This window comes from Clostridium beijerinckii (genome assembly GCF_036699995.1).
Classification (GTDB): domain Bacteria; phylum Bacillota; class Clostridia; order Clostridiales; family Clostridiaceae; genus Clostridium; species Clostridium helianthi.
In genome coordinates this window covers 1,218,357-1,333,699 of sequence record NZ_CP144906.1, presented here as the reverse complement: position 1 = coordinate 1,333,699, position 115,343 = coordinate 1,218,357, and the positions used below count along the sequence as shown (strand labels likewise).

The window sequence follows — 115,343 nt, the reverse complement described above, 5'->3', positions numbered from 1 at the left end:
TTGGCCCAGTAACAAGAACCAATCCATCTTGTAATTCAGTAAAATCCTTTAAAGCTAGCGCATCTGATATATCTCTAAGCTTGGGTATAGCTTCCTTTATAACTCTCATACATATAGCATAGTTACCTTTACATTTAAATGCATTAACTCTGAAGTTTCCTAAACCAGGCTTATTATATTTAAAATCTATTTCTCCATTTTCTAAAAACTCTTCATATTTACTTGGCATTAGATCTCTAATATATTCTCCAACAACTTCGTGTGGTACTGCATTTTCATCTGCAATAACCAAATCACCATCTACTCTTACCATTGGTGGCAATTCTGAAGTTAAGTGAATATCTGATGCGCTAGTTAGATCAATTCTATCTAATAAGTTGTCTATTTTAGCCATAAGTTTTCTCCTCTATCTGTAATTTAAAAAAGTAAATTATTGTTATATCTTATAAAAAATAAGGTGCTATATTAAAAATAGCACCCTTGTTTAAAGTATGTCAATATTCTTTATATAAATATAGAATATTTATCCTTCCAACTTCTTTTAACATTACACTAATATGAATGAAAATGGATATTATTAAGTACATATATACTAAATAGCAGCGCATCGCTTTATAGTGATAAAGATTTATAATTCTCTATGCACTAAATTAATTTTTAGTAAATAATTCTTTTTTTAATTTTTTTAAAGCTTTTTTTTCTATTCTCGATACATATGATCGTGAAATTCCTAAATTTACTGCTATTTCTCTTTGTGTTTTGCATTTTCCATCAATTAATCCATATCTCATTATTATAATAGCACTTTCTCTTTTGGTTAATGACTCAATCAACTTTTTATACAGAGCTCTAACTTGTAAATTGCTTTCAACTTTTTCTAAGACACTATCTTTTTCACTGCTTAGTATATCCATAAGACAAAATTCATTTCCTTCTTTATCGACTCCGATTGGATCTTGAAGATAAACTTCACTTTTTTGCTTTTTACTATTTCTAAACAGCATTAGGATCTCATTTTCTATACATCTAGAAGCATAAGTTGCAAGTCTAGTACCCTTCCCTGCATCGAAAGAATCGATAGCTTTTATTAATCCAACAGTACCAATTGAAATTAATTCATCTACATCCTTATTAGGAAAAGAATATTTTTTTACTATATGAGCTACTAATCTTAAGTTTCTTTCAATTAAAATACTTTTGGCATTTTTATCTCCTTCTTTGAATTTTTTTAAATACATTTGTTCTTCTGTTTCATCTAAAGGTAGTGGAAATGTATTATTATTTGTTACATATCCAGTTAAGAATAGTGAATTTAATATTAGGTCTATAAAGCTATTTAATATAAACACCTTTTTCCTCCATAGCAGTGCTTGATATTATAATATGTTGGAGTACCAAAAAAGTTGCTTATACATTTTTATTTTTTATATTTATATTTTAACATATAGGTTCTAAATGGTATGATTCACTATTATAGATAAACCAACTATAATCTATACTTATGCGCATACCTCACCGGAATCATAAATATTTTGATTCCGAAAAGCTATGAAAATATCGCTGAAGGTTCTAAGCAGCAGGTTGAATTCTTAAATTGGCTATCTATAATAAAGTCATTTAGTTTATAGCTGCTGATATCCCTATATATATTATTATGAATTAATTTTTTATAATATATATATTATAATTAAATTTCTATATTCCAAGCTTAATTTAGCACTTAATTTACTAGAAATCTAAATGTAAATTTATTATCTCACTATATATAATATAGTAATGCTTAAGTTCTATTACTTTGCATTTAAAGTTTTAACTATATCTTTAAATATTGGTGCTGCAGTATCACCACCACCAAGATCTTCATTATTAGCATCCTTATCCATCTGTATATCTGGAGTAAATACTACCATAGTATAGTTTTTTCCTCCTGCACTAAAATATCCAGCAAACCATCCATGGGTTTTACCTTCACTACCTGTTGCCGAACCAGTTTTACCTCCTATATCAAGATCTGACTCATAGGCCTTTATTCCTGTTCCCTTCAAAACAACCTGCCTCATTTCATTCTTAACTATTTTTGCTGTTGTTTCACTAAATACTCTCTTTTTATCAGTTTTAAACTCTTTTATTAAATTATCATCTTTATCTAAAATACCTTCGACTAAATATGGCTTTTCATAAACCCCATTATTAGTTATAGAATTTATAGCTCCCAGCATCTGAATTGGAGTTACATTCATGCATTGTCCTATAGATATATTGTTTATTCCAGATTCCTCTTCTGGTTTAACACCTTGTGCCTCTTTTACAATTCCACTATTTAAATTCAGTACTCTATCATATAATCCTAATTTCTGTGAGTAATCCATTAATTTATCATAGCCAACTTTTGCTCCTATATCGGCAAATACATCATTAGAAGACTTTTCAAAAGCCTGCTCAACTGATAATTTACCATATACTTTTCTATCTATCTTACCTGCTCCAACAAATGTATCATTCACATTTATAAGCCCCATGTCTAAAGCTGCACCGAGTGTTATCACTTTATAAATAGATCCAGGTTCATATCCAATTTGCTGTATACCTAAATTCACATTCGCAGCACTTTCATCCTTTTGAACCATTGCCCTAATTTTACCTGTATCACTTTCCATTATAGTGACCCCTACATTGCTTAAATATGAATATTCCTCTTTATCCAAAATATCTCTTATTTTATTTTCAATATCACTATCAATAGTTAATTTTAAATTTTTATTATCATCGCTTATGCTTACTGATTGTTTCGCATAAACGGCTTTATTATCTAAATAAAATTCGCTTTTGGGTTTTTCATTATCTTTTAGATAATCGTACATATCACCTTCAAGAGTTCCTGCTTCATGCTCCTCATCTAATATTTTGGATAACATACTGCTCACACTCCACGCTTTTTTAGTATCTACTTCATCAGAAATATAAGTATATATTCCTTTTATATTTTTTAGATTATTAATTTTGTTATATGTATCCTCTGATATGTTAAAATATAATTTTCCACTTTGTTTCATTATATCTGAATAACTAAAATCAGGATTTTCAGATTTCATTATGAAATTAAACGCCATTAAATCTTCAAGTGTTTCTTCATAATTATTTAAACTGAATGGTCTGGTATCAATGACAAGTACGTACTTTTTGTTATACTTCATTAAATCTTTCCCATTAGTGTCTAAAATCATATAATTCATATTGCTAATATTTTCTTCTTGGTGATTTTGATAAGAACTCACAACTCTTTCAGATGGATATATTTGCAATATTGTTAAACGCGCTGTTAACATAACAATTACAGTCATAAGCACAGCTAGAATCTGAATCAATCTCTTATTTCTATCAAATTTTTCAGTAAAAATGAAAAACACCTCCCTCTCTAGCTTAAATTCTAGCCTTAAATAAGGTGTTTTATTCAAAATATCTGGACTTATGCAATAATCCACCGAAAGTAAAAACATTGTTATTTCACAGGACTATGAAAATTTCGCTGAAAGCACAAAACGGGAGATTGCACCCCTTTAGACTACTCCAAATGTGAGATTTGGAGTAGCAAAAGAGGAACAACCTCCCATTAAATAAACTATTCTTTGTCTTTAACTATTAAATCTTTTTCTTTTAGAGGAATATCTACTCTTACTTTGTATATCATTTTCGCTCTATTTGCCGACTCTATTGGAGTTCCGTTTTCTTCTGTCATATCATGAAGAACAACTTCGAAATTATCTCCTTCTGGTCTTAAAACTTCTACTGTATCACCATTTAACACTTTATTTTTTTGTTCAATGGTTGCTATTTTTGTTTCTTCATCGTATGCTCTTACTATTCCTATTATATCTGCATGCCTTATATACGCTGAATCTTCGTATACTTGCTCTCCACTTTGGCCATAGTAAAAACCTGTATGATAAACTCTATGACTTACTTTATTTAAATTTTCCATCCACTTTGGATCGAATTTATAATTATCTGGATCTTTCATATACGCATCCACTGCCTGCCTATATGATTTAACTACTGCTGCAACATAATATAGACTCTTCATTCGTCCTTCTATTTTTAGAGAGTATACTCCAGCCTTTATAACATCGTCTATATGTTCAATCATACATAAGTCTTTTGAATTCATTATGTATGTTCCATTTTCATCTTCAACTACTGGATAAAATTCATTTGGTCTCTTTTCTTCTACCAAATGATATTTAAATCTACATGCTTGGGCACAAGCTCCTCTATTAGCATCTCTTCCAACCATATAATTAGAAATTAAACATCTTCCTGAGTAACTTATACACATAGAACCATGCACAAATGCTTCAATCTCACATTCCTCTGGTAAGTTATCTCTCATTTCTTTTATCTCAGTTAAGCTAAGCTCTCTAGCCATTACTATTCTCTTAACACCTTGTTCATACCAAAACTTAGCTGCTCTCCAGTTAACATTATTAGCTTGAGTGCTTAAGTGAATCTCTAAATTTGGTGCAACTTCTCTAGCTGCTGAAATTATTGCTGGATCTGATGCTATTATTGCATCAACACCGGTTTCATATAATTCTTTTATGTAATCCTCTACTCCACCTAAATCCGCATTATGAGGGAAAACATTCATAGTTACATAAACTTTTCTATTTCTATCATGAGCGTATTTCACTCCTTCTTTTAATTGTTCATTAGTAAAATTATCTGCAAATGCTCTTAAATTTAATTTACTTCCTCCAAGATATACAGCGTCTGCTCCAAAATCTATTGCTATTTTAAGTTTATCTAAATTTCCTGCTGGTGCTAAAATTTCTGGTCTTATCATTTTAATTTACCTCCTCTTTGTAACTGCAATCCCATCTCCCATTGGTATGACAGATGTAATTAAGTTTTCATCTTGAGTAACTAATTCCAAATAAGTCCTCATTCTCTTTACTATTGTAATTTTTCTTCTTTTAACTAATTCTTGTGATGCCACCATACCTCTAAATAAAACATTATCAGCAACTATTACTCCATCTGGATTAAGTAATCTTAAACAGTGTGGCAAAAAGTGGTTATAATGACCTTTGCCTGCATCCATAAAAATCAAATCAAAAGGTTCATTTAATTTTTCTAAAATCTCTAAGCAGTCGCCTTCTTCAATCTTGATCTTATGGTCTAAATTAAATTTCTTTAAATTAATGTTTGCAAGTTCAATCATTCTTTCATCACGTTCTATTGTAACAATTTCCGGTTCTGTTCCCGCAGCTTGATACATTAGTATTGATGAAAACCCTATTGCTGTTCCAAGTTCTAATATTCTTTTGGGTTTCTTCATACTAGTCATGAATTCAAGAAATACACCTGTTTCTTTTTGAACAATAGGCACCCCATTTTCTCTTGCAAAAGCTTCTATTTCCTTTAATGTCCCTTCTCTCTCAGGAATTAAACTTCTAATATATTCTTCCATATAGTCATATGTGATTTCGCTCATGAATTTCCTCCATAAATCTGTATTATAGATAAACAAAAAACAACTTAAATTATCAATTCACAACTATCGATTGTGCATTGTGAATTGTGCATTACAGTTAGTATCCCAATTCTTTTTTCTTATTTAAAAAATCTTCATAGTTATTAGTAAAATAATGCGCTCCATCATCTTTCATAATATAATATAAATAATCTGTCTTTTCAGGAAGCAATGCTGCCTTAATACAGTCTAAACCTGGATTTGCTATAGGACCGACTGGAAGGCCTTTATACTTGTATACATTATATGGCGAATCCACTTCTAGATGCTTGTTTAATACTACATCAACATGATATCCTAATGCATAAATTACTGCTGCATCTATTTGAAGTTTCATATCTTTTTCTAACCTGTTGTAAATAACCGATGATATTAATGGTCTGTCACCAGGCACTCTTGCTTCTCTTTCTATCATAGACGCTATAGTAACTATTTTTTCTACATCTTCATCATTTATTTCAACTTTAGTTTCATCTTCAGCCTGCTTAAGCACATCTTCAAATCTATCTAGCATAGATTTAATTACTTCATTTGCATTTGACCCTTTTTCTATTAAATATGTATCAGGATATAAATACCCTTCCAAATTATATCTCTTCTTGTTATTATTTTTCACAAAACTAGGTAATTTGTAATCTTTAACATCTTTAATAAATTCGTCTTTAGAACAAATACCTTTATCTTCTACGCTTTTAGCAATATCTTCCATAGAATAACCTTCTGGTATAGTTAATTTAACTAAATCCTTATCTCCATCCTTATTTTCTAAAGATTTTATCAGCTCTTCTAAGGATGAATTTGTATTGATTTCATATATACCTTCTGTTAAGTTTACTTTTCTTTTATCTATAGCCAGATTTACTTTAATAAGAAGTTTATTGGTCAATTTATTTTCTTTGTCCAACCTATCCAATACATCATAAAAACCTTCGCCTTGTTTGACTTCAATTATAATTGAGTCTTCAGCTGACTTTAATGGTTTTCTTATGGTACTACTATAAGATATTACAAACGTCAGAGTTATTACAAATAAAAATAATATGATTAACAGTATTAGCTTTCTAAAAGATTTATATTTATTCATAAACTTTTTCTACTTTCTCCTAGATATAATTAAAAGTAAATAGCCAAATAAAGACCATTTACTTTAATTATATTTATTTTATTTAATAGTTAAAGTATTTTCAGCAAATTATTTTTTATTTCTGCTAATCATTCTTCTTCTTTCAGCACTATCCAATACTCTTTTTCTCATTCTTATATTCTTTGGTGTAACTTCTACCAATTCATCAGCATTTATAAATTCTAAACATTGTTCAAGAGACATTTCAACTGGTGGAGTTAATTTTAATGCATCATCAGCACCTGATGATCTTGTATTAGTAAGTTTCTTCATTTTACATACATTAATTTCAAGATCTTCTGCTCTTGCAGAAACCCCAACAATCATACCACCATATACAGGAACACCAGCACCTATGAATAATTGACCTCTTTCTTGAGCACTATATAATCCATATGCTATTGAATCTCCTGCTTCGAATGAAATTATTGATCCTCTGCTTCTTCCTGGAATATCACCTTTGTATTTTTCATAAGAATGGAATACGTGATTCATAATTCCATTACCTTTTGTATCAGTCATTAATTCACTTCTAAATCCAATAAGGCCTCTAGCTGGAACTGTGAATTCTAATCTTGTATATCCATTTACTGCAGATGTCATATTAACCATTTCTGCTTTTCTTGGTCCTAACTTTTCCATAACAGGTCCCATAAATTCTTCTGGAACATCAATTGTTAAGTACTCAATTGGTTCTTCCTTGTGGCCATCTACTTCTCTAAATATAACATTTGCCTTTGAAACTTGGAATTCATATCCTTCTCTTCTCATTGTTTCAATAAGAACTGAAAGGTGAAGTTCTCCTCTTCCTGAAACTTCAAAACAATCTGGAGTAAGTTCTTTTACTCTTAAACTTACATTTGTTTCAAGTTCTTTCATTAATCTATCTCTTAAATGTCTTGATGTTACGAACTCACCTTCTTGACCTGCAAATGGTGAATCATTAACCATGAAGTTCATATTTAATGTTGGTTCATCTATTTCAAGGAATGGTAATGCTTCTGGTGATGATGAATCTGCTATAGTATCACCTATATTAGCATCAATAACACCACTTACTGCAACTATATCTCCCATTGAAGCTTCTTCTGCTTCTTCTCTCTTTAATCCTTTATACGTGAATATACTAGTTATTTTGTAATTAGCGCTTGATCCATCATTCTTTAATAAAGCAACTGTTTGATTTCTCTTTACTGTACCTCGATGTATCTTACCAATTGCAATTTTCCCAACAAATGCATTTGTATCTAGTGTACTAACAAGCATTTGAAGTGGCTCATCCATATATCCTTCTGGTGGTGCAACATATTTTAATATTGTATCAAATATAGGAGTCATATCGTTATTTTGATCATCTACATTATATCTTGCAAAGCCTTCTCTAGCTGACGCATAAATAATTTGGAAATCTAATTGTTCATCATTAGCTCCAAGTTCTACGAATAGATCAAATACTTCGTCAATAACGTCTGTTGGTCTAGCATTTGGTTTATCTATTTTGTTAATTATAACTATTGGCTTTAAACCTAATTCTAATGATTTCTTTAAAACGAATTTAGTTTGTGGCATTGGTCCTTCATAAGAGTCAACAACAAGCAAAACTGAATCAACCATCTTAAGTACACGTTCAACTTCTCCACCGAAATCAGCATGCCCTGGTGTATCTACTATATTTATTTTTATATCATTATAAATTACTGCAGTATTCTTTGAAAGAATTGTAATTCCTCTTTCTTTTTCTAAGTCATTAGAATCCATAACTCTTTCTTCTACTTTTTCATTAGCTCTAAATGTATGGCTTTGTTTTAATAAAGCATCTACTAAAGTTGTCTTACCGTGGTCAACGTGGGCAATTATAGCAATATTTCTTATATCTTCTCTTTTAATTAATTCCATTATTATTCCTCCAAACAGCAAGCAAGCTGCGAATTTTTCTTTTATAGTTTATCTTTAGTTTGTATATAAATTAGTTAAAATTTAAGTATACATTGTAAATAACTTCATAACTATTAATATATTATTCCTATATATTATAAATAAATTACGATAAAATTTACTCACACATTAATGTAAACCTATAACTGTTTTTTTCCAAAAGAAAATTGGATACTTAAAGTATCCAATTCCTACACAACTATTATAAATTCTACTCTTTTCATCAAAAAAAGTCAACCCTATTCCAAAGAATATATATTTAACAATTTAATATTTCATTTATTCATAATTTAATTATTAATAATAAAATATATTCTCTGCAGTTTTAGAATTGTTATTTTCTTTCATGTTTCTAAAACTCCATAATTATTGGTAATATCATAGGTTTTCTCTTAGTCTTTTCGTAAAGATACTCTCTAAGCTGATCTCTCATCTTAGATTTTAATGTAGCCCAGTCAGTAATCTGTTTTTCTTCACAAGTCTTTAATACAGATTTAACAATTTCTCTTGCTTCATCCATAAGACCTTCAGATTCTCTGACATAGACGAATCCCCTTGAAATTATATCTGGACCGGATACAACCCTTCCAGTCTGTTTTTCTATTGTTACTACTATTGTTAAGATACCATCTTGTGAAAGATGTTTTCTATCTCTCAAGACAATATTTCCGACATCTCCAACACCGAGACCATCAACAAATACTTGACCTGATACAACAGTTCCATTCTTTTTAATATAATTTCTCGCTACTTCAATTACATCTCCATTTTCAGGTATTAATAAATTCTTTTCTGAAAGTCCAACTTCCATAGCTAATTCACCATGCTTCTTCAAATGTCTATATTCACCATGAACTGGCACAAAGAATTTTGGTTTAACTAAAGCCTGCATTAGTTTAAGTTCTTCTTGACAGGCATGACCTGAAACATGAATCTTTTCCTGAGAATCATATATAACTTGAGCACCTTTTTTAAATAATTGATTTATAACTTTTGAAACAAATTTTTCATTACCTGGTATAGGTGTTGCTGAAATAATTACTGTATCGCCTGGAATCACATTAATTTTTCTATGCTCCGATGCTGCCATTCTTGCAAGAGCAGACATTGGTTCCCCCTGGCTTCCAGTTGTTATTACAACAATTTTTTCGTTTGGATATTTTGAAATTTGATCCACTGGAACAAGTACATCTTTTCCAACTGTAAGATATCCAAGTTCTATTGCAACTTGAACGATATTTTCCATACTTCTTCCTGAAACTGCTACCTTCTTTTCATAAGCTTCAGCAGCTGTAATTATTTGTTGAATTCTGTGAACATTAGATGCAAATGTTGCAACTATTAACCTACCCTTAGCCTTAGCAAAAAGCCTTAAGAAAGTCTCTCCAACAACCTTTTCTGTCATAGTATATCCTGGTCTTTCAACATTTGTTGAATCCGCCATTAATACTAAAACTCCCTTTCTTCCAAGTTCAGCTAATCTTCCAAAATCCATCATTTCTCCATCAATTGGTGTGTAATCAATCTTAAAATCTCCTGTATGAAGTACTACCCCAAGTGGTGTATGAACCGCAATTGCAACTGAATCTGCAATTGAGTGATTAGTCTTTATAAATTCAACTGAGACGCTATCAAGTTTAATTATATCCTTTGGCTTTACTCTTACGAGCTCTGTTGAAGATAACAAACCATGTTCTTTTAGTTTTGTTTCAACTATTCCAAGAGTAAGCTTAGTGCCATAAACAGGAACATTTAGTTGTCTAAGCACATACGGCAACGCTCCTATATGGTCTTCATGTCCGTGAGTTAAAAATATCCCCTTGATTTTCTCTGAATTTTTGATTAGATATGAAACATCTGGTATTACAATATCTATTCCAAACATATCATCATCCGGAAATTTTAGTCCACAGTCTATAATAATAATATCTTCTTTATATTCTATAGCTGTTATATTTTTTCCGATTTCGTTTATACCACCAAGAGGAATTATTTTTATCTTCGCTCTTTCATTTTTCATACTTCCCCTCCTTTTTCCTAATATTATTTATAAACAAAGGTTCTTTCTTTAGTATTAAAAAATAACAAGTCCTATGTGACAATATATTTTACATTAATACAGGCGACCTTAATCCACATTCCAATCTATAAGCCTACATTGCTTTATTTAGCATATAAGGTTTAGCCATATTAATTCACTTTAAATATATATACCTCAATAACAATTGCCATTTGATACCATACCTTTTTAAGCATGGCACCAAATGCATTTTCTTAGTAAATATATAAACCGTAAAATATATATCCTTACTTTATTCACGGCAAAATATCTGACACACTTTTGACTTTATTTTATTTCTAATTTTCTATTAAAAGTCCTTTTATTCATCACTTAGTTTCTTTTGGCATTCATCACATACGCCAAAAAACTTTACACTATGATCTAAAATCTTAAACTTATATTGCTTTTCGATTCCAGATTCTAAATCCTCTAACAAATCATCCTGAACTTCTAAAACCTTATGACAGATATTACAAATAAGATGATGATGTCTGTGCGTTTCATTTGAATGCACTATTTCATATCTACTACATCCATCATTTAGATCTAATCTAGATATTACTCCTAATTCTTCTAGCAAAAGAATAGTTCTATATACTGTTGCCAATCCAATTTCCGGACAACTCTTTTTTACACTATCATATATTTCTTCCGCTGTTAAATGTTGACCTTCATTTTCAATAATAGTATCAACAATTGATCTTCTTTGTGGTGTTAATTTATAACCCTTTTTTTTCAAGTCTTCCTTCAAGGCATTCATATCAATTAAATTTGATGCATCCATACATGACACCTCACTTTTCATATTAAATGAATTGATTTTTCTCTAAATAAGCATTAAAGAAAATATCATAATTACTAGATTGTATACTATTCCTCAATTAAACCATCTTCATTCATAAGAGTTTCATAAGTTTCTAATACCATTTCGAATTCTTCATCGTCATCTTCTAAAGCTATAAATATATCGCTTCCATCCTCATCTTTGAATATCTTAAAAGCATAAGCTTCATCAGTTTCTTCAAATGCAGGAGTCGCAATAATATATTGGCCTTTTAATTTTTCTATTTCAAAGTATATAATAACCTCAAACTTAACATCATTTCCTTCTTGATCAGGTATATATACATATTTTGCTTCCTTATCCATAAATGTATCCCTTCTGTATTTTATTTATGTTGCAATTAACAATGCACATTTCACAATTCACAATCGAGGTTAAAATTCCTGCAATATTTTTAGAATTATGATAATGATTATTTTTGCAATATATATTTATTAATAAAAGCATATTGTATAAGAAATTAATCTTATACATATACTTCTCAAATTTTCCTATTCTATCATATATTTATTTTCTTGAAATCATATCTAAATATCCTTGAAGTATGTAAGTTGATGCAACTTTATCTACTATCTTCTTTCTCTTATTCCTTGACAAATCAGCTTCAAGCATTGCTTTATGTGCTGCAACAGTAGTTAAACGTTCATCCCAGAATTTCACTTCTACATTAAGTTCTTCTTCTATAATCTTTCCAAAAGCCATCGCAATTTCTCCAGATGGTCCTATTGTTCCGTTCATATTCTTGGGTAATCCAATTACAATAACCTTTGCATCATATTCATCACAAAACTTTTTTATTTCCGCTATATCTTTTTCTTTATTAGTTCTTCTAACTGTAGTCAGACCTTGAGCAGTGAATCCTAATGGATCACTTACTGCCACTCCTATAGTCTTTGAACCCAAATCTAATCCAAGTATCCTCAAATTACAGCACCTCTCACAACATATAAGCAACAAGTATCAACCAAATCGTGATATTGCACTTTCTTTCATATGCTAAAATTAAAAGTGCCCGTTATAAACGGGCACTCTCTACTTTATCTCTAAATAAGATTTTATAACTTCTTCTAGTATGTCATCTCTTTCGAGTTTTCTTACTAAAGCTCTTGCTCCGTTGTAATTAGTGATATAAGTAGGGTCTCCTGAAATCAAATATCCAACTAATTGATTTATAGGATTATATCCTTTTTCCTGTAATGAATTATAAACCTCTGTTAATATTGTTTTTGTAAGAGCTTCTTTATTCTTACTTAAATCAAATTGCATTGTATGTTCAATATTATTACTCATAAAATTGCTACTTAAAGCAACTCACCCCCTTAATCATTTTATAAGGAAACGATGTCCATATTTATTATTAACTTTATTTTTTAAATTTATTCAATAACTATAATTAGATTATAACCTATTTTTTATAAAAAGTATACTACTTTGCTAAAGTTTCCACTATTTTATATGATTCTTCAATTGCTTCTTGTATCTTTTCTGGCATTTTTCCACCGGCTTGAGCCATGTCTGGTCTTCCGCCGCCTCCGCCGCCAAGCATAGAAGATATTTCTTTTATTAACTTTCCGCAATGAGCACCTTTAGCTACTGCATCTTTAGTTGCCATAGCACAAATAATAACTTTTCCAGCATTTGCACTCATAAGTAAAACTATACTATTTGGAGCTTTATCTCTTACTTTTTCACAAACATCTCTTAAAGTATCACTATCAACGTCTTTTAATTCATAAGAAATTACATTTATATCCTTGACGTTTCTTGAAGAAGATACTATATCATCTATTCCCATTGATGCGAATTTAGATTTTAAAACTGTTATTTCTTTATCTTTTTCCTTAAGCTCCTTAACTTGTTGATCAAGTTTAGCTAACAATTCTTTTTCTGAGCATTTAAGCTTAGTTGAAATTTCTTTTAACAAATCTTTCTTTTCATTTATTATTTTATAAGCTTCTTTTCCTATTACAGCTTCAATTCTTCTTGTTCCTGCCGCAATACCACTTTCAGATATGATTTTAAATAAACCAATCTTTCCTGTGTTGTCTATATGTGTTCCACCACATAGCTCCTTAGAGTATTCACCTGCACTTACAACTCTAACTTTATCAGCATATTTGTCATCAAATATACCTATAGCCCCACTATTTTTTGCTTCTTGAAGATCCATAACTTCTGTAATAACCGGTGTAACACTTGTAATTGCTTCATTTACTAAATCTTCAACCCTATTTATTTCTTCCTCCGTCATAGCTTCAAAGTGAGAAAAGTCAAATCTAAGTCTATCATAACTTACATATGATCCAGCTTGATGAACATGTAATCCAAGAACCTCAGTTAACGCTTTATCTAAAAGGTGAGTTGCAGTATGATTTTTCTTGATGTTTTCACGTCTAACTTTATCCACCTCAATAGTAACTGTATCTCCCACTTTAAGTTCTCCTGATACAACTTCAACAAAATGAACTATTTTTCCACCTATGTTCTTTTTAGTATCAAGTACATTAGCCTTAAAACTATCATTAAATATTACACCTGTGTCTCCTATTTGACCACCCATTTCAGCGTATAAAGGAGTAACATTTGTAACTATAATAGCTTTGTTGCCTTCTGTTATAGTATCTGTAAAGTCTTCCCCTTCAATTAACACTTTAACTTCTGCATTTAAAGTATCATTTTCATACCCATCAAAAACAGTTTCAACTTCTGCTGGTATAATATCTAATGTCTTAACATCAGTTCCCATGTAATTAGAAACTTTTCTTGCACTTCTAGCTCTTTCTCTTTGAACTTTCATTTCTTCATGGAAAGCCTCTTCATCCAATGATAAACCTTCATCTTCTAATATTTCTTTTGTAAGTTCCATTGGGAAACCAAATGTATCATATAATTTGAATCCATCTACACCGCTAAGAACTTTTTCATTCTTTGCTTTTAATTCACTTATAAATCCATTCAATATTTCCATTCCTGAATCTAAAGTTTCTCTGAATTTATCTTCTTCTATTTTAATTACTTTTTTAATATATTCTTTCTTACTATTTAATTCTGGATAAGCCTCACTTGAATCTCTTATAACAGTGTCACATAAATTACAAAGGAATGCTTCTTTAATTCCTAAAGTTTTTCCATGTCTTGCTGCTCTTCTAAGAAGTCTTCTTAAAACGTATCCTCTACCCTCATTAGATGGCATAACATCATCTGAAATCATGAAAGTTATTGATCTAATATGATCAGTTATTAATCTTAAAGATATATCTGTTTTTTGATTTTCTCCATATTTAACATTAGCTAATTTTGCAACTTCATTTAAAATATTTTCTAACGTATCAATTTCAAAAATGCTATTTTTTTCTTGCATTATAGTTGCAAGTCTTTCAAGTCCCATACCTGTATCAATGTTAGTGTTAGCAAGTTTTTCATAATTTCCTTTTCCATCACCATCAAATTGAGTGAAAACAAGGTTCCAGAATTCTATTATTTTATCTTCATCTGCTAATTTAACGAACTCATCAGCGTCAGTTGGTATTTCTTCTGATCTATTAAAATGAATTTCTGTACAAGGACCGCATGGACCTGCACCATGTTCCCAGAAATTATCTTCCTTGCCTAATCTAAATATATGAGTTTTATCTACATCTGTAAGTGTAGTCCAGTATTCATATGCTTCATCATCATCTAAATATATAGTTACATATAATCTATCTTTAGGAAGTTCCAACACTTCTGTGATAAACTCCCAAGCCCAAGGAATTATTTCTTTCTTGAAATAATCTGCAAAAGAAAAGTTTCCAAGCATCTCAAAGAAAGTACCATGTCTACTTGTAATACCTACATTTTCGATATCCCCTGTTCTAATACATTTTTGACAAGTTGTAATTCTTCTCTTTGGCGGCTCTTGTAATCCAGTAAAATAAGGCTTCAATGGAGCCATTCCTGCATTTATTAATAATAAACTTTTATCATTCTTTGGAACCAAAGAAAAACTATTCATTCTTAAATGATCTTTACTTTCAAAAAATTTCAAGTATGCTTCTCTTAAGTCATTGGTTTTCATAAATTTCATAAACTATTCCTCCATTTTTTTAGTTAACAGTTGGCGCCGATATCCATTGAGAATATCTTTTTATTGTTTATACTCTTCTTATGAAGATTTAAGATTTCATAATTATTAGTCATAAGATTTTAATTGTAGAACCACTGCTCTTTTCAAATGTGAAAATATCCTTATTGCAGAAAAGTTCCGTATTGCAGCATAGCTGCTCTTTTTATAGGTGAAAAGTTCTTATTTGCAGCATAGCTGCTCTTTTTATAGGTGTATAATTTACCAAATAAAAAAAGCTCTCTCCCCAAATAGATATAGGGACGAAAGCTAGAATTCCGCGGTACCACCCTAATTATGTATAATATACTTATACATCACTTAGTAATTTATAGCTCCTAGGTAGCTTCAAAATATATAGCCAAAAGTTTTCACCAACCACTTTTTCTCTGAAATGACTATGATAAATTTACTTATCCTATTCATCGCTTAATATTTAATTATTTCATCAAAATTATATTTCATATAGATAATTATGTCAATATTCAACTTTATTTGTGATCCCCTAATGCATAAGCTTTTTTATAGATATATATAAAATCTAAAACAGATAATAATTTATATCATCATATAAAACTTTTATAATGACAGCTATTGGTACTACTAATACCATCCCAACAAATCCACCAAATTTATCTCCTATAAGTAATAAAATTATTATAACAAATGGATGCATCTCTGTGCTATCCCCTGTTATTTTCGGAGATAAAATATCACCTTCAAGCTGCTGAATTATGAACATACCTACAATTACCCAAAATGCCTTTATTGGAGAATCTAAAAGTGCAACTATTATCGCTGGAACTGCACCAAAAATAGGTCCAAAGTAAGGTATTATGTTTAAGATTGCATTTAGTATTGAAATCCATAAAGGGAATTTTACTTTCAATATTAATAATAATATTAAAGTTAATCCGCCTATCAATCCCGAAAGCATCAACTGACTTGCTATATATCTTGTTAACACTCTATCAATATCGCTTAATATTTTTTTAGTAAGCCCTCTTTTAGAAGTTGGTAATAACAGCAGCATTTTACTATATATTTTATTACCATCGCAAAGAAAGTAATAAACCATAATAGGTATAATTGCAAGTGACATTGCGTTATCTCCAATGCTCATTAAATTTTCCACTGCATTTTCTGAAAAATTTGTCCAAAAAGCATTTCCTTTTTCTAAAATTTCATTATAAATTACATTGGTGGTAGAAAAGTCATCCAAGTTATTTTTTTTTAACATCCCTTCTAGCAAGCTGCTTACGTTATCAAATATATTACTTATATTGGATATCTCATTAAATAGCGTAGGAACTATAACAATTATGCATGCAGTTATAATACCTATAATTATTAATATAACTACTATTGAAGATATTTTCTTACTTATTCTAAATTTTGCCTCAAATCCATCCCTAATAGGAGTCAAAGTATAAGCTAAAATAAAAGATGCTACAATAATATTTATTATTGAATTTATTGATTTGTTAAAAATGTAAGCTAATATTAAGCTAATAAAGCATAATAGGGTTATACCTAGAAGAATTGCTTTTTTATGCTTTCTTAATTGCATTGTGCCTATCCATATTATGAGGTAAAGTTTTAAACATAACTCCCTCATTTCCTGTATATAATATATATTCTTCTCCGAGAATGCATCTATTTAAGAGAATAATTTGCTTACCCTTTATCATTTTATCTACTAACCCTGAGCTTATAACTATTGCTTTAATTGAATAATCTTGTATATCTATTATAATATCCTCTAGAACTCCTTTAACATTCCCCAATGTATCAATAACTTCCATATACTTAATCTCTTTAAATGTAAGTCCCTCACCTTTTTTTATATTTTCTATTATTAAATCTTCACCTACATCTATAACATCTTCCATGTCTATATAGTTATTTTTAGAGAACAGATGGCTATTGGATACTTTAAATCCCACAACCTTTCCCCAAAAGAAATCTATGTATAAGTCTTCTACAATACCAATCTTTTTGCCTTTAATGTTATAAACCTTCTTGAAATAGAAGTCTCTAGTTTTAAACATTGTGCACCTCCAAAATAATTTTTAATAGAAAGTCCTTATGTCTGTCTTATATCTATACACTGTAGTATCCCCCTATATTCTCTAAAATAAGTAATATAGTTAACAAACTAAATCTAGTTCATTTGATATGGTCTCCAATAAGAGGAAAATTATTCATATTAATATGCTCAGATGTATAATTTACCATACAATAATTTTGTACTAAATTACAATTTCCATTATACTTTGTGAAGACTTTGCCTCTATGGGGCGGGTTCCTACGAAAATAACAATATTTTCATCATACTTTGTCTTCATGAGCAGTGCTAGAGAACAAAAAAATAGTACCTACTATATTTAGCAAGTACTTAATTCCATTAATCAAAATTTTTGAGATAAAATTTTAATATCCTCTAAATTTGACTGAATCTATTCGAGTTTATATTTACTCCAATCACTTCCACTTATATCTTACTTCTAAGTATTCACCACCTCTGTCGTAGCCTAATATGTTATATCCATTTTTGTTATATCCTTCTTTGTCAAAACCAGCACTATTAAATCCTTTTCTATCATAGCCTTTTTTGTCGTATCCTTCTCTATCATACCCTTCCTCATTATAATATGTCCCATTTCTATGCATTCCTCTTTTATCAAATCCATACTCGTCATATTTCGTGCCATTTTTATGAAATCCTTTAGAATTAAAGCCACGTTCATCGTATCTTTTTAACGCCTTGAAGATGTTCAAAAAATCGCCTTCCAATTTTTTACTTTCAAAAATATTATACCAAGTATATCTTCATAAGTTAATACCATTATGTAAAATATAGGTAAATATTTTATCTCTTCTAGCTGTTAATGCATATTCACTTACATTGTCTATTTATACTGATTTTTAAGTATTATTTCTATCAATTATCAAATCAGAATAATTGCTTAGAAAGTTCTTTTTTGATTCTAAATCACATAGTTAATCCTCTCATAAAACGCGCGCCTTGCTCTGAACCTATAAAGCTTTTTGCTAGCTGTAATGCCCGTATGCTTCTCGCACATTGAAATGTTCTGCAACCTCAAAACAAAAAACTGAGAGCACTTACGCACTCTCAGCCTAAAATATATTTAAATTACAATAACTCTTTAGATTATACTTTCTATTATTCCGCCGCCAACTACTATTTCATCATCGTAAAATACAACTGACTGACCTTTAGTTATTGCTCTTTGTTTTTCCTTAAAGATAACTTTCACTCTACCATTTGGAAGTGGTATCAAAGTCGCTTCCGCTGGTCTTGCAGAATATCTAATTTTCGCTGTAACTTCTATTTCTTTTTCAAGTTTATCAAAAGGAATAAAATTCACATCAGTTGCAATTAATCCTGTCTTGAAGATATCATCTTCAGAACCCAGTACAACTTCGTTGGTTTTTGCATTTATATTTGTTACAAATACTGGCCTTCCAAGTGAAAGTCCAAGTCCTTTTCTTTGTCCAATAGTGTAATATACAATTCCTTTATGCTGACCGAGTATATTACCACTCTTATCAACAAAATTACCTGGTTTAACTCTATCTGGTTCTGCTTCTGAAATATATTTCCCATGATTATTATCAGAAATAAAGCATATTTCTTCACTATCTTTTTTATTATGAACAGCAAGACCAATTTCCTTCGCTATTTCTCTTATTTTTGTCTTTTCATAATCTCCACAAGGCATTAATGTATGTTCTAACTGATCTTGTGTAAAATTATATAAAGCGTACGTTTGATCTTTTCTATCATCATCAGATCTGATTAAAAGATATCTATCATCTCGCTTCTCAATTTTAGCATAATGACCAGTAGCAACATAATCTGCCCCTATACCTCTTGCTCTTCTTAAAAGTTCATCGAACTTCAAATGTTTATTACATTCAATACAAGGATTTGGAGTTTTTCCGTCTATGTATTCTTGAACAAATTTATCAATAACTTTTTCCTTAAAATAATCTCTAAAATTTAAAACATAAAATGGTATATCAAGTTTGTCGCATACTCTTCTTGCATCATCAACAGCAGAAAGGGAGCAGCAGCCCCCTTCCCTTTCTTCAAATTCCTCATCGTGCTGCCAAATCTGCATTGTAGCACCAATGACGTCATATCCCTGCTGTTTTAATAAATATGCAGCAACAGAACTATCTACACCACCACTCATACCTACTAAAACTTTTTTCTTCATAAATTCACCTATTACTCTTCTCCATGTACAGCCGCATGTAGATCTTCATCACTATGTTCTTCCATAGGTATTACTTCTAATCCATTTTTTGCTCTGTAATCATTTATAGCTTTATGAATTGCTTCTTCTGCAAGAACTGAACAATGCATTTTTACTGGTGGAAGACCATCTAAAGCTTCTGCAACTGCTTTGTTAGTTAATTCCCAAGCTTCATCTAATGTTTTCCCTTTAATTAATTCTGTAGCCATTGATGATGAAGCAATAGCTGATCCACATCCAAAAGTCTTAAATTTAACATCTTTAATGATATTATCTTCAACTTTTAAGTAGATTTTCATTATGTCTCCACACTTAGCGTTTCCAACTTCACCTACACCATTTGCATCTACTATTTCTCCAACGTTTCTTGGATTTTGGAAATGTTCCATTACTTTTTCACTGTATATCATATTAATTTTCCCCTTTCTTTAAAAAGTCATCCCATAATGGTGACATATTTCTTAATCTTTCAATAATTGGTGGTACAACTTCAAGAACATAATCTACATCTTCTTCTGTTGAACCTTCTCCCATACTAAGTCTTAATGATCCGTGAGCAATTTCATGAGGAAGCCCAATTGCAAGTAATACATGTGATGGATCTAAAGAACCAGAAGTACAAGCACTACCACTTGATGCACAAACCCCTTTAAAATCTAATGATAATAAAATCGATTCACCTTCAATAAATCTAAAACATACATTAACATTTCCAGGAAGTCTCTTATCTCCTCTTGGTCCATTTAATTTAGTGTATGGAACTTCAAGTAAACCAGCTATTAATTTTTCTCTTAACGCAGTTAATCTTTTCATATGCTCTTCCAAATTATTAGTAGCAAGTTCAAGAGCTTTACCAAGTCCAACGATAGAAGCAATATTTTCTGTACCTGCTCTTCTATTCTTTTCTTGAGCTCCACCGTGAATTAAATTATCAATTTTAATTCCCTTCTTTATATAAAGAACTCCAATACCTTTTGGTCCATAAATCTTATGACCTGCAAGTGATAACATATCTATATTCATTTCTTTAACATCAACAGGAACATTTCCAACAGCCTGAACTGCATCTGTATGGAAGAAAACTTTCTTTTCTCTACAGATTTCTCCAATTTCTTTTATAGGTTGAATTGTTCCTATTTCATTATTAGCAAACATAATACTTACTAAAATTGTCTTATCGGTTATAGCATTTCTTAAGTCATCTAAATTTATGAAACCTTCTTCATCAACATCTAAATATGTAACATCAAAACCATTCTTCTCTAAGTATTCACAAGTATGAAGAACTGCATGGTGCTCAATCTTAGTTGTTATTATATGGTTTCCTTTATTCTTATGAGCTGATGCGATACCTTTTATAGCCCAGTTATCAGCCTCTGATCCGCCACCTGTAAAATACACTTCATCAGGTAAACAGTTTAACGCCTCTGCTATCTGTTCTCTTGCCTTATCTATAGCTCTTTTTGTTTCTCTTGATATTCCATAAAATGAAGATGGGTTACCAAACTTTTCAGTAAAATAAGGAAGCATTTCTTCTAATACTTCTGGCTTTACATAAGTTGTAGCTGAATAATCCATATATACGTTCTTCATAATCATTCACTCCTATCCACTATCTTAATATTATTCTTATTGTTTTTAATTGTCTCATAATCATCAAGTATATCTTGTAATGTAATTGAGTTCATAACATCGTCTATGCTTCTTTTAATCTTCTCCCAAACTGCTTTGGTTGCACAGCAATCCGAGCTATCGCACTCAACACCATCAATACAATCTGCTATCTCAACTGGCCCTTCAAGAATAGTCATAATATCGCCAACCGTTATGTCTTTTGGCGGTTTACATAGAACATATCCACCTTGAGCACCTCTTATACTTCTAATCATATTAGCACGTCTAAGCGGGCTAAATAACTGTTCTAAATAGTATTCCGAAAGATTTTCTCTCTTTGATATAGTTTTTATTGAAACGGGGGCACCACCATAATTAGATGCTAAGTCAACCATAGCTCTAACTCCATATCTTCCTTTAGTTGAAAGTTTCATTATTTCTTCACCCCTTTTCGTTTTTTGTTGATATTTCTTTGTTTTTCTAGTATTATAAAAGATATATTAAATTCGCTTATATCTTACCAAAATACTCGGCTTTTGTCAAACGATAATTGCTATTATTTTTTTATTTCTGCCCAGTATTTCCTCAAACTCTCTTCATATTTATTATTTTGTTCATTATAATAAATCTTTCCAAGCAGTTCTTGCGGTAAATAACTCTGTTTTACATAATGATTAGGATAATCATGAGGATATTTATAGCCACCAACACCAAGGTTTGCTGCTCCAGAGTAATGAGCATCCTTTAAATGCATTGGAACATCTCCAAAGTTAATGTTTTCTAGATCACTCATAGCAGAATCTATCGCTAAGTATGCACTATTAGATTTAGGAAGCGTTGCTAAATATACAACTATTTCTGAAAGAATTATTCTTGCCTCCGGAAGTCCAACCTTTAGCGAAAGTTCTATTCCAGAATTAACAACAGATAATGCATTTGGAAATGCAAGACCAATGTCTTCTGCTGCAATAACAGATATTCTTCTAATTATAGCAGTTAGATTTCCTCCTTTAATCAATCTAGCTAGATAGTGTACTGCTGCATTAGGGTCACTGCCCCTTATACTTTTTTGAAGAGCACTTAATAAATTATAAAATTCATCTCCACTAGAATCAGCCCGCATACTTGATTGGCCTAGACTTTCAATATATTCGCTCGAAATAACTCTAACCTGCTTAACCTGAGAGTTTACAGCCAGCTCTAAAATATTATAAGCCTTTCTATAATCACCTTGAGAGATTTCTCCAATATACTCCAGCGCCTCATCTGAATATTCTATTTCTATCCCTTCATCTATAAGCTTTTGTATAGACCTCTTAAGACCAACTATTATGTCACCTGTAGTTAGAGGCTTAAAAGAGAATATATTACATCTGCTTATTATAGCTTTGTGTATAACAAAATATGGATTTTCAGTTGTACTTGCAATCAAAGTTATTCTTCCATCTTCTATAAATTCTAACAATGCCTGCTGCTGCTTTTTGTTAAAATGTTGAAGTTCATCAATATACAAAACAACTCCATTATAATTTAATAAGCTATCTATATTATTAGTTATGTCCTGAATATCCTTAACTGATGCAACTGTTGCATTTAATTTATAAAATTTCTTATCTACATAATTAGCCATTATATTCGCCAAAGTTGTTTTTCCAGTTCCTGGTGGTCCGTAAAATATGCAATTACATATGTTTTTTCCAGCTATCAAGTTATATAATGGCTTTCCTTGCCCTAATATATGCTGCTGACCTACAAAATCTTCTAATTTATTAGGTCTCATCAAATCAGCTAATGGTCTCACCTTTTCCACTCCTTTCTGCAATTATCGTTTTAAGACGTAATCCAAAGTAATAATAAATCTAACTTTAATTACTCGCTCTCAAAGTAAAATCTCACGCGACTACTGAGTCAGATGTTTTTTATAAATCTGACTTTTTAATCTCTGCGATAAAAATCTGAAAGACTAATTTGACATTCTATTTAGCAGCAGATATACATATCCTAGTAAATCCACTCCCACTGCCATATTACTTATGCTTAACCCAAAATCTTTTTGTTAGTTTTGGACTTCTCTTTTTCTTTAATGCCTCTTAACTTATATATATTTTACAATTCACAATTCGCAATTCACAATTCACAATTCACAATTACGTCTAGAATTCTTACAGTATTTTTTAGAATTATGATGAAGATTTATTTTTACAATATATATAACAAACTTTATTTTATATAGAATAAGGCACATGAAAATAAGTAACAAGTCTAAAGTTGCCATGGATATTTTTCATCAAGCAAGGAGACAAATCGCCCTCATAGCGGGCCTATTAGGTCAATTTGCCGACGTAGTATAATGGAAAATATCCTGGCAAATCGACTTGTTATTTATTGGATTGTGCCTAACACTTTCCCCAATATTTCTCTTCGCTAGAAATAAAAATAGCGACAAGTAATATTATAGCAGATATAAAAAAATAAGAAAGCAAACATAATAAATTATAGAACGTAAAAAATTTTTCCCTTATTTTTATTATAATTACAAAAAATATCCCCCACTAAACTATTAATTTAGCAAGGGATAATATTTTTATCTATTTGTTATTTTATTGTATTTACTGAAGTTACATATCCAACTTGTCCATTTCTATATACACGAGCAGTAGAATATACTATTGAATTTACCGGAACAGTATACTCGCCATTGTTATACTCTATATCTTTATCTGTTCCATCTGCATTAGTAACTAATATATCTTGTGTAACATAATCGTTTCCTGTTTTGCTGTTGTCAACTTTCTCATTAAATTTAACTTTAAAACTAATTTTTCCATCTGTAGATTCTTCATTAGCTTTATTTATAGTAACCTTTGCATAAGCTGCATACTTGCTGTTAATATCCTCTTGGAATGCACTATCATCCTCGATTTCAGTTAAATCTGTTGGAACTTTTGTTATTGTTTTTATTTTATCAGGAGACATAGCCACTCCTTCAACAGTTACTTTTACTCCTGCAATAGCTCCTACTGTTAATGGTTCTATACTCATTTCAGTATCAGCACCTAAATTGGCAGTTATAATTTTTCCTTTTCCTGTAACAGTTGTAGGAGCATTAACATTTAAATTAGCTACTGCCACTTCTGATCCAATATTAAATTTTGTATTTGTAGCTGTTCCTTTAATTAAAACAGTTCCTACTGAACCACTTTCTAAGTCTATAGATGCTCCTGCATTTTCAACTATTATGTTACTAATTGCTCCAGATATAGCTACAGGCGATGATGTTTTTACTGATACATTATCAAATTTTCCTTCAAGTACTGCTCCTGAAGATATTGCAGTATTTTTTATGCTGGCTTTTCCGTCTATAACAATATGAGCATCATTGTTTGCATCACTCACATTAAGATCTTTAATAGAAGAATTTCCTTGAACATGTAATGAATTACGACCTACATTAGATACATCAACACCATCTACTACTACATTGTCTAATATTACGTTACCTTCTCCAAAATTAATTGTTAGCTTTCCACTATTAATTTTCAAATTTTGTAGAATTAATGTATTTCCTGATACTGCAGATGCATTAATTGATATATTTCCATTTATTGTAGTAGTATTAGCTTCACTACTTCCACCAAATGTTCCGCTGGTATTATATATTGTATAATCCCCAGTATGAGTGCCTCCATCATTTAAATCTGATAGATATGATGATGACGATCCACCACCGCCATGATGATGTCCTGATGACTCTGTTTCTATCACATCAGTTGGATTTTGTGAACCTTGTGTTACAGCACTTCCATTACCATTAAATATTTTATCTGTAGTTGGTATTTTATCTCCTGTAGCTGCTCCAGTGCTATCAAAAGTATATGTTGTTCCATTGATAGTAACACTACCTGTTGCCATCGCACCATTTGCTGCAAGATAATAAACTTTTCCATCAACCTTAACTACACCTGTTTGCATTGCTCCTGATGATGATGCAAAGTACCATGCTCCTCCATAATTTATCCATCCTGTCTTCATTGCTCCTGATGATTGCATATAGTACCATGTACCTCCATCATTTACCCAGCCTGTTTTCATTGCTCCCCATGGTTGCATATAGTACCATGTACCTCCGTCATTTATCCATCCTGTCTTCATTTCTCCTGATGGTTGCATATAGTACCATGTACCTCCATCATTTACCCAGCCTGTTTTCATATATCCTACTGAATCAAAGTAATACCAGCTTCCATTTATAGATCTCCAGCCTGTAGAATACGAATCTCCTTCAGTATTCCACCAACCATTAGAATCTTGTTTCCATGCTGCTGATGCTCCTATTGGAGATAAAGCTGTTAACGTTAGTGTTGCCACTGTAACTGCAATTATTTTTTTTAATCTTGAACTCTTCATTACTATATTATCCTCCTTAATACTCTTCCTTTTTTAGTTATCAACTTATAAAATTTATTATTCAAAAATTATCTTTACTTAAATAAATAGTAAACATTTTACTTAATCAAATACTTCTTCGTTGGAATAAGCATAAGCAAACCAATAACAAGTGCTGCAGCCCCATATTCAGCTAGTACCATTAAACTATGTCTAACTATAGTATAAACAGTGTCTTTGATATAAACTGGACTAATATTAATATTTTCATAAATTTTTAGGAAGTAAACACTAGATGCTACAGCAACCAATATTAACCCAGCAAACAAAAATGCCATCCCTATGTATTTTAAACTAGAGTTTAACCCCTTAGCATTTATCTTTATTAATATAGCCATAATGAATATAGGTATCATAATAAATAACCAAAATAATCTATAAATTATTGATGTTACTTTAGCCAGTTTTTGAAACTTACTTGATTCTAAAACTTTATTGAAGTTCATTTTTTCAACTTCTTGATCGATACTTTTGCTTGCTTCATCCAACAATTTATTCTTTATGTTGTCTAGTTGAGTTTTAACACCTTTATTATCTTGTTTAGCACTTATAGAATCCTGATTTTCATTCTTTGATGACGTTGCATCTTTAGAACTTCCACCATTACTATCTTGTGCATTCACTTTACTATTACCATTACTATCCGCATTTGTTGTTGCCTCAGAGTTATTTTCACCCGAGCCATAATCATCAATTGTTATTCCATAACCAGCTAATATCTTTAAAGCTTGCTCTTCCGTTATGCCTTTTTTTGTTGCCTTCTCTATCGCTTCTTCTTCAGTTAATCCTTTTTCTTTTAATATTTCTCTTACCTTAGCTTCTGCTTCGCTTTTGCTCATTAGCTTCTCTACTTCTAAAGTATCTTGTCCATCTCTTGTTGTTTTCTTAAGATAATTCATTTCATTACCTTTTAAGCTACTTTTAGTATATGCCATATTTTTAACATAAAAATTACTATTAAAAGACAAATCGCCATTAGACGGCTTTAACATTCCATTTATAACAGTATCTAACATATCAGACACTCTTTGCTTATAAATAGATGTATCTGGGGGAGTAATATTATTTTCACCTGTTTTTAAATATTCTAAAACTCCATAAACCGCATTATTCGTTTCTCTTTTTATATCCTCATCTGTTATTATTGATTTTTTTATGTCAAAATTGATATTTTTAGAACTTAAAAGATTATCTATTTTTTTATAAATGGAGTCTTTAACTTCTGCATAAACGCCACTTTTATCAAATATGCTTAAATAAGTAGATTCATTTAAAATTACATACTTTAGAAATATAGACACAATAGCAAATACTATGCTAAATACTAATAATACTTCAACAGTTTTTAGCAAATTAGTTTTCATTATTATTTAACTACTGATTTAAAAAGCTTTGCATACCCAGTCAACTCAGAGGCATTGTTATAAAGAAAGTCACTAATTTTATATGCATCCCCTGAATCAAGTTGAAGAATTACTTTACTATCTTTCATAATTGACATAGATATATTTCCATTAATATTTTTTCCAAATAATACATCTAAATCAGGATTCTTTTCATTTACTAAATCTTTGATATCACCTTCGAGTTCATATTTATCAATCCCTGTTTGTCCATTTTCGATATCTCTTAATCTATCTGCTACACTTCTAACTTCTTCTACTAATTTATCAATATCGTCTTTGCTGAAATTATCAACAATAACTCCTGCATTCTCTACAAGAGATTTATCACCCGAAATAAAACCTAATGCTTTATTTAGGTTAGGATATTTTGTTTTATTCCCTTCATATTTGCTTATTATTGTTTTAAATTTTTCGATATTAATAACATCTCCAACTTTTGTACTTCCATTAACATCGTAAGCTAATGGACTTTTATTTGATATAAACATACCGATCATATCATTTTGAACTTTTTCCTTACTAGGTCTATCAGCCGCGAATGCCCCTATTGAAGTGGATGTAGCTACTACTAATCCAAGTGCTCCCATTGATAATAATTTTTTCATTTTCATTCTTATTTTTCCCCTTTCAATATTTTAACTATATTCTCTTCCATATAACAGTATACATATTCTATAATATATCATTTATGGGTCAATTACAATATTTTTTCCACGTTATGCCCATATATGAATAGTTTTTCAATTAAAAATTGCTATTTATTTCAATTTTCTTATTTTATACTATAATAGTGCAAAAACACTTGAATAATTTTACAACTGAATAAAATAAAAAAACATCTATGATAAATCCTTGTTATAATTGAGTTACCACACAACAATGACAGCAAGGAGCTATACATAAATGTTTCAGAACACAATTATATCAGATGAGCTATCAATATACAATTTTTTAAAACAACTAAATTTTGATTTTTACTTAACTAAGCCTCAATTAAGGCATTTAGAAAATATAATGAATGCTATGATATCAAAAGGTTATAACGGTAAAATTTCCGACATAGCGGAGCTTGTTCCTTCGAAACATCGAACTAGTATTACTAGATTTTTTTCAAATAGTAATTGGAATGAAAAACTTTTAGAAAGAGCATTAAAAGCATATATCATAGAACTTATTTGGGCTAAATCAAGAGAATCCAAACAGCCAATATACTTTATTATTGATGACACTATTTCTGAAAAGACAAAGCCCTCGTCAAAGGCTAAAAATCCAATTGAAAAGTGTTCGTTTCATAATTCTCATTTAAAAGGTAAGAATGTATATGGTCATCAAATAGTAGTTTCTTTACTATCGTGTGACGGATTAGTGCTACCATACTCAATTGATATCTATGATAAAGAATATATGAGTAAAATAGAATTAACTCAAAAATTAATTACAACACTTCCAAAGCCTGAAAATAAAGGCTATGTGTTAGCAGATAGTTGGTATAGTTGTAAGGATATTTTTAATGCTTCTGAAAAAGCCGGCTATAGCTATATTGGTGCTTTAAAAACTAATAGGGTCATTTTTCCGTATGGCCATGAAAGACTAGGAATAAAACTTCATAAGTTTGCTACATTATTAAAGATTGAAGACTTTGACCTCGTCACCGTCAAAGACAAGCAATACTACATTTACAATTATGTTGGCAACTTAAAAGATAGAAAGAATGTTTCTATTGTTTTAAGTTATCCTAAAGATGCTTTCCAAAAAGATGGCGCATTGAAAACTTTTATTTCCTTAGAGAAATCATTAGCACCGTTAGATATTTTAACTCAATATACCGACCGATGGGCAATCGAACCATTTTTTAGAGATTGCAAAACGTACTTAGGACTAGATGGATATCAAGTAAGAAGTGGAAAAAGCATTAATAGATATCTAATTATAATGTTAGTAAATTATACTTATTGCAAAATATACTGTATTGATTCTCTTCACTTTAATACTGGATATAAAGCTGCTAAAAAAAATTTAGAAAAGTCCAAAGTAATATATATTTACAAAGCTGCCGCAAGCGGTACGCCGATAGAAAAAATTTTTGAGTCATTAAAAATAGCTTAAGAATCTGTTTTTTTATTCAACTGTAAAATTATTCAAGAAAAACTGCACTATTATAGTTTTATATATTAATTACCCTTCCATCATTTATAATAATTTGAAATTTACATGTTTAAATGGTAAATTATATATATGTATATTTCAAACTTCACATAGTTATACATATGTAATAGAATCGAATACGCTATTGTGAATTTTGAGCATAACTAATTAAGTATTTTGAGGAGTGTTAAAATGAAAAATCTTAAATTAAAAAACTTAGTTTTTGCAGCTGCAATAACCCTTATAGCTACTGCTGCTGTTATAATGCCAACAAAAGCATCAGCTGCTTGGAGACAAGCTGATAATGGTAGCTGGAGCTACAGTGATGGAGATACTACAGTATTTGGTTGGAAATTAATCAATGGTAGCTGGTATTTTTTTGATTCAAATTCTGTAATGAAAACAGGCTGGGTTAATGATGGTGGCAAATGGTATTACTTAGCATCATCTGGCGAAATGAAAACTGGCTGGATTAGCGATGGCGGTAAATGGTATTATACTAATCCATCTGGAGATATGCAAGCTGGCTGGCTTTTAAACAATGGAGCTTGGTATTATCTAAATTCATCTGGAGATATGAAAACTGGCTTACTTGAATTAAACGGTAAAACTTATTATTTAAGTGACTCTGGAGCAATGAAAACCGGAACTATAACTATTAACGGCGTAAGTTATACTTTTGGTCAAAATGGCGAAAAAGTAACTACATCTACAGCAAATCAAAATGCTACTACAAGTACTACTAATACAGCAACATCTACTTCATCAGGAGGTTCTGGCGGATCAGGTGGATCAGGTGGTAGTTCATCTGGTAATTCTGGATCAAAGGATGATACCGATTCGTCATATGAAGATTTATATAGAACTTGGACTGTTGGCGATGTTGTTTACAAGGGTACTAAATTAGATGATGAAACAATAGCTTTATGCGAAGGAAAAAGCATAACTATTGATAGTAATTCAATAACCTTTAATGACTATAATACAACTGTTCCTGTTCCATCAATAAAAAAAGGAACTATGACTTCTTCTGATTTCTACAAAAAATATAAGATAAATGTATCTGGCGATAAAGTAACATCATATTCTACCACTATAAAAGTCGAATTATTGCAAAAAAGTGCATCTGTAACTGTTTATATCACTAACGGACAAGCATATGCTTTATTAGGCGGGGCTCTTTTTGAATTAAATTAAAAGAAATAAACCTTTGGAGGTTAGGCATCCAAAGGTTTATTTTATATATATGTTTCAATGCACGATTCTCAATTCACAATGCTCAATTTATAATTCACATTTCACATTTCACAATTCACGATTCTCAATTCACGATTCTCAATTCACAATTACAGCTAAATTTTTTCCAATATTTTTAGAATTATAATGAAGAATTATTTGGACAATATATATTACATATTATCTATTCTCTTCTTAAAGATTCTACTGGATCTAATCTGGCTGCTTTATTAGCTGGCAATAATCCCGCTAGAACGCTTATAACAATGCTTAATGTTAATCCAAAAGCAGCATATGACTTCTTTATCAAAACTAAATTGATGCCAAATAATTTAATTGACTTGATATTTATTCCTCTCATTAATGCATATGCAAAAGCAAGTCCAATAATCCCGCTAAAGCAGCCAATTAAGAACGCTTCTAAAACAAAAATCTTTCTTATATCCTTTCCACGTCCCCCTATGGCTTTAATTATGCCTATTTCCTTAGTTCTTTCTACAACGCTAATATACATAATCACTACAATCATAATTGCAGATACCACCAAAGATACCGCTGAAATTCCTGATAATACATAAGTTAAAATACTTATCATTGAATTGAACATATTTAACATTTGCTCTTGTGAAGACCCTGAATATCCAAGTTCCTTAACCTTTTCTTTTATTCCATCAGTATATTTTTCACTAGGTGTATTTAAATACATTACATTAGACTTTAATTCATATTTATTCTCTGAATACCAGTTTTCTAAATCTGAATAGTTTAAAAAGACAGACTTCATAATTGAAGTTAAATCTCCACCAGCTGTAGTATAAATTCCGCTTACAACAAATTCTTTTTTTAATACCTTTTGATTTACTAAAATGCTCAAAGTCACCTTTTTACCAATGACGTCTTCTCCAACTTTATCACTTATAGTTTTATTTATCAGTATCTCTCCATCCTTAGGTAATGTTCCTTCTTTAAGATTTGATTCTGTTATATTTGAAGATATGGTTGAAAGCCTCATGACATTGCTTCCTTTTCCATTATAGCTTAAGGAATCTGCTCCTAAAGATATTTCATTAAATCCCCTTTCTATAGAAGATACATTTTCTATTTCTGATAGCTTTTTTATATCTTCTTCTTTAAATGGAGTTTGTTTATTAATGTCAGGCTTCTGTATAGTCGCAATATCTAAGTCAACTGTTTCAGAATCATCACTAGGCATATTAACCTCTATTACTAGAGGATTAACATAACTATTCATAGTTCTATTAAAATAAGCCTTAATTCCATTTCCAAAAGCCAGCATCAAGATAAGACTCATTATTCCTATGCTTGAGCCTATAGAAATAAATATATTTCTTATTGCCTTTTCCTTCATATTAGTAAGTGCCAGCTTTATTGCATTAAAAGAATTTAAACTTTTTCCCCTTTTCCTAATATATCTGCTTCCTTCATAGCTCTTCTCATCGCCAACAGCAGCTTCCAATTCAAAGGATTTATTATCCTCATTTATACTTCCATCAGCTATTTTAATTACTCTGCTGCAGCAAGATGCTACTTTTTCAGAATGAGTAACCATAATCACAAGTTTACCAGCTTTAGCTATACTCTTCATTATTTCTAGAACCTGCATTGATGTCTTTGAATCCAGACTTCCTGTAGGTTCGTCTGCAATAATTATTTCAGGATCATTCACTAATGCTCTTGCAATAGCTACCCTTTGTTTCTGACCTCCTGATAACTGATTAGGCTTCTTATTTATATGATCTTTTAACCCCAGTTCTATTAACAATTCTTTTGCACGCTTAACTCTCTCTTTTTTCTTTACATTAGATAGCGTCATAGCTATTGCTACATTGTTTAAAATAGATAAATGAGGTATTAAATTAAAGCTTTGAAAGACAAACCCAATCTTATTTTTTCTATACTCATCAAGCTCTCTTTTCTTAAACTTTTTAATATTATCTCCGTTTACAAATAATTCTCCATTATATTTAGAATCCAATCCGCCTATTAAATTCATTAATGTAGACTTCCCACTACCTGATTCCCCTATAATCGCCACTAATTCGTTTTTGTCAAAAGATAAATTAATATCTTTTAACACATAAACTTTTTCACTACTTTTTACTTTATAATATTTGCTAATATTTTTTAAACTTAATATACTCATTATTTTCCTCTTTAATTAATTCAACTTAAATTTCAAAACTTAAATAACTATACTCTTTAAGTAATCAGTAAATCCATCTCTAAGTTCTGAATTTCTTAATGCGTATTCTACTGTAGCTTTTAGATATCCAAGTTTATCTCCCACGTCATATCTTATGCCTTCAAAGTTATATGAATAAATTGCTTCCTCTTTAAGCAATTCTAATAATGCATCTGTAAGCTGTATTTCATTACCTTTTCCAGGTTTAATTCTGCTTAACACATCAAATATTTGTGGTGTTATTATGTACCTTCCAAGAATTGCAGTATTAGATAAAGCATCTTTAATATTTGGTTTTTCCACTAATCCCTTAACCTTTGAAACTCTATCCTCAATTTTTATTCCATTAACTATTCCATACCTTGATACATGCTCTGGTTCTACTGCTTGCACTCCTAATATACTTGTTTTATATTCACTATAACAATCTATAAGCTGCTTTAAACAAGGCTTTTGGTACTCATTTGTATAAACAATATCATCTCCAAGCAATACTGCAAAAGGCTCATTTCCTACAAATGCCCTAGCACAATAAATAGCATGTCCTAATCCTCGTGGTTCTTTCTGTCTTATGTAATGAATATTTGCCATACCTGATATATCCCTGACTATCTTTAGTAACTCATCCTTATTATTTTTAGCTAATTCTGCTTCAAGTTCCACTGACTTATCAAAATGATTTTCAATGCATGTTTTGTGCCTTCCAGTTATAATAAGAATTTCTTCAATTCCAGAAGCTATTGCTTCTTCCACAATATACTGAATTGCTGGTTTATCTACTATAGGTAGCATTTCCTTAGATTTTGCTTTAGTTGCTGGAAGAAACCTTGTACCTAATCCTGCCGCAGGAATTATCGCTTTTTTTATTTTTTTACTCATGATTATGTCCCCCATATTAGTCATCTTATCTTTTTTTGTCAATTATATCCTATTTATAGTATAACATGAAATTTTATTCTATTGTGAAATTATTTTAACAACTGGTGAAGCAACGAGAATTTTAAATCAACCTTGCCCTAATAAATTATAAAAACAAATATATATATTTTGTGATAGTTTCATAGCTTTTCGGAATCAAATATTTATAATTTCGGTAAGTCATACATAAATGCAGTTTTAAATTTGGTATCTATACATAAAGAAAAAAGCACGTAATTTTTTAACTACGTACTTTTTTCTTTATAATCTATTTCTTTTATAAATCTTATAATAAGAAAAATAAAATAATCCCAATCCAATCAACGCTCCCATAAAATCAACCAAAATGTCACTAACTAATGAAGTCCTTCCTGGTATAAAAGATTGATGGAACTCATCAGTTACAGCATAAAATAAACAAATAAACAATATGTAAATTATCATACCTTTTCCACTTTTATTATAGGAAAAAAATGCACCACAAACTAGAATCGCTAGTACCATATACATAAATGCATGAGCATTTTTTCTTACTATATGATCTAAGTTACTTGCTTCTGCCTGCTGAACATTAATGTTGTTCTTATTTTGCTGTGAGCTGTTGCTGTTATTTACTGCTTTATCTTTATTTTCAGATTGTGACTTTTCCTGATTTCCTTGAGCATTTTCAATTATGTTAACCACCTTAGTGCTTTGTTCATGAGAAATTGTTCCGTTATTTCCTGACATATAAAATATAAATCCCATCCAGAACAAACATAAAAGTATAACAATTTTTTTCAAGTGACCACCTCTTTTTAATTAGACCGTTTGTAAATTTCATTTCAATAGTGTTGATAATTATCTTATATTATACCCCATATATCACTTGCTTAAAACAAAATTTGCACTAAACATAATTTAGTGCAGTACTTTTATATAATTATAATTTTCAATCTCGCCATCTAACTTATAATAAAATTTATTCCTCTAAAAGACGCTGTATCAAGTTAAAAATTGCTTCTGCGCTATTAAAATTTTCAGGAACTATTTCAATTGCAGGAACTTCAATATCATATTCTTCATCAATTACATTAACAATTTCAACAATATCAAATGAATCCAAAATCCCTTCATCAACTAAAGTTGTGCATGTACTAAAATCAACATCATCTCTAACACCTTGTAATAATTCAATTAACTTTTCCATAATAGCTCTCTCCTTTATTTTACATATTCTTCTATTAGCTTTTTACGATCAATTTTTCCATTCATATTGAGTGGCATAGTGCTTCTGTTATAGCAGACATTAGGCAGCATATAGCGTGGCAGCTTTTTCTTTAAATTCTGAGATAGTTTTTTAGTCTCCAAGTTCCCTGAATATACAGCAACAATTTGATCACTTTCCTTATTATATAGACAGCAACACATGTCCACGTCTTCTAATGCACTCATTGCATTTTCTATTTCGCCTAATTCTATTCTATTTCCCATATGTTTAATTTGAAAATCTTTACGTGAAACATATACTAATTCTCTATTTTCATTCCAGTAAACTAAATCTCCTGTACAATAAACAGTTTCAGGATAGCTCTTATTTAATGGGTTTTGAATAAATGCTTCCCTTGTTTTTTCTGGATTATTATAATATCCACAAGCCAAGAACGATCCACGAATTAACAATTCTCCAACTTTTCCACATTCCTCAACAAGTTGTCTATCTTCATCCACAACCAAAGCATCTACATTATCACATGGCACCCCTATTGGGATAGGTTCATCATCATTAAACTCTCTATCAACTATATAATATATCCCTATATCTGTAATTTCAGTTGGTCCAAACAAATTTGCATATACCGCATCCGGAACATGTCTACGCCATATATTAAGCTGTTTAGTAGGCATTGTCTCTCCTGCAAATAAAACGTTCTTTAAATGAGGCAGCTTAATGACATCTAAGGCTCCTAAATTAGCCACTATGCTTAATGCAGATGGAACCCAATAAATTGTGTTAATTTCTTTTTCTTTTAAGAATTCAAGTAATTTTACTGGAAATGAAAATAACATTTTAGGAATAATATATAATGTTGCTCCACTTCGAATAGTTGAAAATATATCTAGTACAGACATACTAAAATAAAATGGTGTCTGATTTCCAAAAGTAGTATTTTCATTCAACTCAAAAGTTTTAACTACCCAGTCTGCATAATCAATTACAGATCTATGACATACAATAACACCTTTTGGAATCCCTGTTGATCCGCTTGTAAAGAGGATGTACAAAGGATCAGTATCGATCATTTGTCTTCTTGCAGTCTCTAATTTTTCTTCATTTTGTGGTAACATATGAATTTCATCATACAATACCTTTATGCAATCCGTTTCTATAAGCGAAAGATATTTTTCTGTTTTGTCATCATAAATTATAGCTGCTGGCTTCAATGTATCTAATATTATATTAATACGCTCCACAGGCATTTGAGCATCCAGTGGAACATAAAAACAACCTGCATACGCTGCACCCATAAATGCTGAAATATTTCTTGAGCCTTTTTCCATATAAACAACAACAGCTTTACGCATACCTATATTTTCTATCAAAAAGCTCCCAATACTTTTAGCTGCTTCAACCAATTCATGATAAGTTAATTCATATTTGCCATCAGAAAAAGCAACTTTATTAGGAAAGTTCCTTTCTGAGCTTTCAAGATAAGATAAAATACTTTTTTCCATAATATTTCCTCCATAATCTATTTTTTCATAGCTTACTTTACATTATCTTTTATATAACTCTTCTTTGGAGACATCTTCATCATAATGACGAATAACTTCATTATTATTAGATCCTTTTGCCCTAGCATTTACTCGTATTTTAAACTTCTTATAAGACTCGGAATCAAAAACAAAATCTGGATTTTTATCATAATCTCGTATGATATGCTCCTGTCCAGTTTCTGAATCTAGTAATACAAATTGGTATTCTGGTGTAACTTTAGATCCATGAAGAGAATCCCCTGATAGTGTTATAATACTACCATTCTTTTTCCAATTAAACCACGCAGATGAAACATAATCTATTGATGCATAATACTCATCTTGTTTGTAAAAATATTTGCTCATATCGTCACCATTTTCGCGCATTTTTAGGAAAGATGCCAGTGATTTAGAGAAAGCCTCTGCGCCATTAGTATTCAAGTGTTCAGTATCAGAAAAATAATTATTTTTTAACTTAAACACTTCTGGTTTAATTAAGTTATAGTTGTAATATTCAATATTTAAATCCTTTGCTATATCTGCCACCTTCTTATCAAATTCAAAGTAATTTTTCACTCTGAGAATTTGAAATGTAGGAAATGGTGTACTTAGAAGGATTAGCTCACAATTGTTCTCCTTACATAATTGTGATATCTTTTTTAAATATTCCGTATCTTTTGTATTTATATCGCTTATATTTTTATTAGCCGGAGGCAGTTTTAAATTATCGTAATTTAGAGTTCCCTTTTCATCACTAGGATCAACCTTTACAAATCCTTTTCCTACATAACCATTTTTATTGTTTTCCATAGCTTCTACTTGTCCTGGCTTTGGATAATCTGTATAAAAAGAATCAAACTTTCCATAAATATTGTTTACAACATCAAGAGGTGATTTTACATCATATCCACGCCACGGAAATAGCCTGTCTAAATAAGAACCATCTTGAGACGATGCAAAATAATATTCAAGCTTATTTAAAAATGATTTCATATATAAGGAAACTGCAAGAAATACTATTGGCTTTTCTTCCTTGCTGGTAAAATTATCTGGATCAACAGTTAAAACAATTAGTTTAGGCTTATGATAATTAAACATTTCTTTCAGTGAATAGTAAGTCCCTACAAACATCTGCTGAGAAAATGCATAATTAAAAGTATTTACTCCTAATTCCTTATCCATAATATATGGGTTGATATCCCTATTAGATAGGGAAGCGCCTGCAAATACCACATCAAAATCTTTTTTATCGGAATACATTTCACGCATAGTCATTCGTGAATAATTACCTTTTGGTACTAGGGCAAATGCTAAACCATAACTTAAAATAATGAAAACCATTATAAATATTATTCCACTAAACCATTTATATTTAAAATTGCGCATACATAAATCCTCCTAGCAAATTTCCAGAACTAGCATCAAAGCTTATGACAGCAAAAATTAATGCATAAAATACTGCCCACCTAAAAACTAAATTTTGCTTAGATAAAAATTCACGTATCTTTACTCCTCTTTCTTGTAATACACTTACTGCAACTAAAATAATAGTTGCCCAAAATAAAATTCTAAAATCCTGCTCTTTAAGTCCAAGTTTATAAATTGTACCATCAAGTAATTGAGTAACTTTAAAATTTGCTACGGTATTATGTAACATGTAAAGTGAAGAATTCAGATTACTTGCCCTATCAAAATACCATCCTAAATTTACAATAAAAAACGTTCTTAATATCCTAAACAAGTGATATGAGAAGCATTCAGTATTTACTTTAGTTACCCTTTTTAACCATTCATAAAAAGGTTCTGCAATAGTGCTAAAGGCAATCACAATACCGTTATATAATCCCCACGCTATATAATGCCAATAAGCTCCATGCCAGATGCCAACAACTAAAAATACCACTAAGTTAGAAAATGCAACTGGGATGATTCTTCCTGCTTTCCTTCCAAGATGTTTATTTGCTAGTTTTGATACCTTAGACATTTTCTTTGAAAGAGCTAGAGGATAAAATATATAATCGCGCATCCAAGCACCTAGGGTAATATGCCACCTACGCCAAAATTCTGATAGTGAAGTTGAAAAATAAGGTCTTCTAAAATTCACAGCCATATTTATTCCGAGCAATTCAGAGATTCCCATAGCCACATCAATTCCACCTGAAAAATCTGCATATTGCTGCAGCGAATAGAATAAAATTCCTACTACTGTAATTGCACCACCATAATTATCATAGTTCTTAAATGTTTCATTAACTAATGTAATTGCTCTATCTGCAATTACCATCTTCTTAAAAAGTCCCCATAAGATCAATTGCAGCCCATATTTAAATTTCTGCCAATCAAATCTTCGAGTCTTGTATAGCTGTTCTGATAATTTATCAAATCTATTAATAGGGCCTTGTACAATTTGAGGAAAAAATGAAATAAACAGTGCAAATTTAAATAAGTTTTTTTCTGCTTTATATTTTCCATTATATACATCAATTAGGTATCCCATAGACTGAAAAGTATAGAAAGATATTCCTAATGGTAGTAACAAATTCAACTTCATTGGTACTGCTCCATGATGAGTTACTATGTTAAATAATCCTGTAATGTTTTTTGATAAAAAATCAAAGTATTTTAAAAACGCTAGAATTCCAAAATTACTTAATAAAACACACCAGAAAATTATTCTTTGCTTTTTCTTTGCTAAAGTCTTTATTTGTTTCTTGCTTTCAGGTGTCAGCGTTTCTTTTCTTTCACTTAATTCAATCTTCATATTTTCGCTAATTTTACTTATCATAATTGTTCCAATCCAGACCGTCAAAGTCGTAAAAATTATATATCCAACAGTCTTTATACCAGCAGATACATAAAAAATATAACTTCCAATAAGTAAACATATCCATTGAAACTTCTTAGGCAAAAAATAATATGCCAAAATCAATATAAATAAAAAAATACAAAAATTAAATTGCAAAAACGACATTGTTCCACATCCTTATAAAGAGATTAATATACATGTTTCAAAAGTTTAATTCATAAAAATTTATCTTAAAATATATACTGCAATGCACAATTCAGTTCATAATGCACAATTTACAATTCACAATGCACAATCATAGCTATAATTCTTGCAATATTTTTAGAATTATGATGAAGAATCATTTTTTCAATATATAGTTTTATAAAGAATGAATTATACTATTTAAACTTATATATGGCAAAAAATATTTAATATCCAAACATTTTTTATTATAGCACTTTATAACATTTGTTCCATATGTAAACTAACAAATATAAGAATTTTTTAATACTTTTGTACTATAGATATCCAACTTGAGATATAGACTTATGCATATAGTACACCGAAAGAAGAAACATTGTTGCTTCGCAGGACTATAAAAATTTCGCTGAAAGTGCTAAATTGCAGGTTATCGCAACTTATGCTTGCTCCCACCTTCAGTGTGACAAGCATAAGTAGGACAAACTACAATAAGGCACTTTTAACAGCTCATTTTTAAATGCCTGCTGCGCAAAAATGTTTCTACTTTCTAGTATGGCATATATTTCAAGGTATAAGTAAATTTCAAGTTGTGGATATAGATAAACAATTTAAGAATTCAACTTATTAGATAAATGTATTTACAAATTTACTAAAACTTTAAGTTCATATCTTCACTAGAAATCATAAATATATTTGTGAAGAAAACATTTGAAAATGAGCTGTTAAAGGTTCTTAGCTGTAGGTTGTTCCATTTTAGCTTGTGAAGTGAGAGTCCAAAATTTTATTTTGGGTTCTCGAACTTCCTCAGCGAATGTAATGAGTCGAGCTTCCCTCGGAAAGTTGGAGCATGCTAAAGTGGCTACAACCTGCTGCTTAGAACCTTCAGCGATATTTTCATAGCTTTTCGGAATCAAAATATTTATGATTTCGGCGAGTTATATGCATAAGTTGGGGTATCTATAGTCCACATATTATTCCACAAAAAATACGTTGTATCGACGGTAAGTGGTATACCCGTCGGTACAACGCATTGATATTTCATATGTATATTGAAAATATTTTTATTTATGTAATATCCTGATCTAAATTTCAGTATGAAACTATGTATTAATTTTGCATTATTTTTAATCCATATTTAATTCTGGCTTCCATATGGTTACTTGATTCTTTCCACTTCGTTTTGATTTTAATGATGCTTTATCTGCATTATTAATCAAATTTTTATCTTTTACTTTATAGCTGTTTCTGATTGCATCCTTCATAAACTTTGGCTAAGTAAACACATCCACAACTCCATAAATTCTTTATAAAAGCTTTTCTAAATTTTCAACCAATTCTCCTATTGCATTAACATATTCCTTTACTATTCTACTAGCAATTTCATTTGCCAAACTTTCATTATATATATGTGATGTAGAATTTCTATCTTCTAATAAACTAATCCAAACTTTATCATCTGATATTAGATTATTTACATATGCTTTTTTATAAATTGTACGTGGAAATGAATTTTCAAGAGTTACCCCCAAATATTTCATAAATTCTCTAAGTGTCTTATGAGTAAGTTCATATGTAAATTCAAATCTTTGAATCAAGCTATCCCTTATTATGTCGTTCTTTCCATCATATAATCTGCTTACTTCAACAAGTCTATCATAAGCTTTCTTTAGATTCATATATTTAAAATCAATGCTTCTCATAAATAATTATCCCCTCTTTTTCAACTTGTTCAATGAAAAATTCATCATTAATATCTTTCATATCTGAAAAGTCAAATTCTAATAAAGTACTTGTATTCATTTCTATGTCTTCAATAAATTCAGATATTGAATTTTCACAATACAAAGCCAGATCAATATCACTTTTCGGCAAATTATCTCCTCGTGCTCTAGATCCAAAGAGAATAACTTTATTAATACTTTTATGCTTATGGCATATTTCTAATATCTCATCAATAATTTGCTGTTCTAAATTCAAACTCATCGCTCCTTTGGCTTGTCACACCTAACATACATAATATTATACCCTATTAATTATTTACTTAAAACAAGAAATGTACTAAGCAATCTTTTATTCCTGCCAATATTAAATTCTACCATAGTATATTCTATGTAAGTTTTCACTCATCTACCTCAAACCCTCATTTTTCCTATAAATATTTACATATTTAAATATTTTCCTAGGTAAATATTTTTCTATAAACATACTTACCTAGAAAAATATATTCCCATAAACCTATTTTCCTAGAAACATTTAAACCTATTTTTATTCTAAAATATGAACCTAGAAACCTATGAATATATAAAAAAATTTAAATTTTTTCATATTAAACTATTTATATATTTTAATATTTGCATATATCTTATATGAAGGGGTAAATAATTTTGAATATGATAAGGCTTATATAATCTATTATTTCTTCGCATTTTAATACATAGGGAGGAATTATGAATGAACATGTCTGTAAAAAAATCTAAGGTCAAGGGCGAAATTAAGGATGATTTTTCCATTGAAGAAAATGAATCTGGTGATATATTTACCTTCTCAGAGGGAGAACTTAAGTTAGATGGGACTCTTTTAAAATCATTTTCTTTTGATTCTGATGAAGAACTTATTGAACATCCTGCACCACCCACAATTCACGATAACACCACCACCACCAACAATAATAATAATAATAATAATAATAATAATAATAATTACAGTAACAATTATAGTGCTAATGCTGCACCTAATTTAAATTCTCATGATATTCCATGTAATCCTAATGACAAAAATGAAATTTTAGACCACAGAACTTTAAAAGTTAATCCAAATGGAAGAACCCCATCTGTTGACGGGGAAGCTTTTGATATGGTAAGAAGTTATACTTTAAGACGCTCCACTGTAAGAATCTTAAGTAAAATTAAAGCCATTCATATTGATGATAATGTTTATTTAAATACCATTGTTGATGAAGCTATTCGTTACTATTATGAATACCTTAAAACTCAAAACAATTAACTTAATCTTCCTCTATTTTAATACCTAATCAAATTATTTCTTATATATAATTTGATTAGGTATTCGAATTGCAACTCCTGTTTGATCAAATTGATAATTTGTACCTTCAATAGCATCTCTACCTTGAACCATATTCATCCCTATAGTATAAAGTGCTTCTGCCATTGCTTTTGGGTCTTGAAAAATAGTACCTAACATTAATCCTTCGTTAATTAACTTCTGTGATTCTGGCAATCCCTCAACACCAACTACTGCAATATTTTTTTCTTTATCTCCTAAATTATATCCATAGGATTGCAGTGCTTCAATTGCACCTAATGCCATAGAGTCGTCATTTGCAATTATAGCTTCAATCTTAGGTCCAGTTTTTAAAAATATTGACTCTATAGCCTCTTTTGCTAATTCTTTACTCCAATAAGCAAATACTCTTTCAAGTTCCTGTGTTTTTACTCCTGCTTCACTAAGTGCTAGAAGAGAATATTTTGTTCTATCAGCTGCTACTAAATTATTTCTTTCACCTTCCAAAAGAACATATTGCATTATCCCATCATGGTTCTTATCAATAGAGTCTCTATTAGCATTCCATTCATTAGCAAGAATCTCGCCCTCCATAGTTCCATCGCTTTTTGCATCTAACCCTATATATAGAGATTTATTAAAAATACAGCTACTCTAATAGGTCTTTTTTCAGCAGCATTAATATTCGCAAATGTGGCTTTTTCATTAAAGCTCAATAACATATACGACATTATTGTTAGAAACATTATAATAGATAATATTTTCTTAAACATCTTTACTTCCTCCAACAATAGAAAATTTCCATAATGTTATTATGCATATCGCGAAAATATTTATGCTAAGCTAAGCTATTATGCTTAATTTACAATTATTTGGTATATATATCCAAATTTATAATTAGATTTATGCGATAACTTACCGAAATCATAAATATTTTGATTATGAAAAACTATGAAAATATCGCGCTGCTCTTTTCTTTTTCAGTGACCTTTGTGAGAAAATAAATGTTTATTTTTATTAAAAATTTGGTAAAATATAAATAAGAAAAGCTTAATGCTGATGACACTAAGCTAATCCTAGAACGTTTTTATATTTTAGGGCTATTAGATTTTAATTAATGGTTAGAAAATGAACGCTTACTCTTGTGATGATGGGGCGTTCTTTTAATGCTATTGCTATCATTAATATTTCAATACTTGTTATTATAACAGCTTATTTATAGCATAAATGTAATCACTAAAATCTTTTAAATGATTCTCAATAATGGCTTGCACCACTTTTATATTTAATGTTTTATAATCATGAACTGCTATATTTCTAAATCCAACCATTGACTTCATTCTTCCATTTAGTTTGTCATCTATCATATTATTGGAATTGAGCACTTCAAAAGAATCTCTACTATTCTGTGGAATTCCTAAACTCTTCTCTGATACAATATGCATGGCTAAATCTATAGCTGCTTCACATGCTCTTTGTATATTTAAAATTATAGAATCTTGCTTTGTATAATCGTTTAAATTATCTGGGTCATCATTGTATACTTCTTTAATTCTATTTATACATCTTTCAATAGTTTCAATTTTATTGAAGATAACATCATTTCCCATATACAGTTCCCCTTTCTTTAATCTTATTTAAAATAACTTCCCGCTCTTCATTTAACATTGCATAAGCTTTAAAAACTCTCATTTCGAAATACATACGCTTAGTCTCATCCTTGCAATATATTCTTTTCCCTGTACCTACCACTTGAGCCTTAAATACAGTAGACGATGTATTTAAATTTATTAAATCAACTTCTCTATTAAAAATGTCTGCTAATTCCTGTGCTTTCATAAAGCATTCATAAGATTCTACATCATTATCAGTTAAAAAAGCAATATCAATATCACTATCATCTCTGAGCCTATCCTTGGCAGCTGAACCAAATAAATATATTACTACAGGATTAAATTCTTTCTTTAATATTTCAATAGCTTTATCTAATTGAATTTGCAAAATTAATCCCTCCTATTCAAATATATCCTTTAATTCAAATTTTAATTCTGGAAATACTGAGCTGACATAAAGATCTTTATGGTTTAAAACTTTAGGTGTCCTGTATGCTCTATCTACTAATGAATATTGTGTAATCATTCCGTTTTGTTCAACTATATTATATTCAAGCACTCCAAACCTTTGATATATATTGGCTTTTATAAAGTAATCATGTTCTGAGTATTCTGGTGATACAACTTCAAATATTATTTGGGGTGATGATATAAAACTCTCGCCTTTTTTATCAGCATCCTCACACATTACAAATATGTCTGGTAAAAATTTATATACTTCACTTTCATTTTTAAATATAACTTCTATTTGCTCAGAATATGGTGTACATTTACTTCCTTTAAAAAAGTTATATAGTGCTGATGATATTCCCATAACAATTCTATTATGAGCCATTGATGTTCTTGAGCTAAATAATATTTGACCGTTATAGTATTCAGCTTTACCATCATAATTAGCTTGTATTTTATCAAATTCATCTAAAGATATAAATATATTATTTTGCACTTGCATCGAAATCACCTCCTGCTCAAAAAAATTTCCAAATTATCCTCTTATAAATATTATTATATCCTAAAAACTACTCACTTAAAATAAAAATTGAACTAAACTTTCATTTAGTATAATACTTGTACTTGTAAATTTATAAACCTCAGATATTCTAATTTCAAACTTTCAACTAACCTGCTTCCTAAAAATAAATATTTATTTTTAGGAAGCATTTTATACAATACAAATAAGAAAAGCTTAGTGCTGGTAACACTAAGCTAATCCTATATTAATTTCAAGATTAAATTCACTTATTTAATTTCACTTCATATTCATTTAAAATATTGCTGTCATCTTCATATTTTATGCTTGAATCTGGTTTGTTATTATATACTCTTATAATAAGAGTTGTTGTTCCTGGATCTAAAACAATATTATCATTATCAACAAGCTTTGCTTTTCTCACTTCACCAATATCTGAATATGAAGTCACTCTAAATACTTTAATATACTTTTCATCTAATCTTTTTATATTAACACTTATATTATCTGATGACGCTTTTGCATAATAAGTTCTCTTATTTTTTGCTTCACTAACTATACTATTATTGTTATAATTTTCATCACTATAAAGTTCTATTGCACTGCCATCTTTATTTAACAATCCTATTTTGTTGTAATAAGAATAATAGACTGTTACTTTACATGTATCTGATCTTCCACTTCCATCATTTGTTGTACATGTGATTGTTGTAGTTCCTTGTGATATTCCTTTTACCTCTCCACTTGAACTTACCCTTGCTACATCTGTATTACTAGATTTCCATGTTACTTTTTTATTGTCCGCATTGCTTGGCAATACTGTTTCCTTTAATTTTAAAGTATCTCCTTGATTAATAATTGCGCTTGATTCATTCAACATTATTCCTGTTACGCTTACTGTGTTTTTATTATTAAGACTTGCCTCTGATTCTTTTTCGGAGTTAACCTTTAACTCTGATCCAACATTGTTTACTATGGTGTCCGTTGATTGAACTGAGTTTCCTTCTGTTTCTGCAGCATATATTTCTATAGGATTTAATACTGATACTGATGCTAATACCAGTAAACCAGATATTACTTTTATTAATTTAAGCTTTTCCATGCCTAATCCCCCTGCCCATTTTTATTTAATTATACCATATTTTTCTTTTTTAAAAAATCCGAAGCTAAATTAACAGAGAAAACTGTTACTAAAATTGATATAGCATAAAAACTAAAAGGCTCGTTACCATGGTAACGAGCCTTTTTCTATTTTTTCACAAAGGTCTCACCCCTTTATGAAATACCGAAGAAGTGAGATTTCTATAAACTTTTCTTTAGCTCTAATACCTCATTTTCACTAAGCTTTGAATACTTAATTATTTTTTCTATTGGCTCTCCATCCTTTAACATCTCTATTGCCACTTCTATTTTTCCTTCCTCTCTTCCTTCTTCTCTTCCTTCTTCTCTTCCTTCTAATCTCGCTTCTTCTCTAGTTTGTTCAAAAGTTTCCTTTATTGTTCTTGAAATATTAGAAGTCATTATTTCAACCTCCTCTTTTTTTGCTATTAAAATATCCTCTATTCTTTCTCCTAATTTATTCTTTATATCGTCATTCAAAGTCGTTCTTAACCAATGCCTTATCATCATTTTTTGTTCTTCTGTCAAGTTATTAAAATTTATTGCAATCTCTTTTATCCTGCTTATAAATTCTTCAACATCTACTTTTTGATCTAACAAAAATACTGCTGATGCTATATTTTTTAATTTCATCAATTCATCTTTTTCATACTTATTTATGTCTATAAGTATATATTCAAAATCAATTATGTTATTTCCAAATAATTCGTTTTTATTTATAACATTTTTAAATTTTCTCTCTACAGTCCATTTATACTCTCCATTATATAATACAATTGGTACTATTGCTGGAAGCTTAAATTCTTTACTCTTAACATCAATCTTTTTAGCATTCTTTAATACTTCTCTCCATATTTCTGACATATACATAAATAGTCTTATAGGCATACTATAATCGACATATGACTGAAATTCTAGTAATATATAAAATATTACTTCTTTATCTTCTATATTTGCTTTATATACTATATCTGATTCTAATTCCTCATAATCTGAAAGAATATATGACTTATTTACTAATTCCATATTATCCTCTGTAATGTCTTTTCCCCATGGACTTTCAACAAAACTTTGAATCATAGTAACTAGCAGTTTCTTATTAGAAAACAAATCTTTATAGCTTTTATCGTGTATATGATGCATTTCCTTTTTTATTTTCATTTTTCACCTATCGTCTCATTAAATTTAATTTCTTTCTCTTGTTTACTTATATTATATCCAATAAACTACTTTTCTCAAACAAAAAATTGCACTAAGTAATCTTTTAGTGCAGCTCCTTTTAATAGGAAATTTCTCACAAGGCCTGCCTCCTTTGTGATACTTATTATTTCATAACCTCATTTAAATAATTTAAACTAAATGTTTATTTTTATAAAAAATTTTATACAATACAAATAAGAAAAGCTTAGTGCTGGTAACACTAGGCTAATCCTATATTAATTTCAAGATTAAATTCACAATCTTTTGAATTATGTCTTAATGTTCTTCTTTATACGTCTGTCTGCATTATACCTTCCTCATTAAAGTAGTACCATTTAGAGGATTTTTCATCATAATACCAGCCTATTTTCATAGCTCCATCATTGTAATCTCCAAAGTAGTACCAACTATCTCCATACTTTTTCCAATCATGAATCATCCAGCCTTGTGCATCAAAGAAATACCACTTTCCATTTATAAATTCCCAATCATCTTTAGTGAAGGTTCCATCCTTATGTTTATACCACCATTTATCATTTTCATTTATCCAAGTTCCTAAATACGTATTATTTTTAAGCAAAACACCTTCTGTAAATAAATTCACATCACATTTGCCGCTTACCCCTGATATATCTCCATTTTCAGTATATTGATGCCCTATTCTATTTGTAAAGAAATTTGAAGGAAGGTTCCAGGGATCATTATTATAATTTGCTTCCCAGAAAGGATAATCTTTTATTATACTTTTTATCTCCTCTATATTTGATAAAAATCCTGTATAAGAGTAGATTCCTAATTGAAGAGGACTTAATTCCTTAAATGCATTTATAAATCTTATTATATAATCACACAATTCATCAAATTCAGATTCAATATCAAGCATAGGAATCATGTCCCATTCATAGCCTTTAACCTTTCTATAAAAGTTTTCTGCTTGAGCCTCTGGAGAGCTTGTACTAACTAAAAAATGATAAGCTCCAACCTTTAATCCACTACTTTTACATGAATTATAAAATTCCTCTAATCTATTGTCTTGAAAAGTCTTCCCTTCAGTAGCTTTCATATAGACGTATTCTATGTCATCTTCTGCAACTTTATCAAAATCAATACTTGCATTGTTATTTGATATATCAATTCCTTTAACATATCTCATTAACCATTCCCCCTTATTAACTATCTTCTATCCATCCTAGAAGTTTCTTCTCTAAGTCATCATAATCATACTGCCTAGGCTCAAAGTTGATAAATCTAAGTTTTGGTTTTTCTTTAACAGCTGATGAATTGCCTGCATTACAATTATTAAACTCCATATCTTCATAGTCTTTGGGATATCCTTCCTTAAGCCAGTTCTTAAGGATACCATTAATATAATTTATATCAAGCTTATTCCTTTCTATAGCCTCTCTAACAGCCATTTCTATATACTTTTCTTTATGAATCGTTAACGCTTTTATTACCCAGCTTAAAGTAACCCCTCTTATGATTTTATTATCTTCTTCTAAAGTTTTTATAATTCTAAGAGCCTGTGATTTTATTTCATCATGAGACGAAGAGACAATTTTAGTCTGTTTATGAGCTTTATCACAAGTTTCATCATCTTCCTTTGTTAAAGCAACATCATTTATCTTATTTTTTTCTTTATTCTCTTTTTTATCTATATTCTTTTTCTTGTGTTCTTTATCTTCTTCTCTCTTCTCTTTCTGTAGCGTTACATTTGCGTTACAGTTTTTATTTTTGCCAATTTTATTAGTGTCACTTCCTTCATCTATGGCATTATTACAAGCTTCATCAGCATTTAATTTATTCTCTACAAGTTCCTTTTCTTTTTTCTTTCTCTCTCTAAAGTTTTTAACTCTTTCACGAGTACCCTCTTTTACTCTTTTCATTCCTTCAATATTTTGATGTTTTTCCCAGTTACATATTTTTATTATGTTATTTTCATATATTTTAATAAGCTTAAAAGATTCTAATATCTCTAGAACCTTTTCTATAATATCTAATGGTCTGTTAAATAATATAGACAGCATTTCTTTAGTATAAGGCACGTCTTTTTTTAAATATATTAGTCCACCATCATTAACCTTTCCTGCCTGTAAAAGCAGTCTTATCCATACATAATTTGCAGAATCTCTTAATGGCAGTGAGTCAATTAATCTCATTGTTTCATCTTCACACATATTTGTATTTAGCTTAATCCACTCTATCCCCTTCATAAATATCGTCCCCTACCTAATTTTTACTTAAAGTATTCAGTACTCCCTTTTAGATTTATTTTTCGCTCATTTTATCCTCTTCAACCTAACTTAAATGGTACATATGCTGCAATGCACATTTCTGTAATTCACGATGCACAATTCACATTTTGCAATTCACAATTTACAATTCACAATTCACAATTGCAGCTAAAATTCTTGCAGTATTTTTACAATCATCATGAAGAATTATTTTTGCGATGTATATTATAAGCTGTACTCACAATTGGTAAATATATTCAGATTTAATAGTTCTATAATTCTCAAAAAAGTAAAGTAATTCCTTAAACTATATAAATATAGATAAACAGCCATAACTAAACTCCGGTATATGGGCTATTTATCTATATTTTTAGTTACCTAGGTGAAATTTCCTTTAAGATATGATCATAAAAAAATACTTTTTCTTCATTAACTATCTTTGAAATCACCTTTTCATCTCTATGTATCTCTTTAAATACAAATTTTCTGCTGTTTATTAAACATGCAAAATAGCATTTATCGGCTTTTGTAACTCTCATATTATGTTGACATTCAAGAAAAACATTTTTATTTATTTCTTCATCAAAGTTAATTCCATTATATATGCTACAAAGTAAAATAGAGTTTTCACCAACTATTCTTCTATCTACTTTACAACACATAAATTCATATTCTTCATCAATAATTGTTTTTAATTCTTTTCTTACCTTCTTACCACTTCTTATGGTGAATTCTTTACATAAAATCTCCTTTAAAGTATTAAACCAATAAATTTCTTCATATTCTTCCTTAAGATTTATATGTCTACTCTGACCTTTTTTTAACTTCTCTTCATATAATTCTTTTATTGTTTTCTTTGCATTTATACCTAATATTATCCCTATCTCATTCCCATAAATGAATTTTAAATCTCTTTCTTCCATACTTCCCCCCTAAACGTAAATACCTTTATGTCATCGTTTACAAAACGCGTATATTAAAAATATTCACCTATTTTAATATTAAATAAGCATCTTATTGCGTTTAAATCTTCTGAAGTAAATCTTGCGCCTCTTCCATTTAACGCATTGTTAACAAAAGAACTTGATCTGCCAATGTGTTCTGCTAACTCACTTTGTTTGATGTTATTCACCAATAAGAATTCCTTAAATTTATTATATTGAGCTTGTGACTTTGACATACTATATTCCCCCTTATATAATTTTGTCGTAACAACATTTTGTTTAAGTTGCCACCGTTAATTTAATTATACGCCTGCAGCTATACGTGTCAATGATTATTTTGGAATTTTTTTCAAATTATTTTCTTGCTTTTTGTCACTTATAGTTGTATACTTATCTCCAAAGTAATCTTTTACATTATGGAGGAGAAATATGAATATAACAGGTATAATCCTTAAGAACTTGCGATTAAAAAAGAATATTACTCTAGATCAGCTAGCTTCTGAGATAAATAAAACATTTGATATTAATATTACTGGAAGCATGCTTTCTAAATGGGAAACTGGTAAAGCAGCACCAATATATGATCACTTGAAACGCTTAGCCTCATACTATAATGTCACTACAGACTTTCTTCTTGGTTTTGATCAATATGAAAACTTAATTAGCGTTGATTCTTCTGCTAATTTAAATAAGACAAAACCTAAAATACGTTATTCTAAAAAGGCCAATAAAGTAAAAACACTAGCAAAATTATTGGAAAACGATAAGATTACTCTTAAAGATCTTTTAATCTTTGAGGATTTTATTCGTATTTATATATCAAAAAAATCAAAAAATTTATATAGGTAGAAGACTAGATAAATTTCTAGCTTCTATTTTCTCATCTTTCTTCTTTACTCAATTCACAATTCACAATTGCAGTTAAAATTCTTTAAATATTTTTATAATTAGAATTATTTTTGCAATATATATTTTAAATACACAACTTAACATACATTATAGATAAACAGAATATAACCTAGATTTATGTTATAACTTATCGAAATTATAAATATGAATATCCAATTTTCAAATTTGATATCCATATTGTACATACCTAATATCCTATATATGTTGCAATTCACAATTACGGTTAAAATTCTTGTAATATTTTTAGAATTATCATGAAGAATTATTTTTGCAATATATATTTTTTTAAATTTTTTCTTAAAATTTGTTCCCAAAGTGTTTATAAAAATCTTTTTTTCTGTATATCTCTTATGAAAAGTAATTTTTAGGAGGGATTATATGTGAATTATGATTATATTGAACACTTAGCCTCAAAGGCTAAGGGTGGTGACCTTAAAGCTAAAGAAAATTTAATTAAGGAATTTACTCCACTTATAAATTCCTTATCTATGAGAACATTTATCCATGGTTATGAAAAATGCGATATCAAAAATGAGTGCTTCTTAATGCTTTTTTACTGCATAGCTAAGTACGATTTAAATACTCATCGTTTTGTTGCCTATGCCACAAATTCCATAAAAAATAATCTACTTGTTCTACTAAAAAGATACGATAATCGAAAAGATATTGATGGATATTTCTCTTTAAGTGATGATATTGAGTGTAATACTTCTCTAAGTAATGATATGGAAGATGAAAGTATGAATCTTGAATATGAGAACATTAAACTATTATCTGCAATAAAAAATAATTTAAGCGATTCAGAGAGGTATTTAATAAACTTTGTCTTTTTTATGAAAAATACCCTTACAAATTATGCTTATCATGAGAATGTATCATATATGACAGCTTTAAAAAGAAAGAAAAAAGCTTTAAAAAAATTAAAAAGTTGTATTGTTGGAGGTAATGAATTATGGGAATTAACGATATGATGAGCCTTATTACTAATGCTGGATTTCCTATAGCAGTGTGCGCTTATTTACTATTTCGCCTTGAAAAACAACTCTCCACTCTTTCATCTTCAATAAACAAATTAAATACTATAATTTCTACTAAACTAGGTGTTGTCATTGATACTTCATGTGATAACGAAGTTCAAAATCTGAAATAAAAAATAAATTTTAAAAAAATTTTCAAATTACCCTTTATAAAAATCAATTTTTGTGTATATACAATATGAGAACAAAATTTAGGAGGTAAGAAAATATGGCAGTAGCAAAACAAATTAAAACTACATCTTTAAGTATCGAGGTTCAAAGTGGATTGGATAAAGCCGGCGACCCAATCTATAGCAAGAAAAGTTTCGCAAATGTGAGGACTGACGTAGCTCCAGAAAATGCATATGCAGTAGGAGAAGCAATTAAGAGTGTCATGTCCACTGGTACAAGATCTACTTTATTAAATGAATCTTCAAGTCTTACTCAAGAATAAAAACAGCACATTTAAACATTAAGCTTTCCTTTCAAAATATATATTAAACTTTAAGTAATTCTTAGTTTACTTAATATTTAAAAAGGTACTTTCTCTTATCCTTCATCTTATAATCAATCTTTAACTACTATAAATAAAATTTTAGGGGGATTTAAATTATGGAATATGTTTTAGCAATGACTTTTATAACTGAAAATGGATTAAAAAGCAACTTCAGCATCAGCGGAGTTAAACCTGATGTTACTCCTGCTGAGGTAAATTCTCTAATGGACATAATTATTCAAAAGAACGTCTTCTTCAGTTCTTCTGGAGCTTTAGTAAAAAAATCAGAAGCTAAATTGACAGAGAAAACTGTTACTAAAATTGATGTAGCATAAAATTAAAAGGCTCGTTACTTTGTTGTAACGGGTCTTTTTCAATAGTATAAAAAATATAAATTGGTTTAAAATACTAGATATTAAGGAATAATAAGGGGTTTTTTGAATGATTAAAAAACATAAAAATAACTTTATACTAATATCACTATTCTTATGTATACTAGTATTCATCTTCCTCCCTATAAATCTCTGCCCTCCATTGCTAAGATATGCTAGTATTTTCTCAATTTCAGACTCAAGTTTAAATAATAATAACTCAAGTAAAAGTAATTATACTGAAAAAAGAGCAACTCTATCATATGATAAAATAATAGGAAGAGATGGATTGTATCATTACAGAGTACTTTTTTGGGTTCCAAAAGAGGTTACAAAATTTATTCCTTATGCTGATACTGGAGTGATAACAGATGTTTCTTTTCATGGACCTATAGAAAAGTGGTCAGTAGAAGAAACTAACATAACTAATTCAAATGAAAAGCTGGTCTTTATTTTTGTTCCTAAAACTTTTGTTTATTTATATGGAAAGGGATTCGAAAAAGTTATTCACTTAAAATACATGTGATTTAAAAGTACTAATAGGTAGCTTGAGAATAACATTATCTTTAACATCCTTTCAATCTGTCTATAGTGTAATTATACCCTATAACCAATTTCCTTAAAACAAAAAATTGCACCAAATAATTCATTTAGTGCAACTACTTGTACCTGGAAAATCCTGTTTCCGCCAGGGTTGCTAGTCGAGAGTTTGCGAGCGACTTGCTTCGGCTATTCCCCCCTTGCTTGGCGTACCATCAATTAAAATTTTGGATCTCTGGGGTGCTAGTGAGGAACTTGTTACTCACTTGCTACTAGTTGTATCTTAACTTTTCTATTTCATCTATAGTCAATCCGGTTTTAATTGCTATAGTTTCATTATCCAAAACATCTAATAAATTTTTAGCTATCTCAAAAGCTTTTTTCTTTTCTCCTTCTTCTCTTCCTTTTTTAATACCATTTTCTTCCGCTGTCTTAATTTCTGCCTTATGTATACGTAAAGCCTTTAAATCATTTTCATATATTTCTCTTTCTTCTTTATCTAAATACATTATGTCTAATTTTTCTATAGCTATTTTTATATTCTCATCTTCTCCTAATTCTTTGGGTATTTCATCTTTATCTATTTCATAAGCTCTATTTAAAAAGCTAACCCATCTATCTAATGCTGTTTTTATATCTTTATAATCCTTCTTAAATTTATTTAATTCTATAAAGTGCATCTCAAATAAATCTGAAAATTCTTCTTTTGTTTTTTCATTATACATTCTATAAATATTATGAAAATCTTCTTCTTTTAGATAATTAAAATCTAATATATTTATTCCTATTGTCTTTCTTAAAAGTTCAAAATCATCTCCACTTTCAATTTGATCAGAATACACCTTTGACCAATAATAAAGTGCTCTTTTATCATAATATCCTTGTTCTGCTATTTGCATTTCTATATCATACCATATGCCTTTTTCATCTACTGCTTTTATATCAAGGATTGTCATTTTACCTTTTCTATAATTTGAAATATTATATGGGTTTTTTAGCTCTATATTTTTTATTTGATTTTCTTCTGATATTATGGAATTTATAAATGAAATTAATATGCATTTATTTTCCTCACTTCCAAAGAGCTTTTTAAATGCAAAATCTACTTTTGGATTTAATTTACACATGAGCTTCACTTCCTATCTAATACATATTCACATCTAACATTAACTTTATTCCTATTATACCCTATAACCAATTTCCTTAAAATAAAAAATTGCACTAAACAATTCACTTAGTGTAATACTTGTAATTGGTAATTTTTCATAAGGTTCTAACTCTTTTTTGAGTGAAACATGACTCAACTAACTATTCTAATATTTCTTCTGTTTTAATAAATAATCCTTCAAAAATATTACTGGAGTAATACTCATTTATAGAAGGCTTAAATACGCCATCTACCAGATTATACTGAATCATCTCACCTGTCTGCTCAACTATTACATATTCTAAAACTCCATACCTTTGATATATTTGAAGTTTGGTTATATAATCATGTCCTGAATAATTAGGAGAAACCACTTCGAATATTATCTTTGGTGGAGATACGAAGCTTTCTCCAACTTTTTTTCCATCTTCACACATTACAAATACATCTGGAAATATATTTATTATATCCTTATCATTATGAAATTTTATTTCTATTTGCTCAGTATATACTTTACATTTACTATTAGTTAAGTAGCTCATAAGCTTAAATTGAATATTATTTACTATCTCATTATGTTTAACAGAGGTTTTAGAATGAAGAACAACATCTCCATTTATGAACTCTATATTATATTTATATTTATGTTGTAACTTCTCATATTCTTCTAAAGTAAACATTCTATTTTCTTCTATATGCATTTATATCAGCCCCTTATTTAATAAATTATATACTAATATATTTTTATTATAGCCTAAATCACATTGTAATGAAACAAAAAGCAGACATGATTTTTTATTAACCATACATGATATACATTAAATACATGTGATTTAAAAGTACTAATAGGTAGCTTGAGAGTGAAGTTGCTATATATATCTTTCCAAACATTTTTTATAGAAAAACTCCACAATATTATCTGCTTTTCTAGTATTATAAAATTCTAACATCAAAGTATTAAATTCTAATCTATCTTTAGCTTTAACATTTAATACTCCTTGGCCATTAGAAATCAATATATAGTTACATACTAATCTTGATGTTCTCTTATTTCCATCATAATAAAATTTATTTAAAGCCCCCCATAGGAACATTTCAAATGCTAAATCCGTCTTTGTCTTACATCTATCTATAATTTGTGGCAATTCAGTAGCAAATATAACTTCTAATTCATCATATTTGGGTGGCATAAAATCTGTTCCACCAATCCTAACCTGTCCTGTTCTAAATTGCCCACATATTAATGCTTCATCTTTTGCGATTATTTTATTGAAATCATTAAAAAGTTCTTTCCCTATTGTTATATTATCTTTCCTCACCATTTCAAATAATAAATTCCAACCTTCTTTTATACGATGAACTTGTTGCTCATCACTTAATCTATGACCGCCAATTGTTATTCCATCTAAAAGTGTTTGTACTTCTGGATATGTAAATGGATTTCCTTCTAAGCTCGCCATATTAAATACAACATCTGGCAATAATCTTTTTATCAATATAATTAATTTATTTATTTCTAATTGAGGTACAACATCGGAAAATGTAATATTTCGCTCAAATAACATTATCTTTAACATCCTTTCAATTTGTCTATAGTGTAATTATACCCTATAACCAATTTCCTTAAAACAAAAAATTGCACCAAATAATTCATTTAGTGCAACTACTTGTACCTGGAAAATCCTGTTTCCACCAGGGTTGCTAGTCGAGAGTTTGCGAGCGACTTGCTTCGGCTATTCCCCCCTTGCTTGGCGTACCATCAATTAAAATTTTGGATCTCTGGGGTGCTAGTAAGGAACTTGTGACTCACTTGCTAATTTTTGTTTCCCCCAGGGTTGCTAGTAGGAAGTTTAAGAGCGACTTGTCCGAAGGGCTGAGGTTGCTAACTAGAATAAAATGGACTCATTGCTAATAACTTTCCCAATATTCCAAAGTTCATATTCACTAATATCAATATCCTCATTCCAGCTTACACCATAACCACCAATATCAACTTGTGCTTGTTCAAATAACATCTTATTTTTTAAATCACTGTAGAAATCATCTTGCAGTTTTTCTTTAAAATCAATCTCTTTAAGTATTCCATTATCAAATAAAACTATTAAAATATATTGCTGAGAATCTATCTTTATTTTCTTTATTTTAGGATTATTCATAATTATTATTCTAAGCCATCTAACTTCCTAAATAATTTAGTATTCCACATATCTATCAAATCTTTTTGATATTTCTCAGCCCATTCTTTTACTAATTTTAAAGCTCTATTTGATAAATAACCTTCTATCATTTCTAATGTATTTATATCTATAACACCAACATATTCTCCATATATTGCATGAAAATATGGTGGTGTATGATCATTTGGATACATCTTTACTACTATCCCATAAAATCTTGTAATAACTGGCATGTTGTTCACCTCATTCATTCATTTATTTATATTATATCCCATAAACTATTTTTCTTAAACAATAAAAATTGCACTAAATAATCACTTAGTGCAATGCTTGTACTTGTAAAATTTTGGACCTCAGGGGTGCTAGTGAGGAACTTGTGACTCACTTGCTATATCTTCTTTTTAAGTTCCAAAATTTCACTTTCATCAAGCTTTGAGTACTTAATTATTTTTTCTATTGGCTCTCCATCCTTTAGCATCTCTATCGCCATTTCTATTTTTCCTTCTTCCCTACCTTCTTCTTTTGCCTTATTAAGTGCACTTACCTTATCCTTTAATATTTTAGCTCTCATCTCGTAAATCTCTCTCTGCTCAGCATCATTACTCATTCTTACTAGTTGATCTTTTGCACGTCTTATTTCTTCTACTGTCATTTCAAGACTTCTTACCTTTTCACTTTCTGGATCTTTTAAAAATTCAGTCCATGCAACTAATAAATCTTTTTCATCACTATTTTCTTCTAATTTAGGAATTTCAATAAAATGCATTTCTATTATGTCTGTCAATTCTTCATTAGTTTCTATCTCCTTAAGTCTATATGCTGTATGAAAACGTTCAGTTTTTAAATACTTAAAATTTAAAATGTTTATACAAACCGTTCGTCCAAGCTTTGAGTAGTCTTCACCTTCTCCTAACTGCTCTTCATACATTTTACTTAAATAATACATACTTCTTTTTATCATATTATGTTCATTTTTTAGTTGTATTTCTATATTAATTATTTCATTATTACTTGTGGTTGCTTTTACATCTAATCTAGAATATTTATCTTCTATAAATTGCTTTGCAATGTCATTACCTTTTATCTTAACACTTGTTATTATATTCTTAGGCTTTAAAGTAGCATTTAGAAACGATATTAATATTTCAGGATTTTTCTCAGAGCCAAATATATTTTTAAATACAAAATCTACTTTAGGATCTAACAAACCTTTGCTCATAATTATTCCACCTCTTCTAAATATCTATTATCTTAATTATACACCATACATAATAACCTTAAAACAAAAAAAATTGCACTAAACTTTAACTTAGTGCAATGCTTGTACCTGTTAAATTTCCACAAGGGTCTGACCCCTTTGTGAGGACAGAATGACTAAACTTGCTACTCATCTACATCTGGAGAATTTTCATATATCTCAAACGGATCAATATCTAAACATGTATTTTCATTATAATTACCATCCAAATCCCAAGCCAGTGTTCCATTTAAAACAGTACAAGTTTCCTTAAAAACATTTATATCCTTAACTTTAGTAAATATACCTTTATTTATTAACTCCTTAGCATCATATAGCTTAATTGAACCATCATCAAAATAAACATAAACTTTGAAATCATTTGTTGGTCTTACTTGAATAACTTCTGGCATATATTCCATTTAAACATCCTCCTAACTCAATGGTGCTATTCTATATAATGCTTGGTGACTTCTAGCCAATTCCCAGTTTTGCATCAATTCATCCTTGTGAATTTCAGCCCAAGCTAAAACCAATTTCAATTGTCTCTTAGGCAAATATCCTTTCATAACTCTACCATTAATAATATCTACCAATGCCTTTTCACCATTATATTCAGCATAAAAATGTGGTGGTACATAATCATTATAATTTATAGTAATTCTTATTCCAAAAAATAGGCTTATTTCTGGCAATCCACTCACCTCTTTATTTCTATTTATTAGGTATATTATATCCTAAAAACTATTCGCTTAAAACAAAAAATGCACTAAATAATCCTTTAGTGCAACTCTTTGATTTGGTAATCTTTCACAAGAGCCTGACCCCTTTGTGAGGGAAGCATGACTGAACTTGCTAGTGCAATACTTGTACTTGGAAAATCCTGTTTCCCCCAGGGGTGCTAGTCGGGAACTTGTGAGCGACTTGCTAAATTTTTGGATCTCGGGGTGCTAGTGAGGAACTTGTGACTCACTTTCTTAAAAATAAATGTTTATTTTTATTTAAAATTTGATATAATATAAATAAGAAAAGCTTAGTGCTGGTAACACTAAGCTACTCCTAGAACGTTTTTATGTTTTAGGGCTATTAGATTTTTAACTTAAATTAATTGTTAAATAAGAGTTTAAAGCACTAATCTTCGCTGGATGGGTGCTTTTTCTCTTTGCTGTTAACCTCTATATCTAAACCAAGAAACTTACTCTTAATTTTTATATTTGAAATGAAAAGGTTATTTTTTAATATCAATTTAGTAATATATACAATAAATATACCTTCTATGATAAGTTCTAGCATATCCAATACCACCCCCTTAGACTATATAGTAAAATCTTTACCAATAGCCCAAGGTGGGAAAACCTACAACCACCATAGCCCATCTCTATGGTTAATTCTTAAATACCATCGTAGTTTAACACATTTTATTAGTTAGTGGAACAAATTTCTTCAACAAAAAACACTGCACTAAACATTTATTTAATACAAGTCTTCTACAATTGTCTGTCCCCTTTGCGAGGGAAGCATGACTGAACTTGCTGCTGAATACTGTTTCTATCAAAAATAACTATTCCATCATTTATTATATTATTTTTTAATTCTTCTTTAGATATTTTATAAAAATCAACTACATCAACAGTATATATAATGTCAAGCTCTTCTAAGTCATTTCTTAATAAATTTAATCTACTGCTAGTCATATTATGTGAAAAAACAGCTATATCTATATCTGATGTCTTTTTATAATTACCTCTAGATCTTGATCCGAAAATCAAAGCTTTTTCAATTTCATCGTACTTAGATAAAACCGTATTTATATTAACTATAATAATTTCTTTTAATCCAAACATCCTAATCAACTACCTTTGATTTAAGCAATACATAAATATCATTCATTTGTTTAAAATATTTTGAAATTATTTTTTCATATATGTCAAAGGCTACCTCTTCATCATATACATGAGAAGTTAAATTTCTGTCATTTAACATATCAATCCAAACTTCACCATCTTCAATAATTCCGATTTTAAAACCTTCTCTAAATGTACTTTTAGGACTTTTAGCTTCTTGTATTCCTTCACTTTCCAAATAATATTTTATTAATTTCCAACATATTTCATAGCAAAATTCAAATCTTTGTATTACTCCATCTTTTAGTGTTGATGATTTAGAATTACTTTTACTTTCATCTATAGCTTCACTTAATCTTAATAAAGCCTTGCCAAAGTCACTTAATTTTTCATTCAATCTTTTATCCATTATTAATCCTCCACTACAAGTATTATCTACTACTATTATATCCTATAATATTTTTCCTTAAAACAAAAAAATTGCACCAAACTCTTATTTAGTGCAATGCTTGTACTTGTGAAATTTTGAACCTCAGAGGTGCTAGTGAGGAACTTGTGACTCACTTGCTATTTCACTATATTTTTTAAATACTCTATAAACTCATCCTTAATTTCAGGCTTTCTTAAGGCATATTCCACTGTTGCTTCTAAAAATCCAAGCTTATCTCCAACATCGTATCTTCTTCCTTCAAAATTATAAGCATACATAGCTTCACTTTTAGCAAGCTCTAGCAATGCATCTGTAAGTTGAATTTCATTTCCCTTACCAGGTTTTGTATTTTCTAAAATTTCAAATATTGCAGGAGTAACTACATATCTACCAAGTATTGCAGTATTAGATGGTGCATCTTCTATACTTGGCTTTTCTACTAATCCCTTGACTTTGCAAACCCTATCTTCTATTACTATTCCATCAACTATACCATACTTACATACATCTTCAGGTTCAACACTTTGAACACCTAAAATGCTTGTTTTGTACTCATCATAACAATCAATAAGCTTTTTATTTGAGTAATTTCATAATTGAATTCAACAAAAAAATTGCACCAAACAATTCATTTAGTGCAATGCTTTTACTTGCAATTTTTGGACCTCTGAGATGCTAGTTGCTAGCCTGCAACAGACTTTCTAAGTTCTTAATTGCAGCATAGCTGCTTTTTTAAGAGGCTATTAAAGTTCTTAATTGCAGCATAGCTGCTTTTTTAAGATGTGTACATTTTTTCGTAATACTTCTGATAATCACCAGAAGTAACATTCTTCATCCACTCTGAATTATCTAAATACCATTTGATAGTTTTTTTAATTCCTACTTCAAAAGTAGTTTCAGGATACCATCCTAGCTCTTCTTTTATCTTATCAGGAGCTATTCCGTATCTTCTATCGTGACCTTTTCTGTCTTCAACATACTTAATTAAGTTTTCTGTTACATCTTTATCTACATTTTCATTTATATACGATATAACTGTTTTCACTATTTGTATATTTGTTCTTTCATTATGGCCGCCAACATTGTAAACTTCCCCAAATCTGCCCCCATTAATAACCATATCAATTGCTTTTGCATGATCTTCTACAAAAAGCCAATCTCTTATATTCATTCCATCACCATATACAGGTAAATCTTTATGCTGTAAACAGTTATTTATTAATAGTGGGATTAACTTCTCTGGAAATTGGAATGGCCCATAATTATTTGAACATCTTGTTATATTTATAGGCATTTTATATGTATCATAATAAGCCTTAACCATTAAATCAGAACTTGCTTTACTTGATGAATATGGACTATGAGGATCTATTGGTGTTGTTTCCATAAAGAATCCTTCATCTCCTAAAGAGCCATAAACTTCATCAGTTGATACATGAAGAAATTTAACGCCCTCTTTAAATCCATCTGCATTTTCCCAAGCTTCTTTAGCACAATTAAGCATATTAACTGTTCCTAGCACATTAGTTTTTACAAATATCTCTGGTTCCTTTATACTTCTGTCAACATGTGATTCTGCTGCAAAGTGAACAACATAATTTATATCATATTTCTCAAAAAGACTTGAAACTAATTCTTTATCACAAATATCTCCTTGAACAAATGTATGTCTTTCATCATTTTCTATAGATTTAAGATTTTCTAAATTTCCTGCGTAAGTCAATTTATCTAAATTTATTATCTTAATATCTTTATAATATTTATTTAACATGTATAAAACAAAATTTGAGCCTATAAATCCAGCCCCACCTGTAACTAAATATGTTTTCATTACTCAGACTCCTTTACTTATCTAACTTACTAATAAATGATTTTATAGCATCTTTCCAATCTCTCATATCATCGCCCACAGTACATCTTAGCATCATATTATCAAGAGATGAATATTCTGGTCTTTTTGCTGGAGTTTTATACTCTTCTGAAGTACAAGGTTTAACTTCACATTTTTCATCAGATAATTCAATTATCATTTTAGCAAAGTCATACCATGTGCATTCTCCCTTACCTGTACAATGATATACTCCATACTCTTCTGTTTGTATTAATTTTAATATATGGTAAGCTAAATCATTGGCATGAGTAGGATTACCTCTTTGATCATTTACAACAGTTATACATTCTTTTTCTTTCCCAAGTCTTCTCATAGTATAAACAAAGTTATGACCTACATAACCATAAAGCCAAGCTGTTCTTACTATAAAATACTTTGAAGAAAGTTCTCTCACATAGTTTTCACCTAAAAGCTTAGTCTTTCCGTATACACTATATGGAGCTGTTAAATCATATTCAGTTAATGGTTTATTTCCTACTCCACTAAATACATAATCAGTTGATACCTGAACTAACTTAGCTCCAACGTCCTCAGATGCTATAGCTAAATTTCTAGGGCCAATTGAATTAACTTTAAATGCAAAATCTTCATTACTTTCACACCCATCAACGTTTGTTGCTGCTGCGCAGTTAATTATTACATCTGGTTTTAAATCATTTATCTTACTTTTAACTTGTTCTAAATTAGTTATATCTAATTCATCTACATCTAATGCTACAACCTCAGATTTTTCTATAGCTTCTGAAACTTCACCTATTTCAGCCTTTCCACTATTAATTATATCTATAAGCTCATTACCTAATTGACCTTTTGAGCCAGTTATTAATATTTTCATAAATCCATACTCCTTGAAATTCTACAATCTAAAATCTTCATAATCACTTAAATCTAAGTCCTTAAGATTTGGATGATTCTTATCCTTTTCAGATAGAATTATGTTTTCTATTCCGTCCATTGGCCACTCTATATTTATATCTGAATCATCCCACATAACTCCACCGTCGTATTCTGGAGCATAAAAATCTGTACATTTATAGTTAAATACAGCTTCATCTGAAAGTACTAAAAATCCATGAGCAAAACCTTCTGGAATGTAGAATTGTTTTTTATTATCTTCACTTAAAACAACGCCTTCCCACTTACCATAAGTAGAAGATCCTATTCTTAAATCAACCGCTACATCAAAAACTTCACCTTTAGTTACTCTAACAAGTTTACCTTGGCTGTGTTTTCTTTGAAAATGAAGTCCTCTAAGTACTCCTTTACTAGATCTAGATTCATTATCTTGAACAAAATTCATATTAAGACCAGCACCTGAAAAATCTTCTCTATTATAAGTCTCCATAAAATACCCTCTGTTATCTCCAAAAACTTTAGGTTCTATTATGTAAACTCCGTTTATACTAGTCTTATTAAAATTAAAATTTCCCATTTCATTAGCTCCTTATATGTTTTTAGTTGCTGCAATTTCTGATTTTACCTTTTGAAGTTCCATTTCCTCTACTATGTCCATTAAATACTTACCATATCCAGTTTTCATTAATGGCTTAGCAAGTTCAATAACTTCTTCTGAACTGATCCATCCTTTTCTATAAGCAATTTCTTCAAGGCAAGCTATATATGTTCCTTGAGTATTTTGAACTGCTTCAACAAAGTTAGAAGCTTGAAGCATAGATGAATGAGTTCCTGTATCAAGCCATGCCATTCCACGACCTAATAATTGAACCTTTAATGTACCTTCTTCCATATAAGCTTTGTTTAAATCTGTTATTTCTAGTTCTCCTCTTGGAGATGGTTTTAATGCTTTAGCCTTTTTAACTACTGAATTATCATAAAAATAAAGCCCTGGAACTGCATATTTAGACTTTGGCTTTTCTGGCTTTTCCTCTAAAGAAATAACTCTGCCTTCATCGTCAAATTCAACCACTCCAAAAGCCTTTGGATTTTGAACATAATAACCAAATACATATGCACCTTTTTCTAAACTTGCAGCTCTTCTTAAATGTTCTGTAAAGCTTTGTCCATAGAAAATATTATCTCCAAGAACCATCGCTACATTATCATTTCCAAGAAAGTCTTCTCCAATAATAAATGCTTCTGCAAGACCATTAGGCTCTTCTTGAACTGCATATTCAATATTTAATCCTAGCTCTTGTCCATCTTTAAATAGCTCTTTAAAATTAACTATATCCCTTGGTGTAGATATAATTAATATGTCTCTTATACCTGCAAGCATAAGTACTGACATTGGATAATAAATCATTGGTTTATCATATATTGGTACCATTTGTTTTGACATTGCTTTTGTTACTGGATAAAGTCTTGTTCCTGATCCTCCAGCTAAAATAATCCCCTTCATTCTCGCCCTCCTTATTTATTTTATTCTTATTCTAGAAATTATAATTTTAAAAATCATTAAATTTACCTCTTCGCTCAATAACGTTAGAATTATTATATATGTACTCGCTCCAACTATAAATTGTACCATTGTAGTTACAATTCTAGCTCCAAAGTGTATTCCTATAATTCTGACAAATATAAACATAATTATTGATGCAATTATATACTTAACTATACTTATAAATATTTTTTTTACAACAATATTGTTTCTTAAATATATATATTGAATAAACGTTACACTAAATTCAGCTGCAACAGTTGCTACACATGATCCAATAGCTTTATATTTAGGTATTAAAATAAAATTAAGAGCTACGTTTATTATTGCTCCTACTGTTACAGATCTAGTAAACTCTTTCGTTCTATTGGATGGTAATAAATATTGTGTTCCCATTACACTGCTCATTGCTATAAAAAATAAAATAGGTGTTTGGATAATAAGTAAATATGATACACTTTCAAAATCTGCTCCAAAAAACCAAGGAACAAACTCTTTGGAAATGGAAGCTAGTCCAAATGCCATCGGTATAGTAGCATACGATACACATTGCAAACTATAATTTAAATATTTATTCATCTTATCTTTATTACCATTAGCAAATATGTTGCTCATTCTTGGAATCATTACTACTGCTAATGAACTTACTAACCCTAATGTTAATTTAATTATTTTTTGTGATTGTTCATAAAGCCCGACTTCACCTGTATTCGCTAATGTACCTAACATAGTTTTATCTAAAACTGCATATATCTGTATTGCTATTTGTGGAATAAACAAATGTAATGTAGGAATAATATGAGCTTTTATATCTTTAATTTTTACCTTTACCTTAAATACAACATTCGGAATATACATCCACATAACTAAATTTCCAAATAACGACATAAATGCATTTATTAATATATACTTATATAAATCGTCATAACTTTTTACAAATATAAATATACTTAATACACATAATATTTTTACAATTAAATTTCTAGTGACTGTTTTTTTAAAATCTTCTAGCCCCATATATAACCAGGATATATCTATCATAGCAGCAATTATATTAAGTGATTGTATTAAATAAATGATTCCATATTCACTATTAAACCCGAAAATTAAAATGAAGCATATTAGAGCTATACATGTTGTTATAACTTTAAGAAAAGTTATTGACCAAAATGTATTTGACATTTTCTCTTTATCATCTCTTACATAAGCTATTTGTCTATTTCCATACATAGAGATACCTAATGTACCCAAAATAACAAAATATTGAGCAATAGAAAGTGTATAACTATATAATCCAACCCCTTCTTTGCCTAATATTCTTGATACATATGGAACTGTTACTAAAGGCATCAATAAAGTTACAACTTGCAAAAGCAAATTATACATAAAATTCTTTGCTATACTTTTACTCATTTTTAAATTCCTCTTCAACACATTTTAATGCCTGTTCTATAATATTATGCATATCATAATATTTATATTCAGCTAGTCTTCCTCCAAATATAACATTCTCCTCAGCATCTGCTAGTTCTCTGTATTTTGCATAAATCTCGCTATTTCTATCATTATTTACAGGATAATATGGCTCGTCACCTTTTTTCCATGTAGAAGGATATTCTTTAGTTATTATAGTTTTTGGTTGAGTACCGTATTCAAAATGTTTATGTTCTATAATTCTTGTATAAGGAACTTCATATTCAGTATAATTAACCACTGCATTTCCTTGGTAGTTTTCTTTATCTACAATTTCTGTATCAAATTTTAAGCTTCTATATTCTAAGGTTCCAAATTTATAATCATAGAATGCATCTATCATTCCAGTAAATACCACTTTATCAGCTAATCCTTCTAAATCTTTTCTATTAGAAAAGAAATCTGTACAAAGCTTAATATCTACTTCACTTAACATTTTTTCAATTATTTTAGTATATCCACCTATAGGTATACCTTGATATTTATCATTAAAATAATTGTTATCATATGTAAATCTAACTGGTAATCTTCTAATAATAAATGCAGGAAGATCTATAGCCTTAGCCCCCCATTGCTTTTCTGTATATCCTTTTATTAGTTTTTCATAAATATCTCTCCCTATAAGACTTATTGCCTGCTCTTCTAAATTTCTAGGGTAAGATATATTACTTTCTTTAATTTGTTCTCCTATTTTTGCCTTTGCTTCATCAGGAGTTTTAACCCCCCATAATTTATTGAAAGTATTCATATTAAAAGGTAAATTATAAAGTTCATCTTTATAGATAGCAACTGGTGAGTTTGTATATCTATTAAATTCTGCAAAAGTATTTATGTAATCCCAAACACTTTTATTACTTGTATGAAATATATGAGCACCATATTTATGAACATTTATCCCCTCTATTTCTTCTGTAAATATATTTCCCCCTATGTGATTTCTCTTATCTATAATTAAGCACTTTTTTCCTCTTTTACTAGCCTCATAAACAAAAATCGAGCCAAATAAACCAGATCCAACTACCAAATAATCATACATAATTATAATATCCCCTTATTTTTTATTATTTCAATTTTATATATTAAGATTTAGCTAAATTTTTTAAAAAACATAACTCAAAATATATTTGAATTTTTTGTTCTTCTTAAATTTATATATAATACTCATATTCTTTTATGTTATTCAAAAAAGAATACGATGCTATAACAAGAATCCCTTTCCAAAAATTTTTATTACATCATTTAAGAATACTTCTTTTTCATTTTTTATCATCTCTCTATATTCCTTATAGTATTCTAAATATTCATCATGATTTGATAAGCATTGTTTAATTTCACTAATTATTAAATTAATATTTTTTTCTGAACATTCAAATTTAAATTTATCAGGAATCATAACATCCTCATAATAAGCTGCAGAACCTTTCTTACTAGTAATAATACAACATCCAGAAATAGCTGCTTCACGTGGGAATCTATCCTTTCCAGGATGATTTCCAAAATCAATATAAATCTTCCCCTTAGCCAAAAGTTCTTGTACTTGATCCGTTGTTAAATTAATTAATGGGATCCACTTTATATCTGGTGCTGCTTCAATTAGTTTTCTCGTAAAATTATATCCCTTTTTAGGATTATATAATACTATATCTTCCCGTTCTATTTCAAAGCTTTTTTTGCTAAAATATATATCATTTATATAATCTGAAAGATATTCAATTCTATTTTCTGAGACACCTGACTTAACCAAAAAATCTATTGCATAATGACATTGGCACAAATGTAAATCAGCAAAACTTGAAAAGTTCTTTATAGGCTTTAGTTTATAAAGATGCTTTATTGTATGTGATATAGTACGTAATAATCCCCAAAACCTAAAATGATTAATCATTCCATTGTTTTTAACAAAATTATCAACACTAAGCCACCATAAAATTTTTTGAATATTATTATAATTTTTTTTCATATCAAACATAAATATTTCTGGAACAACTAAAATATTATCTTTAGAATCTATTATTTCATCTATATATAGTGGTTTATCTATGTAATTTTCAAATCCTGATGTAACATTATTTACAAGTTTACTATTAGCTCCAACATAAACAATGTGTGCATTATGCCCGTTTTTATTTAATTCATAAACTAATTGATGTAATAACTCAGTACCACCAGTTTTTGTTTTAAACGGACATAGTACATATATAATTGTGCTTTCAATTATGTTTATCATAAAGTTTTCACTCCTATCATTTTATATTGTAATTCCCATTTAGAATATCATTGCATTTTTCTATAATCTATACCTTATCCGTTAAATATCTTGGCATTAATGGTTTATAAGCAATCAATAATATGACTAAAATTGCTAATGAATAGTATATTTTAGAAAACGGAAATCTAATAAATGAAAAAAATAATCCTTGCGACATAATAAGATATAATGAAAGCATTTTAATAGATTTACTCCTTTTTGTAGATAAATATATACTGGTTACAAGACATCCATATAAAAACATCCCAATAATTATTCCAATAACTCTTCCATCTAAGTAGAAAAACCAAAATGCTGATACATAGGCATTTGCTGCAATCCCACCTTCAGCAATTATTGGCCATGAACTATCTGTTTGAGCCAATAAATCATACACATTTTTTATAAAATCTGGATATGAAGTAATTAAACAGTTTTTTATCAAATAAAAAATACTGAAAATATATCCATTCATCGAAGCAGTTCCATAGGAAGTAATACCCATTTCATCTACTACATTAGCCCAATGATCAAATAAATATGGAGACATTGCAAAATAAAAATACAAGTGCCGTAATGCTAATGCCCCACTTCTCAAAAAAGTCAAACCCGCTAAAAAAATCACACCAATAAACATGTACCTTTTTATCTTATTTTTCTGCTTTTTCTTATTAAAGTTTATATTTTCACTTTCTTTTTTAGTGTTTTCTCTTAAAAATAAATAAGAACCTATCATATATAAAACAAAATTAAATAAAGGTGTCCTTCCTCCATCAGAAATAACACGCATAATTATAATTATTATATTTATTAAAAATAATAATTTGTTTTTTTTACCAAACCAAAAATCCACTACTGCAATAACTTCTATAGCTGTCGCAGATGGCAAAACAATAAAATTATATATAAAATTATTAATGCTAGAGTCACTATGCAATATACTATTTTTATCTTGTGCCATAGTTCTTATAGTATCAATTCCATTCCCGTTTAGTAATAATGCTATCGATATTATAAAGTTTCTTAAAAAAAACAAAATACAAATACTTGCTAGTATATACATTAGATGATACCTTAATGTATATAACTCTTTCTTTTTATATTTAGTAAAAAATATTATTTTATATCTACTTTTAAACACACATATAAAAAAATATCCCAATGCAAAGAAGAGCAATCCAATAAACATATAATTATATATTTGTTGTGATGCGCTATAAAGACCATATAAATGTAAAGAATGTAGTCCAATGACTAATACCCAAACACTATAAAAAATAATAATAGGATTTAGAAGAGTTTTATATTTGTTTTTAAATACTATTATTATAATTACCAATACTGCTAAATAACAATAATTCATATACTTCACTTTAAATTCCACCTATATCACAAATTTCATTATATATTATCTTTTATTTTAGAAATGACCGTTCTATATACCCCTAAGGATATAATCATATTTTTAAAAACAAACTCTCTCTTTTTCTTGTTTGTTATTGTTTTCTTATTTGTAGAAGAATCTTCTTTATGCAAAACTTGGATATTAGGGTCATAATACATTTTAAATCCTTTCTGCTTACAAATCCGAAATAATATCATTTCTTCCATATACAAAAAAGTTTTAGGATAAAATGCGTAATCCATTTTTTCAATGTATAGTGATGAAAACACAATACATGAGCCATGCAGAATTATATTCTCACAGGGTTTTTTATATCTTATATTTACTCTATTATTTTCTGGCATTTTATTATTTTTTTTCAAATAATCATATACTCTAAATTTTGAAAGTATATATAGGATGATGTATCGAATCTGCTCTATAATTGCCTGATAATTGGTGAGTGGCAATTTTTCCATTGGATTTTGATGTTTTCCATCTGCTAACGACAAGATATCTGGCCCTAAGACATAAAAATCATTTTTTTCAAATGATTTTTCCAGTTTTGAAACAAATAAACTATCTAAAAAAACAACATCATTATTCGCAATAACAATTATGTCTGACTTTAGTGTATCTTTTGCAAACTGATAACCTTTATTATTTCCCTGAGCAAATCCCAAATTATATTTATTCAGAATAAAATATATTCCTTCTCTATCACAAAAGACCATCTGTACCTTTTCTATGCTCTCATTATTCGATGCATTATCAACAATTACGACATTTATATTTTCTGAATTTTCCATTTTTATAATTGAATTAACACATTCAATTGTATCTTCACTTGTTAAATAATGTAATATTATAAAGCAAACCTTCATCGTATAACTCACTTTCTAATTTTCTATATATTTCAATACTTAGGTCATATTTCAGTAAAAATAGTCTCTCTATTTTTAAATAGTAATTATATTATCATAAAAAGTCATATATTGCAATACAACTTCACTTCCCCAACAGATAAACATTTTATTATTTGAGTAAAAATTTTTATTTATATTCCTTTTTATCAAAAACAAAAAGCCATTAATATTTGTAAGACTTTAACTTTCTATATATCTAATTTATCTTATTCAAAAAACTTTCACCTATCTTATCCCACATGTATTTTTTTTGAATTGTATCTTTTGAATTTATTCTTAATTTTTTCGAATACAGTTGATCTGAACATATATTTAATATTTCTCTTGCCCAAATGTCAATATTAAATTCATCAATTATAACACCATTTACTTTATTATCAATTACCGTACTTGATCCTCCATTTAAACTAGTTATAACTGGCACTCCAAAATACATTGACTCTAATAATACCATTCCAAATATCTCTAATTTAGATGGCAATAAGAAAACTTCCGCTTCTGGATATATGTATTTTAAAAATTTATTATCAATTTTATCAACAAACACTATATTTTTTTTTGCATTTTCGCTTATAAGTTTTAGTGATTTTTCAACATAAGTTTTTTTTCCTTTTCCTATGATAACAAGTTTCAATTCTTGGTTTTCTTTATTTACTTTATCAAATACTTGTAATGTAAATCTAAAATTTTTTCTTTCAATTAGGCTTCCAACATATAATACGCTTTTATTTTTCTTCATAAATTCTTGCAATTCAATTACTTTTTCACTTGGATTATTCACTTTATCAAAAATATCCGTATCTAATCCAACCCCTAAAGTATCAATATTTTCAAACCCTTTTTTTTCCAAATATTCTTTAGCTAAATCTGATTTTGTAAATACTTTATCTAAATTTTTGTTTAATTTTTTAGTAAATAGTACATCATAAATCTTTTCAGTAAATGGTATTTTGAACATATTATAATATGGTCCATTATATAACACTACTTTAGGATTATATCTAGTCCATAATAAAGACATAATTTGACTATATTCAGTAGTTATTATCAAATCATATTTATTAACAAAATCTTTTTTTAATAATGATGGATAAATTCCTGTTCTTAAAATTTTATACCCTTTTCTCCATAACAAATTTATCTTTTTGCCATTAAAGTTATCTACATATATCTCTTCATCTTTATCGATATCAGAATAATATATTATATCGCAATCGAACCCTTTTTTACATAATGCTTTACAAAAACCAATTTCTTGCAGATTATATAAATTCGGATTAACTTTATATGGTCCATTCCTTACATATAGTATTTTTTTCACTAACGAAGCACTCCCTTCTTTTAGTCATTCTTAATTTCTTCTCTATACTTAATTATTTTTACTGGACTCCCTACTGCTATTGCATTATCTGGAATATCTTTATTAACCAAAGTATTTGCGCCTATAACACATCCATTTCCAACATTTACACCATCTAAAAATACAACTCCAGAGCCGATCCAACAGTCATTACCGATTTTTATCCCTTTGTTAGTTACACCTTGCAATCGTATAGGAACATTAATATCATTAAAAATATGATTTTCAGAGTGAAACCGCACGCTTTGCCCCATAATAACATCATTCCCTATTTCAATTCCTCCAGCAGCTCCAAAAAAACAATTTTCACCGCAGCCAAAATTATCACCAATTTTTATTCCATTACCTATATTTCTTACAGTCCCGCTACATAAAATTCTTGAATAGTCTCCAATTCTAATATTATTACCCAATATAACACCATTCTTAGATAATGCATCAATAATTACATTACTCCCAATATTAATTCCACTTCCGAAAATAATTTTTCTTTTCATTTTCAATTTGCTTCTATTTCCAATGAAAATCATGCCATTTTTCTTTTTAATGAATAGTGATTTTATGTTTCCTCTAATCAAATTAACCATCATAGAAATTACTATACCTAGAATATAATTTAAACTTATCTCTTTATCTAACTTAAAATCGCTTCCTTTTATTCTTCTAATAAAAAATTCTAAAATCCTTACCATATGTATTTCCCCTATATTTTCTTGTACACTACTTTTATATTCTCTAAATGAGTATGCATATTAAAATTAAAACTATCTTCTAATACATTTTTATTAAAATACTCTAAAGTAGTTCTATCATTAATAACTTCAATAATTTTATGTTTTAATTCTTCTTTATCGACTTTAGTAACTATACCTTTAGGAAATTTATCACTAATTATAATATCTTTACTTCCAACCATATTCGTAACCATTACCGGCACCCCATAACTTATTGCTTCCAATACAATGAATCCGAAAGTTTCATTCCATATGCTTGGAGCTATTAATAAATCCGTATTATCAAAAATATCATTAAGCTGACTATATGAATATTTACCATGAATTTTTATGTTATCATCTACTTCTCTCTTCTGTATATCACCATATAGATTTAATTCTATTTTTGATTTATATTCCTTATTTAGTTCTTTAATTGCATTCATCAGTAAATCAAAACCCTTATGCTTTCTATCAGGTCCTAAATATGTTAATTTTAATTTATCCTTATCATTATATATTTTTATCTTTCTATTATCCTTTATATCTCCATGTGTAATTGATATTATTTCGCCATTAATTTTATCAAGATATTTATCATAGACTTCCTTAGCTACTGTACTATTAAATAAAAAAACATCAACGTATCCAAACATATGTTTATAATAGTCTGCCAACTTAATATATAAATTTTTATCTTCTTTTTTAGTTTTTAATTCTATATTGTGCTGAACTAAACTTGTCTTTTTATTATCTCTTATCCTTTTTGCTAATGGCTTTAATTTAGAAATAATCCCCTTATTCTTAATAAATCTATATGTTGGCGACTGTAACATTTTCATTGCTTCCATGCTATAGCCTGATTTATTGCATTTCAGGCATCTTTCCAATTCCTTCTCTTCACACAGATTCCCCTGATCATCTATAAAGTTCACTTTAGTACAAAGTCCAAAATAATCATGAGTAGTACATACTATTTTTATATTTAAATCTTTGCAAGCCTCCAAAAACTCTTTATGCAATCCCATTAATGTATGGATATGAACAATCTCTACAGCATTCTCTATTAAAAAATCTTTAAATATTTTTTTATCGCAAGACTTCATAAAATTTTGTGGTTTAGAGATCCCATTTAGCAATGGAACTGGTAAAGGATTTATTATTTCATATGCTCTTATCCCCGATTCATTTTTATAATACCTAATGCTAGTTCTACCATCAAGAAAAGTTATCTTGCCTGGAAATAGTAGGTATACTTTTTCTCCATTTATCGCTTGCTCTTTCATTAGGTCAAATGAGTATTTAGTTAGTCCACCGGTTCTATATGGCGGAAGGCCTAGTGAGTAATGTAAAATATTCATACTATCCCCCATAAATATTGGTTAAATTCTTTTAAAATTTATTGAATAATTTCTCATAATCATTAATTATTTTATTCCATGTATATTCTTTATTAATTCGTTGTTTCGCATTATTTCCATAAATAGTAGCAGCAACTTCATCATATGTTTCCAACATATTTATTAATGTTGCTAAATTTCCACTTTCCTTTGTAAAATATAAAGCTCCATCTTCCCCAACTTCTCTATTAAATCCAACGTCTAATAAGAGATTTAAATCAGTCGTAGCTAGCGCTTCTAAAAGAGATGGATTAGTCCCTCCAACTTCATGTCCATGTAAATACCCATATGCATTTTCTCTAATCTTTTTTAATAATTCTTGATTATAAACAGTGCCAACAAACTTTATTCTTTTGTCTTTATCAAAGCTTGTTTTCTTTCTTAATTCTTCATAAAATTTATTTTTCTCTACATTAGTTATTAAAACAAAGTCTTTATTTGTGCTTGATTTCATGAATTCAGTTATCATAGTTTCATAATTATTTTCAGGAACAAATCTACCAACAACTAAATAATATTCTTTCTTCGTAACACTTTTTTCTTTGTACCATTCAAGTAAATTAGGATCATCATCAGATAATTTTGATTTTCCCATATCTGCTCCATACGCTATAAATGTTGTTTTAGGATTATATTGCTTATAATCCTCTTTTATATATTTTTCAATATTCTTTGAATCGCATACTAATAAATCTGCATGTTTAACCATGTATTTCTCAGATATCTTCCAATATTGTCTTATAGCTTTATTCCATTTTGCTCTTTTCCACTCATGTCCATCTGGGTTAACAATTAAAGTTCCACCTAGCTTTTTCAATTCTTTTTTATAATGACCAACAAATGGTCCTATCCTACAAGCTAAGATATATACTTTTGAGTTTTTTATGCTATTTGCTCTTATATAATTAATACTTCCTTTTAATGCCTTTATATCATAATAAACTGCTTTTGCTGGACCTATATTGGGAACTTTCACATTAAAACATCTTGCTCCATTATGCTCAAATTCTTTAGAATTATCTGCTAAACAGGAAACATGATATTTTATTTCTTTATTTTTTTGTCCTTCTGTTAGTTTTTCAACAAACGTCTCAAACCCTCCATATTTTGCTGGTATCCCCTTTGAACCTATGATAAATACATGTTTCATTATTTAAAATCCCCTTATATTACTCTAATGTCGTTGCAACTTCTCCATTCAAATCACTTTCCAAATTCAGAACAGCTTGTCTTCCAACTGAATGATATTCTACACCAAATTTTTCAACTTCATTTATTGCATAACAATTTCTCCCATCAAACACAACAGGAGTCTTCATTAATTCTACATATACATTTAAATCTACTTCTTTTATTTCATCCCATTCTGTAAATATAAATGCAACATCTGCACCCTTTAATGTTTCTTCTGGTGTATTTACGTATTCTATTTCATTTGGATAAACTTTCTTAAAATTATCAATTCCTACTGGATCGTAAGCTACTATTTCTGCTCCCTCATCTAATAACCTTCTAACATTAGGTATTGATGGAGCTTCTCTTAAATCATCAGTTCCCGGTTTAAATGTCAAGCCTAAGACTGCTACTTTTAATCCTTTTAGAGAACCAAATCTTTGTTTTGCCGCTCTAAATAGTTTATATTTTTGATTTTGATTTACTTCAATTGTTGCTTTTATTGTTTTCAATTCGTATCCATTATCATTAGCTAACCAATGGAGTGCTTTTGTATCTTTAGGAAAACATGATCCGCCATATCCAATTCCTGCTTTTAAGAATTTATCTCCTATTCTCGGATCAAAACTCATTCCTTTAGCTACATCTTCTACATCTGCTCCAACTATTTCGCAAAAGTTAGCTATTTCATTCATAAAAGAAATCTTAAGTGCCAAGAAATCATTTGAAGCATATTTTATCATTTCTGCACTTCTTCTATTTGTTACAACTATTGGCTGATTATATCTTTTATAAACTTCTCTTAAAATATTTTCTGCTTTTTTTGATTCAACACCAATCACTATTCTTTTGGCATGTAATGTATCAATAACTGCTGTTCCTTGAGCTAAAAATTCTGGGTTTGATGCTACTTCTATATGAACATTATTTTTTACGTTTTCCTTTAAAAACTCCTCTACCTTATCATTAGTACCTATTGGCACTGTTGATTTAACTACCACTAAGCAGTCTTTTTCTACATTCTCTGCTATCTGCTTGCAAACGTTAAACACATAATCTAAGTTAGCTGAACCATCTTCTCTTTCTGGAGTACCGACTCCTATAAATACTAAATCAGCATCCTTATAAGCATTAATGTAATCTGTTGTAAAGTCTAATCTTCCTTCATCATGGTTTCTTTTTAAAAGTTCATCTAATCCTGGTTCATATATAGGCGAAATCCCTTGTCTCATCTTTTGAACCTTTTTTTCATCAATATCTACACAAGTCACACTGTGCCCAACTTCTGAAAGACATGCTCCTGTAACCAATCCTACATATCCTGTTCCTGCTACTACTATTTTCATATTACTTCCCCTATCTTGCATGTTCATCACCCAAAAACACCCCAAATGTTTTTAAAACTAACTTTATATCAACTAGAGTATTTCTCTCTCTAACATACTTAACATCTAATCTCATCCAATCTTCAAAGCCAATATCGCTTCTTCCAGACACCTGCCAGTAGCAAGTGAGTCCTGGTTTAACTGTTAATCTCTCCATCATCCAATCTTCGAATTTTACTACTTCTTTTGGAAGTGATGGCCTCGGTCCAACTAAACTCATTTCACCTTTTAAGACGTTAACTAATTGTGGTAGTTCATCTATACTTGTTTTTCTTATAAACCTTCCCACCTTAGTTACTCTTGGATCTTCTTTCATTTTAAACATAGGTCCGTTCATTTCATTTTTAGCACTTAGCTTGTCCTTTAGCTCTTCTGCATTAGCCACCATAGATCTAAATTTATACATTCTAAATTTTTTCCCATTTCTTCCAACTCTCTCTTGTGAAAAGATTGAGCTCCCTTCAGATTCTAATCTGATTAAAATAGCTGTAACTAAAAATATTGGGCTTAAAATTATAAGTCCAATAGATGAACAAACCACATCCATAGTTCTCTTTAAAAAACAATATCCTATTCTGCTGTCTTCCGTTTCCAGTTGTTCTTTAAACAAAACTTCCTCACTGTTAAATTCTAACTGCTGCATACTACTCCCCCTAAACCGTATTATTTTTAACAAAATAAACTTCCCCTTGTTTATTCATAAAAAACAACCACCTTTAATTTAAATTAAAGCCGGTTGCACTAATAACTCACCATATATAAAGTGCCCAGATAAACATATGGATCAACGTCTCTCTGTCTCAGATTATACCACATAATTAATAATTTGTTAATATTGATTCGACAATCCATCCCATGAAATTTCTTCCATTGTTAGACATATAATAATGGACTTATCTTTTTAAAAACCAAAATATCGATTTTTTTTCTTTAATTTTCTCTCCTGAAAACTTTATTTCCCTATTATTTAACATTTTTTCAGAACTATCTTTAAATACATCCTTGATTTCACTTTTATTTATTAAATCCAAAGCCTTACTGAGACCAGTATTTCTTCTATCAATGTTATGAGCATCTGAACCTATAAAGTTATATATACCATTATTTAGGAGCATATTGGCTGTCCTTTGAACTTTTTCGCCAAATCTTCCATCTACACTTCCAGCATTTACTTGGAACAAATACCCTTCATTAATAAATTTATTAATATTTTTAGGATCTTCTATAATAGGCATATATCTTTCCGGATGTGCAATTACTGGTACTATGTTTCTTACTTGGAGTTCATAAAGGGTATCAAATATACTTTCATCAAACTTTCTCATTGGAAATTCAATAAGCATATATCTAGAATCATTTATAGTTCCAATACTTCCCTGCATATAATATTCTATTATCTTTTCAGTATAATAAACTTCCTGACCACTATATATCTTTATATCTATGTTCTCTTTTACTAAAATATTATTAATTTCTTTCACATAATTCCTAACTTCATCAATTGTAGCTTCTCCATACTCAAGCAAATAATGAGGAGTAGCCACAATTTTCTTAACACCATCTTTTTCCGCATTTCTAAGCATCTCCAAAGTCATTTCCATATCCTTAGAGCCATCATCAATCCCCGGTATTATATGCGAATGAATATCAACTATCATAACTATCCCTCTCCTCTAAAATAAAAAATCAATCATCCCAAAGCAACAGCTTCCATCTTCTTTCGGTAAATATACTCACAAAACTAATCTTCATAGATATCCAATTTAAATCTTCAACTTATTAGATAAATAAATTCGCTAGAAATTATAATCTTTTATCTATATTCCACCCAAGTAGATATCCATACTTCAAACTATATCTATGCCTGAATATATTCTATACTAGAAAGAAAGGTCTTGCTTTTGTGGAAGTGTTACATTATAGGCTAAACTGTAATTATATATCCAATTTAAACCTCTACTTATTAGATAGACAAATCTGCTAGAACTTTGAATTCATGTCTTTACTAGAAATTATAATTATTTATCTATATCCGTCCAAGTAGATATCCATATTCCAAACTATATCTATTCCTGAATATACTCTATACCAGAAAGAAGAGGTACTCCTTTGTGCAGTGTTTCATTGAGAGTGCAGCCGTAGGTATTTCTTCAGTAGAAGTTGTTCAATTTGAAGTGAGAGTCCAAATTTTATATTTGGATTCTCGAACTTCCTCAGCGAACGTATGTGAGTCGAGTTTCCTTTTTTCAGAAACTTATCGTAGAAGCATCCAGAAATCGGTGCAACTTCTACTATTATAAATTCACAGTCCCATTCTCTAGCATATCAAAACAACACAGTTCCTATTCTTTCGGTAAATATACTCACAAAACTAATTTATATTACATATAGAATTCTCACTAGAAAGTTGAAACATTTTTATGCAGCAGGCATTTGAAAATAAGCTGTTAAAAGTGCTTGATTGTAGGTTGTTCAGCTACTGCTTGTCACAATGAAATTGGGAGCAAGCAGTAGTGATGCAACCTGCAATTTAACACTTTCAGCGAAATTTTCATAGTCCTGCGAAATAACAATGTTTCTACTTTCGGTAGATCATTATGTAAATCTATATTACTTTATTTACCTTCTTCACTACTTCCATAATAGTAGTAGTACTTACCTCTAGTATTTTCTACTGCATGAAGTACAGTTCCTAATATATTTGCTCCAACTTTAGTTAATGAATTCTTGGCATCAATTACCGATTCTCTATTTGTTCTTTGTGCTCTTACAACAAGTATAGTTCCATCTACCTTTGTAGAAAGAATTTGAGCATCTGTAACAGCTTGAAGTGGAGCACTATCTAAAATTACCATGTCGTATTTTTCTCCTAATTTTTGTATCAAATTAGTCATGGCAGTTGAAGACAACATTTCTGATGGATTAGGCGGAATCTTACCAGATGTTAATATATCAAGGTTTTCGTTACGACTTTGTATTACATTATCTAAATCTTCTTTTCCTATAAGAACTTCTGATAATCCACTTAAGTTTGATAGTTTAAAATTCTTATGAACCGAAGGTTTTCTTAAATCACAATCGACTATTATAACTCTCTTCTCATTTTGAGCAAAAGATAATGCAAGATTACCTGATACAGTAGATTTTCCTTCTGCTGCTTCCGCACTAGTAACTACAATACTTTTAATTGTCTTATCGAAAGATGAATACTGAATATTTGTTCTTAATGTTCTATAAGCTTCTGATACTATTGACTTTGGCTTTTTTTCAACTACAAAGCCTCTATAGTCTTGATTAGCTACTGCTTTATGTAATTTTTTTGCTGAAAACATCTCTTATCCCCCTATTCCAAATCTTCAGGAATTGCACCTATAACAGGAACTCCTAATATTTGTTCTAATTGATCCTTAGTCTTAAAAGTATTGTCTAAAAATTCTAATAAAAATGCTAATCCAACGCTTATCATAAGTCCAAGTAAAAATGCAATAGCAATATTTAATTTCTTATTAGGGCTAGCTGGATTTTCAGGCAATTCTGCAGGCTCTACTATTTTTACATTACCGTTTGGAATAAGCTCTGTAGATGTTTTTATGAATTGATTTGTTATAGAATCTAGTACTTCTTTGCTTAAATTTCTATCCTTGCTTATGTATTTTATTTCCAAAATTTGAGTATTCGCTGCTGGTGTAACAGTCAAATCATTAAGTACATCCTTAGAAGTCAGATCAAAGCCTTCAGCATTAATAGCTTTCTCAACTAAGGCATTAGTTTTTATAACTTCTGCATAAGTTTTTAATAATTGCTGATACATTTGAATATCACTATTATTATAATTTTGATCCTTGCTATCTGTCTTTTCTTTACCTATAAATACCTTTGTGCTTGCTTCATATTTTGGTGCAATTACAAAAAAACTAATAATTCCGGCCGTTAATGTTGCAAGTAAAGTTATTGAAAGTATCATCTTCCATCTTTTTAATAATATATTTATTATTTCTTCGATCCTAATGGATTCTTCAATTCTTATGTTTTCTTCGTTCATCTGTCAAACTCCCTATAATTTCTATTTTTAAATGCATGTACCATTTTTTTTCTGTTTAAATCATTTTTTCAAATAATCAGTCGTAAAGGTTTAGTCTAAAATTACACACATCATTAATTTCATTAATCTTCTCAAAAAAATATTCCCCCTAAATAGTTAATTAAATTTAATAACATCACTATTTACCATTATATCATAATTTTTTCTTATATTATACTTAGTATTTGAATTAGACATAAAAAAACAAAATATTTTACACTAATTTTTCTATAAGTTATATTTTGTAATTAAACTTGTTATGTTTTTTTATAAAATTCACATTCTTCAATGCACAATACTTACTTCAATGCACAATGCACAATTCACAGTGCACAATTCGCTATTAGGGATATAATTCTTGGGATATTTTTTTGAATCATCATGAGGAGTTATTTGTTTCGATATATATGTAACAAAAATAAGCAGTAAGATCTATAAGTTTCTTACCACTTCATTATAGTTATTATTTTTTAATGGAATTTTAATTTATTTTATATCTAAACTAGAAATAAGGGGCATGCTTTTAGGTCATGTTGCATCTAGGATATTAACATTATTTAAATACAAAAAATAAGGAAAAAATTTCAAGTGATTATCTATACTAGAAAGAAAAGTTATTCTTTTGCGTAGTGTTGCATTGAGAAAAGAGCTATAGGATTTCTCAAGTAGACGTTGTTCCATTGTTGCTTGTCCTGAGCTTTGCCTCAGGAGCATGCAAAAATGGATGCAACTTTTACTTTTAGAAATCCATAGTCCGATTCTCAAAAAATATTATTCCCACAAAACTTTATTCATACATAAAACAGAAATGAGATACATGTTTATGCAGCAGGCATTTGAAAATAAGCTGCAACAAGTGGAGTTTTAATACTATATAACTTTACTTTATACCTACACTAGAAATAAGGGGCATGCTTTTACGGAATGTTGCATCTAGGATTTTGATGGCTATGTTTCTTGATTATAAGTTGTTCTAAAATGCTAGTTCAAAATTTACTTTTGAGGCTAGCATTTTGGGTACAACTTATACTCTTAGAAACATCCATCTAAATCCTTAGCAACTGGAGTAAATGCATGCCCCTTATTTCGGTAGTTTATCCAAATAAAGTTCTATCACTTAGAGCTTCTGCTCCATTAGCTTTTTCAAATAGTCCAAGAAGTTTATTATTATCTAATTTTTCTTTTTCTTCACCTTTGACATCAACTAAAATCTTGCCTCTATGCATCATGAAAAGTCTATTACCATTTTCAAGAGCATGTTTAAGATTGTGTGTAACCATAAGAGTTGTTATTCCGCTGTCTTTTACGATATTTCTTGTTATATCCATTATTATTTCTGATGTTTTAGGATCTAGTGCCGCTGTATGCTCATCTAGTAATAATAATTTCGGTTTAGACATTACTGACATAAGCAGAGTTAAAGCTTGTCTCTGTCCTCCTGATAAAAGTTGTACTTTATTATACAGCTTATCTTCAAGCCCCAAATTAAGTTCTTTTACCATCTCTTTGTAATAATCTATCCTCTTTTTATTTATCCCAAAGCTAAGCCCAAAGGATTTCCCTTTATTATCTGCAAGAGCGATATTTTCTAATATTGTCATATTAGGTGCTACACCCATTGATGGGTTCTGAAAAACTCTCCCAATGGACTTTGATCTTGCGTATTCAGGTTTATTAATAACTTCATCACCATCTAATAATATTGATCCTGAATCCGCCTCAAGAGTTCCAGATATCATATTTAATAATGTTGATTTACCTGCTCCATTTGAACCTATTATACTTATGAAGTCACCTTGTTTAACATCCAATGATAATCTATCAAAAACCCTATTTTCATTTATTGTATTTTGATTAAACACTTTGGATAGTTGTTTCACTTTTAACATCTTTAGCACTACCTCCTATAACAGATTTTCTTTTCTTAAATTTCAAGACACCGCTATTAGAACATAATGCTATAACTACAATTATAGCTGTCATTAATTTTAAGTCATTGGCATTTAATCCAAGTTTTAATACTATTGCTATTGCCGCCTTGTATATGATTGCCCCTAGTATTGATAAGGTAGTCACTTTAACAAAAGACAACCTCTCAAATAATGATGTTCCGATAATTACTGCTGCAAGCCCCATTACAACAGTACCAGTTCCCATCCCAACATCACTAAATCCTTGATATTGAGCAGTTAGTGCCCCAGCCAGTGCAACTAATGCATTACTTATCATAAGACCTAACACCTTAACTAAATCTTTATTTACTCCAAGAGATGAAACTACTTGTTCATTATCACCAACAGCTATAAGCAAAAATCCTGATTTAGTTTTTAAATATAAATCTAATAGTATTTTAACTACAATAACCATTATTAAAATTACTACTATAGCCGGAATTGATGACTTAAATAAATTAGGGGTATTAAATAATGGAACATTTGCTTTTCCCATTATTCTTAAGTTAATAGAATACAACCCTATCATTACTAATATTCCAGCCATTAAATTTGTTATTTTAAGCTTAACATGCAAAAATGCTGTTATTCCTCCAGCTATCGCTCCACCTAAGGTTGCTATTATTATACTAATCCACGGATTAACCCCATTTACCAAAAGAGCTGCGGAAATTGCAGCCCCAAGTGGGAATGTAGAGTCCACTGATAAATCAGGAAAATCTAAAATTTTATAAGTTATATATACTCCGATTGAAACTAATGAAAATAGCAGCCCTTGTTCTAAAATATTTATTAAAACACCCACTACTCAACGCCTCCAGTTACTTTTTTACAATTTGATTCGATATCTGCTGGAAGTGTTATATTTAATTTCTTAACTACATCAGTATTTATAGTAAATGACATATCACTTAATGTGCTTATCTCAACATCTGATGGTTTCTTTCCATCTAAAACTTCTGCTGCTTTATATCCAGCTTCTTTTCCTAGTTTGTAGTAATCTATTCCTATAGAAGCAAGTCCACCTTTAGTTACTACTGCTTCTTCTGCACCTATTATAGGAACGTTTTTATCTAAACAAAGTTTACCTACTAACGCATATCCTGAAGCAACTGTATTATCTGTAGGTGTATATAATACATCTATTTGACCTAAAGCACTTGCTAAATTTTGATTTATCTCATTAACATTTGTAACACCAATTTCTTTTACTGCTAAGCCTTGTTTATCTGCCGCTGCTTTAAGCTCATCAACTTGAGTTACAGAATTTGTTTCTGAAGTGTTATAAATTACTCCTACTGTTTTAGCATTTGGAAGTAATTTTTTTAATAATTCTATTTGCTTGTCCACAGGAACTTTATCTGATGTACCTGTAACATTTGTTCCCGAGCTCTTCCAATCCTTTGCTACTTCTGCTTTAACAGGATCTGTTACTGCTGTGAATATTATTGGAATATCTTTAGTTGAATTATAAGCGGCTTGAACTGCTGGTGTTGCAATCGCAAAAATCAAATCTTTCTTTGCATCTGTAAACTGCTTAGCAATTGTTTGCGCATTAGCTTGTTCACCTTGAGCATTTTGCTGTTCAATTTTAATATTTTTACCTTCTTCATATCCCTTTTCTTTTAGTCCATCAACAAATCCCTTGTTAGACGCATCTAACGCATCATGTTGAACTAACTGAATTACTCCAATATTTTTTACTGCCGATGATGCAGCACCTCCATTATTAGAATCCGTTGCACTCTTTCCGCATCCTGCAAGAATTCCTCCAACTAAAACTGTACATAGCAGCATGGCTGCTTTCTTTTTTCCTACCATATTTCTATCCTCCTACTATATTCTTATTATCAATTTCCTACTATACTCCAAAATGCCAACTACCTTCTCAATAAATACAATCATAATTATATATCTATATTTATGATAAATATTCAAATAAATTGATAATAATTTATAAATCTTTTAAGTTATGATATCATATTTTGAAATACTTGTAAAGTTGCCACCATTACTTTGCAAGCTTTTTTAGTTTTTTAGTATAAAAATTATACATCAATTCACAATGCACAGTTCACAATTAATGAATGATGAAGTTGTCAGGTTGAGAATTACTATTTTCTTCATATATAGGATTATCAAAAAAGGAGCTGTCGCATTAACGGATTAGAATCCGTTAATGACAGCCCCTTTTCTTTCATATACGTAAATCAGCAGTATACTTGTATTATTCTTTTTTGTTTTTCACTGAAATTTACAAGCTCCTCATCTAGCTTTCCTGTTTCTTATCCTGCCTTATTACTTTCATCATCATATGATTATAAATCAATTGCTCATAAAGCTTATTATTTATTTTACAAACTCCATCTTTTTCTTTTAAAATACCGTATATACTTCCTAAACTTACTATATTATCTGTTTTTATATAATTTATATTTTCATTATCTAATACTATTCTTTTAACAAAATCATATAGTTCCTCATTGTTTTCTATATTTTTAATAAGACTCTCAAAATTAGTATTACTATCTTTTAATATTTCTTTTACAGCTAAATCCATATATTCCTTTTCCCAAACAAATTCATTATCACTCATTATCTTCTCATCTATTATCTTGCATAACTTGCTTACTAAAAATGGATATCCTTCTGTATAAAAATAAAGCTTTTCTGAAAAGTATTCTTTATCTAATATAACTTTTTTATCTTCTACATAATCCTCAAGCATAGTCATTATTTCTTCTTTTGAAAAGCTCATATCAACTTCAAAATCTGAAGCTATATTCCAAGGGCTGTTATATTTATGTTCTTCATCACTTCTTATTTTAACTTTTAGAGTTTTAACATCATGAACACCAGCCAAAATTATACTATGAAAAGTATAGTCTCTTCCTTCACTTCTAAGAAGATATTTGTTTCTAAGCATTCCTAAAAAACTCAAAAACAATTGATTATTACTGCTTTTGTCAACTTCGTCTATCATTAATACTACTTTTTTGTTTATTTCTCTAACAAGTTTAGTTATAAAATAAGATAAATCATCTAAGGTTTCTACGCTTTCTTTATTAAAAGAAATAAATTTTGATAATTCAACATTTTCAAATTCAATTGTACGTTCTAATATTTTCATAAAACCTTTACTAAACCTATTTTCATCCTCAAAAATCAAATCGCCTATACCTTCAAAGCTTATCTTTATAGGAAAATAATCTTCTGATTCCTTTAACTTATTATCTAGTAAAAATAAAGTTGTAGTTTTCCCATACTGTCTTGGTCTATTTATTACAAAATACTCTTCACCATCAATAAGCTTCATTATTTTATCTATTTTTTTCGAAATATCCACAATGTAATGTTTATTAGGAATACAAGTTCCAGTGACATTAAATTTTTTTAACATAATTTTATCACCATCCCATAAATAATATTTAATACTATTAATTGTCACCTGCTATAAAGGCAATGCCCTATGCCCTATTCCTATAACTACTTCATCTAAGTGTAGAAGTCCAATACTTAAGAATATGCATACTGAAATATGTTCTCCACCTCTAGCTATTCCGATTTTTCCACCTACGTTTTGGCCATTTGCTCTATTTGCAACTTGAATAACCGCATCTCTAGTTGCACCTATAACAGCACCTTCATGCAAATGCTCTTCCCTTATTAACTCGTTTCTTTTTGCAGCAACTAATGCACTTTCGAGTATTTTAGATATTGATGAGTTTATATTTCCACCCACATTTACTGCGGTAACTTTAATTCCTTTCTCTGCATATACTTTCTTTAAATGCTCTTCTTCATGTCTATCACATATAGCCATTTTAGCAGCTATCTTTGCAACTCTCGTACTATTACTTTCCATTTTTTGCACTCTCCAATCAATTGAAACCTATGATATTGATCTGATTAACTTAAACATATACCTGAAAAATATCTTTTCCATTAATATTAGATCTTTCTTCTTTAAACTCTTTGTTTTTATTAAAGTCAAAAACTAATAAATATCCCACATTTAAATCATGTATATTCAAATAATCACAAAGCTGCTCGATTCCCTTTTCGTGGTATTTTAAACCTCTCCAGATTTTCATCTCAATTATATATTTAAAATTATTGTATGTTATAACTACATCTAACCTTTTTTCTTCTGAAACTTGAACTTCCTTAAAATCAAATCCTGTTCCATTTATTATTGGTTTTATGAATGCTAAAAATAATAATCTTCCATGATGTTCTGCAAATTCTTTATCCTTAGAAGAATACTGTTCCTTCATAAACTGCTGAAACCTTTTTAGAATTTTTTCTATGTTCAATTCTCCATTTTCTTTAACAAAGGCTTCCTTGAAGTTATATTTCTCCATATTACTATAATTATTTTCAAACTTTGATATCATATAATTATAAATTCTTTCCCTAAATATTTTATTAGATATTTGAACTTTGCCATCTGTATTTTTGAAATATCCATAAAGCACCCCTAAATCAACAAGAGGATTATCATTATTAAAGCTCTTATCATTTCCCCTCACTATTATGTCTTCAATGTAATCATAAAGTTCTTTATTGTTTTCTAAGTTCTTAATTAAACTATCAAATAAAGTATTTTTTTCTTCTAAAATAATTTTAACCGCCTTCTGTATATCTTCACTCACCCAAGGCTTTTTATCCAATTTATAAATTTTTTCATCTACAATTTGACATAGCCTGCTAACTAAAAATGGATATCCATCTGTAAAAAAGTGAATCTCTTCACTAAGTTTATCTATATCTATAGATAAAGAATTTTCTATAGCATATTCATTTAGCATAGTAGCTATTTCCTTGGGCGAGAAACTCATATCAATATTAAAATCCACTGCAATATTCCATGGAGAATTGTATTTTTCCTCATTCTCATTTCTAATCTTTAGTTTTAAACTTTTCACATCATACACTCCAGCTAGAATAACACTTTTAAAAGTGAAGTCCTTTCCAACTTCCCTAGCTAAATACTTATTTCTAAGCATTCCAAGAAAGCTTAAAAACAACTGGTTATTTGAGCTTTTATCTACTTCATCTATTATCAAAACAACATCCTTTTTGGCATTCTCAACAAACTGTGTTATTATTTCTGATAACTCTTCAATATCGCTAATTTCTCTGCTTAAATTTTCTAGCTTCCTGCTTTCTTCTTTATCTGAAAATGCTAGATCTTTAATTATTAGTTTCAAGAATTTATTACAAAAGCTTTTTTCATCTTCAAATACAATATCTCCAATTCCTTCAAAGCTTATATTTATAACTAAATATACATCCTTTAATTTATTATTTATCTCATTCAAAGTAGTTGTTTTTCCATACTGTCTAGGCCTATTTATAGTAAAATAGAATTCATTATCTATAAGTTTTTTTATTTCTTCAATTTTATTACTTATGTCAACCATATAGTATTTTCTCGAAACACAGACCCCTGTGCTATTAAACCTTTTCTTCATACTCTACATACACCACCGATCTTTAACTGATTTATTATATTATATCCTATAAGTTATTTTAATAAAACAAAAATAAGACTAAAGAGTATTCTCTACTCTCTAGCCCCTATATTAAATCTTGCCATATATAAATCAATTATAAGCTATAGATAAACAATTTAAGAATTAGACTTATTAGATGAACATATTTACAAAGTTGCTAAAACTTTAAGCTAATATCTTCACTAGAAATCATAAATATATTTGTGGAGAAAACATTTGAAAATGAGCTGTTAAAGGTTCTTAGCTGTAGGTTGTTCCATTTTAGCCTGTCAAACTAAAAGTTGGAGCATGCTAAAGTGGATACAACCTGCCGCTTAGAACCTTCAGCGATATTTTCATAGCTTTTCGGAATCAAAATATTTATGATTTCGGTAAGTTATCACATAAGTCTAGCTTTAAAGTTCGATATCTATAGATTTATACTATAAAATTAATAAAAGTTTCCCATAGCTCTGAATTTATTATATCTATTATCTATTAGTTCATTTAAATCTTTTTCTTTTAATTCTAACAAGCTATCTACAATTGTTTTCTTAAGAACCTCTGCTGTTTTAACAGGGTTTTTATGTGCTCCACCCCTAGGTTCTTTTATAATACCATCGATTATATTAAAATCCTTAAGGTTCTTAGAAGTTATTTTCATAACTGCTGCTGCTTCTTTAGCTCTACTTGCATCTTTCCAAAGAATAGACGCAAAACCTTCTGGTGTAAGAACAGCATATATAGAATGTTCTAACATAAATATTTTATCTGCGACAGTTAATGCTAAAGCTCCTCCGCTTCCACCTTCACCTGTGACAACAGAAATTATTGGTGTTTTTAATCTGCTTAATTCAAAAAGATTATTAGCAATTGCTTGGCCTTGACCTCTTTCTTCTGCACCACTACCCGGAAATGCTCCTGGTGTGTCTACAAAACATATTACAGGTCTTTTAAATTTTTCAGCCTGTTTCATAAGTCTCAATGCTTTTCTATATCCTTCTGGATTTGGCATTCCAAAATTTCTTTCTATGTTCTCGGCTGTATTTGATCCTTTTGTGATTGCAATAACAGTTACGCTTATATCATTTATTGATGCGATTCCACCAATTACTGCTTTATCATCACCAAAGTTTCTATCACCGTGAAATTCTATAAAATCTTTAAATATATTTTCTATATAGTATTTTCCTGTTGGTCTGTCTTTGTGCCTTGCTATTTCAACACTTTCCCATGGTGTTACATTAATTTTCATAAAATCTTTATCCATAATTAATTCCTCACTCCATGCAAAATAAGAATTTTATATATACATGCTCTCATATTCTTTCTTTCAACAATGGCATCAACAAAACCTTTTTCAAGTAAAAATTCTGCTTTTTGAAAATTATCTGGAAGACTTTCTTTAATTGTATTTTCAATTACTCTTCTTCCTGCAAAGCCTATTAATGCATCAGGTTCACTTAAAATGATATCACCTTCCATTGCAAAACTTGCAGTTACTCCTCCAGTTGTTGGATCTGTTAATATAGAAATATATAAAAGACCAGCTTCACTATGCTTTGCTAGAGCTGCACTTATCTTCGCCATTTGCATAAGTGAAAAAATACCTTCCTGCATTCTAGCACCGCCAGATGCTGTGAAGATTATTAATGGAAGCTTGTTTTCTGTAGCATGCTCTATAAGTCTTGTAATCTTTTCCCCTACTACAGTTCCCATACTTCCCATCATAAAGAAGCTATCCATAATAGCACATGCTACTTCTATACCATTTAGCTTTCCAACTCCAGTAACAACAGCTTCTGTACTATCAGTCTTTCCGCTCTTTAACTTTTCTTCATAGCCTTTAAAATCTAATGGATTAGTAGTTTTTAAGTCTTTCCAGAATTCCTTAAAAGTATCTTTATCAAAAAATACTTTTATTCTTTCTTTTGCATTAAGTCTAAAATGATGACCACAAGTTGCACAGACGAACTTAGAATTTTCTAAGTCTTCTGCATATATCATTGAATTACACTTATCACATTTCTCCCACATACCTGATGGTATATTAGGCTTTTCTTCAGAAACACTCTTTTTTAACGTTGAGGATTTAACAGTTGCATATTGTCTTTTTACAAATAAATCCTTAAGCATTCTTCTTCACCATCTTTTCTGCTAAAAATGAAGTATCATAATCTCCTTCTAAGAATTCTTTAGTATGAAGTATTGATAATTCAAAATCAATATTAGTCTTTACCCCACCTACTGCAAATTCTGCTAATGCTCTATCCATTTTTACAATAGCTTCATTTCTATTATTACCAAAAGTAATTAATTTAGCTATCATAGAATCATAGCAATGAGGAATTTTATACCCACAGAATATAGCTGAATCTACTCTTACTCCCATACCCCCTGGGACACAAAGCTCTTCGATTGTTCCTGGACATGGTCTGAAATCATGTTCTGGATCTTCTGCATTAACTCTACATTCTATTGCATGACCTTTAATCTTTATATCATCTTGAGTATAAGCTAATTTTTCTCCTGAAGCTATCTTCAATTGTTCTTTTACTAAGTCTATACCTGTAATCATTTCAGTAATTGGATGCTCTACTTGTATTCTCGTATTCATTTCCATGAAGTAGAAATTATTATCTCTATCAAACAAGAATTCTATAGTTCCTGCATTCTTATAATCTACAGCTAAAGCTGCTTTCTTTGCAATTTCACCCATTTTAGCTCTTAATTCTTCTGTTAATACATTTGATGGTGCTTCTTCTAAAACCTTTTGGTTCTTTCTTTGCATTGAGCACTCTCTTTCGCATAAATGTATTACATTTCCATGTTCATCAGCTAATATTTGAAACTCAATATGCTTTGGTTTTTGAACAAATTTTTCTATATATAACGAATCATCTCCAAAACAAGCTTTTGCTTCTGTTTTAGCAGTTTTAAAGCCCATTAAGAATTCTTCATCATTATGTGCAACTCTTATTCCTTTACCACCGCCACCTGCTGATGCTTTTATCATTATTGGATATCCAATACCTTTTGCAATTTCTAAAGCATGAGCTTCGTCTCTTATTTCGCCTTCATATCCAGGTACCACAGGAACACCAGAAGCTTTCATGATTTCTCTTGCCTTGGCCTTATTTCCCATAAGCTCAATTGTCTCATAATCAGGACCTATAAATTTAATATTGCATTGTCTACACATCTTTGCGAATTTAGGATTTTCTGATAAAAATCCGAACCCTGGATGTATAGCGTCAGCTCCAGTTAAAACACATGCACTTAGAATGTTTGTTATGTTTAAATAACTATCTTTAGGCATTGCAGAACCAATACATACAGCTTCATCTGCAAGTTGAGTATGAAGTGCTTCTTTATCTATTTCTGAATAAACAGCTACTGTACTTATTCCCATTTCTCTACAAGCTCTAATTATTCTAACTGCAATTTCTCCTCTGTTGGCAATTAGCACTTTCTTTAACATCTTTATCACCTATCCTATTGTATTGCAAAAATTATTTCCGCTTCACAAACCGTCTTTCCATCAACTGATGCTATTCCATTTCCAATACCTACAGGTCCTTTAATTTTTATTATTTCACAATATAAATCTAATTTATCGCCAGGTACAACTTTGCCTTTAAATCTTGCTTTATTAATACCTGCAAATAACGGAGTTTTTCCTTTAAATTTTTCCATTGAAAGAATAGCTACTGCCCCTGTTTGAGCTAAAGCTTCAATTTGAAGTACTCCTGGCATAATTGGCTCTTCAGGATAATGCCCTTGAAAGAATGCTTCATTTGCAGACACATTCTTATACCCTCTTACAAATTGCTTTTCTTCTATTTCCATTTCGGTTACTCTATCTATTAAAAGCATTGGGTATCTATGTGGTATAATTTTTTTTATTTCATTTATGTTAAGCATTAATTATTCCCCCTTAACCTTAAACAGTGGCTGGCCATATTCTACCATATCTCCATCTTTAACTAAGCGTTCTACTATTACTCCATTATATTCGCTTTCAATTTCATTCATAAGTTTCATAGCTTCTATAATGCAAATAACCTTTCCCTTAGAAACTGTGCCGCCAACTTCTACGAAAGGTGAGCTTTCTGGTGATGCTGAAGAGTAAAATGTTCCAACCATAGGAGAAGTTATAATACTTACATCCTTATCGTCTATAACTACTTCTTTTTCAGCAGCCTTTACTTCTTCTTTCTCCACTATATGATTTTCTGATCTTTCTACTGAACTAAGTGAACTAGCAGCAGTGTTAACCTGATTGTTTACAGCTGGTGTATAATTTCCTGCACCATTATCAGCTAATCCTCTAGTTAATGATTTATCCATCTTTATATGATCATTTCCACTTTGAAGCTCAAAAAAGGCTAAACTTGAAGAATCAACCAATTTAACAAGCTCTTTAATTTTTTCAAAGTCCATAAAAATATCCTCCTCTTATATATATGTTGCAATGCACAATTCATAATTTAATTCACAATGCACGATGCACAATTCACAGCTTAATGCACAATGCTCAATTATCATTTCACAGTGCACAATTCACACTGCTCAATTTTTAATTCACAATTACGTATGAAATTCTTATAATATTTTTAGAATTATTCTTAGGAATTATTTTTTGCAATGTATATATATATCTTATTCAAAAATATTATTTATATATTTTATGCCGTACTAAGTCACATTCAAAAGTTAATATTTCTTATTAACTGCATTTAACTTTTCTGGCATAAAATATATGTAACACTTTTTATTTTACCAAATATATCTTTATTATTTCCACTTTTTCAAAAGTAAAGTGGCATTATGTCCACCAAAGCCTAAAGAGTTAGTAAGCGCATATTCTAAATCTTGCTTTCTTCCAACGTTAGGCACATAATCTAAATCTAATTCTTCATCTTTTGTTTTATATCCGATTGTTGGCGGGATAAATCCTTCTTCAAGAGCCTTTGCACATATTATTGCTTCTATTGCTCCTGCTGCTCCTAAAAGATGACCTGTCATAGATTTTGTTGAAGATATCGGAACTTTGTATGCATCTTCTCCAAACGCCTTTTTAATAGCTGCTGTTTCAAATTTATCATTTAATTCTGTTGAAGTTCCATGAGCATTTATATAAGAAACTTGTTCTGGTTTAATTCCTGCCTCTTGCAACGCATCAGCCATAGCTCTTGAAGCTCCTGCTCCTTCTGGATCTGGAGATGTAATATGATATGCATCACAAGTTGATCCATATCCTACAACTTCAGCTATGATGTTTGCACCTCTAGCTTCAGCATGCTCTAAAGATTCAAGAATTACAACTCCTGCACCTTCTCCCATTACAAATCCACCTCTTTCCTTATCGAAAGGAATAGAAGCTCTTTCTGGGTTATTTCCTGAATTTAATGCCTTCATACTATGGAATCCAGTAACTCCAAGTCTAGTTATAGGTGCTTCTGCTCCACCTGCAAGCATTACATCTGCATAACCATGTTTTATTGTTCTAAATGCATCACCAATATTGTTTGTTCCTGTTGCACAAGCAGTTACTGCTGATGTACATGGTCCTCTTAATCCATATTTAATAGCTACATTTCCTGCACCTAAATTTATTATTGTCATAGGAACGAAAAATGGAGATACTCTCTTAGATTTTCCAGTTGCAATTTTAGTACATTCAGTTTCAATAGTTTCAAATCCACCTATACCAGATCCAAGCATTACTCCAAATCTTTCTAGATTTTCTTTTTCTAAATCTATTCCTGAATTCTTTATTGCTTCATCAGATGCAACCAAAGCAAATTGTGCGAATCTATCTAATCTCTTTGCTTCTTTCTTTCCTATTAAAGTATCTGGATCAAAGCCCTTAACTTCTGCTGCTATTTTTACATCTACTAAATCTTTATCAACTAAAGTTATATAATCTATTCCTAGCTTTCCGCTTTTTGCATTATCCCAAAACGTACTTACATCATTTCCTATCGGAGTCAGAGCTCCCATCCCCGTAATTACTACTCTTCTTTCCATAAATAAAACTTCCTCCATTACATTAACATTCCACCGTCAACCTGGATAACTTGCCCTGTAACATAATCTGCACTTTCACTTGCAAGGAAAGCTACAACATTTGCTACATCACTTGCTTTTCCTAATCTCTTAAGCGGTATAGTCTTCTTCATCTCTTCTTTGTATTTATCTGCTAGAGCTTCTGTCATATCTGTTTCGATATATCCTGGTGCTACTGCATTTACAGTGATTCCTCTTGAACCAACTTCTCTAGCTAATGATTTTGTCATTCCAATTACTCCTGCTTTAGACGCAGAATAATTTACTTGACCTGCATTTCCAGTAATTCCAACTACTGATGAAAGATTTATTATCTTTCCATGTTTTTGTTTCATCATAATTGGAGTGATAGCTTTTAAGCAGTTAAATACACCTTTTAGATTAACATCAATAACATTATCAAAATCTTCTTCTTTCATTCTGATTATTAATGCATCTTTTGTGATTCCTGCATTATTTACCATTATATCTATAGTACCAAATTTTTCTTTGGCAGAATTGATAAGATTATCAACTTCTTCTGACTTAGATATATCACCTTTTACGCATAAAGTTTCTACACCCATGCCTTTTATTTCATTTTCAACTTCTAATGCTTCTTTTTCATTACTTCTATAATTTAAAACTATATTAGCTCCAAGAGATGCAAGCTTTAAAGCTATTGCCTTTCCAATTCCTCTTGATGCGCCTGTAACAATCGCACATTTTCCTTTTAGCATATATTAAATTACCTCCTATTGTTATAAACAATTAACCTATAACTGAGCTGCTAATAATTATTTATAATCTATCTACTCATTCTAAATAACTATTTCTATATTTTACAATAACAAGCCTACATTTAAAAATCTTAGTAAACCAAGTGTCAGTTAAGATAAAAATGTAGAGACTTGCCTTTAATAAATATATATTTATATATTAAAGATTGCTTTTAATTTTATCAATTGTATTTTTCAATGAATCCATATCCTCAACATTTAAAAGACTTGCACTCTTATTTATTTTCTTAACAAATCCTCTAAGTGCTTTTCCAGGACCTACTTCTATAAATGTATCTACGCCGCTATCTATCATATGATTTATAGTCTTTTCAAAAAGGACTGATGTTCTTATATGTCTCTTTAATAATTCTTTAACATCATCTTCTTTTTCATAAGGAAGCCCTTTAACATTTGAATAAACTACTTTATTAAGTTCTTTAATATCAACATTTTTTATAGTATTAAAGAATTCTTCACTTGCAGGCTCAAGAAGGGAACTATGAAATGGTCCACTAACCTTTAGCGGAATTCCAAGGCCTCCTAATTCTTTTGCAATTTTTACAGCTTCATCTATTGCTTTGTTTTCTCCTGAAATAACTACTTGACCTGGGCAGTTAAAGTTAGCCCCTTCAACTATTCCAAATTCACCTGCTCTAGTTAATAACTCTTGTATCTTTTCATCATTTAATTTTAACACAGCAGCCATTTTTCCAAGGCCTTCTGGTAGCGCACTACCCATTATTCTTCCTCTTTCTTTTATGAGAAGTAATCCCTCTTCTAAAGAAAGTGCTCCCCCGTATATTAGCGCTGCATATTCTCCTAAGCTAAGGCCTGCTGCATAATCTGCTTCAATACCATTTATCTCTAATGCTTTTAACGCTATAAGTGATGCAACAAGGATTGTTGGTTGTGCATTTTCTGTTGCTGTTAAAATTTCTTCTGGCCCTTCGAACATCATTTTCTTGATAGGCATATTTAAAATTTCTTCACTACGATCTAATATTTCTTTACATTCTGGTATATTCTCGCAAAGTTCTTTTGCCATTCCAATAGTTTGAACTCCTTGGCCTGGAAAAAGAAATGCAGTTTTACTACTATTCATGATTCCCTCCAAAACGCTTAAATATTTCATTTGCTTCTGTAAATAATTCCTCAATCATTTCCTTACATGATTGTTCCTTGCAAATAAGTCCTGCTATTTGACCTGACATAAGTGATCCATTATCCACATCACCGTCTACAACAGCCTTTTTAAGCGCACCAACTCCAAGCTTTTCTAACTCTTCAGCAGATGCTCCTTCTTTCTCTAACTTAAGATAAGTTCTTGCAAGCTTATTTCTTAGAACTCTAACTGGGTGACCTGTTGGTCTTCCTGTCACTTCTGTATCTATATCATTGGCTTTTAATACTTTATCTTTATAATTTTGATGTATTGTACATTCTTTTGCCACTAAGAATCTTGTTCCAACTTGAATTCCTTCAGCGCCTAGCATAAATGATGCAGCTACTCCTCTACCATCACCTATTCCTCCAGCTGCTATAACTGGTACGCTTACAGCATCAACAACTTGTGGTACTAATGTCATAGTTGTTAACTGACCTACATGCCCACCTGATTCAGTACCTTCTGCAATAATTGCATCAGCTCCTGACTTTTCCATTCTCTTAGCTAATGCTACAGAAGCTACTACTGGTATAACCTTTATTCCATGAGCTTTCCACTTTTCCATATACTTTCCTGGGCTTCCTGCACCAGTTGTAACAACAGACACGCCTTCTTCACATACCAATTCTGCTATTTCCTCAGCATTTTCTGCCATTAACATTATATTTACACCGAATGGCTTATTAGTTAATTCCTTTGTTTTCTTTATCTGTTCCCTTACCCATTCAGTTGGCGCTGCCCCAGTTATTATTCCAAGTCCACCAGCCTCACTTACCGCTGAAGCTAAAGATGCATCTGCAATTCTTGCCATAGCACCTTGAAATATAGGATATTCTATTTTTAACAGGTCACATACTCTATTTTTTTCCACAACATATTCCTCCTACCATTACCAATCACAAAATATCGCTTAATGTACTATCTCTTACTATAATAATGGAACTTCCTGTATTTTAATCTTATCTATGTATAATAGCCATTTTGCCTATTATGATAAGTAATTTTACTATTATAGCATATTTTTATCAATGAGATTACTAAAAAGTTAAAAATAAGTTCATATTCTCCAACGTTTATACATTGGTTTTTTTATAAGTATTAAATTGCATCTTGTATTATTTCTAATCTCAAATGACATGATATTTATTTCCATACCCATTCCATTTTTATAGATAAATATATTTTAAAGTTAAATAATAAAAGCTTATTTAACTATTATTTTTAATTACCACTCAAGTAATGTTGCTGCATAAGTTAACCCACCACCAAATGCGACAAGAATAATTTTATCACCTTTATTTAGTAAGCCTTTTTCATACATTTCATTTAAAGCTATAGGCACTGTTGCAGCTGATGTATTTCCTACCTTTTCTAAGTTTAAATAAAACTTATCTTCGCTTAATTTTAATTTTTCTGCTGCTAATTTTATAATTCTATAATTTGCTTGGTGAGGTACTATATATTTAATATCATCAAATGAGACATTAGTATCTTTCATAACTTCAGTAACGGCTTCTTCTATTGCAGATACTGCAAATCTAAGTATTTCTCTACCATTCATATCGATAGTTCTTTTAGCTAATTTTTTTTCTTTTGAAAAAGGAGTATCAAAATCAGTAGCACCTATAGTAAGTGCTTCCCCCTTTTTCCCATCCGCTCTTAAATATGATTTAATTATTCCTGGTGCTTCATCCCTCTTAAGTACAGCAGCACCAGCACCATCTCCAAATAAAATACAAGTGCTTCTGTCTGTCCAATCTGTTACTTTTGAAAGAACTTCAGCTCCAACTACTAATGCATTTTTATAGTTCATAGACATCATTAAAGCTTTAGCTGTCTCCAAGCCGTATACAAATCCTGAACATGCAACACTTATATCAAAACAAGCTGCCTTGCTTGCATCTAAATTACTTTGAACTAGACATGCAACTGATGGTATAAACATATCTGGACTAATTGTAGCAACAATAATAAGTTCTAAATCTTTTGCATCAATACCAGCTCTTTCAAGCGCAAGTTTAGCTGCTTTTGTTGAGATATCAGATGTATTTTCTCCTTCTGAGATTCTTCTTTCTCTCATACCTGTTCTTTGCACTATCCATTCATCACTTGTTTCAACGAATTCACTTATTCTATCATTAGTAACTACTAGAGATGGAAGATATGCTCCAATTCCAGCAATTTTAATATTACTCATATTTTTCTCCTTCATTATACTAATTCATATTTTTCCTTAAAAAAGTTATTTATTTTATTTAAAGAAGAAATTAAAACTTCTTCTTCTTCTAACGTTAATCCTTCTATTGCATTATTTATCATTTCTCCATGAAATCTCTGATGGATTCTGAATGCTAACTTTCCTTTTCTAGTTAATTTAATAAGGACAACTCTTCTGTCTGTTTCTATCCTGTTTCTTTCTACATATCCTTTTTTAATTAATTTATTGATAGCAGTTGTTAAAGTACTTACTGTAATTTTTAATTTCTGCGCTACCTCTGACATTGTTCTTTCACTGTACATACCAATGGATTCTATAGTATGAATTTCTGTTATTGAAAGATCTGAAAGTACACCATTCTTTAAACTTTGCTCCTCAATTTGTAAGACATCATTAAATAACTGCACCAAAAGCTCGTTAATCAGTTTTGTTGATTTATCCATTTATCTGCACTCTCCATTTTGGCATCCAAAAATATCTTCTAACAAAAATTATATTCAGTGTTTATAAAATGAAAAATTTGGTAATGAAAATTTTAAATATCATACCAAATAAACAATCTATTGACCAATTAGACATATAAATAAAATAATAAGTAAAAGACGCGATGATATTTTGTCCTAAGACTGACTCCGCCTAATTCATATGGAATGTAAAATACCACATGAAAAGTTTTACCTTACTTGAGACAAATATATAGACAAACATATTTACTTTATATTTTCTTAATATGTCTTATCTTTAAGATACCTTAATTTTCTTTATAACAAAAACTATTAAATACATATGTTACAATAATAAACTTACATTTAAAATTCTAGTAAGCCAACTGCTCAATTAAGATAATTAATGTAGAAACTCAATTGCAACATAAATAATTATTTTATATAAAAAATAAATGGTGCGAAAAGTTTTAAAATCAAATAGTTTGATAATCAAAATATACTATACTCAAAATACATTGTCAAATTTTTTTCAATTTTTTCCAGTTGAGAGTGCGCTTTTAATTAGCAATTTCCTATGATATAATTAATTAAATCAGTTAATATTATCTATAATATTAATTTTTAAACATAGGAGGTGTACATATCATGACTAGAAAGTTAATTATAGCTACAGTTTTAATGTTAAGTACTGTAATGGTTTCTTGTAGCACAAAGCCTAGTGATTCCCCTAAGCCTAGTGATAATAACACTACTACTGTAGAGCAAAACAAAGACGACAATGGCTCTTCTAATGCTGATAGTAAAAAAGCTAATGAAACTACCAACGATGCAAAAAAAGTAAATAAGGTAAAACTTTCTATATATAGTATAGATGATAACTCTTTAGAACCAAATGAATCAGGTACTATTGAAGTAAATGAAAATTCCGTTCTACAGGACAAGCTAAAAGAATTAGCAAAAGCTGTATCAGAGAAGAAATTTGATAGTTTACCAATTGAAGTTAAATCTATAAATACTGTTAACGGTAAAAAAGTTGCCACTATAAACTTGACTGACTCAAATAATAAAAAATGGGTTCCAAAATTCCAAGGATCAACTGGTGGTTCAGTTACAGCTAATACTTTGATTGAAAATTTTCTTCAATCAAATAACAAATCTAAAGGTGAATGGATTGATGGTGTAAAATTCCTATATAATAATGAAACAATAGAATATGAACATGCATCAGACTTATCTACTATTAAGTATGCAAATTAATTACATTAAGTTATAAAAAAAGAAGCCAAGCTCTAATATTTAAAACTTGGCTTCTTTTGCTTTTTATTTTATTTTCCATTATTTCAACAAAATCTCTTCTTATATAATGCTATCTATTCCAAAGCTCTTAATTTTTTTCTCATCATAACATATATATGTCATAAAATAATTCTACACCATAATTCTAAACATATCGAAAGAATTTTAGCCGTAATTATGCATTGTGAGCTGTGCATTGTAAATTGTGCATTGTGAGTTGCAATATATATTTAAATTTATTAAGAGATTACTGTATATGTAAAAATGTTGTTTTGCTTAATTCGTTTCATGAATTTAAATTTATTAAGAGATTACTGTATATGTTTGAGTATAAGCTATTTGTTCATCACCTAATGTAAGGTAATAATATATTGGTATCATATATGTTGAATAAAATAATGTTGAAGCTTCTGGCACATTGTTTTCTATTGCTCTTACTAAGAGTTGTTGGTGCTTTAAACTTACAATATAGCAAGTAGCTATAATTACAATTTGTTCTGCAAAAAACACGTCAGAAATTGAATTTGAATATTTATCAGCATGATTTACCAAATTAGTCCTAATAATTCTAAGCTGCTCAATGTAACGCTGTATCTCAACATCAAACTTCTTCAAGTCATCAACTGGTGTATCTGGTTTTATATTATATACAGTTAAATTTGCCCGTATAACTTTAATTTGATTTAAGCTGTTAATAATATCTTCCTTATTCTGTAAATTAGATATTTTAGGACCATAAGGCTGAGGTACACTCGGAATTTGTGCATATGCTAAATTACTTGTGAATACTGTTATGAATACTGCAAACGTTATCAAACGGATTATTATTTTACGCATTATTGTTCCTCCATATTATAACAAATCTACCTTATTTACAAAAAGTATTCTTTAAGTTTATCTTTTGTTATTTTAAATATTTTATTCCTAAAAAATAGATTATATTAATGAGGATACACGCCGCTACTGGAAGGACAGTCGTTCTATTGTTTCTAGTACTGTATATAGGTATCCAAACTAAGACATGAACTTATGCATATAACTCGCCGAAATGAATAACATACTTTTGTTCCAGTTTCTAGGTAATTCTGATAGGTGATTCTAATGCTATAAAGTTGCACCCAAAGTGCTAGCTTCAAAGAACAAGCGCTCACAGAGAAAGTTCGAATAACGAAATGTGAAATGCCCACAGGGAAAGTTCTGCGAACCAAATATAAAATTTGGAGCATCACTTTTCGATTCTCACTTTTTGAACTAGCACATTTGGAACAACTTATAGCCAAAGAATCACATCCATCAAAATTACCAATGAAACATTCCACAAAAGTATATTACTCATTTCTAATTGGAATATATTTCATAGTTTAAGTATAGTTTATGATTGTGATATCTATAGATACCCAAACCAAAAGATATACTTATACTTTAATCTTTGTGAATTATACTAGAAATTAGATACATGTTTGTGAAAGCGGCATTTGAAATTGAGTCGTGATGGTTCTTAGTTGAAGGTTGTTCCATTTTCTGCTTGTCCTAAACTTGTTTTTGGAGCATGCAGAAATGGGTTCAACCTTCCACTTAGAACTATCCAGCGAAAATTTCATTAGTCCGCTGGAACAAATTTGTATCTAATTTCGGTTTTACCACACATAACTATAATTTTAAATTTGGATATCTATACAAAGATTCTTGTATTCTTCAAGTATTCTTATTGGATCTAATTCTTTGTCTTTCTTCATATATTCCAAAAAGAATTCATTTAATTCTATACTTTTTTCTACATCTCTTAATGCTTTTAGATTTTCATTTATATTTACATAATAACAAGCTCTATTATAATATAAAAAACCTTCATCATCATTTTCTTCTATTCCCTCGCTTATTACTTCAATAGCTTTTTCAAAATTACCTTCTTCTCTATATGCTACGGATAAATTTAAAAAACTATACGGATAATTTGGATTTGCTTCAATAGACTTGTAATAATATTCTTTGCTCTCTTCTATCTTATTTAACTTATTTAAAATTACTGCTTTATTAAATAATATCTTGTAATGCCTATCCTCAATTTCTAAAGCCTTATTTATATAATTCAGTGCATCAATATTTTCATTGTTTTCTTCTAAAATACAAGCTAAATTTGCATATGCCCACATATAATTAGGATTTATCTCAATAACCTTTTTATAGTTACTTATGGCCTTATCCTTTTCACCTGATTCATCATATATATTTGCTAAAAAGAAATATGCTTTATCATAATTAGGATTTTTTTCTATAGCCTTCTCGTAATATTTTTTAGCCTTTTCTAATTCATCATTTTCATCATATATTATTGCCAAGCCATAATATGCTCTAGCATCATCCTCATCTAATTCAATTACTTCTCTATACTTTTTCTCTGCATCACCAGATAACCCAATTTCATCATAAATTAATGCCATATCCATTAGTAATTCTATATCTTCTTTTCCTATATTTAAGGCATATGCCTTTTGATAAAAAGAAAGGGCTTTTAATAAGTTATTTTCCGACCTTAAATTTCTCGCCATATTTATATAATTATTGTATAAATAATTCTTGTTTTCCATGTTGCTCTTCATCCATTCATTTGATTTGTTATATGCATACTTATGTGATACTAACCGAAAGAGCAGGTACTCATTGTTTCGGTTTCTAGAGAATTTGGTTGTGGATTTCTAAAAATATTATTTTTTATCTCTATATTTTAATATAACATTGTCCTTGCTTTCCTCTAAAAACAATTCAAAATATGCTAATTTTTCCAAACAAAACTTTTCTATTTCATTTTCACTTGTTTCTCTAATATAATAATCATGAGTATATCTATTTCTCAACTTAACTACTACTGATAAATATTTTTTTAATGTCTCATCAAAAAATCCAATTTCAGAAGCTTCTTCAATAAGCTTTAATGCCGAAGCTGAACTACTTATTTTCCCATCATTTATGATTATATAGCTCTCACACATGTCAATTATATATTCCGCAAAATCTTGAAAATAAGCTATAACAGCCCTTTTTATTATTTTGTTATTGGATTTCTTATATTCATTTATAGCTTCCTTTAAATTTTCTAAATTATCATAGGCAGCTTTATATTTTTCTAAAAATTTTTCTTTTTTATATCTAAAGTAAGGACTCATCTGTAATTCCTCCAAAATAACTATATTGCTCATCTATTTTTAATACTTTTTCAAAGTTTGCATTGTTCCTCGCATATTTTAAGACATAATGCTGAAAATCATACCATAATTCTTCATCAATAATATATTTATTATTACTATCTACTGCAAATCTTGCATACTTACTTCCAAAATCTTTAAATAAAACAAATGTCAAATGTATATTATCGTAGTTATAATATTGCTTTGATAATTCTATGATTTTATCTTCAATGTCTAAGGTGTCCATAAATGAAACTTTTGGTTTTACTACAACAGCTAAGTCTATGTCACTTCTATCTTTGTTCCAATACTCTGTTCTATAGCTCCCAAATTCAGCAATACAAACGATACTTTCAATTTTCTTTAATTCATTAAAAAAATATGATTCAGCCAAAATTATCACCTCTTTAGAATTATATCACTAAAATAATAAAATACTCAATTTATATACAATTGAGTATTTTATCATATTGAACTTATATATATTGCAATTTAATTTGTACATTTTATGTAAAATAGTTTTATCCCTATATTTAACCTATTATAAGTAAAAATAATACTGATGGAAATTAATCCATCAGCAAATTTTACATAAAGTTTTTTAATTATTAACTTTAGATGTATTATTTTTCACTATATCTCTTACATATTCAATATCTATTTCATTTATATCCGCAATATACTCTACAGAAAGTCCTTTGCTATATTGTTTTAATATCAATTGTTTAATTGCTTCTTCTCTTCCTTCTTCTCTTCCTTCTTCAATTTTTTCTCTATCTCTTTCCAATAAAGTCATATAAGATCTTGATTGCGCTTCGCACTTTTTCAAGAAGTGCACCTCCACCGAAATATCATTTTTAACTTCCAGCACTCTTTTATGTATACTTTTAACAAGATTCCCTTTAGCTCTCTTTGCTATTCCATCTGTTGATTCTTCTACATATTCAAGGAATTCTAATAATTCTTCACTTAAATCATTCATAATTCCCTTTGTATTTAATACTATTTTCTGAGCTTCATCATTTAACATTATACTATTGTCTTCTAAACATAAATTTTGAAAAGTATATTTATGGCGACCTTTATTGAATAAATCAAATGTACAGACAAATATAATATAGCTTTTGGTAAGTTTTCTGTAATCCTCGCCTTTGCTTATTAAGTCTAAATCTATGCTTCCTTGATAATATCTTAGCCTTTTAGGCAAATTCTTATGCTTTCCTCTCTGCATTTCAACATTGTAGATTGTATTATTTTCGTCTTTAACATAAACATCTAAACGGATTCCCTTACTTTCAAGTAATAAATCTATGGTTTTCTGTTCTTCAACTATTTCAACTTTTTCTATTTCAATTTCTAAAATTTTCTCTAATAATTCTTTACAAATTGCTTTATCACTCATAACCTTTGCAAAAAGGAAGTCATCTTCAAGATTTAATTCCTTTAAAGTTTTGTTCATCTTATTAACCTTACCTTATCTTCTATCATTTACATTGGTTTCTTATTAATATTATATCTAATTAAACATTGTATTTCAATATACTCAAATTATATTACCATTCCATTTATGAACACTGCAATAATAGTAATAATACTCTATAACCGTTAGTCTTCAAAGTACTATATTCTATCTTGGCTTATACTAATTCATTTCCAATTAGATATAGAAATAATAGTAACTACTAAAATAATAAAATACTCAATTTATGTACAATTGAGTATTTTATCATATTGAACTTATATATTGCAATTCACAATGTACATTTCACAATTCACAATTACGGCCAAAATTCTTGTAATATTTTTAGAATTATGATGAAGTATTATTTTTGCAACATATATATGAAATATTTACTTTTTATATACGTCTATAACATTTTCAGTTTTATAATGACCATAGTACCAAGTATTTGTATAAGAAGTTGATCTAAAATTCAAAGAATCAGCAAGCTTAGTTTCCACTCCATCTTTTGTCTTCCATAAACTAAATGAATCGCCATCTTTTCTTACAAATAATATTTGATTTTCTGATATATATTTTGGCATGAAATCAAATGATTTGTTATTTGTAATTTGAGTTATTTCTTTTGTTTCAGTGTTCACTTGATAAATATAGTGCGGTTCACTTTCCCAGTTTTTCGAACTTTGTGATATGTCATCTTTTAAGGCATTAGCTCCAGAATATACTATATTCTTTCCGTCACTGGAATAATCCGGTGTCATTGACACTTGATTTTCTGGAATTAGACTTGTAAATTTGTTAGCTTTGATATCGAAAATTCCTAATGCCTTATTACTATACATGTCTCTATATTCGCCATTATTAACAGCAACTATGCTGCTATCCACTGGATTTTGAGAAATATTATCTTTATATGCTAATGCAATCATATTATTATTTTCTATAAATTTATTGCTTAAAAGATCATATACTGCAAATTCTGTCATATCAGCTGACATTGAGCCTGAATTAGGTTTGTTCCATATATACATATATCTATCATCACTTGATATTCTTTCAACATTAGGTCTTGATCCAATGGATTCAAATAACTCAGATGCTGTATACTGCTCTCCAATCTCTTTATTATTTCCTTCTTTACCTTCCAAAATAACATTCTCTTCTTTAGTATCTAAGTCATAGCTAATTACACCTATTGATTTAATAGTTTTCCCTTTGTCTGTAGTACTTTCTAGCTGTTTATTAGCATATACCTTATTTTTACTATCGCAATTTATATTAAAATAATCATACTCATTGCTTATAATATCCACTAACTTTTTAGTATTGGTATTATACATAGACATACCTGCATTTTTAACAGAGCAAATTAGGTTTCCAGAATTATTCCAGTCATATGACTCTACATTTTTAGCTACTTCAATTACCTCACGAGTGTCTATATTGCAAATATATAAATCATCTTCTTTAGTATAAGCAACATATGACCCATCTTTAGATATTTTCGGCAATTTAATTTTTTCATTTTTATCAAGAAGAACTGGGTTATTTTCTTTTAATTCAGACATATATAACCCATCATCTGTTACAAATACTGCAAATTCTGCCCCTTTAGCACTTTTTGCTGTATCACTATTACTAGCAAATACAGTCTTTGAAGCGAGCAAACTTGTAGATGTAAAAATCATAGTTACTATAAGTGAAATACAAACAATTATTTTTTTTGACTTTTTAAAAAACACTATATTTTTCAATCGTGTCTCAATCTCCTTTCTACTTTTACAAACTGATGCCCCTAAGCTTAGGGATTTATTCTGAGAATATTCTATTAACTCTAATATAATTTCTCCATAATATTTTCTTTTTGATTTATCCATATTCTTTATAAGTTGTTCATCTAAAGACAGCTCACAAATTATATTTATCCTATTTCTAATAATATAAACAATGGGATTAAACCAATTGATTACATTTGCTAAAAGTGCAACTACCTTCACCCATAAATCTTTACGTTTAAAATGAATTAATTCATGATCCAGTATTATTTCAAGCTTATCCAGATTATGGTCCATCTTAGGAATTGTGATAGTAGGTGTTAATATTCCTGTAATCATTGGACTTTTAATGCCGCCACATTCTTTTAAAATTATCCTCCTATATATATTTAATTTTTTCTTACAGTTTTCAAAAACATTAATTATAGACTCATCCTCAATGATATCACTTACACTTTTAAGTTTTTCATAAAAAGAAATATATACGTAAGTTTCCTTAATTACTAGTATGAGTACACCTAATATCCATGCATAAAGTAACATATCTCTATTCATTATTTTTTGAGCCATACTTACTTGTCTGCTTTAAGTCTACTTGACTCTGGCTCACAGGCTTAAGTGTACCATCCCCTTGCAAAACTCTTATCTCATCACTTTTATCATTGCTCTTCAGCATCTTTTCATAATTTTGCTGCACTACCGTATTCTTATCCTGCATCGATAAATAATTCTTATGTTCCACTATTTGAGGCAGTTTAACAAAACTCCCAATAGGTATAATAAAAATTAAAAGCGTTATAAATAGCATATAATAATTCCAAGTAGCACTAAAAGTTTTCTTAGTAAATGGCCTAAATAAACAAAGTATTAAAAACATAAAACTGCCTGCTAGTGACATTTCCAAAATATAATTTAGAATATTCATATGCCTACACCTCTTTGAGCCATTCTTTCAACTCTGCAATATCCTTATTACTTATTTTCTTATTATTAAACAATGTTGCCATAAAGTTTTTAACTGATCCCTTATGCATATCTTCTAAGAAATTATCCGTTTGAATAGCTCTATATTCTTCTTCTGTAATCTTAGGAAAATAATTATTTAACTTTCCTACTTTAGTTACACTCAAAATCCCCTTTTCAGTTAATCTTGATATCAACGTCATTATCGTTGTTACCTTCCATGAATTTTCTTTTGGAAGCGCGTCTAAAATCTCAGCTGTAGTAATTTGATCATTCTTTTTCCATATTATTTTCATTATCTCCATTTCAGCGTCCGATATCTTTCCTAGCTTCATATTTAATCATCTCCTCTATGTAATTCTACAAGGTGTAGTATTTATATTTTTATACTACACCCTGTAGAATTACATGTCAATATATTCCTAGAAATTTTTAATAAAAACTTATTAGCATATGTTTGTTACAATTCACAATGCACATTTCACAATTCACAATTACGGCTAAAATTCTTGCAATACAGATATCTAAATTTAAAATTAGACTTATGTGATAAATTACTGAAATCATAAATATTTTGATTCCGAAAAGCTATGAAAATATATTTATGATTTCTAGTGAAGATATGAGATTGAAGTTTTATCAACTTTGCAAATATGTTCATCTAATAAGTCTAATTCTTAAATTGTTTATCTATATTCAAACTAAGAGTACATAAAAATAAGCTGTTAAAAACAGTTAATGCAGAGCTGTTCTTCCCTTGCTTGTCCTAACGAAATTTAGAACATGCGCGAGTAGATACACCCCTGCATTTAATGATTTCCATCAAAATTTCCGTAACCCCACGAAATAAACATATATGTTGCAATGCACAATTCACATTTCACAATTATGCCTAGAATTATTGCAATATTTTTAGAAATTTTATGAAGAATTATTTTTGCATCATATATTATTGAATTAATTTATAGCAATTTTTATTTTTCTATTTCACTTTCCATTTATATCTTGTTTCTAAAAATTCCCCTTGCCTATCATATCCTTTTATATTATATCCCATCTTGTTATATCCTTGCCTGTCATATCCTCCGCTATTATATCCTTCTTTATCATATCCATATTTATCGTACCCGTCTATATTGTAGCCTTCTGTATTAAAATATGTGCCATTTTTATGAACCCCTTTTTTATCAAAACCCTCTTCATTAAATTTTGTACCGTTTTTATGAATTCCTTTTGAATCAAACCCATGTTCATCATATTTCTTTAACCTATTAAAAAATAACATAAAGATTGCACCTCAATTTTAATTTATTATCTATACACTTATTTAAGCGGACAAAAAAAGACCGACCTTAATAAAAAGGTCGGTTGCACTATTAACTCATCGAATATAAAGTGCCCAAGTAAATATTCGAATCACAGTTTCCTTATATACATAATATTCCTATTTAATGATTATTTTAACATGTAATCAGTTGGAAATCAATGAACAAATAGTTAATAAAAAAAATATATACAAACTTTAACATATGTCCTATAATAAAAAATTTATATTTAAATTTCTAGCAAACCAGCTCTTAATTAAGACTATGATATAGAAACTTACCGCGGTATATATAGCAAAAAATAAACTATCAGGTGTTATTGATTAAATCATGATAATACCTAATAGCTCATTTCTTTAATATATTTATTTATGTGTTCCTATATCACTTCTACAATATGCCCCTTCAAAAGTAACATATTTAATATTTTCGTAAGCGTCTTTTCTGGCTTCTTCTAGAGTTTTTCCAAGGCCAATAACTGATAATACTCTTCCACCGTTAGTCTTTAAAACTCCATCTTCTGCTTTAGCTCCTGCTAAGAATACTTTATCTTTAACTTTTTCATCAATTGTTATCTCATATCCTTTAACAAAATCTCCTGGATATCCTTTAGATGCTAAAACGACATTTATGCAGATACCATCATTCCACTTAATTGTGGTTTTATCTAGTTCTTCTCTTAATGCTGCTTCAATGACTTCTACTAAGTCACTTTCCATTAGATAAAGAACTGATTGTGTTTCAGGATCTCCCATTCTTACATTATATTCCAAAAGATAAGTTCCTTTTGCAGTAATCATAATACCAAAGAAGATTATTCCTTTATAATCAAAGCCTTCTTCTCTAATACCAATTAAAGTCTTAGCCATAATATTTTCTTCGAAATCCTTCATCACATCTTCTGTCACATAAGGATTTGGTGCTAATACTCCCATTCCACCTGTATTTGGTCCTTTACCTCCATCAAATATCTGCTTATGGTCTTTACCTGATATGAACGGAATTATTGTCTTTCCATCAGTTATAGATAGAATTGATGCCTCAACACCTTCTAGGAATTCTTCAATTACTATTTTTTGACCCGCTCCATTGAAGATATCATCTACCATATACGATTTTACTGCATCTATTGCTTCTTCTTTAGTTTCACATATAGCAACGCCTTTTCCTGCTGCAAGACCATCTGCTTTAACCACTGTTGGATAAGGACATACTTCTAAATATTTAAGCGCTTCATTGACATCTGTAAATGTTTCGTATTCTGCTGTCTTAACGCCATACTTTTTCATAAACTCTTTAGAAAAGCTTTTACTACCTTCAAGCATTGCTCCATTTTCAGCTGGTCCAAATATCTTTAATCCTTCTGTTTTAAACTTATTAACAATTCCCTTTGTTAAAGGATCTTCTGGCCCAACTATTGTAAGATCAATAATTTCTTCCTTAGCAAATTTAATTAATTCATCAATATCAGTTATGTTTACATTTTCGCATTTATTTTCAATTGCAGTTCCACCGTTACCTGGAGCAACAAATATTTTTTCAACCTTTTCACTTTTTGCAAGTTTCCAAGCCAAAGCATGTTCTCTACCACCTGAACCAATTAAAAGAAGTTTCATTTACATACCTCCAAAATAATATTCCGTTATAGATAAACAGTATACACCCATAGCTTATGTTACAACCAACCGAAAGAAAGGATACTCCATTGTTTCGGTTGACTTAAAGAATATAACTGTGGATTTCTAACATCAAAAGTTGCGTCCATTTCTGCATGCTCCCAATACAAGATTGGTACAAGCAAAAATGGAACAACTTCTAATGAAGAAATCCTACAGCCATATTCTCAAATGCAACACTGCACAAAAGAGTACCCTTTCTTTCTAATGCGGGAATCATTTCAAAGCATAAGTCTAATTCATAACTTGTTTATCTATAACAATTAACTTTAAAAAAACACAGGGTTTTTATTATATATTTTCAATTCAATATAGAATTTATTGCTTAATTACCTAATAAAAATAACTTATTTATATTAGTGTTTAAAATGTCTATATCCTGTAAATACCATTGCTATCCCATGTTCATTACAAGCATCTATTGATTTTTGATCATTCATTGAACCACCTGGTTGAATTATAGCTTTAATACCGTTTTTAGCAGCTTCATCAACTACATCTCTAAATGGGAAATAAGCATCTGATGCAAGGATTGTAGCTCCTTTTCCTCTCTTTAAAGCATCTTCTGTTGGCCAGATTCTGTTAACTTGACCTCCGCCAATTCCAAGTGCTATTCCATTATGAGCAACAACTATAGCATTAGATTTAACGTATTTAACTACTTTCATTCCGAATAATAAATCTTTCATTTCCTCATCAGTTGGTTTCTTTTCAGTTACAACTTTAATTTCTTCTACTAATTTATTGTCTTCCTCTTGAACAAGCATTGCTCCATCAACTGTAACCATATATTTATCTGCCTTTGGAGTATTATGGAATTTAAGAACTCTTAAGTTCTTTTTAGTCTTTAAAACTTCTAAAGCATCTTCATCATATTCTGGTGCAGCTATAACTTCTAAGAAAATTTTAACCATTTCTTCAGCAGTTTTCTTATCTACTTTTCTATTAAATCCAATGATTCCACCAAATATTGAAGTTGGATCTACTTCATATGCCTTCATATAAGCTTCATAAGAATCTTTTCCAATTGCAACACCACAAGGTGTATTATGTTTTAATGCACAACATGCTGGTTCATCAAATTCATTAGCACATTTCCAAGCTATATCCACATCTTTGAAGTTATTATAAGATAATTCCTTACCATTTAATGTTTCAAAAGTGTTCATAGCTCCATCAAGCATTGTTGATGCGTAAACAGCTGCAGTTTGATGTGAATTTTCGCCATATCTAAGACTTTGCATCTTCTTATATGAAACTGAAAGATATTCTGGATATTCTTCCTCATCATCAGCTAATAAGAAGTTTGAAATAGCCCCATCATAAGCACTCATAAGATTAAACACTTTACCAGCCAATTTCTTCTTAGTCTTATAAGAAGTTTCTCCATCTGATTCAATCTCTTCCATAACAACTTTATAGTCATTTTTATCAGAAATTACTACAACATCCTGAAAATTCTTAGCTGCTGCTCTAAGCATTGTAGGTCCACCAATATCTATAAATTCAACCTTTTCTTCAAATTCTAAATCTTCTTTAACTTTCTCAAAGAATGGATATAGATTTACAACTACATAATCTATAGTATGAATATTTCTTCCTTTTAATGTATTCATATGTTCTTCATTGTCTCTTATAGCTAATATTCCAGCATGAACTAATGGATGAAGTGTTTTAACTCTTCCATCCAACATTTCAGGAAAATCAGTAACTTCATTGATTTCAATTACATTTAATCCATTTTCCTTCAAATATTTATAAGTTCCACCTGTTGATACAATTTCAACATCTTTAGATACTAAAAATTTAGCAAAATCTAAAACTCCCTCTTTATCAAATACACTTATTAAAGCTCTCTTTTTCACGAAAAGGCCTCCTTTATTCTTCTATCTTGACTCTACCATCAATTAATCTGATTTTATTTTCGCTAATTAACTTAATTGCCTTAGGTAATATTTCGTGTTCTTTTTCTAAAATCCTCTTTTGAAGCGTTTCCGCATCATCTTCAAAATAAACTGGCACAACTTCTTGAAGAAGTATAGCACCACCATCAACTTCGGAATTTACAAAGTGAACTGTACATCCTGAAAATCTTACACCACTTTTAATTACGGCTTCATGAACCTTTAATCCGTACATTCCAGGTCCACAAAACGATGGAATTAAAGATGGATGAATATTTATAATTCTATTATCAAATTCTTTTAATATTTCCCCATCTAAAATTGCCAAAAATCCTGCAAGAACTATTAAATCAACCTTTCCCTTTGTTAATTCTAAGATCTTGTTAGATGATTCTTCACCATACTCACGCCTAGTAACTACAAAAGTATCTATATTATGCTTTTTAGCCCTCTCTAAAGCATAAATATTATCACGGCTTCCTATAACCATCTCTATCTTAACATTCATATAGTTATTTTCCACCGCATCTATTACCGATTGTAGGTCTGTTCCGCCCCCAGAAACCAAGACCGCTATTTTAAACAAATACCTTCACCCCCAGATGTTACGTATCCTATTTCATAAGCTTTTTCTCCCATTTCTACTAAAGCCTTTATAATAGGTTCCACATCTTCATCTTTAACAGCAAGAACAAACCCTATTCCCATGTTAAAAGTATTATACATATGTTCCTTATCTACACCTTTTTCAATGATTCTTTCAAATATAGCTGGAAGTGGATATGAATCTTTGTTAATTACAGCTGTGAAGTCTCCACCATTGAACATTCTTGGAACATTTTCTATAAATCCACCACCTGTAACATGAGCCATACCTTTAATTTCATAGCTTTCTAACAATTTAAGTACTGGTTTTACATAAATCTTAGTTGGTGTAATTAATGTCTTCCATACTTCTTCACCATTAAATTCTTCATTTAAATCTGGGAATATTTTTCTGATTAATGAATATCCATTAGAATGTATTCCAGAAGAAGCTATACCAATTAATTTATCTCCATCTTTAATATTGCTTCCATTAATAATCTTATCTTTATCAGCTATACCAACAGCAAATCCAGCCATATCATATTCTCCATCTGAATAAAATCCAGGCATTTCAGCTGTTTCTCCACCAATTAATGCGCAGTCAGAATCAACACATCCATCTGATATACCTTTAACTAAATCTGCTGCAACTTCAGCTTCAAGCTTCCCACAAGCTATGTAATCTAAGAAAAATAATGGTTTTGCCCCATGGCATAAAATATCATTTACGCACATAGCTACGCAGTCAATACCAACTGTATCGTACTTCTTGTTCTTAAATGCGATTTCTAGTTTAGTTCCTACTCCATCAGTTCCAGAAACTAAAACTGGTTTTTCATAGCCTGATGGTAATTCAACCATTCCAGCAAAACTTCCAAGACCATTTAAAACATATTGACTCATAGTTCTTGCTGCGTATTCTTTTATAAGCTTAACTGACTTATATCCTTCTTCTATGTTAACTCCCGCTTCTTTGTAAGTAATCATTTATTAACTCCACCTTTCAAAATGCTATTGACATATTCAAAAAACAATAGATGAATGTGCCTTAGATGTCTATATCTCTTTCTCTACTGGTGTTGCAACTGGGTAAACTCCATTAAAGCATCCCATACAAAATTCTTCTCTATCACCACAGCTCTTATAAACACCTTCTTCACTTAGATATCCTAAATAATCTGCTCCAATCATATCTCTAATCTCTTCTATAGTATTATTAGCAGCAACAAGCTCACTTCTATAAGGTGTATCTATTCCAAAATAACATGGATACTTAACACTTGGTGATGCTAGTAAGAAACTAACTTCTTTTACACCTGCACGTCTAAGTGATTCAACTAAATGTTTTGATGTAGTACCTCTTACTACTGAGTCATCAATAAGTATAACTCTTTTTCCTTCTAAGTTTGATTTTAGTGGATTTAACTTTACTGCGACTGCTCTTTCTCTTATTTCTTGAGATGGCGATATAAAAGTTCTTCCAACGTATCTATTTTTAATAAATCCAGTATCATAAGGTATTCCAGAAGCCTTTGCATATCCGATAGCTGCTGGTATTCCAGAGTCTGGAACTGCTATAACAACATCTGCATCTAATGGATGCTCTTTGTATAACTGTTCTCCTGCTTTAACTCTTGTTGTATGAACTTCAAGCCCATCAATTCTAGAGTCTGGTCTAGCAAAATATATATATTCAAAAGCACATGTCTGACATTTAGTATTTTCAGAATATCTATATGAACTTATTCCTTCACTGTCTATTATAACTATTTCTCCTGGTTC

113 protein-coding genes, 2 pseudogenes, 2 riboswitches and 1 other annotated feature (2 of these 118 cut by a window edge) are annotated in these 115,343 nt (G+C 29.6%); of the genes and pseudogenes, 10 read left to right on the top strand and 105 right to left on the bottom strand.

Annotated features, from left to right (window positions below; genetic code table 11):
• From PZA12_RS06210 to PZA12_RS06095, 24 genes are all read right to left on the bottom strand, one after another.
• Positions 1-394, bottom strand: partial view of a type IV pilus twitching motility protein PilT gene (locus PZA12_RS06210; RefSeq protein ID WP_103698096.1) — the beginning only. 638 nt of this gene lie to the left of the window's left edge; the window shows 394 of its 1,032 coding nt (coding positions 1-394); its start codon is at positions 392-394; its stop codon lies beyond the left edge, outside the window.
• Positions 395-650: 256 nt separating this feature from the next.
• Positions 651-1,349: an RNA polymerase sporulation sigma factor SigK gene (sigK, locus tag PZA12_RS06205; RefSeq protein WP_011968455.1), complete on the bottom strand. Its 699-nt coding sequence runs from the start codon at positions 1,347-1,349 to the stop codon at positions 651-653.
• Between the two features lie 441 nt (positions 1,350-1,790).
• Positions 1,791-3,407, bottom strand: coding sequence for a penicillin-binding transpeptidase domain-containing protein (locus PZA12_RS06200; protein WP_103698124.1), 1,617 nt, complete (start codon positions 3,405-3,407; stop codon positions 1,791-1,793).
• Between the two features lie 212 nt (positions 3,408-3,619).
• Entirely contained in the window at positions 3,620-4,840 is a 1,221-nt protein-coding gene (locus PZA12_RS06195; protein ID WP_065415697.1) for a peptidase U32 family protein, read from the bottom strand.
• A gap of 6 nt (positions 4,841-4,846) precedes the next feature.
• Positions 4,847-5,491, bottom strand: coding sequence for an O-methyltransferase (locus PZA12_RS06190; RefSeq protein ID WP_041894900.1), 645 nt, complete (start codon positions 5,489-5,491; stop codon positions 4,847-4,849).
• 97 nt (positions 5,492-5,588) lie between these two features.
• The gene (gene mltG, locus PZA12_RS06185) at positions 5,589-6,614 is read right to left on the bottom strand and encodes an endolytic transglycosylase MltG (protein ID WP_103698095.1); all 1,026 of its coding nucleotides are present in this window, start codon (positions 6,612-6,614) and stop codon (positions 5,589-5,591) included.
• 108 nt (positions 6,615-6,722) lie between these two features.
• The gene (gene typA, locus PZA12_RS06180) at positions 6,723-8,549 is read right to left on the bottom strand and encodes a translational GTPase TypA (protein ID WP_077839697.1); all 1,827 of its coding nucleotides are present in this window, start codon (positions 8,547-8,549) and stop codon (positions 6,723-6,725) included.
• A 391-nt stretch (positions 8,550-8,940) separates the two neighbouring features.
• Positions 8,941-10,608 carry a ribonuclease J gene (locus tag PZA12_RS06175; RefSeq protein WP_077839698.1) on the bottom strand — a complete coding sequence of 556 codons (1,668 nt, stop codon included), beginning with the start codon at positions 10,606-10,608 and terminating at the stop codon, positions 8,941-8,943.
• Positions 10,609-10,969: 361 nt separating this feature from the next.
• Positions 10,970-11,434, bottom strand: coding sequence for a Fur family transcriptional regulator (locus tag PZA12_RS06170; protein WP_077839699.1), 465 nt, complete (start codon positions 11,432-11,434; stop codon positions 10,970-10,972).
• Between the two features lie 86 nt (positions 11,435-11,520).
• Positions 11,521-11,799 (bottom strand): DUF1292 domain-containing protein, encoded by a 279-nt coding sequence (locus PZA12_RS06165; protein ID WP_011968447.1) that lies wholly within the window; start codon positions 11,797-11,799, stop codon positions 11,521-11,523.
• Between the two features lie 202 nt (positions 11,800-12,001).
• Complete coding sequence (gene ruvX / locus PZA12_RS06160) at positions 12,002-12,418, bottom strand: Holliday junction resolvase RuvX (protein ID WP_103698094.1); 417 nt, start codon at positions 12,416-12,418, stop codon at positions 12,002-12,004.
• Between the two features lie 108 nt (positions 12,419-12,526).
• Positions 12,527-12,784 (bottom strand): IreB family regulatory phosphoprotein, encoded by a 258-nt coding sequence (locus tag PZA12_RS06155; RefSeq protein ID WP_008424959.1) that lies wholly within the window; start codon positions 12,782-12,784, stop codon positions 12,527-12,529.
• A gap of 136 nt (positions 12,785-12,920) precedes the next feature.
• The gene (gene alaS, locus PZA12_RS06150; RefSeq protein ID WP_103698093.1) at positions 12,921-15,560 is read right to left on the bottom strand and encodes an alanine--tRNA ligase; all 2,640 of its coding nucleotides are present in this window, start codon (positions 15,558-15,560) and stop codon (positions 12,921-12,923) included.
• A gap of 292 nt (positions 15,561-15,852) precedes the next feature.
• Positions 15,853-16,031: a binding site (T-box leader), on the bottom strand.
• Positions 16,032-16,137: 106 nt separating this feature from the next.
• Positions 16,138-17,166 (bottom strand): AI-2E family transporter, encoded by a 1,029-nt coding sequence (locus tag PZA12_RS06145; RefSeq protein WP_103698092.1) that lies wholly within the window; start codon positions 17,164-17,166, stop codon positions 16,138-16,140.
• On the bottom strand, positions 17,147-17,647 hold the full coding sequence (locus tag PZA12_RS06140; RefSeq protein WP_103698091.1) for a PRC-barrel domain-containing protein: 501 nt from the start codon (positions 17,645-17,647) through the stop codon (positions 17,147-17,149). Before PZA12_RS06140 ends, PZA12_RS06145 begins: the two co-directional genes overlap by 20 nt.
• A gap of 433 nt (positions 17,648-18,080) precedes the next feature.
• Positions 18,081-18,377, bottom strand: a complete 297-nt coding sequence (locus PZA12_RS06135; protein WP_103698090.1) for a hypothetical protein — start codon at positions 18,375-18,377, stop codon at positions 18,081-18,083.
• A 389-nt stretch (positions 18,378-18,766) separates the two neighbouring features.
• Positions 18,767-19,843: a tRNA 2-thiouridine(34) synthase MnmA gene (mnmA, locus tag PZA12_RS06130; protein ID WP_078114830.1), complete on the bottom strand. Its 1,077-nt coding sequence runs from the start codon at positions 19,841-19,843 to the stop codon at positions 18,767-18,769.
• Positions 19,844-19,854: 11 nt separating this feature from the next.
• Positions 19,855-20,292 carry a Fe-S cluster assembly scaffold protein NifU gene (gene nifU / locus PZA12_RS06125; RefSeq protein ID WP_011968440.1) on the bottom strand — a complete coding sequence of 146 codons (438 nt, stop codon included), beginning with the start codon at positions 20,290-20,292 and terminating at the stop codon, positions 19,855-19,857.
• A gap of 1 nt (position 20,293) precedes the next feature.
• Complete coding sequence (nifS, locus tag PZA12_RS06120) at positions 20,294-21,475, bottom strand: cysteine desulfurase NifS (RefSeq protein WP_039772333.1); 1,182 nt, start codon at positions 21,473-21,475, stop codon at positions 20,294-20,296.
• Between the two features lie 2 nt (positions 21,476-21,477).
• Positions 21,478-21,930 carry an RrF2 family transcriptional regulator gene (locus tag PZA12_RS06115; protein WP_039772335.1) on the bottom strand — a complete coding sequence of 151 codons (453 nt, stop codon included), beginning with the start codon at positions 21,928-21,930 and terminating at the stop codon, positions 21,478-21,480.
• 122 nt (positions 21,931-22,052) lie between these two features.
• Complete coding sequence (locus PZA12_RS06110; protein WP_077868349.1) at positions 22,053-23,297, bottom strand: replication-associated recombination protein A; 1,245 nt, start codon at positions 23,295-23,297, stop codon at positions 22,053-22,055.
• 794 nt (positions 23,298-24,091) lie between these two features.
• Positions 24,092-25,903 carry a hypothetical protein gene (locus PZA12_RS06105; RefSeq protein ID WP_242984819.1) on the bottom strand — a complete coding sequence of 604 codons (1,812 nt, stop codon included), beginning with the start codon at positions 25,901-25,903 and terminating at the stop codon, positions 24,092-24,094.
• Between the two features lie 98 nt (positions 25,904-26,001).
• Entirely contained in the window at positions 26,002-27,306 is a 1,305-nt protein-coding gene (locus PZA12_RS06100) for a hypothetical protein (RefSeq protein WP_103698089.1), read from the bottom strand.
• 2 nt (positions 27,307-27,308) lie between these two features.
• Positions 27,309-27,959 carry a hypothetical protein gene (locus PZA12_RS06095; RefSeq protein ID WP_103698088.1) on the bottom strand — a complete coding sequence of 217 codons (651 nt, stop codon included), beginning with the start codon at positions 27,957-27,959 and terminating at the stop codon, positions 27,309-27,311.
• A 292-nt stretch (positions 27,960-28,251) separates the two neighbouring features.
• Here PZA12_RS06095 and PZA12_RS06090 point away from each other — a divergent pair, with 292 nt between their 5' ends.
• Together PZA12_RS06090 and PZA12_RS06085 are read left to right on the top strand one after the other, a co-directional pair.
• Positions 28,252-29,454: an IS701 family transposase gene (locus tag PZA12_RS06090; protein ID WP_103699421.1), complete on the top strand. Its 1,203-nt coding sequence runs from the start codon at positions 28,252-28,254 to the stop codon at positions 29,452-29,454.
• A 231-nt stretch (positions 29,455-29,685) separates the two neighbouring features.
• Positions 29,686-30,690: an N-acetylmuramoyl-L-alanine amidase family protein gene (locus PZA12_RS06085; RefSeq protein WP_103697806.1), complete on the top strand. Its 1,005-nt coding sequence runs from the start codon at positions 29,686-29,688 to the stop codon at positions 30,688-30,690.
• A 223-nt stretch (positions 30,691-30,913) separates the two neighbouring features.
• Here the strand turns inward: PZA12_RS06085 and PZA12_RS06080 are convergent, their stop codons facing one another.
• The 9 genes from PZA12_RS06080 to PZA12_RS06040 form a co-directional block, all read right to left on the bottom strand.
• A complete protein-coding gene (locus PZA12_RS06080; RefSeq protein WP_103697807.1) occupies positions 30,914-32,893 on the bottom strand; it encodes an ATP-binding cassette domain-containing protein in 1,980 nt (659 codons plus the stop codon).
• Positions 32,894-32,932: 39 nt separating this feature from the next.
• The gene (gene galU / locus PZA12_RS06075) at positions 32,933-33,811 is read right to left on the bottom strand and encodes a UTP--glucose-1-phosphate uridylyltransferase GalU (protein ID WP_103697808.1); all 879 of its coding nucleotides are present in this window, start codon (positions 33,809-33,811) and stop codon (positions 32,933-32,935) included.
• A 300-nt stretch (positions 33,812-34,111) separates the two neighbouring features.
• A complete protein-coding gene (locus tag PZA12_RS06070) occupies positions 34,112-34,633 on the bottom strand; it encodes a VanZ family protein (RefSeq protein WP_103697809.1) in 522 nt (173 codons plus the stop codon).
• Positions 34,634-34,811: 178 nt separating this feature from the next.
• Positions 34,812-35,039 carry an acyl carrier protein gene (locus PZA12_RS06065; protein ID WP_103697810.1) on the bottom strand — a complete coding sequence of 76 codons (228 nt, stop codon included), beginning with the start codon at positions 35,037-35,039 and terminating at the stop codon, positions 34,812-34,814.
• A gap of 14 nt (positions 35,040-35,053) precedes the next feature.
• Positions 35,054-36,565, bottom strand: a complete 1,512-nt coding sequence (locus tag PZA12_RS06060; protein ID WP_103697811.1) for an amino acid adenylation domain-containing protein — start codon at positions 36,563-36,565, stop codon at positions 35,054-35,056.
• 42 nt (positions 36,566-36,607) lie between these two features.
• Complete coding sequence (locus PZA12_RS06055; RefSeq protein WP_103697812.1) at positions 36,608-37,972, bottom strand: lipolytic protein G-D-S-L family; 1,365 nt, start codon at positions 37,970-37,972, stop codon at positions 36,608-36,610.
• Entirely contained in the window at positions 37,959-39,557 is a 1,599-nt protein-coding gene (locus PZA12_RS06050; protein ID WP_103697813.1) for an MBOAT family O-acyltransferase, read from the bottom strand. Before PZA12_RS06050 ends, PZA12_RS06055 begins: the two co-directional genes overlap by 14 nt.
• 1,322 nt (positions 39,558-40,879) lie before the next feature.
• Complete coding sequence (locus tag PZA12_RS06045) at positions 40,880-41,275, bottom strand: HI0074 family nucleotidyltransferase substrate-binding subunit (protein ID WP_078114816.1); 396 nt, start codon at positions 41,273-41,275, stop codon at positions 40,880-40,882.
• On the bottom strand, positions 41,262-41,558 hold the full coding sequence (locus tag PZA12_RS06040; protein WP_242984796.1) for a nucleotidyltransferase family protein: 297 nt from the start codon (positions 41,556-41,558) through the stop codon (positions 41,262-41,264). The genes PZA12_RS06045 and PZA12_RS06040 overlap by 14 nt, the downstream gene beginning before the upstream one ends.
• 468 nt (positions 41,559-42,026) lie before the next feature.
• Here PZA12_RS06040 and PZA12_RS06035 point away from each other — a divergent pair, with 468 nt between their 5' ends.
• Positions 42,027-42,578 (top strand): hypothetical protein, encoded by a 552-nt coding sequence (locus tag PZA12_RS06035; RefSeq protein WP_103697815.1) that lies wholly within the window; start codon positions 42,027-42,029, stop codon positions 42,576-42,578.
• A 33-nt stretch (positions 42,579-42,611) separates the two neighbouring features.
• Here the strand turns inward: PZA12_RS06035 and PZA12_RS06030 are convergent, their stop codons facing one another.
• From PZA12_RS06030 to PZA12_RS05980, 11 genes are all read right to left on the bottom strand, one after another.
• Entirely contained in the window at positions 42,612-43,190 is a 579-nt protein-coding gene (locus PZA12_RS06030; RefSeq protein WP_103697816.1) for a substrate-binding domain-containing protein, read from the bottom strand.
• A 26-nt stretch (positions 43,191-43,216) separates the two neighbouring features.
• Positions 43,217-43,369, bottom strand: a complete 153-nt coding sequence (locus PZA12_RS06025) for a hypothetical protein (protein ID WP_181005981.1) — start codon at positions 43,367-43,369, stop codon at positions 43,217-43,219.
• Positions 43,370-43,798: 429 nt separating this feature from the next.
• Complete coding sequence (hepT, locus tag PZA12_RS06020) at positions 43,799-44,206, bottom strand: type VII toxin-antitoxin system HepT family RNase toxin (RefSeq protein WP_103697817.1); 408 nt, start codon at positions 44,204-44,206, stop codon at positions 43,799-43,801.
• Positions 44,196-44,597 carry a type VII toxin-antitoxin system MntA family adenylyltransferase antitoxin gene (mntA, locus tag PZA12_RS06015; RefSeq protein WP_078114812.1) on the bottom strand — a complete coding sequence of 134 codons (402 nt, stop codon included), beginning with the start codon at positions 44,595-44,597 and terminating at the stop codon, positions 44,196-44,198. Before mntA ends, hepT begins: the two co-directional genes overlap by 11 nt.
• Positions 44,598-44,609: 12 nt before the next feature.
• On the bottom strand, positions 44,610-45,161 hold the full coding sequence (locus PZA12_RS06010; RefSeq protein ID WP_103697818.1) for a Uma2 family endonuclease: 552 nt from the start codon (positions 45,159-45,161) through the stop codon (positions 44,610-44,612).
• Positions 45,162-45,444: 283 nt separating this feature from the next.
• Positions 45,445-46,281 (bottom strand): Ig-like domain-containing protein, encoded by an 837-nt coding sequence (locus tag PZA12_RS06005; protein ID WP_103697819.1) that lies wholly within the window; start codon positions 46,279-46,281, stop codon positions 45,445-45,447.
• Positions 46,282-46,481: 200 nt separating this feature from the next.
• Positions 46,482-47,459, bottom strand: coding sequence for an Rpn family recombination-promoting nuclease/putative transposase (locus PZA12_RS06000; protein ID WP_242984797.1), 978 nt, complete (start codon positions 47,457-47,459; stop codon positions 46,482-46,484).
• 328 nt (positions 47,460-47,787) lie between these two features.
• Positions 47,788-48,651 (bottom strand): GH25 family lysozyme, encoded by an 864-nt coding sequence (locus PZA12_RS05995; protein WP_103697820.1) that lies wholly within the window; start codon positions 48,649-48,651, stop codon positions 47,788-47,790.
• A 16-nt stretch (positions 48,652-48,667) separates the two neighbouring features.
• Complete coding sequence (locus tag PZA12_RS05990; protein WP_103697821.1) at positions 48,668-49,711, bottom strand: phage replisome organizer N-terminal domain-containing protein; 1,044 nt, start codon at positions 49,709-49,711, stop codon at positions 48,668-48,670.
• Positions 49,712-50,106: 395 nt separating this feature from the next.
• Entirely contained in the window at positions 50,107-50,655 is a 549-nt protein-coding gene (locus PZA12_RS05985) for a YqaJ viral recombinase family protein (protein WP_103697822.1), read from the bottom strand.
• Between the two features lie 53 nt (positions 50,656-50,708).
• On the bottom strand, positions 50,709-50,912 hold the full coding sequence (locus PZA12_RS05980) for a helix-turn-helix domain-containing protein (RefSeq protein ID WP_041894834.1): 204 nt from the start codon (positions 50,910-50,912) through the stop codon (positions 50,709-50,711).
• A 193-nt stretch (positions 50,913-51,105) separates the two neighbouring features.
• On the opposite strand from PZA12_RS05980, the gene PZA12_RS05975 reads away from it, so the two are divergent.
• The 6 genes from PZA12_RS05975 (at position 51,106) to PZA12_RS05950 (ending at position 53,994) form a co-directional block, all read left to right on the top strand.
• Positions 51,106-51,525 carry a helix-turn-helix domain-containing protein gene (locus PZA12_RS05975; protein WP_039771244.1) on the top strand — a complete coding sequence of 140 codons (420 nt, stop codon included), beginning with the start codon at positions 51,106-51,108 and terminating at the stop codon, positions 51,523-51,525.
• A 440-nt stretch (positions 51,526-51,965) separates the two neighbouring features.
• Positions 51,966-52,556, top strand: coding sequence for a helix-turn-helix domain-containing protein (locus PZA12_RS05970; protein ID WP_039771245.1), 591 nt, complete (start codon positions 51,966-51,968; stop codon positions 52,554-52,556).
• Entirely contained in the window at positions 52,538-52,735 is a 198-nt protein-coding gene (locus tag PZA12_RS05965; RefSeq protein WP_103697823.1) for a YvrJ family protein, read from the top strand. Before PZA12_RS05970 ends, PZA12_RS05965 begins: the two co-directional genes overlap by 19 nt.
• A 95-nt stretch (positions 52,736-52,830) precedes the next feature.
• Positions 52,831-53,055, top strand: coding sequence for a DUF1659 domain-containing protein (locus PZA12_RS05960; protein WP_039771247.1), 225 nt, complete (start codon positions 52,831-52,833; stop codon positions 53,053-53,055).
• A gap of 158 nt (positions 53,056-53,213) precedes the next feature.
• The gene (locus tag PZA12_RS05955) at positions 53,214-53,432 is read left to right on the top strand and encodes a DUF2922 domain-containing protein (protein WP_078114799.1); all 219 of its coding nucleotides are present in this window, start codon (positions 53,214-53,216) and stop codon (positions 53,430-53,432) included.
• Positions 53,433-53,538: 106 nt separating this feature from the next.
• Entirely contained in the window at positions 53,539-53,994 is a 456-nt protein-coding gene (locus PZA12_RS05950; protein WP_103697824.1) for a hypothetical protein, read from the top strand.
• 286 nt (positions 53,995-54,280) lie between these two features.
• On the opposite strand, the gene PZA12_RS05945 is transcribed toward PZA12_RS05950, so the two are convergent.
• From PZA12_RS05945 to PZA12_RS05715, 47 genes and pseudogenes are all read right to left on the bottom strand, one after another.
• Complete coding sequence (locus PZA12_RS05945) at positions 54,281-55,135, bottom strand: Rpn family recombination-promoting nuclease/putative transposase (RefSeq protein WP_078114797.1); 855 nt, start codon at positions 55,133-55,135, stop codon at positions 54,281-54,283.
• A gap of 181 nt (positions 55,136-55,316) precedes the next feature.
• A complete protein-coding gene (locus PZA12_RS05940) occupies positions 55,317-55,856 on the bottom strand; it encodes a Uma2 family endonuclease (RefSeq protein WP_078114796.1) in 540 nt (179 codons plus the stop codon).
• 168 nt (positions 55,857-56,024) lie between these two features.
• Complete coding sequence (locus tag PZA12_RS05935) at positions 56,025-56,720, bottom strand: Fic family protein (protein WP_103697825.1); 696 nt, start codon at positions 56,718-56,720, stop codon at positions 56,025-56,027.
• A gap of 321 nt (positions 56,721-57,041) precedes the next feature.
• Complete coding sequence (locus PZA12_RS05930; RefSeq protein WP_078114785.1) at positions 57,042-57,311, bottom strand: DUF2442 domain-containing protein; 270 nt, start codon at positions 57,309-57,311, stop codon at positions 57,042-57,044.
• Between the two features lie 5 nt (positions 57,312-57,316).
• Positions 57,317-57,565, bottom strand: coding sequence for a DUF4160 domain-containing protein (locus tag PZA12_RS05925; protein ID WP_103697826.1), 249 nt, complete (start codon positions 57,563-57,565; stop codon positions 57,317-57,319).
• 155 nt (positions 57,566-57,720) lie between these two features.
• Positions 57,721-58,551 carry an Rpn family recombination-promoting nuclease/putative transposase gene (locus tag PZA12_RS05920; protein ID WP_103697827.1) on the bottom strand — a complete coding sequence of 277 codons (831 nt, stop codon included), beginning with the start codon at positions 58,549-58,551 and terminating at the stop codon, positions 57,721-57,723.
• Positions 58,552-58,715: 164 nt separating this feature from the next.
• Entirely contained in the window at positions 58,716-58,991 is a 276-nt protein-coding gene (locus PZA12_RS05915; RefSeq protein ID WP_078114793.1) for a DUF2442 domain-containing protein, read from the bottom strand.
• 12 nt (positions 58,992-59,003) lie between these two features.
• Positions 59,004-59,264, bottom strand: a complete 261-nt coding sequence (locus PZA12_RS05910) for a DUF4160 domain-containing protein (protein ID WP_078114792.1) — start codon at positions 59,262-59,264, stop codon at positions 59,004-59,006.
• A gap of 436 nt (positions 59,265-59,700) precedes the next feature.
• Positions 59,701-59,862: a hypothetical protein gene (locus PZA12_RS05905; RefSeq protein WP_171786085.1), complete on the bottom strand. Its 162-nt coding sequence runs from the start codon at positions 59,860-59,862 to the stop codon at positions 59,701-59,703.
• Between the two features lie 194 nt (positions 59,863-60,056).
• On the bottom strand, positions 60,057-60,413 hold the full coding sequence (locus tag PZA12_RS05900; protein ID WP_103697829.1) for a nucleotidyltransferase domain-containing protein: 357 nt from the start codon (positions 60,411-60,413) through the stop codon (positions 60,057-60,059).
• Between the two features lies 1 nt (position 60,414).
• On the bottom strand, positions 60,415-60,822 hold the full coding sequence (locus tag PZA12_RS05895) for a nucleotidyltransferase substrate binding protein (RefSeq protein ID WP_078114790.1): 408 nt from the start codon (positions 60,820-60,822) through the stop codon (positions 60,415-60,417).
• A gap of 158 nt (positions 60,823-60,980) precedes the next feature.
• Positions 60,981-61,421: pseudogene (locus PZA12_RS05890) on the bottom strand (UTP--glucose-1-phosphate uridylyltransferase); the annotation flags it as partial.
• Between the two features lie 197 nt (positions 61,422-61,618).
• Complete coding sequence (rfbB, locus tag PZA12_RS05885; RefSeq protein ID WP_103697830.1) at positions 61,619-62,674, bottom strand: dTDP-glucose 4,6-dehydratase; 1,056 nt, start codon at positions 62,672-62,674, stop codon at positions 61,619-61,621.
• Positions 62,675-62,687: 13 nt separating this feature from the next.
• On the bottom strand, positions 62,688-63,569 hold the full coding sequence (rfbD, locus tag PZA12_RS05880) for a dTDP-4-dehydrorhamnose reductase (RefSeq protein ID WP_103697831.1): 882 nt from the start codon (positions 63,567-63,569) through the stop codon (positions 62,688-62,690).
• Positions 63,570-63,590: 21 nt separating this feature from the next.
• On the bottom strand, positions 63,591-64,166 hold the full coding sequence (gene rfbC / locus PZA12_RS05875; protein ID WP_103697832.1) for a dTDP-4-dehydrorhamnose 3,5-epimerase: 576 nt from the start codon (positions 64,164-64,166) through the stop codon (positions 63,591-63,593).
• A 12-nt stretch (positions 64,167-64,178) separates the two neighbouring features.
• Positions 64,179-65,093, bottom strand: coding sequence for a glucose-1-phosphate thymidylyltransferase RfbA (rfbA, locus tag PZA12_RS05870; RefSeq protein ID WP_103697833.1), 915 nt, complete (start codon positions 65,091-65,093; stop codon positions 64,179-64,181).
• 15 nt (positions 65,094-65,108) lie between these two features.
• Positions 65,109-66,545: a flippase gene (locus PZA12_RS05865; protein WP_103697834.1), complete on the bottom strand. Its 1,437-nt coding sequence runs from the start codon at positions 66,543-66,545 to the stop codon at positions 65,109-65,111.
• A complete protein-coding gene (gene glf, locus PZA12_RS05860; RefSeq protein WP_103697835.1) occupies positions 66,538-67,641 on the bottom strand; it encodes a UDP-galactopyranose mutase in 1,104 nt (367 codons plus the stop codon). The genes PZA12_RS05865 and glf overlap by 8 nt, the downstream gene beginning before the upstream one ends.
• 162 nt (positions 67,642-67,803) lie before the next feature.
• The gene (locus PZA12_RS05855) at positions 67,804-68,832 is read right to left on the bottom strand and encodes a hypothetical protein (protein ID WP_103697836.1); all 1,029 of its coding nucleotides are present in this window, start codon (positions 68,830-68,832) and stop codon (positions 67,804-67,806) included.
• A 67-nt stretch (positions 68,833-68,899) separates the two neighbouring features.
• A complete protein-coding gene (locus PZA12_RS05850; RefSeq protein ID WP_242984802.1) occupies positions 68,900-70,216 on the bottom strand; it encodes an O-antigen polymerase in 1,317 nt (438 codons plus the stop codon).
• Positions 70,217-70,254: 38 nt separating this feature from the next.
• Positions 70,255-71,121, bottom strand: coding sequence for a glycosyltransferase (locus tag PZA12_RS05845; RefSeq protein ID WP_103697838.1), 867 nt, complete (start codon positions 71,119-71,121; stop codon positions 70,255-70,257).
• A gap of 238 nt (positions 71,122-71,359) precedes the next feature.
• The gene (locus tag PZA12_RS05840) at positions 71,360-72,484 is read right to left on the bottom strand and encodes a glycosyltransferase family 4 protein (protein ID WP_103697839.1); all 1,125 of its coding nucleotides are present in this window, start codon (positions 72,482-72,484) and stop codon (positions 71,360-71,362) included.
• 20 nt (positions 72,485-72,504) lie between these two features.
• Entirely contained in the window at positions 72,505-73,215 is a 711-nt protein-coding gene (locus PZA12_RS05835) for an acyltransferase (protein WP_103697840.1), read from the bottom strand.
• Positions 73,216-73,226: 11 nt separating this feature from the next.
• Entirely contained in the window at positions 73,227-74,597 is a 1,371-nt protein-coding gene (locus tag PZA12_RS05830; protein WP_103697841.1) for a glycosyltransferase, read from the bottom strand.
• Positions 74,598-74,628: 31 nt separating this feature from the next.
• Entirely contained in the window at positions 74,629-75,786 is a 1,158-nt protein-coding gene (gene cps2T, locus PZA12_RS05825; protein WP_103697842.1) for a beta 1-4 rhamnosyltransferase Cps2T, read from the bottom strand.
• 19 nt (positions 75,787-75,805) lie between these two features.
• A complete protein-coding gene (locus PZA12_RS05820; RefSeq protein WP_103697885.1) occupies positions 75,806-77,155 on the bottom strand; it encodes a UDP-glucose dehydrogenase family protein in 1,350 nt (449 codons plus the stop codon).
• A 10-nt stretch (positions 77,156-77,165) separates the two neighbouring features.
• Positions 77,166-77,837 carry a sugar transferase gene (locus tag PZA12_RS05815; protein WP_103697843.1) on the bottom strand — a complete coding sequence of 224 codons (672 nt, stop codon included), beginning with the start codon at positions 77,835-77,837 and terminating at the stop codon, positions 77,166-77,168.
• A gap of 78 nt (positions 77,838-77,915) precedes the next feature.
• A riboswitch (cyclic di-GMP riboswitch) is annotated at positions 77,916-77,998 on the bottom strand.
• A gap of 89 nt (positions 77,999-78,087) precedes the next feature.
• Positions 78,088-78,852, bottom strand: a complete 765-nt coding sequence (locus tag PZA12_RS05810) for a tyrosine-protein phosphatase (RefSeq protein WP_103697844.1) — start codon at positions 78,850-78,852, stop codon at positions 78,088-78,090.
• A 957-nt stretch (positions 78,853-79,809) separates the two neighbouring features.
• The gene (locus tag PZA12_RS05805; RefSeq protein WP_077868884.1) at positions 79,810-80,526 is read right to left on the bottom strand and encodes a CpsD/CapB family tyrosine-protein kinase; all 717 of its coding nucleotides are present in this window, start codon (positions 80,524-80,526) and stop codon (positions 79,810-79,812) included.
• Between the two features lie 11 nt (positions 80,527-80,537).
• Complete coding sequence (locus tag PZA12_RS05800; protein ID WP_103697845.1) at positions 80,538-81,236, bottom strand: YveK family protein; 699 nt, start codon at positions 81,234-81,236, stop codon at positions 80,538-80,540.
• 1,133 nt (positions 81,237-82,369) lie between these two features.
• Complete coding sequence (locus PZA12_RS05795) at positions 82,370-83,164, bottom strand: ABC transporter ATP-binding protein (protein WP_011968424.1); 795 nt, start codon at positions 83,162-83,164, stop codon at positions 82,370-82,372.
• On the bottom strand, positions 83,130-84,032 hold the full coding sequence (locus tag PZA12_RS05790; RefSeq protein ID WP_103697846.1) for an ABC transporter permease: 903 nt from the start codon (positions 84,030-84,032) through the stop codon (positions 83,130-83,132). The genes PZA12_RS05795 and PZA12_RS05790 overlap by 35 nt, the downstream gene beginning before the upstream one ends.
• The gene (locus tag PZA12_RS05785) at positions 84,032-85,048 is read right to left on the bottom strand and encodes an ABC transporter substrate-binding protein (RefSeq protein WP_039771287.1); all 1,017 of its coding nucleotides are present in this window, start codon (positions 85,046-85,048) and stop codon (positions 84,032-84,034) included. The genes PZA12_RS05790 and PZA12_RS05785 overlap by 1 nt, the downstream gene beginning before the upstream one ends.
• A gap of 490 nt (positions 85,049-85,538) precedes the next feature.
• Positions 85,539-86,627, bottom strand: a pseudogene (locus PZA12_RS05780) (AAA-like domain-containing protein); the annotation flags it as partial.
• A 51-nt stretch (positions 86,628-86,678) separates the two neighbouring features.
• On the bottom strand, positions 86,679-87,092 hold the full coding sequence (locus tag PZA12_RS05775) for a HutP family protein (protein ID WP_103697848.1): 414 nt from the start codon (positions 87,090-87,092) through the stop codon (positions 86,679-86,681).
• A gap of 49 nt (positions 87,093-87,141) precedes the next feature.
• Positions 87,142-88,704, bottom strand: a complete 1,563-nt coding sequence (locus tag PZA12_RS05770) for an AAA family ATPase (protein WP_103697849.1) — start codon at positions 88,702-88,704, stop codon at positions 87,142-87,144.
• A 472-nt stretch (positions 88,705-89,176) separates the two neighbouring features.
• Positions 89,177-89,995: an acetyl-CoA carboxylase carboxyltransferase subunit alpha gene (locus tag PZA12_RS05765; protein WP_103697850.1), complete on the bottom strand. Its 819-nt coding sequence runs from the start codon at positions 89,993-89,995 to the stop codon at positions 89,177-89,179.
• A 2-nt stretch (positions 89,996-89,997) separates the two neighbouring features.
• Positions 89,998-90,861 carry an acetyl-CoA carboxylase, carboxyltransferase subunit beta gene (accD, locus tag PZA12_RS05760; protein ID WP_103697851.1) on the bottom strand — a complete coding sequence of 288 codons (864 nt, stop codon included), beginning with the start codon at positions 90,859-90,861 and terminating at the stop codon, positions 89,998-90,000.
• Complete coding sequence (locus PZA12_RS05755) at positions 90,854-92,206, bottom strand: acetyl-CoA carboxylase biotin carboxylase subunit (protein WP_077842840.1); 1,353 nt, start codon at positions 92,204-92,206, stop codon at positions 90,854-90,856. Before PZA12_RS05755 ends, accD begins: the two co-directional genes overlap by 8 nt.
• 14 nt (positions 92,207-92,220) lie before the next feature.
• On the bottom strand, positions 92,221-92,649 hold the full coding sequence (fabZ, locus tag PZA12_RS05750; protein ID WP_017210851.1) for a 3-hydroxyacyl-ACP dehydratase FabZ: 429 nt from the start codon (positions 92,647-92,649) through the stop codon (positions 92,221-92,223).
• 3 nt (positions 92,650-92,652) lie between these two features.
• Positions 92,653-93,168, bottom strand: a complete 516-nt coding sequence (gene accB, locus PZA12_RS05745) for an acetyl-CoA carboxylase biotin carboxyl carrier protein (protein WP_103697852.1) — start codon at positions 93,166-93,168, stop codon at positions 92,653-92,655.
• A 354-nt stretch (positions 93,169-93,522) separates the two neighbouring features.
• Positions 93,523-94,758: a beta-ketoacyl-ACP synthase II gene (gene fabF / locus PZA12_RS05740; RefSeq protein ID WP_023973445.1), complete on the bottom strand. Its 1,236-nt coding sequence runs from the start codon at positions 94,756-94,758 to the stop codon at positions 93,523-93,525.
• A gap of 17 nt (positions 94,759-94,775) precedes the next feature.
• The gene (gene fabG, locus PZA12_RS05735) at positions 94,776-95,516 is read right to left on the bottom strand and encodes a 3-oxoacyl-[acyl-carrier-protein] reductase (protein ID WP_017210853.1); all 741 of its coding nucleotides are present in this window, start codon (positions 95,514-95,516) and stop codon (positions 94,776-94,778) included.
• 199 nt (positions 95,517-95,715) lie between these two features.
• On the bottom strand, positions 95,716-96,660 hold the full coding sequence (fabD, locus tag PZA12_RS05730) for an ACP S-malonyltransferase (RefSeq protein ID WP_103697853.1): 945 nt from the start codon (positions 96,658-96,660) through the stop codon (positions 95,716-95,718).
• Entirely contained in the window at positions 96,653-97,594 is a 942-nt protein-coding gene (gene fabK / locus PZA12_RS05725) for an enoyl-[acyl-carrier-protein] reductase FabK (protein ID WP_103697854.1), read from the bottom strand. Before fabK ends, fabD begins: the two co-directional genes overlap by 8 nt.
• A gap of 354 nt (positions 97,595-97,948) precedes the next feature.
• Entirely contained in the window at positions 97,949-98,920 is a 972-nt protein-coding gene (locus PZA12_RS05720) for a beta-ketoacyl-ACP synthase III (protein ID WP_103697855.1), read from the bottom strand.
• A 14-nt stretch (positions 98,921-98,934) separates the two neighbouring features.
• Positions 98,935-99,384, bottom strand: a complete 450-nt coding sequence (locus tag PZA12_RS05715) for a MarR family winged helix-turn-helix transcriptional regulator (RefSeq protein ID WP_078116394.1) — start codon at positions 99,382-99,384, stop codon at positions 98,935-98,937.
• 648 nt (positions 99,385-100,032) lie between these two features.
• On the opposite strand from PZA12_RS05715, the gene PZA12_RS05710 reads away from it, so the two are divergent.
• The gene (locus PZA12_RS05710) at positions 100,033-100,644 is read left to right on the top strand and encodes a hypothetical protein (RefSeq protein ID WP_078116395.1); all 612 of its coding nucleotides are present in this window, start codon (positions 100,033-100,035) and stop codon (positions 100,642-100,644) included.
• 342 nt (positions 100,645-100,986) lie between these two features.
• On the opposite strand, the gene PZA12_RS05705 is transcribed toward PZA12_RS05710, so the two are convergent.
• From PZA12_RS05705 to purF, 14 genes are all read right to left on the bottom strand, one after another.
• Positions 100,987-101,520: a hypothetical protein gene (locus PZA12_RS05705; RefSeq protein WP_103697856.1), complete on the bottom strand. Its 534-nt coding sequence runs from the start codon at positions 101,518-101,520 to the stop codon at positions 100,987-100,989.
• Between the two features lie 821 nt (positions 101,521-102,341).
• On the bottom strand, positions 102,342-103,271 hold the full coding sequence (locus PZA12_RS05700) for a tetratricopeptide repeat protein (protein WP_103697857.1): 930 nt from the start codon (positions 103,269-103,271) through the stop codon (positions 102,342-102,344).
• 117 nt (positions 103,272-103,388) lie between these two features.
• A complete protein-coding gene (locus PZA12_RS05695) occupies positions 103,389-103,847 on the bottom strand; it encodes a HepT-like ribonuclease domain-containing protein (protein ID WP_078116398.1) in 459 nt (152 codons plus the stop codon).
• Positions 103,831-104,271 carry a nucleotidyltransferase domain-containing protein gene (locus tag PZA12_RS05690; protein ID WP_338481378.1) on the bottom strand — a complete coding sequence of 147 codons (441 nt, stop codon included), beginning with the start codon at positions 104,269-104,271 and terminating at the stop codon, positions 103,831-103,833. The genes PZA12_RS05695 and PZA12_RS05690 overlap by 17 nt, the downstream gene beginning before the upstream one ends.
• A gap of 198 nt (positions 104,272-104,469) precedes the next feature.
• Positions 104,470-105,327 (bottom strand): Rpn family recombination-promoting nuclease/putative transposase, encoded by an 858-nt coding sequence (locus PZA12_RS05685; RefSeq protein WP_078116400.1) that lies wholly within the window; start codon positions 105,325-105,327, stop codon positions 104,470-104,472.
• Positions 105,328-105,719: 392 nt separating this feature from the next.
• A complete protein-coding gene (locus PZA12_RS05680; RefSeq protein WP_242984799.1) occupies positions 105,720-107,675 on the bottom strand; it encodes a M56 family metallopeptidase in 1,956 nt (651 codons plus the stop codon).
• Positions 107,653-108,030 carry a hypothetical protein gene (locus PZA12_RS05675; RefSeq protein WP_242984800.1) on the bottom strand — a complete coding sequence of 126 codons (378 nt, stop codon included), beginning with the start codon at positions 108,028-108,030 and terminating at the stop codon, positions 107,653-107,655. The genes PZA12_RS05680 and PZA12_RS05675 overlap by 23 nt, the downstream gene beginning before the upstream one ends.
• A gap of 4 nt (positions 108,031-108,034) precedes the next feature.
• Positions 108,035-108,403, bottom strand: coding sequence for a BlaI/MecI/CopY family transcriptional regulator (locus PZA12_RS05670; RefSeq protein ID WP_103697858.1), 369 nt, complete (start codon positions 108,401-108,403; stop codon positions 108,035-108,037).
• Positions 108,404-109,050: 647 nt separating this feature from the next.
• On the bottom strand, positions 109,051-109,353 hold the full coding sequence (locus PZA12_RS05665) for a hypothetical protein (protein ID WP_017210862.1): 303 nt from the start codon (positions 109,351-109,353) through the stop codon (positions 109,051-109,053).
• A gap of 68 nt (positions 109,354-109,421) precedes the next feature.
• A riboswitch (cyclic di-GMP riboswitch) is annotated at positions 109,422-109,504 on the bottom strand.
• Between the two features lie 254 nt (positions 109,505-109,758).
• The gene (gene purD / locus PZA12_RS05660; RefSeq protein ID WP_077840107.1) at positions 109,759-111,009 is read right to left on the bottom strand and encodes a phosphoribosylamine--glycine ligase; all 1,251 of its coding nucleotides are present in this window, start codon (positions 111,007-111,009) and stop codon (positions 109,759-109,761) included.
• Positions 111,010-111,425: 416 nt separating this feature from the next.
• Positions 111,426-112,934 carry a bifunctional phosphoribosylaminoimidazolecarboxamide formyltransferase/IMP cyclohydrolase gene (gene purH / locus PZA12_RS05655; protein WP_103697859.1) on the bottom strand — a complete coding sequence of 503 codons (1,509 nt, stop codon included), beginning with the start codon at positions 112,932-112,934 and terminating at the stop codon, positions 111,426-111,428.
• Positions 112,935-112,947: 13 nt separating this feature from the next.
• The gene (gene purN, locus PZA12_RS05650; RefSeq protein WP_077841361.1) at positions 112,948-113,559 is read right to left on the bottom strand and encodes a phosphoribosylglycinamide formyltransferase; all 612 of its coding nucleotides are present in this window, start codon (positions 113,557-113,559) and stop codon (positions 112,948-112,950) included.
• A complete protein-coding gene (purM, locus tag PZA12_RS05645) occupies positions 113,547-114,548 on the bottom strand; it encodes a phosphoribosylformylglycinamidine cyclo-ligase (protein ID WP_017210866.1) in 1,002 nt (333 codons plus the stop codon). Before purM ends, purN begins: the two co-directional genes overlap by 13 nt.
• A 69-nt stretch (positions 114,549-114,617) precedes the next feature.
• Positions 114,618-115,343: the 3' portion of an amidophosphoribosyltransferase gene (gene purF / locus PZA12_RS05640; protein WP_103697860.1), read on the bottom strand. Its footprint extends 690 nt past the window's final position; the window shows 726 of its 1,416 coding nt (coding positions 691-1,416); the start codon falls outside the window, past its right edge; the stop codon is at positions 114,618-114,620.

Bases quoted from the DNA above. Each gene is read 5' to 3' on its own strand.
- PZA12_RS06195 (WP_065415697.1), bottom strand. From the start codon at position 4,840: ATGATAAGACCAGAAATTTTAGCACCAGCAGGAAATTTAGATAAACTT.
- PZA12_RS06190 (WP_041894900.1), bottom strand. From the start codon at position 5,491: ATGAGCGAAATCACATATGACTATATGGAAGAATATATTAGAAGTTTA.
- mltG (WP_103698095.1), bottom strand. From the start codon at position 6,614: ATGAATAAATATAAATCTTTTAGAAAGCTAATACTGTTAATCATATTA.
- typA (WP_077839697.1), bottom strand. From the start codon at position 8,549: ATGGAATTAATTAAAAGAGAAGATATAAGAAATATTGCTATAATTGCC.
- PZA12_RS06175 (WP_077839698.1), bottom strand. From the start codon at position 10,608: ATGAAAAATGAAAGAGCGAAGATAAAAATAATTCCTCTTGGTGGTATA.
- PZA12_RS06170 (WP_077839699.1), bottom strand. From the start codon at position 11,434: ATGGATGCATCAAATTTAATTGATATGAATGCCTTGAAGGAAGACTTG.
- PZA12_RS06165 (WP_011968447.1), bottom strand. From the start codon at position 11,799: ATGGATAAGGAAGCAAAATATGTATATATACCTGATCAAGAAGGAAAT.
- PZA12_RS06155 (WP_008424959.1), bottom strand. From the start codon at position 12,784: ATGAGTAATAATATTGAACATACAATGCAATTTGATTTAAGTAAGAAT.
- alaS (WP_103698093.1), bottom strand. From the start codon at position 15,560: ATGAAATTTATGAAAACCAATGACTTAAGAGAAGCATACTTGAAATTT.
- PZA12_RS06145 (WP_103698092.1), bottom strand. From the start codon at position 17,166: ATGCAATTAAGAAAGCATAAAAAAGCAATTCTTCTAGGTATAACCCTA.
- PZA12_RS06140 (WP_103698091.1), bottom strand. From the start codon at position 17,647: ATGTTTAAAACTAGAGACTTCTATTTCAAGAAGGTTTATAACATTAAA.
- mnmA (WP_078114830.1), bottom strand. From the start codon at position 19,843: ATGAAGAAAAAAGTTTTAGTAGGTATGAGTGGTGGTGTAGATAGTTCT.
- nifU (WP_011968440.1), bottom strand. From the start codon at position 20,292: ATGATATACAGTGAAAAAGTAATGGAACATTTCCAAAATCCAAGAAAC.
- nifS (WP_039772333.1), bottom strand. From the start codon at position 21,475: ATGAAGAACGTATATATGGATTATTCAGCTACAACTTATGTAAAGCCA.
- PZA12_RS06115 (WP_039772335.1), bottom strand. From the start codon at position 21,930: ATGAAACTTTCAACTAAAGGAAGATATGGAGTTAGAGCTATGGTTGAC.
- PZA12_RS06105 (WP_242984819.1), bottom strand. From the start codon at position 25,903: ATGAAGAGTTCAAGATTAAAAAAAATAATTGCAGTTACAGTGGCAACA.
- PZA12_RS06100 (WP_103698089.1), bottom strand. From the start codon at position 27,306: ATGAAAACTAATTTGCTAAAAACTGTTGAAGTATTATTAGTATTTAGC.
- PZA12_RS06095 (WP_103698088.1), bottom strand. From the start codon at position 27,959: ATGAAAATGAAAAAATTATTATCAATGGGAGCACTTGGATTAGTAGTA.
- PZA12_RS06090 (WP_103699421.1), top strand. From the start codon at position 28,252: ATGTTTCAGAACACAATTATATCAGATGAGCTATCAATATACAATTTT.
- PZA12_RS06085 (WP_103697806.1), top strand. From the start codon at position 29,686: ATGAAAAATCTTAAATTAAAAAACTTAGTTTTTGCAGCTGCAATAACC.
- PZA12_RS06080 (WP_103697807.1), bottom strand. From the start codon at position 32,893: ATGAGTATATTAAGTTTAAAAAATATTAGCAAATATTATAAAGTAAAA.
- galU (WP_103697808.1), bottom strand. From the start codon at position 33,811: ATGAGTAAAAAAATAAAAAAAGCGATAATTCCTGCGGCAGGATTAGGT.
- PZA12_RS06065 (WP_103697810.1), bottom strand. From the start codon at position 35,039: ATGGAAAAGTTAATTGAATTATTACAAGGTGTTAGAGATGATGTTGAT.
- PZA12_RS06060 (WP_103697811.1), bottom strand. From the start codon at position 36,565: ATGGAAAAAAGTATTTTATCTTATCTTGAAAGCTCAGAAAGGAACTTT.
- PZA12_RS06055 (WP_103697812.1), bottom strand. From the start codon at position 37,972: ATGCGCAATTTTAAATATAAATGGTTTAGTGGAATAATATTTATAATG.
- PZA12_RS06050 (WP_103697813.1), bottom strand. From the start codon at position 39,557: ATGTCGTTTTTGCAATTTAATTTTTGTATTTTTTTATTTATATTGATT.
- PZA12_RS06045 (WP_078114816.1), bottom strand. From the start codon at position 41,275: ATGAGAAGCATTGATTTTAAATATATGAATCTAAAGAAAGCTTATGAT.
- PZA12_RS06040 (WP_242984796.1), bottom strand. From the start codon at position 41,558: ATGAGTTTGAATTTAGAACAGCAAATTATTGATGAGATATTAGAAATA.
- PZA12_RS06035 (WP_103697815.1), top strand. From the start codon at position 42,027: ATGAACATGTCTGTAAAAAAATCTAAGGTCAAGGGCGAAATTAAGGAT.
- PZA12_RS06030 (WP_103697816.1), bottom strand. From the start codon at position 43,190: ATGGAGGGCGAGATTCTTGCTAATGAATGGAATGCTAATAGAGACTCT.
- PZA12_RS06025 (WP_181005981.1), bottom strand. From the start codon at position 43,369: ATGTTTAAGAAAATATTATCTATTATAATGTTTCTAACAATAATGTCG.
- hepT (WP_103697817.1), bottom strand. From the start codon at position 44,206: ATGGGAAATGATGTTATCTTCAATAAAATTGAAACTATTGAAAGATGT.
- PZA12_RS06010 (WP_103697818.1), bottom strand. From the start codon at position 45,161: ATGCAAGTGCAAAATAATATATTTATATCTTTAGATGAATTTGATAAA.
- PZA12_RS06005 (WP_103697819.1), bottom strand. From the start codon at position 46,281: ATGGAAAAGCTTAAATTAATAAAAGTAATATCTGGTTTACTGGTATTA.
- PZA12_RS06000 (WP_242984797.1), bottom strand. From the start codon at position 47,459: ATGAAAATAAAAAAGGAAATGCATCATATACACGATAAAAGCTATAAA.
- PZA12_RS05995 (WP_103697820.1), bottom strand. From the start codon at position 48,651: ATGAGATATGTTAAAGGAATTGATATATCAAATAACAATGCAAGTATT.
- PZA12_RS05990 (WP_103697821.1), bottom strand. From the start codon at position 49,711: ATGAAGGGGATAGAGTGGATTAAGCTAAATACAAATATGTGTGAAGAT.
- PZA12_RS05985 (WP_103697822.1), bottom strand. From the start codon at position 50,655: ATGGAAGAAAGAGATTTAAAATTCATTTATGGGAATGAGATAGGGATA.
- PZA12_RS05980 (WP_041894834.1), bottom strand. From the start codon at position 50,912: ATGTCAAAGTCACAAGCTCAATATAATAAATTTAAGGAATTCTTATTG.
- PZA12_RS05975 (WP_039771244.1), top strand. From the start codon at position 51,106: ATGAATATAACAGGTATAATCCTTAAGAACTTGCGATTAAAAAAGAAT.
- PZA12_RS05965 (WP_103697823.1), top strand. From the start codon at position 52,538: ATGGGAATTAACGATATGATGAGCCTTATTACTAATGCTGGATTTCCT.
- PZA12_RS05960 (WP_039771247.1), top strand. From the start codon at position 52,831: ATGGCAGTAGCAAAACAAATTAAAACTACATCTTTAAGTATCGAGGTT.
- PZA12_RS05955 (WP_078114799.1), top strand. From the start codon at position 53,214: ATGGAATATGTTTTAGCAATGACTTTTATAACTGAAAATGGATTAAAA.
- PZA12_RS05950 (WP_103697824.1), top strand. From the start codon at position 53,539: ATGATTAAAAAACATAAAAATAACTTTATACTAATATCACTATTCTTA.
- PZA12_RS05945 (WP_078114797.1), bottom strand. From the start codon at position 55,135: ATGTGTAAATTAAATCCAAAAGTAGATTTTGCATTTAAAAAGCTCTTT.
- PZA12_RS05940 (WP_078114796.1), bottom strand. From the start codon at position 55,856: ATGCATATAGAAGAAAATAGAATGTTTACTTTAGAAGAATATGAGAAG.
- PZA12_RS05935 (WP_103697825.1), bottom strand. From the start codon at position 56,720: ATGTTATTTGAGCGAAATATTACATTTTCCGATGTTGTACCTCAATTA.
- PZA12_RS05930 (WP_078114785.1), bottom strand. From the start codon at position 57,311: ATGAATAATCCTAAAATAAAGAAAATAAAGATAGATTCTCAGCAATAT.
- PZA12_RS05925 (WP_103697826.1), bottom strand. From the start codon at position 57,565: ATGCCAGTTATTACAAGATTTTATGGGATAGTAGTAAAGATGTATCCA.
- PZA12_RS05920 (WP_103697827.1), bottom strand. From the start codon at position 58,551: ATGAGCAAAGGTTTGTTAGATCCTAAAGTAGATTTTGTATTTAAAAAT.
- PZA12_RS05915 (WP_078114793.1), bottom strand. From the start codon at position 58,991: ATGGAATATATGCCAGAAGTTATTCAAGTAAGACCAACAAATGATTTC.
- PZA12_RS05905 (WP_171786085.1), bottom strand. From the start codon at position 59,862: ATGCTAGAACTTATCATAGAAGGTATATTTATTGTATATATTACTAAA.
- PZA12_RS05900 (WP_103697829.1), bottom strand. From the start codon at position 60,413: ATGTTTGGATTAAAAGAAATTATTATAGTTAATATAAATACGGTTTTA.
- PZA12_RS05895 (WP_078114790.1), bottom strand. From the start codon at position 60,822: ATGGATAAAAGATTGAATGAAAAATTAAGTGACTTTGGCAAGGCTTTA.
- rfbB (WP_103697830.1), bottom strand. From the start codon at position 62,674: ATGAAAACATATTTAGTTACAGGTGGGGCTGGATTTATAGGCTCAAAT.
- rfbD (WP_103697831.1), bottom strand. From the start codon at position 63,569: ATGAAAATATTAATAACTGGCTCAAAAGGTCAATTAGGTAATGAGCTT.
- rfbC (WP_103697832.1), bottom strand. From the start codon at position 64,166: ATGGGAAATTTTAATTTTAATAAGACTAGTATAAACGGAGTTTACATA.
- rfbA (WP_103697833.1), bottom strand. From the start codon at position 65,093: ATGAAGGGGATTATTTTAGCTGGAGGATCAGGAACAAGACTTTATCCA.
- PZA12_RS05865 (WP_103697834.1), bottom strand. From the start codon at position 66,545: ATGAGTAAAAGTATAGCAAAGAATTTTATGTATAATTTGCTTTTGCAA.
- glf (WP_103697835.1), bottom strand. From the start codon at position 67,641: ATGTATGATTATTTGGTAGTTGGATCTGGTTTATTTGGCTCGATTTTT.
- PZA12_RS05855 (WP_103697836.1), bottom strand. From the start codon at position 68,832: ATGATAAACATAATTGAAAGCACAATTATATATGTACTATGTCCGTTT.
- PZA12_RS05850 (WP_242984802.1), bottom strand. From the start codon at position 70,216: ATGAATTATTGTTATTTAGCAGTATTGGTAATTATAATAATAGTATTT.
- PZA12_RS05845 (WP_103697838.1), bottom strand. From the start codon at position 71,121: ATGAAGGTTTGCTTTATAATATTACATTATTTAACAAGTGAAGATACA.
- PZA12_RS05835 (WP_103697840.1), bottom strand. From the start codon at position 73,215: ATGGTAAGGATTTTAGAATTTTTTATTAGAAGAATAAAAGGAAGCGAT.
- PZA12_RS05830 (WP_103697841.1), bottom strand. From the start codon at position 74,597: ATGAATATTTTACATTACTCACTAGGCCTTCCGCCATATAGAACCGGT.
- cps2T (WP_103697842.1), bottom strand. From the start codon at position 75,786: ATGAAACATGTATTTATCATAGGTTCAAAGGGGATACCAGCAAAATAT.
- PZA12_RS05820 (WP_103697885.1), bottom strand. From the start codon at position 77,155: ATGAAAATAGTAGTAGCAGGAACAGGATATGTAGGATTGGTTACAGGA.
- PZA12_RS05815 (WP_103697843.1), bottom strand. From the start codon at position 77,837: ATGCAGCAGTTAGAATTTAACAGTGAGGAAGTTTTGTTTAAAGAACAA.
- PZA12_RS05810 (WP_103697844.1), bottom strand. From the start codon at position 78,852: ATGATAGTTGATATTCATTCGCATATAATACCGGGGATTGATGATGGC.
- PZA12_RS05805 (WP_077868884.1), bottom strand. From the start codon at position 80,526: ATGTTTTCAGCAAAAAAATTACATAAAGCAGTAGCTAATCAAGACTAT.
- PZA12_RS05800 (WP_103697845.1), bottom strand. From the start codon at position 81,236: ATGAACGAAGAAAACATAAGAATTGAAGAATCCATTAGGATCGAAGAA.
- PZA12_RS05795 (WP_011968424.1), bottom strand. From the start codon at position 83,164: ATGTTAAAAGTGAAACAACTATCCAAAGTGTTTAATCAAAATACAATA.
- PZA12_RS05785 (WP_039771287.1), bottom strand. From the start codon at position 85,048: ATGGTAGGAAAAAAGAAAGCAGCCATGCTGCTATGTACAGTTTTAGTT.
- PZA12_RS05775 (WP_103697848.1), bottom strand. From the start codon at position 87,092: ATGGAAAGTAATAGTACGAGAGTTGCAAAGATAGCTGCTAAAATGGCT.
- PZA12_RS05770 (WP_103697849.1), bottom strand. From the start codon at position 88,704: ATGAAGAAAAGGTTTAATAGCACAGGGGTCTGTGTTTCGAGAAAATAC.
- PZA12_RS05765 (WP_103697850.1), bottom strand. From the start codon at position 89,995: ATGGATAAAGATTTTATGAAAATTAATGTAACACCATGGGAAAGTGTT.
- accD (WP_103697851.1), bottom strand. From the start codon at position 90,861: ATGCTTAAGGATTTATTTGTAAAAAGACAATATGCAACTGTTAAATCC.
- PZA12_RS05755 (WP_077842840.1), bottom strand. From the start codon at position 92,206: ATGTTAAAGAAAGTGCTAATTGCCAACAGAGGAGAAATTGCAGTTAGA.
- fabZ (WP_017210851.1), bottom strand. From the start codon at position 92,649: ATGCTTAACATAAATGAAATAAAAAAAATTATACCACATAGATACCCA.
- accB (WP_103697852.1), bottom strand. From the start codon at position 93,168: ATGGACTTTGAAAAAATTAAAGAGCTTGTTAAATTGGTTGATTCTTCA.
- fabF (WP_023973445.1), bottom strand. From the start codon at position 94,758: ATGGAAAGAAGAGTAGTAATTACGGGGATGGGAGCTCTGACTCCGATA.
- fabG (WP_017210853.1), bottom strand. From the start codon at position 95,516: ATGCTAAAAGGAAAATGTGCGATTGTTACAGGCGCATCAAGAGGAATT.
- fabD (WP_103697853.1), bottom strand. From the start codon at position 96,660: ATGAATAGTAGTAAAACTGCATTTCTTTTTCCAGGCCAAGGAGTTCAA.
- PZA12_RS05720 (WP_103697855.1), bottom strand. From the start codon at position 98,920: ATGAGTAATATTAAAATTGCTGGAATTGGAGCATATCTTCCATCTCTA.
- PZA12_RS05715 (WP_078116394.1), bottom strand. From the start codon at position 99,384: ATGGATAAATCAACAAAACTGATTAACGAGCTTTTGGTGCAGTTATTT.
- PZA12_RS05710 (WP_078116395.1), top strand. From the start codon at position 100,033: ATGACTAGAAAGTTAATTATAGCTACAGTTTTAATGTTAAGTACTGTA.
- PZA12_RS05705 (WP_103697856.1), bottom strand. From the start codon at position 101,520: ATGCGTAAAATAATAATCCGTTTGATAACGTTTGCAGTATTCATAACA.
- PZA12_RS05700 (WP_103697857.1), bottom strand. From the start codon at position 103,271: ATGGAAAACAAGAATTATTTATACAATAATTATATAAATATGGCGAGA.
- PZA12_RS05695 (WP_078116398.1), bottom strand. From the start codon at position 103,847: ATGAGTCCTTACTTTAGATATAAAAAAGAAAAATTTTTAGAAAAATAT.
- PZA12_RS05685 (WP_078116400.1), bottom strand. From the start codon at position 105,327: ATGAACAAAACTTTAAAGGAATTAAATCTTGAAGATGACTTCCTTTTT.
- PZA12_RS05680 (WP_242984799.1), bottom strand. From the start codon at position 107,675: ATGGCTCAAAAAATAATGAATAGAGATATGTTACTTTATGCATGGATA.
- PZA12_RS05675 (WP_242984800.1), bottom strand. From the start codon at position 108,030: ATGAATATTCTAAATTATATTTTGGAAATGTCACTAGCAGGCAGTTTT.
- PZA12_RS05670 (WP_103697858.1), bottom strand. From the start codon at position 108,403: ATGAAGCTAGGAAAGATATCGGACGCTGAAATGGAGATAATGAAAATA.
- PZA12_RS05665 (WP_017210862.1), bottom strand. From the start codon at position 109,353: ATGTTATTTTTTAATAGGTTAAAGAAATATGATGAACATGGGTTTGAT.
- purD (WP_077840107.1), bottom strand. From the start codon at position 111,009: ATGAAACTTCTTTTAATTGGTTCAGGTGGTAGAGAACATGCTTTGGCT.
- purM (WP_017210866.1), bottom strand. From the start codon at position 114,548: ATGATTACTTACAAAGAAGCGGGAGTTAACATAGAAGAAGGATATAAG.